Source organism: Alteromonas sp. KUL106, from assembly GCF_009811415.1.
In the GTDB taxonomy this organism is placed as follows: Bacteria; Pseudomonadota; Gammaproteobacteria; order Enterobacterales; family Alteromonadaceae; genus Alteromonas.
Genome location: NZ_BLIG01000001.1, coordinates 288,357 through 403,699, shown reverse-complemented (window position 1 = coordinate 403,699; position 115,343 = coordinate 288,357). Strand labels below are relative to the sequence as shown.

Genomic DNA, 115,343 nt, shown 5'->3' with positions numbered 1-115,343 from the left:
ACTGCGCACCCTGCTAAGTTTAGAGAAACGGTAGAAAATGTATTGGGTAATCCAATTAGCTTACCAAAGCCGTTGGCTGACGTTGCAGGTGAAGACAGCTTAGCGGTCGACTTACCAGCGTCTTATGATGCACTAAAGCAGCACATGATGGATTTGCTTAAGTAATGACGTCAGAGGTTTTTACGTGGCAAAGCGCGCTCGGCGATGAAAAGCAAAAAGACTATTTTGTTGCGTTGCTTGAGCGCGTGAAGCTCGCGCGAGAGGCGGGAAGTGTTATCTATCCGCCTCAGCCTGATGTATTTAACGCACTTAAATACACACCACTAGACCAGGTTAAGGTTGTGATATTAGGTCAAGACCCATATCACGGACCTCATCAGGCCCATGGACTTTGTTTTTCGGTGAAAGCAGGCGTTAAAACACCACCGTCACTTAAGAACATGTACAAAGAGTTGTTGACCGACATCGATGGTTTTACCGAGCCTAACCACGGCACGCTAACGTCATGGGCGGAACAGGGCGTATTGCTGCTCAATACTGTTCTTACGGTAGAGCAGGGAAAGGCGCACAGCCACGCGAAGTGGGGCTGGGAAAACTTCACCGATAAAGTGATCGATGTAGTCAATGAGCATTGCCACGACGTGGTGTTCCTTTTGTGGGGGAGCCACGCACAAAAGAAAGGCAAGCATATAGACCGTGAAAAACACAAAGTCTTACATGCGCCCCATCCGTCGCCGTTATCAGCACACAGAGGCTTTTTAGGTTGTAAACACTTCAGCCAAACCAACGAATACCTGATTGCAAAGGGCAAAACCCCCATTGATTGGCAGGTATAGTAGCCAGGCTTTTAACAAGCGTTTATACAGCGTTTGAGTTAACAGCAACGCACACGCAAAACATACCACGCTTGCAGGTGAAGCATTCACCGCATGCTAGAAAGTAAAAAGGCCGCCTGTGTAACAGGCGGCCTTTATTTTATCTTTCCAGTGTTTCTAACTCGTACTCGAAACCACAATCGAGTTCAGCGAGCTCTTTCTCCAATGCGTATCTGTCTCTTAGCGCTTCGATCTCTCTCCACTTACGTTTTTTGCTTTTCGTTTTTGCTGGGCTTGCTTCGATGTCTAACATGGCAAATAGATCTGATTTATCCACTGGGATCTCCTTTTTATACCACTACAACTAATACAGAGTTTTTGTTTTTAATTCCCTCTGTACAATTTTGTATCACAGCCGCCACTAAAATAAAATAGTTTAATTTACCTTTTATTAACAAATTGTGACAATGTGATGACATGGGTAAGGCAATACTCAGTATGTTTACAGCGTAGACAATAACTTTATGTATTTGATCCTTCTTGTATTATTAGTGACCAAATACATAGTGTTACGGATGTCAAAAAGTGTCTGTCGTATAGCTGATGAATACCGCAACAAAAAACGGCCAGCTTTCGAAAAAGCCGGCCGTCCAGTTTGTTATTTGCACCAAGTGGGTGATTTTACATCACCTCGCATTCCTTATTTTGGTGCATTCGCTGCTCTGAATTTGGCAATCAATTGTTGAGTAGAAGCGTCAAAATTGTCTTTTTCTGCTTCGCCTTGAATGCCTGCAAGTACTTGGTTTCCTAGTACTTTACCTAACTCTACGCCCCATTGGTCGAATGAGTTAAGGTTCCAGATAACACCCTGAACGAATACCTTATGCTCATACATTGCAACCAGCGCGCCAAGTGTTTTAGGTGTCAGACTATCAAACAAGAAAGTATTGCTAGGTTTGTTACCAGGCATAGTTTTGTGAGCGGCCAAACGCTTGCGTTCAGCGTCGTCTAAGCCTTTACCGTCAAGGTCTGCATAACACTCTTCAAACGTTTTACCTTGCATCAACGCTTGGGTTTGACCGAAGCAGTTGGATGCGAGCATGGCATGATGCGTGTTGTCTTGATTCGGCACATTAAGGGGCAGCATGAAGTCTGCTGGGATAACGCCAGAACCTTGGTGAATAAGTTGATGGAAACTGTGCTGACCATTTGTACCCTCGCTTCCCCAAATAATAGGGCCAGTAGGGTAGTCAACATTTTCACCTTCTTGAGTTACTTCTTTACCATTACTCTCCATGTCTAACTGCTGAACGTAGGCAGGTAAACCGCGAAGGTAGTGATAGTATGGAAGTAAAACGTGAGACTGTGCGTCGAAGAAATTTCTGTACCAAATACCCAATAGACCAAGCAGTACAGGCATGTTCTCTTCAAGCGGCGCGGTGGTGAAATGGGTATCCATTTCAAACGCACCTTCAAGCAGCCCCTTGAAGTTTTCAAAGCCCAGGGCGAGGGCAATCGGTAAACCAATGGCAGACCACAACGAGTAACGACCGCCTACCCAATCCCACATTGGGAAGATATTATCAGCGCTAATACCAAACTCGGTGGCCGCTTTAACGTTTGAAGACACTGCAACAAAGTGTTTAGCGATATCTTCTTGTGTACCGCCAGATTTTAAAAACCACTCTTTTGCGGTGATAGTGTTTTGAAGCGTTTCTTGGGTAGAGAAAGACTTTGATGACATCACTACCAAGGTCTCTTCAAAATCGATGCTCGATAGCACATCATGAATATGACAGCCATCTACGTTGGCAACAAAGTGGACCTTAACAGCATCAACCGTGTGCGGTTTAAGTGCCTCTGTCATAATCTTAGGGCCAAGGAACGAGCCACCAATACCAATTGCTACAATCTGCTTGATGGGTTTGCCCGTATAGCCTTTGTGTTCACCGCTGTGGATTGATGCAGTAAACGCTTCAATTTTAGCAAGTGTGGCATGTACTTCAGGCATCACGTCTTCGCCGTCAACCAACACTTTTCGGTCTGAGAAGTTGCGAAGTGCGGTGTGAAGCACAGCACGGCCTTCTGTTGAGTTAATTTGCTCACCAGAAAACATAGCGTCGCGAAGGGTTTCTAGTTTACATGCACGGGCTAGGTCAAAAAGCCCTTTAAGCGCCTCGTCGTTTACACGGTTTTTTGAGTAATCAAGAAAAATACCGCAGGCTTCAAGCTGCATCTTGTTCGCGCGGCTAGCATCTTGTGCAAACCAGTCGCGCATGTGGGCGCCTTTTACCGATGAAGCAATTTCAGACAGCTTTTTCCACTCAGGAAGAGAAGTTAACGTACTCATTGTCTAGTCCGTCCCTTATGCGCTTAGTTTTTCACGAAGCATGGTTTCAAGTTTTTCTTGGTCGGCAGCGAAGTTACGAATGCCTTCTGACAGCTTTTCAGTTGCCATAGCGTCTTCGTTCATGGCCCAGCGGAATTCACTTTCTGTTAAGCGGTCACCGGGTGTTTTTGTTGCGCCATTGTCTTTAAGTTTTACTTCTAGTTCACCAGGTTCATTTGCCAGCTCTTCCAAGAGTGCAGGGCTAATGGTTAAGCGGTCACAACCCGCTAACGCCTGAATTTCACCTATATTACGGAAACTAGCACCCATTACTACTGTGCTGTAGCCGTGTTCTTTGTAGTAGTTATAAATTTTCGTTACTGATACTACGCCTGGATCTTCATCTGGCGCGTATGACTCTGTCCCGGTGGCTTTTTTGTACCAGTCTAGAATACGGCCCACGAAGGGAGATATTAGGTAGACGCCAGCTTCAGCACACGCTTGTGCTTGGGCAAAGCTAAATAGGAGTGTAAGGTTACATTGAATGCCTTTTTTCTCTAGCGCTTCTGCCGCTTGAATACCTTCCCAAGTAGAGGCAATTTTAATAAGAATGCGTGACTTATCGATGCCAGCGTCTTCATATAGCTGAACTAAGCGCTCGGCTTTTTCGATAGTCGCTGCGGTGTCAAACGAAAGGCGTGCGTCTACTTCTGTTGAAATACGACCAGGAATGGTTGCAGAGATTTCTTTACCAATAGCCACGGCAAGTTTGTCTGATGCGTCTGTCAGTTGCTGATCAGCATCGTTAGACTGAAGTTTTGCCCACGCAACAGCGTCGTCAATTAAGCTTGCATACTGTGGAAGGCTAGCCGCTTTTAAAAGTAGCGACGGGTTAGTAGTGGCATCAACAGGTTGATACTTTTTAATGGCATCAATGTCGCCCGTGTCGGCAACTACAGTAGTGATATCACGTAATGAAGCTAACTGATTGCTCATAATTCTCTCTATTCTTTATCAATAATAAGTTTGAACAACTCGCTGGAAAAGCCAGTTGAATAAAACGGTTCGCTTGCGCGTGTGTAGGGTGTTGCGCCTGCGTTTTCTTTTTGCTTAATGCGCTTTCCCTTTGGGAAGGCGGCAAAAATAGATGTAGCGCTTTGGTCATCAAGACACACAACGAAAAGATGCATCTGATTTATTGTTTGAATAATTGTTTATAACCCTATTTATATCAAACCCGTGTGAAAATTTATACATAAGATAATGACAAAATGGCTAATCGGATTTCTCTGTTAAGCCAATTTACGTCTTTCTTATGCCATTTAGCTTTTTAAGGCGTATGAAGTGATACAATAGCGGCGTAAAAATTAAGGAGTCGAAATGTTAGTTGTAGTATCCCCAGCGAAAAATTTAGATTTTGAAAGCAGCATTCCAGTAAATCAGTTCACTCAGCCTTCAATGCTTGAAGATACTGAAAAACTCATGGAAGTATGCAGAACGTTAACACCCGCTGATTTATCTTCTCTAATGAAGATTAGCGACAAGTTAGCTACTTTAAACGCTAATCGCTTCGCTGAATTTTCTACACCGTTCACTTCTGACAACGCTCGCCAAGCTATGTATGCGTTTAATGGCGACGTCTACACAGGGTTAGATGCCTACTCGCTTGATGCCGACACTGTTGAATATGCGCAAAAGCATCTTCGTATTCTTTCAGGTCTTTACGGATTGCTTCGTCCGCTAGATTTAATGCAGGCTTATCGCTTAGAAATGGGGACTAAATTAGCGAACCCTGAAGGCAAAGACCTGTATGCGTTTTGGGATGACCGCATTACCTATATGCTGAATAAGGCGTTGGAAGCGCAAGGGGATAACGTGTTGGTCAACCTGGCTTCGAATGAGTATTTTAAAGCCGTGAAGAAGAAGTCCTTAGACGGCATGATCATTACGCCAACCTTTAAAGATTGCAAAAACGGCCAATATAAAATTATCAGCTTCTTTGCTAAGAAAGCACGTGGCTTGATGGCGCGCTATATTCTTGAAAACCGCGTAGAAGACGTAGAGGGCTTGAAAAACTTTGACGTAGACGGTTACCAGTTCAGCGAAGAACAGAGTTCATCAACAGAACTGGTTTTTCTTCGCAATCAAGAAGAGTAAGCTGTTTTCCGTTTTGATCACTAGGCGCTGAAAAAGCGCAGTGTACGTTCATTTCAACGTTGTTAATTTTATTATTTGCCGCCGTTTATTCAGCGGCAATTTGCCATTAGCGCTCGCTGAGACTTTGTCGTCCATTTGCGTGCGCTTTCATCTGGCTGTCTGGTTTTGCCATGTGTTTTTTCTTTCGGTTATTAATGGCAGCAGATACGACAAGAAAAAGCCTGTGATCACATGCTACACTATAAAACACCATCAACTAAGCTGAGTCCTACTTTGAGCATACTCGTTCGCAATTTACCTAAATCTTTTACCCAAGAAAATCTTGAAGATCTGTTCTTTGAATTTGGTTCCATCGTGTCATGCGACATGGTAATGGACGATGCTACAGGCTTATCTAAAGGCTTTGGCTTTGTCGAAATGAGTACGCAAGATGAAACTGATAGCGCTATTAAAGCGCTAAACGGAAAAGTTATCGACGGAAAGAAAATTCGCGTTAAATGGTCAAATCAAGAAAAGAAACAAGCCGCTGCAGAAAATTCCGCACCCTCAACTCCTAGGGTAATTCCAGAAAACGTGTGGGGGTCCGTGGCGAGTAATGATGACAAAAGTGAAAACGGGCCCGAATAATTGCGACGGTGGCGTAAGTGATAAAACGCCCCATCTTTGTTTGCGTGTTTGTACTTACACCAGTCCGAATAGATGATCGTTGGCGCTTTGCGTACATCTATTCGCTCTGATTTTATGTGAATAAATACGCGCTTATTGCTCCCTGATACCGAGCATCAGGGAGTGGTTTGCTTTAAAATACTTCTGTTTCCCTTACGAAACATCGGGATATGATCATGATGCGTAAGGCGAGTAATAACGTTTTATAGGTAGGGGGTACGTTATTTTACGAAGAAGGGAAAGTTCGCATGTGCGGCATTTCCTTTTCCATCATAAACGAATGCATACAAACGATAAGCGCCCGGTTCATTAGGAGCCAAGAGTGTTATTTTTTGGGCCTCGGGGTTCTTAATAAGCCCTGTTACTTCTTCTGGCACCACTTCACGGTCGCCGCCAACTTCTGTCGCTGTTGATTCTTTCCTAACCTCCCACCTAAATTGCAGTGGATCTCCATCGGGATCAACGGCATTGAGCGTCGCCTCGTAACTATCACCGGAAAACAGAAAAACGTTATCGAACGCTACTTTATCGTCAAGTCCAATAGGACTTACTCTAGGCGTTCGGTTTTCGGGCCATTTTCCTTTCCAAACGTAGTGCATAACATCTACTGCTTCGGTGCGTTCGCCTGAATCGAGAAACATGCCGTACCATGTACTTGTGCGTTCTTGTTTTTGCCCCCAAAGAAAAACATAATTGCCAATAAGTTGCCTAGCTTGAGGCTCGATTGCCTTTACGAAGCTTTTCGCATAGTTGCTAGCCTTTTCTGAACTGGTCGTTTCAACGGGCGCGCCCCATTTTGTTTTATACACTTCCCAGTGACCTACAGCGCCCCATTCAGTAATCATGTAAGGCCCTTTATAGCCGTACTTCTCAATGTATTTAGGTAAGTTGACTACGTCGGCATAAAGTTGAAAACTGACAAAATCGAGCGCCGTGGCGCGGGTCGTCACTGCGTCCATGGCTTTTTTATCAAACCCGGCAATGGTGGTAGTGGTTGGGTGGTGCGGGTCGATGGATTTGATCAACTCCGCTGCTTCATTAACCGCGTCGTATACTTTGGGGTTGGTAAAATCAAAGTTTAACTCATTGCCAATAAACCAGGTGAGTAGGGCAGGATGGTCTTTATGAGCAAGAACGCTGGCTTTCACCTTTTCAAGTTGTGCCGCGATAGCCTGTTTATCGTTGTAATCAAAGCCATGCCGCTCTCGAGCAAAATCAATCCCTAAAGAAACGGTCATGCCAAGCTCATGGGCTTTGTCTAACAATGCTTTAGCGGGCATTGCGCCGCCATCTATTGACCACGTTCGAATAGAGTTAGCACCGTGTGCAGCCAGTGTGGCAAGGTCGGCACCATCTACACCGGCACCTTTAACACGGTACGGTTTACCATCGCGCAACAAGGTATAACTTCCGTCAGGGAGTTTACTCACTTCTACGTGAACGGGTTTTGCGGCTGTTTGGCCGCCAGATAACATGGTGAATATAAAAAGCAGACTTCCAATGATGGGGAAACGTTGCATATTATTCTCCTTTAATCATATTAACGCCTAAAAAACAGCAAAATGAATACGTTTGAGAGTAATTAAAAAAGAGAACGCGCATACTCCTAACGGTTTGTATGCGCGCTGATTTCGCTTAGTTCAAAAAAACGTGCGTTTATTATTCGCTGTTTATCAATTTCCTAATAGGTGTATCTTACACGCACGCCAAATGTTCTTGGGCGCGTGAAAAATCGCGTGTTATCGAATTGGGTAATGATTGTCGCAGCAGTTCGCACTTCGTCAAACAGGTTGTTGGCGAAGGCTTCAACACGAAGCGCACCATCGCCATGGGTGTAACCCATACCTGCGTCCACCGTCCAATATGCATCTACAGAATCGTCTAATCTTCGGCGAGGATTATCAGGGTTCTGGTAATCAATACTGTTGAATATGGTTAAAAACTGCGAATCGCGCCAACCTGTTGAAATGACATAGTCGAGTGTTCCGCTACCTACATCAAAAATCTGGCTTAATGACGCATTTAGCTGAAAGCGTGGCGTTCGCGGCAGGCGGTTACCGTCAATAGACTGGAATACCGCTTCATCTGGCGCCACGTCAGCCTGAAAACGTGAGTCCTGTATTTCTTGGCTGTTCTCAATTTCTGCTTCTAACCATAGTGCAGTCCAGTTGAAGTTAATGTCGTATGGAAGTTCAAACTTGCCATCAAACTGCATGCCGTAAATCGCAGAGTCGGCGGCATTAAAGCTAAACGACACAACCAAAGCGCCCGGTGTTGCGTCAAGCGGGTCAACTGGCGCACCAGAGTTGAACTCTAAAGCTTGCTCAACAGACAGCAGGTTGGTGAACACTTGGTCGCGATAATCGTTATAAAATGCAGAGAAGTTAAAGGTGGTAGGTATGTCACCAAGGTCGAACTCATTCTTAGAGCCAACCTCGAACAACGTGACGCTCTCCTCTTGGTACGTTGGCGCCAGCGTTAAACCCGTTGTAGGGTCGCTGAATGTATCGTTAAATCCACCTGATTTGTGGCCCGTAGCAATTAGACCGTATAGCAATTGGTCATTGTTCAGGTCATGCTCTAGTCTGATACGCCAGTCAACAAATTCGTTGTCAATACGGCCGTCTTGCACTGTTATTGAATTGTTGGGAGATATAGGCACGGCAAAGGAGTGTGTGCCATCCTCATTACATATCAGTCCATCAGTGACGTCACTGTCAGAACATGCAGGGCGGTTTTCTGCGCCGCCTTGGGTAACGCCATTGGCAAAAATATCGTCAAGAGTATCTCTGTCCCCGAATTGGGCGATACCGTCGAAGTAGAATGCTAAGAACTCTTCGTCAGAAACATTCCCATCACCGTTTTGGTCTGGATCGTAAATAGAGCGTCCAAAACCAGCGAACTAGAAGCCTTCAGTACCTACCCTGGCGCCCATACAACATCCAAATGGGTTCCCTGTGTTAACATCGAAACCACCGAGTGCAAACGCGTAGCGTGCATTTACCCCCTGACGTGTCTTAGTATCTTTTGTATAGCGTAAACCTAGGGTTAGACGCGTATCAGCACTGAATTCATACGTGGCGTCGCCGTAAATCGAAAATGAATCCGTGTCGGTATTTGGCTGGTTGAACTCCGCGCCTTGGAAAAAGCCGCCGCGGTCGCCTGCCGATGCTAAGAACGTTTGTTGGCGTTCATCAAACAGGAAAATACCGGCAGTATAGGTAAGTCGGCTAGCATCATCATCAGACAATAAGCGCAATTCATGAATAATTGACTCAGAATCAGTTAAGAACTGAAAGCGAGAAAAGTCGTCGAGTGCTTGATCTAATGGTGCGAGTGCGTCGAACACGCCTGGGAAGTCCGGTGACAACGGTGTAGCCGCTTGATAGTCGTAGATTAGATCACGATAACTTCCGTTATATTCCAGTTTAACGTCTCCTAAATCGTAGGTTATTTCAATCTTGAAGCCGTCATGAATAGTATCTTGAATAGGAGAAAAACCCCGGCCCACCACATCACGAGGATCTTCAATAGTGTCAGGGTCTATACCAAGTCCAAGAGGTAAGGCGTAGTTTGTGCCCGTGTAACCAGTGCCTTGTTCTCTTGCAAAATCGTAAGATAAGTAAATGCTTAAATCGTCGTTTGGCTCATAAAGCGCTTGAAATCTCAAGCCTAGGTTGTCAGCCGCCTCAGCCAATTCAAGGTCAAGGGGCCCAACATCATTGTAGTAGGAATCATGGTCGGTTTTGATACCGGCGACACGAAAGGCTAATACGTCGTTAACGGGAATATTGAGCGCTCCCGTTATAGTTCGATGATTGTAGTTACCGAACTCAACTTCTGCACTGCCGTTCCATTGACCTATCGCGGGGCGCCACGGAATGATATTGACAGAACCTGCGGTCGCGTTTCTTCCGCGCAATGTTCCCTGTGGGCCCACGTTTACCTCTACGCGGGATATATCGAAAAACGCTGAGCCTATACCAGATGGGCGCGGTATGTATACACCATCTAAGTGTGTCGCCGCCGCGGGATCGCCAAGCTCAGTATTGTTAGAGCTACCTATACCGCGGATCCATACCTCTACGTTACCTTGATTATTACCGATTTCTAAACCGGGAATCGATTCAGAAATATCGGTGATATCTTGGATACCTTGCGCTTTCAAGTCCTCACCTGAAAACGCAAATGCGGTTCCCCCTAAGTCTTGAATGTCTTGGGAACGGCGTTCCACGGTTACTACTATGCGTTCTAGGTCAGCTTCTTTTTCTTCCTCGGTTTTTTCTACTTCTTGAGCAATCGCCGATGCAGCGCCAAAGATGATGGAAGAAGCCAAGATACAGTGTCCAAATAGTTTCATAAGGTGTCCTGTACAGACCGATGTTGTAATTGTTGGCATGTCATTAAAATCTCGGTTAAAACGTTTCATTTTTGACCCTCCCTATTCAACTATTGAAAAATTAACGTTGTCGTAGAAGACACCGCTAGGGTTGTAGCCAGTAGCTGAATTTGAAAAACCAAACTGAAGGATTTGACCATCTAAACTCTCGTCCAGTGTAGCCTCAACAGTGTAGCGCGCCCATTCAGTGTTACTTACCGCACTCAAATCCACTCTCACGTCCACACTCGATGCAAACCCATTATTAGGATCTAACACCCTGATGTAGGCATAGGCCGTGGTCGGTGCGGCGATGCCGCCTTCAAACGGGGCTTTAGCGTCAAACGAAAAGGTATAGCTGCCGGCATCAGATGCACTGAATATGGTCTCTTGGAAGCTCGCTGCTTCTATCACTAAACCATTGGCATGGTCACCGTTGTTGTAATCACTAAAGACATTTAAATATTGAGTGCCTTGCGCTTCACCAGCTTCGCCGGTGGCGTAGCTCGTAAAGCCACCAGTGTTGTTCGGTGCTGGAAACGGACCGTAGCTGTAGGCAAAGTTTCCGTCCGCAAAGACTGCCGCGAAGCTAAGCCACCCATCTCCAATTTCTCCTGCACCAGCATCGCCAGCTTCAAAGTCAGTCTCGTAAAACACTCCAGGTTGTGCTCTGTCAAAATCGACGTTATCAACAATAATGGCTGAAGGAGCAAAGTTAGTCGTTCTAGAGGTAAAGCCAAACTCTAATAGTTGACCAGCCATCGCATCCGTTATGTCAAAGTTAACGCTGTACGTTTGCCAGTCAGTACTGGATATGGTGGAAAGGTCAATTTCTACCCGTGCAGTCGTTGAGAACCCGTTGCTGGGATCTAACGTTTGCACATAGGCAGTAGCGATAGTTGGGTCTGCAATTGCTCCTTCATTCGGAACTCTTGCATCGAATGTAAAGGTGTAAGTGCCAGCGTCGTCCGCGACTAAATTAAACTGCTGGAACGTTGCAGCTTCAATAAACAAACCGTTGCCATGGTCGCCGTTGTTGTAGTCGTTGAACAAGATAAGCTGTTGTTCACCTTGTGCGGCACCACCTTGTCCTACTGCTATATTGGCGAAGCTGTTGCTGTTGAGCGGCGTGCCAAAGGGGGCGCCATAGTTGTAGACAAAGCTTCCATCAGCGGTGAACACAGAACCGAAACTCTTCCAGTTATTACCTAATGCAGTTGCTGCTGGATCTACACCTTCAAAGTCTGCAAAGAAACTCAGTGGAAGTACTTCTTCCTCGACGATATCCGTAAACGGTTCCCAGCGTACATTGTCGATGGTAAAGGTCGTGGTAGCATTAACATCCGTCACAGAAAGTACCAAGCCTGCGCTGACGGTTGTGGTGTTGAGTCCAGCGTTTATCAGTTGATTAAGAGGGATTTCAATTTCTTGCCACTCACCATCAGCAGGCCGGCCTAAATCTTGTGGTCCACTGGTACAAGGGAATACACAATCAATTTGCATGGTAATTGTGTTGGTGTCGCTACCAAAATCGGACACAAACAAATCAAACACCACCGCACCGTTATTATACCCAGCTAAGTTCTGAGGATCGGTTGCGATAAACCACACACCATTTTCTCCATCGCCATTGAAGGTGATATCGATTACCTGGTCGCGCACTGCATCGTCGCTGGTGGTTATTTCCCATTCTATTTTATTGACGCCGTCGGGATTACTTCCGTCTGTGTAAGTTTCAAAGCCAGAACCACTGTCAACAGCGCCTATACCAAAGGTCCAGAAAAGGTCGATCTCATCGATGAACACGTTTTGTGGCACAGTTGTGATACGCACAATACCACAGGGCTCAGTCTGTGGAGTTCCGCATACAAGCTCAATGTTGTCAAAGCGCATCTTGGCGGCACCACCAACCGGTTCAAGTACGATAAGGTTTACGACTTCCTCTACATTCATCGGGCCGCCACCAAACGCACCTATGTTGCTCTGGATGACGTCACTTAGTGCCAGTGACACTGACGTCCATTCGTCAGAGGGCAGGTTAGCAAGCTGCACTTGAGTAAATCCGATATCTGGGAAGCCGCTGTCAACGCCTACCTGAAGCGCTGTGGCTTGCGTCTGGCTGCTGTCGATATACACATCAAATTTCAATTCGCCACCATAAAACTCATTATTGTCAGCTCTACCCATGCCGAAGAGTTCGAAGGTGTTGCCTTCGGGGTCATTGATTTGAATGTTGCCGCCGCCGCTGGTGGTAATCTCAAGTACCGTTCCTCGCGTTGTGTCGGTGTCTTCTACTTCTGCGACAGTAAGAGCGCCATCGTTGTCAAAAACACCAATGCCCAGTGGACGTTCACTGTTAGTGCCGCTGAATAATACACCCGGCGCATCGTCATAAAGCGTAAACGTGTTAATGACTACATCTTGCGGAGGAGGTGTACCGTCGCCACCTTGAGTAATAACAAATGGATCAACCTCATCGATACTGTTTTCACAGCCTAAGCCGTCATTGACAGGAGGGAGGGGGCATTGATAAACGCGGATGTAGTCGACGAGCAGCTGTCCAGGAAATACGTCTGCGTCATTTGGATTAGGCATACCAGCGGGGTTACCACCAACGGCCAAGTTAACTATCAGGTGTTGATTTTCATTGAATGGCGCATCATTTTCACCAGATAAAAAACCTTCCATTTGGTTTTTAAAATAGTAATTCCAGTACGTGTCTCGGCTAACCGTGAAATAATGGTCACCGTCAACAAACCAGCGAATACGCTGTGAGTCCCATTCAACGGCATATTGGTGGAACCCGTCTGTAGGATCGATATCGTAGGTTTTTGACGCGCTAACATTGAGTGGGAATCGCTGACCGAAGTGTGCGGTGCCGGCTACAAAAGGCGTAGCTTGACCAAAACTCTCCATAACATCGATTTCACCGCGCGCGGCCCATTCGCCGAAGGGCGATGGGTCGCTCCCCAAGGTCCAGAATGCCGCCCACAGTCCCACACCTTCAGGAACTTGAATACTTGCTTCTATTCTTCCATATGTAAAATCGAATAAGCCCTGGGTTCGCATGCGACCTGAGGTGTAATTAAAATTAGGATCTGGGGAGTCACCAACACGCGCTTCAATGACCAACGTTCCGTCTGCTACCGAGATATTGTCAGCAGTGTAATACTGTAGTTCATTGTTTCCCCAGCCAGGAGGCAAACCAACTGAAGAGCCGTCCCCTGTTTGAATCTCCCATTTGGTCGTGTCTACACTGGCGCCGTCGAATTCATCAGCCCACACCAGCTCGAAATTAGCTGAGGTTGGAGGAGGAGGATTTTCAAGCTGGCCGCCGATAGCTTCGTCATCGTTTTGGCACCCACTTAAAAGAATGGAAGCGCTTACAATTGACGCTAAACTCAAGGTAAGTGTTGGTTTGCTCATGTATTTTTCTCTTATTGATAGGACTGGAAGTGAGTTCTCATGCGCGCGCTTTTCGCTTTTTATTTATTATTTTAATGGTCTGATGATCACTCAACACTAAGTTATAGCCAATAAATTTTAAATTGAAAGAAAAATTTAAGTTAATTTTATGTTAGCGTGAGGTTTTTTTCCGAAATCGCAGCGCTTCTAACGCATTTTTTTCAAAGATCGCAGTAATACCAGTCCGCATGGATAATTGCCCACCCAGAAGGTGCTGGCAAGTTTCCTAGCGAAGCGTGGGAATGCAGGAATGGCTGTTGCCTTTCAAATTCCCAGAATGAAGCTAGGAAGCTTGCCAGATCTTCCCGAAGGGCGAGTTTTAAATGTCCGTACTCTTTGTTGTGTCACCTTGATGTAGAACCACTATACCTGCGGTAACGCGCCGCGATTACGAACATTTTAACTCTCGCTGAGTGGGTAATTATCCATACGGAATAATGGTATAAGAGCGGCGACCCAAGACGTTTAGATAAAAGAGGGGAAAGGGTCAGGGAAGGCTAATTTCATTCTGGTTGACTCAGTTTGAACCAACGCAATCAGAGTCTTTTTCTGTTGAGAGTTGACGAAAGGACATTTGGCAGACAAAAACGTTTACCTTTTGTTTTCGTTCAGCCTTATAAACAGGAGCGTTTTTTCAGTCTGCCAGAGAATGGCAGCCAAATATCTTAATTATCTTGGACACGCTGTGCTGACAAAAATATCTGTCAGCACAGCGCAGTTAATTACTCAGATACTGAAGCTGTTTGCAGGCGGGTAGCTTGGGTAGATAAAACAATTGCCGTCCATACCAGCACACCACCGCCAGCTAAGGCAAGCCCTACCCAGCCCGTTGAAGTATAACCATATCCAGCAGATAATGTTATTCCAGCCAGCCACGGACCTAATGCATTAGCAGTATTAAACGCGGCATGGTTCATTGCGCCTGCTAAGGTTTGCGCCTCCCCAGCCACGTCCATTAAACGGGTTTGCAGTGGTACCACCATGCCGCCACCGATACCTATGAAAAACAGCGATGCCGCCATTAGATAAGGATTGCCCATGGAAGCTGCATACGCCGCGGCCGACAAGCCCAGCAATACTTGAAAAGCAAGGGCAGAGGTTAAAAGGCGGCCTTCTGAATAGCGACCAGCAATAATGTTACCTAAGGTCACGCCAATACCGTAAACCAGTAACGTGGCCGAGATGCCCCATTCAGGCGCCGAGGTCGTATTAAGGTACGAAGCGCTGAAGTAAGAATATACTGAGAACATACCCCCAAAGCCGATTGCGCCCATGAGTAATACCAGCAGCACATCTTTGTTTTTCAGAGCTTTAAGCTCGGTAAGCGGCTTGGCATCGGGATTAGGCCCACGGTATGGTGCGGTTTTCCATACCATTAATGCAGTAACCATTGCGAAGGCTGAAATGATAAAAAAGCCCGTTCGCCATCCGAACAGTTGCCCAATACCGCTAATTGACGGCACACCAATGATATTGGCAATAGCCAAGCCTAAAATAACGTTGCTGACGGCTTGAGCTCGTTTGTTCTTACCGGCAATGTCGGCCGCAAAAAGCATGGCGATACCGAAATAAGCACCATGTGGAAGACCAGCAATAAAGCGGGCTACATTCATTGCCCATTCTGACCATGCAATGGCTGTTAACAGATTTCCAACGGCATAAAATACCATCATAGAAATAAGCATGGTACGTTGAGCAAGTCGAGAAAATAAAATAGTAATAAGTGGCGCGCCTACTACAACGCCAATGGCATAGGCACTTATCGCGTGACCTGCCACATTTTCAGTAATGCCAAAATCCTCAGCGAAGTAGGGCAATAAGCCCATTGCTGCAAATTCACTGCAGCCTATTACAAAGGTTCCGAAAGCGAGCCAGAACGTAATGGTGGCCAGCGAATATTCACCATTTGCAGATATAGGGTGAGGAGTCGAGTGATTAGACGTCTTCTTGTCAGTTTGATTTGCCATAAAGTGCCTTTTGTTCCTTCAGTTTCTTACTATTACGCTGCCCAATCACTGTTTGTACTCGGCAGACTGACAACACGTCGATACACGAAAGCAAGCCAAACATAGGTTTTGCCATTTCCCCGCATTTGAAGTGGCAATATGACCTTACATCTTTCGTACAAAGAAGAGTTCCTCTGTTGAAGATGAAGGCTCACACGCTTGTGCTATTCGTTTTTGTTTAACAGGTAAGATCGTAGCATTGTTAAACCATCAAAGTAACGGTTGCTGGTGAGATTTCTTATTCAATTCAACGACTTGAATGTTTTGTTTTTGTTAATTAATTGGTTGGGTGATGCCGCTTACTACGATGCGTTGAGATTTTCAAAAAACCAAAGTGGTTGTTTTATGTGCGTAATTTTTTGCTGCTGCAGTTTTTTTCCTCAGTTACTTATTAACATTCTCCTAAAGCATAGTCGCCATGAACCTATCTATCACTACAGCCCTAATCTCGACATGACCACAAAACGCTTGACTTCATGGTGTTCAATATATAGAACGTTCGTTAAATGGAACAAAATCACGTTGGTAAACTGTGAATCAATCAACGCTTAATATTCTAGGTCGGCACTTACAGAAATTAAGACTAGATAAAGGCGTCTCTCTGTCGCAGTTGGCGGCCGGGGCCGGCATCGCCAAGTCGAATCTCTCTAGGTTAGAGCAGGGTAATGGCAACCCGACGTTAGATACCATTTGGCGGTTAGCCAAACAACTAGACGTACCATTCGGTCAACTTGTACAGCCACTTAGTGCAAGTGTTGGAGAGAAGGGGGTCGAAGTCCGTTTAATTGAACAAGGGCAAGGGGTGCCAAATGTGGATGCGTATTGGATGTCAGTTGCCCCAAACACACTTAGAGAAGCTGAAGCTCATGCTACAGGAACAGAAGAGACAATTACGGTGGTGAGCGGCGCGCTAGAAGCAGGAAATGTAGGTAATACGCATTTATTGCATCCGGGTCAAAGCGCAGTATTTAGCGCTGATTTGCCTCACATCTACCAAACGCGAGACGCATGGGCGACCTGTCTAATTACTATCGTTTATCACAAAGAGGCAAAGAAATGAGTCGTGCTTCAAATAACAGCGGTTTAAAACAAGGCGTCATTGATGGCTTGCCGTTGCTCGGTGGTTATATTCCCGTTGCCATTTCATTCGGCGTTATTGCGGTTCAAGCTGGCTTTTCAACACTAGAAGCAACGCTAATTTCCGTATTTATCTACGCAGGTGCTTCACAGTTTTTACTCGTTGCTATGGTGGCAGCAGGCTCACCACTGTGGCTTGCCGTGTGTATGAACTTGTTAGTCAACGTTCGTCATGTAGTATACGGCCCCAATCTAGTTCCTTATTTAACGCAAAGCAAAGCGTGGCCGTATTTAATGCATGGCCTTACAGACCAGATTTTTGCGCTTGCTCACACGCGCTTGCCTCAGCTGGATGATTCGAAAAAAGTTGAATGGTTTAAAGGCGTATCAATGGTGGCATGGCTCAGCTGGATACTGGGAACTGCAATTGGGGGAGTAGCGGGCGAGTCTCTTACACAACAATGGCCAGTACTTGATAGTGTGATGCCTTTTGCCTTGCCTGCACTTTTTCTTGTGTTATTGGCTCCCAAGTTTTCAAACAAACGCTGGTGCGCAACCTTACTGGTTACTATAACAATGGCGCTAGTTATTGCCCTTGGTCCTTTTAAAAACGCAGCTATTCCTTTTGCCGCATTGTGCGGTGCACTAACGTTTTATGTGCTCACATCCCATATTGAAAGGAAGCAATCCCATGCAAACTGAAACCTGGATTGCGATAACCGTTGCAGCTATTGGCACATACGCGTTGCGCGTAGGCCCACTGTTGTGGACACAACGTCATTTCAATAAGCACAAGGCTGACAATACCGAAGCGCGTTTACCTACGTGGTTAAGTGTACTGGGCCCCCTAATGATCGCTGCCATGTTGGGGGCGTCACTGATTCCAAAAGCGCCATCGGGTGCTAGTTGGGTAGCAACAGCCGTTGGCGCTTTCGTGACAGCCCTTGTCTGGCGCAAATATAGAAGCTTGGGGCTGCCGGTGTTCTGCGGTGTGTTATCGTTTGGTTTAGCGTTCGTATTGTTGGCTTAAGTTTTTTTCTTACCCAACGCTTTATCGCCCCAAATTTCTTTTAAACGCTGGTCACGGCCACAGTTCCATCGATAGAATTTATAGCGTACAGGGCTTTTCTTATAGAAGTCTTGATGGCCTATTTCATCGCCCTTGATAGGATAAAAGGCAGATGCGTCAAGAATAGGTGTAACCACTTCTTTATTTGGAAATTGGGCTTGAACAGCGGCTTTTGTCTCTCTCGCTAATGTGCGTTCTTGGTCATTAGCAACAAATATAGCGCTTAAATAGCTTGGACCTTTGTCGCAAAATTGGCCGCGGGCGTCAAAGGGGTCAATATTAACCCAGAAATGAGCAAGGATATCTCGGTACGAGAGTTTGGTTTCATCATAGGTTATTTTAACCGCTTCGTAGTGTCCTTCATGATTTCCGTTGTAGGTAGGGTTAGGCGCGATACCGCCTGTGAACCCTGACACCACATCAGTAACCCCCTCTAATTTTTCAAAATCAGACTCCATGCACCAGAAGCACCCTCCCGCTAAAACTGCTTCATCGGCATTTGCCACCGGTGTAAATGCCGCGGCGCTTAGCACCGCGCTCAAGAGTAATCCAGATACAGTAGATTTCATTGTTTACCTTCAATGCTGTAGTAGAGGGCTTTCGTCACTAATAAAGAGAAATTGTCACGACGCAAACCAACTCTCTCGTTTAATGAACTTGTACGATTCAGTAATAAAGAACGGTTTAAGGTGAGAATAATTTCATCTAAGCACACGGCTCTTATAGGTAAGCACACGGTTCTTATAGGTAAGCACACGGTTCTTATAGGTAAACATGTTTTAGCGACGTTTTTCTAACTGAGGCGCAAGGAAAGGTATCACGTAAATTTTTCATTTTACTGTGTACTCTTAATATGCATTTACCTGCGTGGCGACATGCAATGTTGAACATGTTGTTTCAAAAAGCCTGCTAGATAAGGGGTAGAGGAAAATCATAGGGTCGGCAGAGCACTTGCATTGATTGGTACTACCTAATAATGAATTTTTTTGCGTAGTCACAGATGGTCTAAATCAGGTTCGTGCAAAGCAATGTGCTGAAATACAAAATTGCTTTGCGCAACGTTCATGGCTTCGCTCGAAACACGTTTAGTAACAATATAAGGATAGATGATATGTCTATAGTGAAATCAGGCAGTGCAGCGTACAAACCCCTTGGTAAAAATGGTAAAGGAAGCGTTTCAACAGAAACGGGCGCACTATCTGAACAGCCCTACGGTTTTAATACGCGATTTGAAGACGGAAAAGGAACTAACCCCGAAGAGCTCATAGGCGCGGCTCACGCAAGTTGTTTTACTATGGCGCTTTCATTTGCGCTATCGGATGCGGGGTACGATGATGGTGAGCTCAACACAACTGCCAAAATTTCTTTAGAGAAAAGCGATGACGGCTTTGAAATTACTCAGTCGGCGCTAAGCCTCGATGCTAAGGTTGAAGGAATTACCGAAGAGAAGTTTAAGGAAATTGCACAGGAAGCAAAACAGAATTGCCCAGTGTCTCAACTGCTTAATGCCAACATTACGTTGGAATATCAATTGAATAAAAGCTGAAATAGTCTGTGATCGTAGTTCTTTCAGCATGTCTTAAAAAAAGAGCGGTACTATACCGCTCTTTTTTAATGTTTTTTTGTCTAGACGTTTTTACAGACTAACGTTGGTTCCCATTAACATCGAGAGAACACGAATGTATCCGTCTGCGGCACCTCCCAGCATTTTTATTATCGCTCATTAAAGGCGAGTCTTCACCTTACTTGATAAGCAGAAAGGCCTAGAATAACAACCGCTAACCGCCAACATTTGGCGGAAAATAGTTGGTTGTCTCTGCCTTAGCTGGCTTCCTTAAAACGCACCGTTAAAACTCAGTAACAATATCTCGCTAGCACTTATTACCTATTAGACTTAAAGTTACCGCTCACTGGTTTAGATAAGGATGGGATATGTATACTCTTTACGGTTATCCGAAAACGCGCTCGGTACGTATAGCGTGGGCGTTGGAGGAGATTGGGTTACCTTACGACTACAAGTTGGTCGACTTGAAACAGGGCCAGCATCTGTCTGATGAATATAAGGTGATAAGTCCAGCGGCCAAAATTCCAGCGCTTGTGACACCAGAAGGTCCCCTTACTGAATCAGCGGCAATTGTTACTTTTTTAGCTGAAAGACATGGTATGCATGAATTCATTCCAGAGCCGGGTAGTTTCCAGCGTGCTAAGTACGAAGAAATGATGCTGTTTCTTACCTGTGAGTTAGAGCAGCCCATCTGGAATTTAGCAAAGCACACGTTTGCATTGCCCAAAGAGCAAAGGCTCGCGTCAATGCACGAGGTGTCGGTTTGGGAGTTTAAGCGCGTTCTTCCGGTGTTTTCTTCAATGCTTGGCGATAAAGACTTTGTGTGCGGTAACATGTTTACCATGGCGGACGTTATCGCGGGTCATATTTTGGCGTGGGCAAAGGGGAGCAAGCTAGATATCACACTAGACGGTAAATTAGAAAACGTTTCAGCGCTTGCACAGCGTTTATTGAGCCGTGAGGCTTATGAAAGAGCTTGGCGAAAAGAAATGGCTCAGCTGCCAGGCACTGATGGCGGCACCAAATAACACGCCAATATAAGGCTGTGTTTTCACATCTTAAATGCATGAATAAAGAACGCATAAAAGTGTAAACACTGCATGATGGTAAATAGTACACGTTACGCGAAATCATAAGTAAAACTATAACGAATTAAAACGACAGCGCCTCTATTTCTAAATGGCGGCAATAAAACAAGGAATAAAGATGAAAGCATTTAAAACACTGCTCGTCAGTAGTGCAGTAACGATGGCATTAGGCCTAAGTTCTGCAGCGGCACTAGCCCATAATCATGCAGAGCAACAAGAACATAAAAAAAGCATGTCGGCAGCAAAAAATACTTCTGAACACGACAAGCTTTTCGCGTTGTTTGCTGCAGCCGACCAGCGCAATATCGAGTTAAACCCAATAATGGCCATTTTTCGTGGCGATATGCGTTACGCTGACAGAATGGGCGACTTCTTAACAGATTCCCACGCTTTAGCTGGAAAGACAGCAACATTGCTTAATTTGTCAGAGCTTAAACAAATTGACCGCAGTCAATTGAGCGAAACTGATAAGCTTGCCTACGATGTATTTAAATACAATCAAGAGCGCTCGCTAAAAATGTCCACTGACGAGATTGAAGCGCTAACGGAAGTGCGCCCTGTAAACCACTTTAGTGGTTTTCACACTTTCTACCCAACATTTGCGAGCGGAAAGGGCGCCGCGCCGTTTAAAACGGTAGAAGATTACGAAAATAACCTATCTCGCCATAAAGATTACGTCGCTATTTCTGACCGAGCGATCGCAAAATTCCGCGAAGGCATGGAAACTGGCGTACTTGAAACTAAGCTGACTATCGATCGCGTGATCAAGCAGTTTGACACTCAGCTGGCTATCCCGATTAAAGAGTCGCAATTTTGGGGGCCAATCTCCCTGTTCCCAGAAAGCTTTTCTGACGAAGAAAAAGCCCGTTTAACCGCCGACTATGAGAAAGCGACGCAAGAGATTTACGATGCAACCACGCGTATGCGTGATTTCCTTCGCGACGAGTATTTGCCCGTTGCCCGTGAAAGTATTGGCCTTAGTGATATGAAAGGCGGCGCAAAGCTTTATCAGTTGATGGTGGAAGGTTCAACGACATTACCTATGACACCAGATGAGCTTCACAATTTGGGGCTTAAAGAAGTTAAGCGTATTAAAAACGATATGCTTGAAATAAAAGACGAAGTAGGTTTTGAAGGTACGTTGAATGAATTCTTTGATTACGTGCGCACTGATCCTAAGTTCAAGCCTGAAAGCCGTGAGGCCCTAACGCAGAGCTACTATGATATCGGCAAAGAGGTTGACAAAAAAATCGACCAGTACTTCTCTTTACTGCCTAAATCAGAGCTAGAAATAAAACCTTACGACCCTGCTATAGAGCAGTTTAGTGCGGGTGGTTCTTATCAGCCTGGCACGCCGGACGGCTCTCGACCGGGAACGTTCTACTTTAACGCGTACGATTTACCAAGTCGATTAACCACGGGTAACGTTACTCTGTATCTTCACGAGGGCGCTCCAGGTCACCATTTCCAAGTGAGTCTTGCACAAGAAAACGAAGCGTTGCCTTCATTTATGCGTTTTAGCTTCTTACCCGCTTTTGGTGAGGGATGGGCATTGTATTCGGAGACCTTGGGCTACGAAATGGGCTTCTTTGACGATCCATGGAACCGTTACGGTACGCTTCAGGACGAGCAGCTTCGCGCAATGCGTCTTGTGGTTGACACAGGTATTCACGCGAAAGGTTGGACACGTGAGCAAGCCATTGACTTTATGCTTGAAAACTCAGGTATGACGCGCACCGAAGTGGTTGCTGAAGTAGAGCGTTATATTGCCATACCTTCACAGGCTCTGTCGTATAAGGTTGGGGCGCTAAAAATTCAAGAATTGCGCGCGCGTGCAGAGAAAGCATTGGGTGAAAAGTTTGATATCCGCGAGTTTCATGCGCAGGTGCTGAATACGGGCGGTATTCCTCTGGCTATTCTAGAGCAAAAAATTGACCGCTGGATTGCCAGCCAGAAAGGGTAAGGCAATTCACTGATACGCAAAAGGCCAGTCGATATGTTTATCACTGGCTTTTTTTATATTTGCGACCAGCCGCAGTGTTTTTGCTCTAGGGCTCTATTACATTGAATCTAAAGCATGTAAGTATCTTTTTTTTAAATTTCTAATAAGGAGAAAGGTTGTGGAATTGGGTATGTTTTCATTGAGCTTATCGGTAAGCAATATTGAAGAATCTAAAACATTCTATGAAGCTTTGGGATTTGCCGCTATGCCATCGTGTGGTTCGGTGGAAGAGAAATGGCTTATCATGAAAAATGGTCAAACAATGATTGGTCTTTTTGAAGGGATGTTTGAAGACAATATTTTAACGTTCAACCCCAGTGATGTGCGTGCTGTGCAAGACCACTTACTCGATAAGGGTATTTCTATTGATGTACCAGTAAAGGGGAACAGTGGTCCTGGTCATCTTGTGGTTAAAGACCCTGACGGCAACGCGATTATGTTTGACCAGTTTTAATGTTATGAGCAGCCTGTGCTTGCACAGACCTAGTGATTCTATTGATTGTTAATATGTCATTCTGTTAACGTTGAGCGAGCGTGTTTTTCAAAAACACATTCGTTAAGTGGTAGATTGCATGGGTAAGGTTGTATGTGAGCCTTGGCGGGCTATTGCCATGAAGGAAGCTGCAACATGAGGGAACGATATTGAAAATGAATCAATCGATGAAGAGGTCGGTAATAGGTGTCGCTGCAGTTGCATTGTTGTCAGCGTGCCAGACCGCGCCAATGACCAAAAAAGTTGAACAACCGGAAATAGCAGGACCTCAATGGGAAAGTGAAACGTTTAGATATACACCTGTAACACAACCCAGCTCACTATTTTCGCTAAGCCAAGCGCAGCAACAGGAGTTTTTGTCGTACTACTATGCGCCTGAAAATCAAGACACTTCCCCTAACTTCAGACTGGCAGACTACCTTAATAAACTGGTTCAGCATTTTAATTATGGCGGTGAAACATTTACTGCTTCTGAAGCATTAAGTAAGCAATCGGGCAATTGTTTGTCGTTGGCAGTGCTCACTACGGCATTAGCTAGGCTTGTGGGTCTTGACGTATTTTATCAACAAGTTCATACCCCACCGCTTTACCGCAGAATCAATGGTGTACTAACAACCTCCACCCATGTTCGCAGCATAGTGCTTGAGCCCCAACACGAAAAACAAGATAGGGTGATTTTCTTTAGAAGCCGAGCAGTAATAGACTACTTCCCGTCAGCATCAAATGACCTTGGTGAATACATAACGGAAAACGCTTTTATTTCTATGTATTACCAAAATATGGCGGCTGAAGAAGTGGGAAACAAAAATGGTAGCTTGGCCTATAGCTATCTTTCTGAGGCAATGAAGCTTGACGATACAAACCCAGAAACGATAAATACACTTGCAGTGTTATATCGAAAACATGGGCTATTTGAAAAAGCCAGAAGCCTCTATGAGTTTGTTATCGAAAACGATAATAAATCAATTCATACACTGACCAATTACGCGGTGTTGTTGGATAGCGTAGGCGACAAACAAGCACTCGATAATTTAGGTGAATTGTATTTACGCGCTGATGATAGCAATCCTTACCGATGGTACGACTTAGGTAATGATGCACTAAAAAAGGGTAATTACGAGCGCGCAGAAGTATTTTTCAAACGTGCGGTAAAAGAGGGGCCGTACTTAGCTGAGGGCTATCTGGGGCTGTCAAAGGCGCACTATTTTAACGGCAATATTGAACAAGCGCTGACAATGATGGAAAAAGCCGTGAGCTTATCTTATCCATCCGACAATCGCGGGCTCTACGCTGCGAAACTAGAAGCGTTGCAGCGTAGTAGCGAGTAATATTATATTACTGCGGCGAGTTCGGCGCCTTGTCGAATAGCGCGCTTGGCATCAAGTTCAGCAGCAACATCTGCACCACCAATGATATGTACCGTAAAACCGGCGTCTTCAAGTGGTTGTTGCAGCGGTTTGAAGGGTTCTTGCCCTGCACATACAATGACATGGTCGACGCCAAGCACTTTTGGTTGGTCGTTGATCAGAACATGCAATCCTTCATCATCCACTTTTTCATAGCTCACACCATTTATCATTTGAACATTGTGGTGCTTTAGCGACTGACGATGGATCCAGCCTGTGGTTTTTCCGAGTCCTTTACCTACTTTAGAGGTTTTACGTTGTAGTAAATACACTTCGCGCTCGGAAGGCTCTATCACTTTTTCTTTGAGTGCGCCTGGTGCAGCGTAGTCTTTATCGATACCCCAGTGGGCCAGCCATTTGTCTTTATCTTTAGCTAAATGTTCGTGTTCAACTAAGAATTCTGCTACATCAAAGCCAATGCCGCCGGCTCCAACAATGGCCACTTTCTTGCCTACAGGCTTGTGGTCGCGCAGAACCTCTAAATAACTCATTACTTTAGGATGGTCGTGTCCTTCAATCGTCAATTTTCGAGGGTTAATCCCTGTTGCAAGGATAACTTCATCAAAGCTTTCTTGTTTCAATGTTTCTACACTTACTTCAGTGTTCAAATGGATGTTTACGCCCGTACGCGCAAGCTGATTCTTGAAGTAACGTAGGGTTTCGTAGAACTCTTCTTTGCCAGGTACTTGTTTGGCGTAGTTAAACTGGCCACCAATTTCCGCCGCTTTGTCGAACAAATGAACGTCGTGCCCTCTGTCTGCGGCGTACATTGAAAAGGCAATACCAGCAGGACCTGCGCCTACAACAGCTAACTTCTTCTTGTTTGTCGTTGGTGCAAAGGTGAGTTCTGTTTCATAACACGCTTGTGGGTTCACCAAGCAACTAGCACGCTTTTGTTCAAACGCATGATCTAAACATGCTTGGTTGCACGCTATGCATGTGTTGATAAGCGCCGACTCATTGCGCATGGCTTTGGCCACAAAATGTGCATCCGCCAAGAAAGGTCGCGCCATCGATACCATATCAGCATGGCCCTGTGCTAGCACAGATTCTGCTACTTCTGGGGTATTAATGCGGTTAGTGGTAATCAGAGGGATAGACACCTCTTTTTTCATGCGTTCGGTTACCCAAGTAAACGCTGCGCGAGGCACAGATGTGGAAATAGTCGGAACGCGAGCCTCGTGCCATCCAATACCGGTATTAATGAGTGTAGCACCTGCTTTTTCAATTTCTTTTGCCAAGTACACGACTTCATCCCACTTAGCGCCGCCTTCAACCAAGTCCAACATAGACAAGCGATAAATAATAATGAAGTTAGTACCTACTTTCTCGCGTACACCTTTTACTATCTCTATCGCAAGGCGAGCACGGTTTTCTAGACTGCCGCCCCATTCATCATTTCTGTGATTAGTGCGCTCACAAAAAAACTGGTTAATTAGATAGCCTTCTGAACCCATAATTTCTACGCCGTCGTAACCCGCTTCAAATGCCAAGCTCGCACACTTAATATAATCTTTTATCGTACTTCTTACGCCACGAGACGACAGTTCGCGTGGTTTAAAAGGGGTAATGGGCGACTTCATAGGTGAGGCTGAAACGGCTAGAGGATGATAACCGTAACGGCCTGAATGTAGAATTTGCATGCAAATTTTGCCATCTTCTTTATGCACAGCATCGGTAATCACACGGTGTTTTTTTGCATGACTTGAGCGCGTCATTCTGCCTGCGAAGGGCGCCACCCAGCCTGATATATTTGGGCTGATACCGCCGGTCACAATAAGACCAACACCACCTTTTGCACGCTCAGCGTAAAATGCAGCTAGTTTATCAAAACCGCCTTTTTCTTCTTCAAGGCCAAGGTGCATAGAACCCATTAGTGTTCTGTTGCGAAGCGTAGTAAAGCCTAAATCCAGTGGTTCAAGTAGGTGAGGGTAAGGGGATGTCATTATTATTAGCACTCATTTGTCAGTTTTACTTGATGCTAACACTAATTAAAAAAGTTGCCAGACCCACGAGATAGTCTGGCAACCGAAAAAGGGAGCCAGGGAACGGTCTCCCTTAACTGGCTCCGTTAGTAAGGTGCAACCTTACCAATGATAATTCTCTTACTGCGCTTAATTAGAGAATAGAATTTGTCAAAACCACTCTTTATTTCTTCTTTGGAGTAATGTTGTGCAAGTGATTTTATGAACTTGACGTCTTCAGCCGTTCTAGAAAACTCGAATTTCTCTCCCGGATTGTTCGTAGGGTAAATCACCATGAAACTATATTCGCCAGTTGTCATAGTATAAAGCGTAGGAACCGACACGCCGGCTAGTTTAGAGCCTTCAATGAAGTACTTCGTAACTAATTCCTTAAACGTGTCTTCTTGTCCAACCTCAACGTCGAAAAAATACATCATAGAGTAGTCAGTAATTTCACTTTTCTCGGGGGCAAGGTTGTCAAGGTATGCTTGCCATTCATCATCAGATACTTTGTTGTCTTTAGTATCTTCCTGAGAATATGAGAGGGTACTAAACGTGCTTAGTAGTAGCGTGATGCAAAAAATAGAAGTCAATTTTTCCATAATTTATTTTCCATGTGTGAATCGTTGTCGTGTGGAAAAAGTTAATGTGAATTAATAACTTAAAAATGAAAAAAACATGAAAAAAAGTTGAATTTTGATATTTTTAGCCGTCATGCATTGAAGATGAGAGAGGGAGCTTGGCTCTTTTTGGGTTCTGTTCAGATGTCAGCTAGCAAGATGCCGCTTTAGATATTAAAGCGGCACGAAAGCATACGGCTTACTATTTTTACACCCCTTTTTCAGACAATAAATCGTCAAGTAAGGGAAGCGGTAAGGCGCCATTTTCTAACACTCTGTCATGGAAATGCTTTAGCGAAAACTTTTCGCCCAGTCTCGCTTTCATTTGCTCACGTAATGACAATATTTTGAGTTGCCCCATTTTGTACATTGGCCCAGAACCAGGTACAACGATAGCTCTATCCACTTCAATTTCGGCTTCGTTTTGACTTAGTGCAGCTTCGGTCATCAGATAAGCAACTGCTTTTTCACGGGACCATCGCTTTATATGTATACCTGTATCTATAACCATTCTTGCGCTTCTTAATAGGTCGTAGTGAAGATAGGAAAGCACTTCTTCAGGCGTATCGTAAAGGCCCAGCTCATAACCAAGCTGTTCGGCGTACATTGCCCATCCTTCCATATAGGAGCCGAATGGTGTTTGTGAAATGATATAGGGTAGCCCCGCAAGCTCGCTAGTTAAAGAAGTTTGGTAATGGTGCCCCGGGATCCCCTCATGAAAGGTTAATACAGGCAAACTGCTTTTAGGTAACGCCCTCATATCATTTAAGTTTACCAAAACTGAATTATTGTTATATCGGGCTAGGGAGTCATTTTTCTCAGTAAGCAGTGGGCTTCGTATAAACTGTAAATCGGGCACGTCAGGTTGAGAAAATAACTGGGGTAATATCTTTCTTATTTTTTCGTTTTGAGCGCGCATTTCATCCAGTACTGCCTGTCGTCCTTCAGGCGAGTCATCGAAATAAAGTTCTTCGTTTGATAAAAATGAATGCATAGCTTGAGCGAACGTCATTTTCTGGAAGCCAAAATCTTTAGCGAGAATATCGAGCATTTGTTTTTGGAGACGGGCGACTTCATTTTCTCCGGTGCTAAATACTTCGTTGGGCGTTGTATTTAACGTAGTGAAAAATCGTAAATAGGCCTCATACGCTTTTTCTCCATCTGGTAAGCGCCAATAGCCAATGCCATCAGGTGTTACTTCTTGCAGTTCCTCATACAACGCTATCATTCTCTGGTAACTGGGGTAAACGTAGTTAGAGACAGCGGCTTTAGCTTGCTGATAGAATGCTAATTTGTCATTGTGCCCCACTTCATCCAGGCCTAACATTTTAGTGTTTAGTGATGTTAACAATATATTATCTTCAACCTTTGGTGCTATAAACTTAGAAAGTTGCCCCAACACGTTTTCGATAACTATGCGTGGCGGTACGATGCCTAAACTTTCTCTTAGACGAACACCCTTAATAACGTTATCAAAATAACGAACGCTATCGTCAAGGCGCGCTATATAACTTTCTATATCATCCTCACTCTCAATAGGGTGGTTATTGGTCATAAATTCAGGAAAACGACTGTGTAACCCATCAAACGTATCAAGGGGGTAATTATGATACTTGTAAGGCTGAAGTACCTGCAGGCTATCAAGTAATTGAATGACAGCGTCTCGCGTTATTTCTTCTTGAGCAGATAGGTCGCGATATTGTGAAACTGTCGATTTAATAGAAGCAAGATCAGGGAGTTTTTCGATAATAGTTAATTTGTCTCCGTTATCGAGGGTATAGTTATGTTTATCAATCCCTAAATAGTGCAATCCAAGAGACGTTTTCATTTGAGGGCTTGAAAGTATCAGTTTTAATACTTCTCTATCCAAAAGCACCCTCATGGATAACGGCTTATCAGTATGCCATTGGTAAGTTGCGAAAATACTCAACCCGACAACAGTTAACGCAAGTAGGCTAGCTAACCACAATATGACTTTTTTCATTTTTTCCTCAGTTTGAAAATGTATAGAAAGCTGGCGAAAGCTTATATAATTCAACACTCTGATAGTTGAAAAAAACTTGAAATATACTTGAATATTGAGGTTGCGAGAGTCGTTCTATGAGATGTCTAAAGCGCGTAATTTCAGTAAATCGAAAGTTTACGAAGAAGAACGAAAGGAATTGGGATTTTTACACAGACATAGACTTTTTATACTTTTGTGTAGTTGTCTAACCCTATCGCCGTTGCTACTTTAGTATTAAATAAATCAAGATGCTACGCTTCAAGGATGAATGACCTAAATCGTCAATTTAGTATTGGTGGATTAACAATCGACCCCTTAGCCAATACGCTAAGATTTAATTCTCACATTGAAAAGCTCTCACCAAAGGTTATGGAAGTGTTCTGTGCCTTGTATCAAGGTAACGGTACGGTAGTGACCAGAGAGCAGCTGTTGGACTCTGTGTGGGCTGATAGGTTTGGTGGTGATGAATCGCTTTCTCGAGCCATCTCAGAACTTCGAAAGTCACTTTCTCGGCTGCTGGATACTAATAAGAAGATAATAACAACCGTTCCTAAACGAGGTTATCGGCTTGAGTTATCACTATTGACAGAAATTTGTCAGTTGCAAAGTCCTGCTGTAGAAGCATCTACCGAATTACCGACCACACAATCGGTTCAAGATGATAGCGTGAAAAGGCGTTCTCCGATTATTTATCTGCTCATCCTTGCAACTGTGTTGATAGTAATAGTTACAGTATTTTTCAGTGACCTTACTGACAATTCTCAGAAGGAATATCGAGTACTTGTCATTCCTTTTGACGTGACAGACAGTGACAACAAAGATGAACGTACCTTAGCAAACGGTCTACTTGAATTATCTCTCACGCATTTGTCACACGTTGACAATTTCAAAGTAGCGAGTCGAACGTCGAGTGCTTATTTTAAAACCAATAAACATAGCCTTAAAGAAATTCAAAGCTTGTTGCCCGTCGACCTGATTCTTGAGGGAGCTGTAAGACGTGATGGAAACAACCATACTGTAACCTATAGACTCGTTGAAGTAGATTCGGGGTTTACACTTTTTTCCGACAGCAAAACAGTAGAGTCACTGAACATACAGGGTGCAGTTAATGAGCTCGTCATGAATACCACTGCACATTTAGGAATTGAGCATAAGCTGATTGCGCCAAGTCCTCAATCTGAAGAAGCTTACCGACTTTATCTGTTAGCAATGGATATTCTCAATCAAAACTATACTCTCGAAGCCCTTCAAAAGGCACAGGATTACTTAAAAAGGGCGAGTACTCACTCGCCCGCCGATCCACTAATTGTTGAGGCAATCACAAGTAATTATCTTGAGATGATGAACTTAACATCAGGCAAAGAGCAAAAAGCGGTGATGAGTTCTGCGGAGATCTTTCTAGAGCAAAGTAGAGAGCTTGGCGTTGCAAGTAGCACATTATCTTTTTTTGAAGGTATGCTGTACATGCCGCTTATTAGTGATCCTGCAAGAGGTGATATACAAAAGGCGTTAGCTCATTTTTCCGAGGCTAAAATGTTGGGTGAGAAAAGTTTTAACTTTTACTTCAACTACACGTATTTGCTGACTATCCACCATCAATACAAAGAGGCCATTGCGATTGCGAAAGAGGGGATTGCGACTCATCCTCTCTCCTATCGGCTTTATGGCGGACTTGCGTTTGTAAATTTACTGCTCGGTGATGAAAAAACAGCACATTCAGTGTTTAGAAAAATGCGTGAAATAGCGCCACAAGACCCCACAACAGCATGGATGGAAGCGCTATCGGCCACAATGTCCGGGCAGTATCAGCAAACGCTAGATTGGACAAGTCAAACACGTACCGATAGTCCGCCAATAAAAACGCTGATGCTTGATGTGAGCGTGCTAATAACCGCTGACGGGAAAGATAATTTAGCGAATATATGGGCGTTATGCGAAGAAAACTTGATGTCGCTAACGTTGACCGAAACTGATTGCTTTCATCTGTCGTTTGCTAAAGCCATTCACGAAAATGATATTCCTGCGTTGCTGTCACATTTGAATAGCGTGGAAAATACACATGTAAGCTCGCCCTATATTCGAGCAATGATTGGCCAAGCGTTATATTTGTTGCCCGGACACTTATTGAGTGAATATAAAGCGCTCTTTGCAGGGCTCATTACTGGTGGATTAAATGGCGGAGGTTTTTCAAATTTGCCGTCGCTAAACTTACTGACCGCAATTCGTTTTGCACAATATGACAATCAAATATTCTCAATAGACGAGATAAATACGAAGATTGCCGCCATTTTTAGCGAAAAAGAGATGCCAATCTCTTTTAACGCGGAGTATTTAGCGCTGTTGGGGGATGTTGACCGTGCTTTGGCGTTGTTGCAGTCACTCGTTGATAGTGATGATGTGATACCCATTGGACGGTACTACGCCTATTTTGATAGTCCTGCTTTTCTATTGCTCAATGAAGATGAACGCTTTCTTGCGTTGAAAAAGCGATATCAACGCAAGCTTGAAGTAATGAATCGTTCGCTAGAATGGCGACTCTAGTGAACGGTAACAGAGAAAAAATGCATATTAATTTCCTATTTTTTTCCAGATAAAAACTAGGGGGTATTTCATTCTTTTCCTCGAAGTATCGATTCGGTTGGCAACATTATCGCCAGTAATCAAAAGGAAAAGTTATGAAAAATACTACGATTAAAATGACACTCATAGGTCTGTTGTCGGCAGGTGCATTTGGGGTCTCATCGGCTCCGCTTTCTACGTTGTACGTTGAAGACTATTATGAGTTATTCAAAAATAATTTTTACACCGTTAGTGTGCCGCCGACTAGCCCACTTTCTAAAGCATACACACCTGAACCTGCACCTGTTAGACCTATATTGCCAGGCCCCATATCACCTAAAAAGCCTGTGGTACCTGAAACACCGCCACCTGTACAAGATGCGCCAAAGGTAGATTTCCCTCAAGGAGGACTAACGAATGCTTGGCCTTCAGCCTATAGAGGGACATGGGCGCTTAAAGTACAGCCTTTTTCTCAAAACTCAGATGAACTCTTGATGATGAGAGTCATTGATGGTGAGCGGATTGATATCGTTGCTCAAGATGGCGTGATGCAAATTGGTTTACTGAGCAACGTAAACAAGGGGCTTTACACTATTAGTACTGTTTCATTGTGTGAATGTGCTAGCAGCAATGTAGCGTATACGGTGAATTCATATTCTGTTTCCTTTAACCAATACGATGAAATAGAGGGTGAGTTTACAGCGTACCACTATACGGCGGATGGAACCTTAGTGTCTTATGAATCAGGTGACGTGACGGGGACACTATTCGACTTCATTACTGGCAGATAGTGGATGATGCAGGTAAGGCAATTTTGCTTTATCTGCTCTTAATATCAGAAAATCGCTCTGAATATTAGCAGCACCTTTTTCACAAAAAGAAATAAGGAGAGTTTGGATATATTGATTAGAAAAAATTCAATAATATTTAAAGTTTTTATCCCTTAAAAGAGCAATTCTACTTCCAGTTTTCAACTGTTTATACAATCTAAAAATGGAGTCAGAGATGCGTAGTCTTTTTAAACTTAATCTGGGAATATCTATTGCTGTTACTTTTACCGTACATAGCCTTGGGGCAACACCCTTGCCTTTAGAGAATTATTATTTCGAAGAGTTCATGATGTCTCAACGTACTTATTGTCTTTTTTTCGAAGATAATTTTTATTATGAAACGTTGCCCTCTCGTAAAATTCAAGAAGTATCCGACCCTAAAAAAACATTGGAACCTAAACTTCCCAAAACGCTATCAGAAGCGCCAACGGCCGTGGGTGATAAAGTTTCTTCCTGGAAAGAGATAGATAGTCAGTAACGTTCGACATTTGGCATTAATAACGATATGCGGATTGATAAAAGATGCGCAAAGTCGAAATAATTAATGGTGCTAAAGAGTACCGCTATACGATAAATAAATTCACTAACAGCCCCCCTCGGTCTACCTCTGTGTAAAAAGAGAGGGGCGCTTGGTTAAGATGGGTGACATGAACAAAAAGATGCGTGTATATCGCGTGTTTAAATTTTTTGTCTATCAGTCCACGTACATCTTTTGTTGAAACTTCAGTGTTTGTTTTCTGGGCCCTTTTTGAACGTCAATTTCGAACCTGAAGGTTTCTTGGTCGCGAAATGGCAGTACGGCGAGGTAGTAAATGGCATCGCCTTCTTCTACCTTTTTAAAGGTAAGCTTACGTGTGTTACCCAGTAGATTTTTTGCTGTTCCTGTCATGTCTACACGCTGCGCTTCACCTGACGCTTTATCTAATACAGAGATATTAACCAGCGCATTAAACTTGCTTCTCACAATGCCGTAATTAGCTGCAACTTCGGGAGTGAGAAATGGTGTACTCACCACCATATAATGTACATCCCATTCACCCAGTGTTTCCTTTTGCTCGGCGAAAGCAGACAAGCTCAAGCATGACATAGCCATCGCAAAAAGTGCTATGTAACCTTTTATACATTGCTTTAGTTTACTCATCATAGACCCTACCAATGTCTTCCTCTTTTTATCAATGCTTACCAAATATCGTACGACTTGTTTTACCAGACGTAACAAGCCGGATGGCCCAAATATTCACCAATAATGTTTTATTAAAACATTAATTACATAGGGAATGTGTCTTGGATCAAAAGCTGTAAAAACTGTAATGCGATAATGGCAATAAGCACCGACAAATCTAAGCCACCTAATGGCGGAATGACCTTACGTATAGGCGCTAAAAACGGCTCGGTGAGCTGATACAGTACATAGTCTACCGGAGACTGACCTTGTGATACCCAACTTAAAATGGCGCGTAACAGCAGGACCCAGAACATTAAAGATAGGGTCTCTTTAACCACGCCAATGACCGACAAGATGGCAATACCTATAGGATTAAGGCTACCGCCAAACATGAGACTTAATGTAATCAGCTTAAGGGCACACACCGCGATAGCTAACACAAAGGTGGCAGTGTCAAATCTGCCAATTGACGGGATAACACGACGCAACGGCCCCACTATAGGGTGGGTTGCTTTCACTACAAATTGACTAAGTGGGTTATAAAAGTCTGCCTGCACCACTTGTAACCAAAGGCGCAGTATAACCACCATCAAATAAAGGCTAAATAAGGTATCAACCAAAAATACCGTTGCATTCATGTTGTGCTTTTCCTAATACGTTATAGCTGTTTTGCCATTTCTTCAGCACGTGCTACGGCCGCGCGCATAGACTTGCTGACAATATCTTTTAAACCTTCATTAATGAAAGTGTTAACGGCTTCTGCGGTAGTGCCGCCCTTAGACGTAACTTGGGCTCGAAGCTCACTTAATTCAAGGTCTGGGTTGTTACAAACCATTTCGGCCGCGCCTAACATTGCTTGTTGTACCATTAAGCGCGACTGCGCTTTGTCAAAGCCCATGTTCATGGCTTCTTCCTGCATATTTTGTAGGAACAAGAAGAAATAAGCAGGGCTGCTACCTGCAGCAGCGATAACACCGTTAATCCCTTCTTCTTTATCAACCCAAACTGTTTCGCCAACGCTGTTCATGACATCGTCAACGTATTGCCTGTCTGACTCAGAAACGGTGTCGTCGGCATACATCCCCGACATGCCTTTGCCCAACAAGCTTGGCGTATTTGGCATGATGCGTACAACAGGGTATTCACCACCTAGCATTTCTTGCAATCTGGCTACCGGAAGTCCTGCTGCAATGCTCATAAACAACTTGCCCGATAGGTCGTTGTTTTTCTGAAGCTCGCCGCACATTTCGCCCATTATTTGTGGTTTTACCGCAAGCACTATGGCATCAGCGAATTGGCAGGCTTCATCGTTAGATTGTGTGGTGTGAATACCAAACTCGGCCTTCAGGCCGTCTAACTTGGGTGTGGAAGGGTTTGCCGCAAGGATGTTTTCTTTTGCGTACCCAGATTTGATAAGACCACTGATGATGCTGCGGCTCATGTTACCCGCGCCAATAAATGCTAATTTTTTCTGTTGCATGTAAATCCTATTTGTTGGTTGCGTTTAAGTCTGTGTAGCGAGGCGAAGCGCTCTAGTTTCGTTTACCGAAAATCGCGGTACCTATGCGCACCATAGTAGACCCATGTTGAATCGCTTCTCCCATATCACTACTCATTCCTACGGATAGGGTATCAAAATTGCTCAGTGATGTATGGTAATGGTCGAATAATTCTTTAAGTTGGGTGAGTGATGCGCGCTGCTGCTCCTTACTTGGATTCGCTTTGGGAATGGCCATCAACCCTCGTAAAATAAGGCGTTCCTGCGATTCTATGAACGTTACCAGTGCATCTAACTCGCTTAATGCGACCCCTGATTTGCTGTCTTCATCATCAATGTTAACCTGAATGCAGACGTTTAACGGCGGCATCGATTCAGGCCGTTGCTCGCTCAAACGGCGGGCAATTTTTTCTCTGTCTACCGACTGTACCCAATCAAAATGCTCAGCGACCACTTTTGTTTTATTTGATTGAATTGGGCCAATCATGTGCCACTCTATGTTTTCAAGGTGAGAAAGTTCCTGAACCTTTTCAACACCTTCCTGCACATAGTTTTCACCAAACCTTCGTTGTCCCGCTTCATACGCTTCAATGATATCTGATACGGGTTTAGTTTTGCTAACCGCTAGCAATTTAACGGATTTTGGTGGACGATGTGCATTGTTAGCGGCTTGGTCTATTCCTTTTTGTGCGGAATTTAGTCTATCTGCTATTGTTTGCATTATTCACCTTGTTTTGGAGAAGTGGTTGTGGATATTACCGAACTTTTGGCTTTCAGTGTTAAGAATAACGCCTCAGATTTACACTTATCAGCGGGCCTACCACCAATTATTCGTGTAGACGGCGAGATGCGTAAACTGAATGTGCCTGCTCTCGATCACAAGCAAGTACATAGTCTCATTTATGAGATTATGAACGACATGCAGCGCAAAGAATACGAAGAAAATTTGGAAACCGATTTTTCTTTTGAGGTAAATGGCCTGTCCCGCTTCCGGGTAAATGCATTCGTTCAAAATCGCGGCGCCGCCGCAGTGCTTCGTACTATCCCAAGCAAAGTATTAACCTTGGACGATTTAGGTGCGCCTGACATTTTTAAAGAAATTATCAACCAGCCTACGGGTATCGTGTTGGTAACGGGCGCTACAGGCTCGGGTAAAAGTACTACACTTGCGGCAATGGTGGATCATATCAATACTCACAAGCGTGAACACATCTTAACCATTGAAGATCCTATCGAATTTGTTCACGAGAACAAGCTCTGCTTGGTAAACCAGCGTGAAGTGCACCGCGATACTCACTCTTTTAATAATGCACTGCGCTCAGCACTGCGTGAAGACCCTGACGTTATTTTGGTGGGGGAATTACGTGACCTTGAAACGATACGCCTTGCGATTTCAGCTGCAGAAACCGGCCACCTAGTATTCGGCACGCTTCATACGAACTCAGCGCCTAAAACCATCGACCGTATTATCGACGTATTCCCAGCGGAAGAGAAAGCCATGGTGCGCTCTATGCTCTCAGAGTCGCTACGGGCGGTAATTTCACAAACCCTACTTAAAAAAGTGGGGGGAGGGCGAGTCGCAGCCCACGAGATCATGGTAGGTATTCCGGCCATTCGTAACCTTATTCGCGAAGATAAAGTACCGCAGATGTACTCGGTCATTCAAACGGGTCAGGCTCACGGTATGCAAACGATGGATCAGTGCTTACAGCGCTTAGTTGCGATGGGCGTTATTACCAAACAAGATGCCGCCGCTAAGTCAGTGGATAAACAGTCGATGAATAGTTTCTAGAGGCCCCTATGTTAGATGCACTATTACAAAAGATGGTTGACTCCAACGCATCAGATTTATTCATTACAGCGGGATTTCCAGTAAGCGCCAAAATAAACGGGAAGCTTACTCCTGTAACTGAAACTTCCACATCGGAAAAGGCCTCACTAGCGCTTGTGCATGAAGCGATGACTGAAAAGCAGCAAAATGAATTTCATACCTCGAAAGAGTGTAATTTTGCGATTGTGCGTGAGGGTATCGGCCGTTTTCGTTGCTCGGCGTTTTGGCAGCGCGACCAAGCGGGCATGGTTATTCGTCGTATTGTCACGCAGATCCCTAAAGCTGATGATCTGGGACTGCCGCGGGTCTTAAAAGAAATTATTATGTCAAAGCGCGGTCTTGTTCTGTTTGTTGGTGGAACAGGTACGGGTAAATCAACGTCACTGGCTGCGCTTATTGGGCATAGAAATGAAAACTCCCACGGCCATATATTAACGATTGAAGATCCCATCGAATTCGTTCATGAGCACAAGAACTGCGTTATTACTCAGCGCGAAGTGGGCATAGATACCCAGTCTTTTGATGATGCACTTAAAAGTTCGCTACGTCAGGCGCCGGACGTCATTCTAATAGGTGAGATTCGCTCAATGGAAACCATGGAATATGCCATGTCGTTTGCCGATACGGGGCACTTGTGTGTGGCAACGCTTCACGCAAACAATGCGAACCAAGCCATTGAACGCATTATGCACTTAGCGCCAAAAGACCAGCACGACAAGCTGCGCTTTGATTTAAGCTTAAACATTCGCGCTATCGTGGCACAGCAATTAGTGCCAACGCCAGACGGCAAGGGGAGGGTAGCGGCCATCGAAATCTTGCTTAACTCGCCGTTAGTTCGCGACCTTATTCAGCGCAACGAAATAGGCGCACTCAAAGAAGCAATGAAAAAGGGCAAAGAACAAGGCATGCAGAGTTTTGACATGGCATTGTATGACCTTTACAAAGCCGGCAAGATTGACATGGACCAAGCGCTTCACCATGCCGACTCGCCCAACGACTTACGCTTAATGATTAAGCTTGATACGAGTGACGGTTCTAGCTTAGGTACATTATCTAACGTATCTATTGATATGGACGATTAGGAAACGTCCTAGTTGACTCAATATCACTGAGGCGTCGTTTTCTGTCGTTACTGGTAAAGCTCACAATACGGTATACCTGGAAAGCAGCCCTTTGTGGCTGCCTTGGTATTTGAATAAGGATAGCTTTTGAAAAAACTCTTCTCGTCACAAGATGCTTTTGAACTTCAAGCCATACGCAGCGAGCTAGACGCGCTGTCTATTCCTTACATGGTAAAAAATGAGTTTGCTAGCGGTGCAATAGGTGAATTACCGTGGCAAGACTCGCAACAAGAAGTGTGGCTGGTTGACGATAGCTGGTATGCAAGAGCGTCTAAAGTGGTAGACGCATTTATGCAAAATTCCCATGATGTAAAGAATGTCAAAGAGGATTGGCGTTGCAAACAGTGCGGAGAGGAAAACGGGGGCGCATTTGAGGTCTGTTGGCAGTGTGATACCAGTCCGCATAATTAATTACCCACTCAGAAGGGGGATAGGTTTTCATTCATCACCGCTACCCCTTACCCGTACTGACTCTCGCTCCAACTGGTAAAGATGACACAAGCAGATACGCTATCTATTTTATCTTTGGTTAGTTTCTTATAACCACCAAGCTCAAATAACATCGATTTTGCGTCGGTAGTAGTAAGACGCTCATCACAGGTTTCAACTGCAACACGAAAACGCCCATGCAGTCTATTTGCAAACTTGCGTGCACGCTGGGTCATTTCTTGCTCTGTCCCATCCATGTTAAGCGGCAACCCGACCACGACCACATGAGGCTGCCATTCCTCATAAAGTTTTTCAATTAAGATCCAGTCTGGAATGCCGTCTCGGGCCTTTAACGCGGCAAGAGGAGAGGCGGTGCCGGTAATTTCTTGTCCCACCGCCACGCCAATGCTTTTCGTACCAAAATCAAATGCCAGTACGGTGCGGCTACCTACATCAGGCATGTCCAGCCCCTGGTGCAAGCTGCCACACGTCAACGCCTAATTTATTCACCGTGGCTTGCCATTTTTTATGCATGGGTGTGTTGAATAATATTTCTTCATCGGCTTCGATAGTCAGCCACGCGTTCTCTTGCATTTCCTTTTCAAGCTGTCCGGCTGTCCACCCTGCATACCCCAAAGCAATCAGCACATTTTTTGGGCCTTCGTCATTAGCAATTGCAGTCAAAATGTCTTTTGATGTCGTGACCATGATACCAGGCGCAAGCTTGAGACTAGACGCCCATGCTTTTTGCGAAGAATGCAGCACAAATCCCCGCTCTTGACTGACCGGGCCGCCAGCGAGAACAATCTGCTCAGCTTTCTCATCAGAAACGTTGAGCGCTTTGTCTGTTTGTTCCAAAAGCTGCTTCACATTCATCGTGGAAGGCTGATTTACCACAATTCCCATGGCACCTTCCGCGTTGTGCTCACAAACATAGATAAGAGATCGGGAAAAGTACGGATCGTCCAAACTTGGCATCGCGACTAAAAAGTGGTTTTGTAAGCTTTTCAATTCCGTCATAGGTTTTCTTTCACTTCTTTTAGACTGCGAACCATCAAGGAAGCAGGTCTTATCTAACTCAATGTTCATAACGCATTTGGCATGAGGCCAAAAAAAAACGCTTTACCTTTCTAATTGTTACTTGGCGAGGCGCTTTTCAATGGCATCAAACAGCTTGCCAATGATGTTAATGTCATACGCTGCCTCTATTTCTCTTACGCATGTTGGGCTTGTAATGTTTATTTCGGTAATTTTATTACCAATAACATCAAGGCCAACAAAAAGAATATTATTTTCTTTTAGCATAGGTGAAATGGCCTCAGCCAACGCCCTGTCAGACTCTGAAATCGGCTGCGGACGACCTGTCCCGCCAGCGGCTAAATTTCCGCGGGTCTCGCCTTTAGTAGGTAGGCGTGCCAAGCAGTAGGGCATTACTTCGCCATCAACAATCAGTACACGCTTATCGCCATCTTTAATTTCTGGCAAGTATTCTTGAACCATCATGTACCGCGTACCCAACTTCGTTAGCGTTTCAATAACAACGCCTAAATTATTGCCGTCAGGTTTAATTCTAAAGATAGAGGCACCGCCCATTCCGTCCAGGGGCTTGCAAATGATATCTTGGTGTTTCGCGTGAAATTCGCGGATCAAGGCTTGATTATTCGACACCAATGTATGAGGAATATGTTCAGGGAAGTACGAAGTAAACAGCTTTTCGTTATAATCGCGCAGCGCCTGCGGATTATTGACCACTAGTGCACCTGCGTCTTGTGCTAAAGAAAGCACCTGAGTGGCATACAAAAATTCGCTGTCAAAAGGAGGATCTTTTCGCATTAACAATACGTCGATATCGCCTAAGTGAATGGTGAATTCATCCTCGATGCTATAAAAATCAGTAGGTTGGTCTTTAACCGACACGGTTTTGCCAAGCCCCATCGGTTTACCGTTGTCCAAATACAGGTCTTTAAGCTCAAAATAGACGACCTTTGCACCGCGGCGCTGAGCTTCAAGCATCATTGCAAAGCTTGTATCTTTATGAGGCTTAATGCTCTCAATGGGGTCCATAATTACGCCAACGGTGTATTGCATAATGTTTTTACCTTGAATGTTAGTGGAGAGCCCGCGCGCTGGGCTTGGCTCGCTGTTTCTTCTATTATTGGGGCGGAGGTAAGTTCTTCAAGATACTTTGTCACGCCAGCCTGGGTTTTGACGCTGTGTTTATCAGACTAAAAATCGCCATGCTGTGCTTGGAGAATACTTAAACTTGTGATTGCCGCCGTTTCAGTGCGTAAAATGCGTGGGCCTAAACTAACTGATTGATAGCCATTTTCATTCGCTTGGTGAACTTCGGTTTCAGATAGTCCGCCTTCAGGACCAATTAATAAACGAAACCCGTTGCTGTTGTAGGGTTGTCTTGCCAAACTCTGTTGGGCGCCTGGTGCAAGCACTAGCCGTGTTGTGCTTGTCGATGATGACAACCACTGATTTAGGCTTACCGGAGCGTTAAGTGTAGGAAGAACATTGCGGCCGCTTTGTTCACATGCGCCGATAATTACCTTTTGCCACTGTTGAATTTTCTTTTCCCAGCGCGACTCATCAAGCTTCACTGCGCAGCGCTCTGTGATGATAGGTGTGATTTCCGACACACCAAGCTCTACACCTTTTTGCAAAACGATGTCCATTCTATCGCCTTTAGACACGCCTTGACCTAAATGCAAGTGAAGAGACGACTCTTTTGCCAGAGAGAGACAAGCATCGGCTTCTACAATGACTTTTTTCCTTTGGACACTGATGATTTGCGCGCTGTATTCATTACCGTCGCCGTTAAAAAGCACCAGCGGGCGATTGGGTTTAATGCGCAGTACAGTGGCAATGTGATGCCCTGCGTCTTCGGTTAACTCGAACTCTTGCTCTAGCGGAATGGGGTTGGGGTAATAGACTCTTGGTATACGCATAGTAAATCAGGTATGTGGTTTTACCGCGTATAATACGTGGGTGTGCATACAGGTTGCAATGCTGACGACAGCTTCATGTAAATAATCGAAAAAATTTACATAAACGACAGCATGCGGCCTATTTCAGAAATCACCTGACTCGTATTTTCCCTACGCCGCTGTGGGCGAAGAGTTGTTTGGCGTTGACTTCAGCACAGTGGAAGAAGACTGCGATTGAGGTGCTGAGCGGTGTTCCGCTCTCGCGTATTTAGTATGTTTTCCTTTATCAGTGCGAAGTGAGTACAGAAATAAACACAATACAACTGAAAATAGGGTTATGAGAAGCAACATGCGTTAATCCTTTAAGTGACATAGTGTGCTAAAGCTCCTACATGTAGCCTTGCCCGAGCACCCGAAACGAGGTGCGACGCGTACAACGCTCATGAGACTTTAGTCTAAATCTTTACGGCTAAAAAATCATCAAAAAAATACTTTTAGATCTCCGCTACTTCCGAAAAAGCGGCGAGATTTCGATTTTTGAGAAAATCGCATTTCTCTTTCATCTTGCAGGTTAAATATACAGCGTTTTATTTGTTTTAACGTATGCTAGAAAATACGTTGTGATGTAAGTTACGACATTTGGGTGACAAGTTGATGACAAGATACGTGGAAGAGTGTCCTAGCACCTCGGGATAGGCTACATCAGTATTTGGTGTAATTTTTTAAGGCGGTGAGCATAATCTACGTAGACTTTAGAACGAATTTTCATCACAACCCCCCTTACTGTATTGGTATAAATATAAATAGCTGATACCGTAATGAGGGTAAACAATAAACCACCACAAGGAATATATTATGGAAGACAAGTTAACGCTTTTCTCTGCAAGTGATGTTGAACGTTATATAAATGATTATGCCATCCCATGGGGTATTAATATCGCGATGGCAATTGCGATTTATGTAATCGGTAGGATCGTAGTTGGATTCATCTTGTCTGTATTTAGACGCCTAATGGCTAAATCTAAATATGACGCGATGCTTGTAGACTTTTTAGAGGCGATATTAAGCGCCATTTTAATGCTGTTCGTCATTGTCGCGTCACTTGATCAGTTAGGTGTGGACACAACGTCTCTTGTCGCTATTTTAGGTGCCGCTGGTTTAGCGATCGGCCTATCACTTCAAGATTCACTGAAAAACTTTGCAGCCGGCGTTATGCTATTGGTATTTAAGCCATTTAAAGCGGGCGATTTTGTCGAAGCTGCGGGCACAGCGGGTTCTATTGTTAAAATTGGTATTTTCACCACTACAATGAACACGCCAGATAACAAAGAAATTATCGTTCCAAACGGCAACATTTATGGCGGCAACATTACTAACTACTCAGCAAGGGATACACGTCGTGTAGACATGGTTGTGGGCATTGGTTATGACGCGGACCTTCTGAAAGCGAAGAGAATTCTTGAAGAAATGGTTGCAGCAGACGATCGAATTCTTGCAGAACCTGCGCCGAAGATTGCGGTGTCTGAATTGGCTGACAGTAGCGTAAACTTCGTGGTTCGCCCATGGGTAAACTCTGCCGATTTCTGGGGTGTTAAATTCGACTTTACAGAAAACGTTAAATTACGTTTTGACGAAGAAGGTATCTCAATTCCGTTCCCACAAATGGATGTTCACCTTCACAAAGCAGACAGCGAATAAATTCGTTGGTATTGCATAAAAAAACGCTGCGTATTTGCAGCGTTTTTTTTTGCTTTTAAAAAGGGACGCGATGAATCAATATCGCTTTGATGTAAAGCGTTAACGGCAGTTGGGTCGATATGCAGCCGCTTGATAGTCAGCATAGGCCTTTGGCATGTTTGCCTGTAAGTTATCAATTCGTGTTTGCGGAGCAGGGTGGGTAGACAGTAACTCCATGGGGCGGTTGCCATTACTCGCAGCATCCATGTTTTGCCATAAGTTAACTGACTGTCTTGGGTCAAAGCCCGATTTGGCCATAAGCTGAAGACCGATAACATCGGCTTCAGATTCGTGTGTTCTGCTAAACGGTAGCTGTACTCCTACCTGAACACCTAAACCAATGGCTGCCATTATAGGCCCCGATTGAGGCACTTCATTCGCTGCTAAGACTTGACCGACCGCTTGACTGCCCATGTTTATCAATGTTGACTGAGACATGCGTTCGTTTCCGTGTTCTGCGATAACATGGCCTACTTCGTGACCAATTACAGCGGCGAGTTGATGCTGGTTCTCTGCCACGTTTAACAGTCCAGTGTATACACCAATTTTTCCACCTGGCAGAGCGAAAGCATTCACTTGTTCATCGTCAAACACAACGACTTCCCACTGACCGTTAAAGACGCTCGCGGGCACTTGTGCGGTAATGGCGTTTGCGACACATTCGACGTAAGAATTTTGTACAGACTTGTTCGAAATTTTTAGTTCTTCTTTCATTCCGGTAAAGGCTTGGTCACCCATTTGAGCCAACTGGCTTTCTGAAAAAAGTAGTACTTGATTTCTGCCCGTTGGTGAGGTTGCACAAGCAGTAAGCGTGAGCGCAGCAGCAATCATTGCTGAAGCTGTGAATTTCAATTTCATGGCTAATCCTTTTAAAAAAAACCTAAATGCTTCGGTAAAACCCATCTTTGCAATAAGGTAATCCAATATCATTCAGTTTATACATCATGTTGGGAATACTATACATCATGTTGGGTATTACTATCAGATAGCGCGTGTAATTAAAACTACACCTTTGCTGTATATACAAATTTTCGATGTGCATGGGGAGGGATAATCTGAATTTTTACTGAAACGCTGAGCCTATCCATGCGTGTTAAATAGCAATGCAATGTCAAAGGCAATGTGACAAAGCGTTTATCTGTGCAGGGCCCTAAATCGCGCAAAATGCGTCTTTGTTATGGAAAAGTGACTTACCTTTGCCTAATTAATATTTGTGTCATAAACTGATTTTAATTTATACATAGAAGTTGAATAAATTTTCTGGTGTACTAAGGCAAGAAGTCCCCGTTTTCCTTCAACCCTCATGGGCGAAAGTGGAAGGTCTGAGATTTCTAGGACCTCATAACGTACGACAAAAATACAAATAAAAAGGAAATAAAATGGCAGTGCGTAACAAGTTTAAATATGGATTACTCGCATTTTTAGTATCAGCTGCACTTTCAGGATGCGGCCTTGATGGTGATGACGGCGCACAGGGTGAAACCGGCGCGCAAGGCCCTCAGGGTGAACAAGGCGAGTCTGGTGCGGACGGAAGCGATGGTGCCGATGCCTCTATCGGTATTGCTATGGATATTGTTGGTCGTGCCTTCTTAGGTAATCAGACAGCCGCTGAAATTGTTCAATTTCACGCTGAGACCAGTACGATATATGCGACTAACGGCGAAACGAACACTATAGCAGTTATTAATGCCTCTGCCGTAAATACCGCCACAATGGCAGATCCTATCAATACTACTACGCTTACGCCAACTACGATTGCTTTGCCCGCCGATATCAATGGCGTAGCACTTGGTAGCCTAACCAGTATTGCCGTAAGAGGCGACCTGATGGCCGTTGCGGTTCCTGCCGATGTAAAAACAGACAATGGCTATGTGTTATTCTATAACGGCCTCAACAGCGCTTCGCCAGCTTTCTTGGATTCTGTAGAGGTAGGTGCACTGCCTGATATGGTTACTTTCACGCCTGATGGTGGCAAAGTGTTGGTCGCAAATGAAGGCGAACCTTCTAATGATTACACCATCGACCCTGAAGGTTCCATTACCGTTATTAATATTCTAGCAAGCGGTGAGCCTGAAGAAACAGGGACGACTGTAGGTTTTACAGCGTTCAATGGTACCGAAGCCGAATTAATGGCGCAGGGTATGATGTTCCCTAACCCAGCAGGGCGCACTATTAATGGTACTGCGATCACTTCATCTGTAGCCAAAGACCTTGAACCAGAATATATCACTGCCACGAACGATGTCGCGTATGTGAGTCTTCAGGAAAACAATGGCTTGGCAATTTTAGATTTAGAAGAACTAACCATTGATGTAGTCGGGTTGGGAACTAAATCTTGGGCTGGCCTTAATATCGACGTACAAGAAGATGGCTCGGTAAGCTTTGGTCAGTACACGGGTTTATATGGTGTTTATCAGCCAGACACAATCGCTAATTTCACGTGGAAAGATGCAACGTTCATTGTTACAGCGAATGAAGGTGATGCTCGTGAATACTTCTTTGAAGCGGCTGATGAGGCTGCATGTACTGCTGCTGGCGGTCTTTCATTTGATGCTGACGATGGCTGTTTGGCGTATACCGATGAAGTAAAAGTCGCAGACCTGACTGCTGCTACAAACTCTGAATTAGCAATGCTACAGGCCACCGGTGAAGCGGACGATTTACGCGTGACTTCAGCGATGGGCGATGCTGATGGCAACGGCGAGTACGATGCTGCCTACGCTTACGGAGCACGTTCTTTCACCATTTGGGACCAAAATGGTCTAGTGGTATATGACTCGGGTGACGACTTCGAGCGAATTACTGCTTCAGTTCACGGTGCGCAATTTAATAATGGTGATGACGAAAATGCGGGAGACTCTCGTTCTGAAAATAAAGGTCCAGAGCCAGAGGCGTTAACAGTGGGTCAAGTTGGCGATCGCACTTATGCATTTATCGGCACTGAGCGCATGGGCGGCATTTTTGTCTATGATGTAACGAACCCATACGATGTTAAGTTTGCCGAATACGTCATTAACCGCGACCTTACCGAAGGGTTAACAAGCGATAATGTTATTGGTGACCTTGCGCCAGAAAGCTTGGTGTTCGTAAGCGCTGAAGACAGTCCAAGCGGCGTGCCTTTACTTGTTGTCGGTAACGAAGTGAGCGGTACAGTCACGGTATGGCAAATTAACCAGCTATAACTCATTGTTCAAATAGAAAAAGAAAACCCGCTTCACTAAGCGGGTTTTTTATTGGTATTAAATCAGTTGTCAGAACGGCTAAACGAAGTACCAATCAGACAGATCTCGACTCAAGCCGCACCGTCCTCAGTTCTTTGAACTTATCATTTTTGTTCTATGACGAACCCGAAGAGCAGCGTTTGTGCGTCATTTATGCTGAGTTATCGCCCATTTATGTAGAGCAACTATTTTACATGAACTCTGCCTTGCCTAAATGACGCACAATGCGCTGCAAAAACATATAGCAAAGGTCAACAGCCCCTAGCATGTAAGAGATATGAATAATGAAATCAGGGGGATTTTGTCTCATATAAGATTTGATTGCGCAGAGAACATTGGTTGCACTCCCTATAGTTACACCGAAAGAGGATTGAGGTAAGCTATACAACATAAAACGGCGTCGCCATCAAAAGTAGGATGTCGATGAAGCTAAAATACACGCGTATTATTGCGTTCAGGACACGGTAGCGCAGTGCATAGTACGTATGTGGTGTTAATTACTAATAGAGAATGCTTATGTCTCAGCAAGTCGTGATTAGTGGTGTAGGTGTATGGCACCCTAAAGACAGTATTACAAATGAAGAACTGGTTAGCAGTTACAATGCCTATTGTGATGCTTTCAATGAAGAGAACAAAACGCAGATAGAGGCCGGTGATGTTAACGCCATGCCTTATTCAAGCGCTGACTTTATCGAAAAAGCGTCAGGAATTAAAAGTCGTTACATCTATCAAAAAGAAGGTGCGCTTGATATTACTCGGATGAAACCGAAAATTGAGCCTCGCAGTGATGACGAGCTTTCCCATCAAGCGGAGATAGCCGTTGAAGCTGCAAAGCTCGCGTTGGCATCAGCAAATCTTGATGGAAAAGATATTGATGCTGTGATTGTTTCATGTGCCTACACGCAGCGTGCCTATCCGGCAATAGCCATTGAAGTACAAGAAGCCCTTGGTATTGAAGGCTTCGGGTTTGATATGTTGGTGGCGTGTTCGGCGGCCACGTTTGGTATGCATCGCGCCTATGAAATGTTGTGCGCAAAAAATGCAACGCGAGTGTTGGTCATTAACCCTGAGTTGGTTTCTCCACAAATCAACTACGCCGATCGCGATAGCCATTTTATTTTTGGTGATGTGGCAACCGCGACGGTACTAGAGTTAGCTGAAACAGCCAAGGGCAAACATGTCTATGACGTGCTGAGCACTAAGGCGTTGACTAAGTATTCGAATAACATCCGCTCAAACTTCGGTTATATGACCCGTGCGGAAGATGTCGACCCATATGGCCCTGATAAATTGTTCCACCAAGCTGGCCGCAAAGTGTTTAAAGAAGTGTGCCCGCTGGCGGCAGCCCACATTGAAGCGCATCTAGCAAGTCACGATATTAAACCTGAAAGTGTTAAACGCTGGTGGCTGCACCAGGCAAATATCAATATGAACACGCTAATTTGTAAGAAATTACTCGGGCGTGATGCGGACCGTATCGAAGCGCCTATCGTGCTGGATGAATTTGCTAATACCGCCTCAGCGGGCTCGGTGATTGCCTTTGGCCTAAACCATGAAGACCTTGTTGCGGGAGACGTAGGTGTGCTCTGCTCGTTTGGCGCAGGTTACTCTATTGGCTCACTCGTTATCCGTAAAAGGTAGTGCGATACTAAGTATCAAGGCACTGTTTAACATAAGAATCGTGTCTTTAGGATAGGGATGTCGTACTTACACGCGTCCCTGCATTGTATATTTCTAAGAAACAACAAAAAGGGTGAGAGAAAAGGATGATTTCAGATGTAGGCTATGTGTTAAATAGTCTGGCCCATTTAGCCCTTTTGTTATTGTTGTTGACAGTACGCAAACCAGGTGTGGCTAAAAATCTGTTGGTCTTAGCTACGGCTGCTACATTTTTGTGGTCAACAAGTTTGATTACCTCGCTTTTTGGCCCTATTTCACTTAGCTGGTTAATCACCTCAGACGTCCTTAAACAGCTCGCGTGGCTATTGTTTCTGGCTGGTTGCTTGCAAACAAGTTTTAATAATATTGTTGATGTTATTAAACGGCCCGTCACCCTTATCATCCTTGCTCCTGCGCTTATAGCATTGCTAGCGCCCTATTTGTTGGCAGTCAATCCAGCATGGAGCTTCCTTGTTCTTATTGTGTTGTCTTTGGAAGTGCTTGTACTGCTCGAGGTAGTCTATCGACAAGCAGGTGCTGAGCAATGGGCCTTCAAGCCTCTAATTATTTACCTAGGCGCCACAAACCTGTTTGAATTTGTCACCTATGCGAATGCGACAATGGTTAATCAGGTAGAGATTGGATACATCGCTGCGCGCGGGTTCATTTACTTTTTGTTAATGCCTCTGCTCGTTATTTCCATCCGGCGAATCCATCATTGGGGTATCGATATATTTATTTCCCGTGATGTAGTTTTGCATAGTTCACTGCTGCTGGTAGCGGGAGGTTACCTCTTTGTCATGGCAGTCGTGGGTTATGCAATAAATTATATGGGGGGAAGCTGGGGCGCTACCGTTCAAATCATTTTGGTTGTCATGTCTTTTGCCTTACTGGCAACGGTGTTTTTATCTAACGCTTTTCGAACAAAGATAAAAGTATTTATAACGAAGCACTTTTTTGCCAACCAGTTTGACTATCGTGTTGAGTGGGTAAAGTTGACCAAATGGCTGACGAAGACAGGCGATTCAAGTTCAGATGTTTACTATGCTGGTTTAACCGGCATGCTTAACGCCATCCAATACGAATCTGGTTTGCTATTTAAAGTAACGCCTAGCGGATATGAATGTATTGCCGAAGCGTCTCCTATTTCAAACGATAAATCGCACAGGTGTACAACCCTTGATTCGCTCGTGCGCTATAGTGACAAAAATGGTTGGATTATCGATACTGATGCTTATTTAGTTAAGCCTTTTGATTACGAAGGGTTGAAGCTAGATCGCGAAGCTTTAAAGCAGTGGGGTTATCAACTTTTCGTGCCTTTTTTAAAAGATGACGGTCTATGGGGCTTTGCGGTACTTGCACCGGGTGATAAAGAAAAGGTAAGCCTTAATTGGGAAGTAAAAGACTATCTGACCGCCGTATCCGAGCAAGTAGGTACATACATGCAGCATCATGAAGCTGCCCAAGTTGTTGCCGAAAATGCCCAGTTCGCTGCGTTTAACCGCATGTCAGCATTTGTATTACATGATTTAAAAAATGTTCTGGCTCAAGTTGATCTTATTCTAGCCAATGCTCAGCAGCATAAGCATAATCCAGAATTCATCGATGACACCTTCGAGACCTTAGAGCATACTAAAGCCCGAATGGAAAAAATGCTCAAACAGCTTACTGACAAAAAAGCGGTTGAAGAGGGTGTGAATTCTGAGTTTCTTCTCTCAGACATTGCTAAAGATGTGGTTGAAAAACGCTGTTCAGCACTAAGCCCTCTGCCTTCTGTTCATCTTGTGCGAGAAACGCCAGTGATAGTGGATAGAGAAAAAGTGGCTAATGTACTTTATCACCTTATCAGTAACGCACAGCAAGCAACGGCAGATGATGGTGAAGTTGATGTGGTTATAACAAGTAATTCAGACAATAATACACAACTTGTTATGATAGAGGATACTGGGACAGGAATGGACAAGGCGTTTATTGATGAACGCCTATTTAAGCCCTTTGATACAACGAAAGGCAACGCGGGTATGGGCATTGGTGCCTATGATGCAAAAACGTATATAGAATCCATCGGCGGAAAACTCACTGTTCAAAGTGAGCCTGGTCGGGGAAGCTGTTTTACACTGTATTTTCCGATAGGATAGGGCATATCACTTAACTGAAAAAGTGATAAACATCCGCAAAAACCTAAGCGCCCTCAATGGATGAAGTATAACAATAGGATGATAAGATGACAGATACCATTTTGGTAGTAGACGATGATTTAGGTATTCAAAAGCAGCTTAAATGGAGTCTTACGGATTACAATGTTGTTTTTGCTGACGATCATACTTCAGCCATAGCCCAGTTGCGCAGGTTCGAACCCAAGGTTGTTACGCTTGATTTAGGGTTGCCTCCTGACCCCGCGAACGCGTCAGAAGGCCTGCGTATTCTTCACGATATCATCTCTCTTGCACCGCGAACTAAAGTCATTGTCGTTACGGGTAATAACGATAAGCAAAATGCGCTGAAAGCGATAGATTTCGGTGCCTACGACTTCTATCAAAAGCCAATTGATTCTGACACTATCAAGCTACTGGTCCATCGCGCCCTTAATCTGTCAAAGCTTGAGCATGAAAACAGTATATTAGCCCGCTCTCGCTCTGGTATGTCGCGTATTGTGGGGAACAGTGAAGCTATCCAGAAAGTGGTACGTCGCGCAGAAAAAATCGCTAACACCGACATTAGCACATTGCTTTTGGGTGAGAGTGGTACAGGTAAGGAAGTGTTTGCGCGCAGCATTCATGAGCACAGCCCGAGAAGAGATAAACCGTTTGTAGCGATCAACTGCGCCTCTATTCCAGAAAACTTGCTAGAGAGCGAGTTATTCGGGTACGAAAAAGGAGCGTTCACCGGCGCGAATAAAACGACCGTGGGTAAAATAGAAACCGCGCAGGGAGGCACCTTATTTTTAGATGAAATTGGGGATATGCCAATCGGGCTTCAGGCCAAAATGCTTCGCTTTTTGCAAGAGCGCGTGATTGAGCGGGTAGGCGGCCGGAACGAAATCCCTGTAGATATTCGAGTAATTTGCGCGACTCACAGAGACTTGCAAAGTATGGTCGCGCAAGAAACCTTTAGAGAAGATTTATATTACCGAGTGGGTGAAATGCCAATTATGATCCCGCCGCTGCGAGACCGGGATCAAGATATTATTTTGTTAGCCCGCACTTTCCTGAATATTTATCGAGAAGAGTTTAAAGCTAAGGCCAAAAGCTTCTCGGAGTCAGCGGTTAATGCCATGCTTGCCCATAAATGGCCTGGCAATATTCGCGAAATGCAGAACAAATTAAAGTCTGCGGTAATTATGGCTGAAGGTACCGTTATTCAGCCCGACGACCTAGGGCTAATGCCCACTGATGCGCAAGATGAGCCCGAAACCCTCAATTTGCGTGAGGTGCGAGAAATTGCAGAAAGTCGTGCGATCCGCAGAGCGTATCAGAAAGCTGAAAAAAACATGTCGAGAACCGCTGAACTTCTTGGCGTTACTAGACCAACACTTTACTCGCTTATTGATAAGTATCACATGGAAGATATAAAAAGCAGCGATTAGGCAGTGGTAAGTGCTTTAACTTACCACGCTACAAGCGGATGCGCCGCGCGTTGTCGAGCAAGAAAGCTAATTCCTAAAGTATAAACTGGCCGTGTGTCTCAGCAAGTACATCATGGCCACTGTAATTAACCTCTACCACCACATTTCTTGATGTATCCTCAATGTATACAATGCTGCCACACAGGTTACATACATGGTGTGTTTCCCCATTTGCCTCATGCAGCGCGGCCAAGGTGGAGGGGGCGCAATCAATCACTAGCGCCTTCTTGGAGATCCTTACACGAAAAGCGCTTGCATCAGCCTGTGACAACGTTTCACTATCCGCTTCGAGCTCACTAATGTGGTCAACTTCGTACTGAATAGACTGGCAACTACAACTTCCTCTAAACATACTGCTCTCCTCTACTGCTTGTGATCGAGGGTGTCTGGCCATCGAATACTTGCAACATTGTTAAATGAAGTTGCAATTCTAGAGCCAGCAAAATTGAATTTTTTATCAATTGGCGTTTGACTGTGAGTCTTTGTGTCGAGGGTTTCAACAACACCTACCCATCCGTTTCTTCCGGATAACTTGGTCGCGTAGAGTGCGTAATCGATGACTGCAAACGTGCGCTCCCATGCCAACTCGAAGTTATCTTTTCGGTCTGGCGGAAGTAACGAGAAACCGATACTACAGGTAATATTTATCGGACTGTCTGTGCCAATATCAAAGGGCGTGCTTGCGACCATCTCACGACATCGTTCAGCCAATTCTGGCAGTTCCTCTCGATTAGATTGACGACAAACCACTAAAAATTCTTCACCGCCCCATCGGATAATTAAATCCGTAAGTCTAAAAACATGCTTAAGAACTTGCGCAAACGATGACAACACTTTATCGCCTGCGATATGACCGTAATCGTCGTTGATGCGTTTAAAGTGATCGATATCAATCAGCAAGCACAGTAAATCTTGTTTTGTGTTAGCCGGGTCTGTGCTTTGGTTTGCGGAAAATTGGCTTCGCCTTATTTCTCCGGGAAGCTGTGACTCTAGATAGTGCCTGTTGTACAAACCGGTTAATGGGTCTCTTAAGCTTACTTCTTCAAGCGTCTTATAGGCGGTCCGTAATTCTTCATTCTTTTCTTGAAGCGTCAATGTCTGCTGACGAACTTCGCGACGTAATATTATGGTTTGTTGGCGCTGTTTATATCTACTCCATATTAAAAAGGTAAACAGCAATACCGCCAAAGAGATGCTCCAAACCAACGTTGTTTGCAGCTTTTCCTGCTCTGCCTGAGCAAGGGCGAGCTGCTTTGATTCCTCTAGTTTTTCTAACGTGTGAGACTGTCGAATGACTTCAATTTCAGCTTGAAGCCCCTCGATAGCAGACTTGTTTTCTGAGTCCAGTAACACTTCGCGCAACTGTTGGATCACTGATTGAATGTCTAAGGCTTTTTTAAACTCACCTAAGGATACGAAGGCGTTAAGTTGTATAGATAAGAAACTTATCTGGCCACGCAAATCGCGGTTTTTTCTCGCCTCAATCGTTCCGGCTCGCGCCTCTGACAACGCAAGCTCAAAACTCTGCTCTTTCATGTAGGCACGAGCGAGAGCAAGTCGTCCATCTTGCATCAATTTTAATTGTCCGGTTGATTGAGCAAACGCCATGGCTTCTTGCAGCAACTCCCGCCCATTTTTTGTATCACCATCTTCTACAAATGCTCTTCCCAATAACATTTTCGCTTCGGCAATTGCGCCCACGTCTTTAGTGGTTTCTAAATGTTTAAGCCCACTTTCAATGCTATTGATAGCCTGTGTTGGTGTACTTGTTTTAAGCAGCAGTGCACCCAATCGGGTTTTAATGATGCCAAGTAGACGCCCGTCATTAGACGCCTCTACACTTTCTAACGCGTCACGATAATAGGTATGTGCAAGTGAAGTCTGATTGAGCAAGCTGTATAGATCGCCAATATGCAGCAAGGAGAGGCTCATCTCACTTGGCATATTGTTTTCTCGAAAGAAATCTAACGCTTGCTTCAAGGGTTCAAGTGCGATTTCAATTTCGCCTTGTTGTTGCTTGATAGTGCCGAGTTCTAAGTTTAATTTAGCTTTTAAAAGTTCGTTTCGTTCTATTTGTGCAATTGACATAGCGCGATGCACATAGGTAAGGGCGGTGGTGTAGTTGGAAAGGTGTCTCTCTGATGAAGCAAGGTGAAGCAAGGCCTCAGCCATGTTGCCAAGTTCACCTTCCGTCGTGTAGCGCTCTAAAGCGGCACTGAATATCACCTTCGACGTTTCAAAGCGAGACGCACTTTGGAAAACCCTACCAAGGCTCAGAAATTCATCCGCTGGCACGTGGTTTTGTTGATAGGCTTGTTCTACTAAAAGCAGTGCTTTGCTATCGGCATCTGCATATTGTTTGACGCTTAAAAGCCTTTCAATCGTTGCAAAGTCGTTGCCCACAATGCTACCGGCAATTGCCGGTTTGATAGGTAAAAGCTGCACGATAATGAGGAGGGCACACCCCAGCACAAGTAAAGTGCTACATCTCCTTGGGCCCATTCGCTCTTATCTCCTATATACGTACGGTATTCGTTTTGACAAAACGTAAAGTTAGGCTGCGTAGGCAGCCGTTCCCTATATTTCCAATAAAGACGCCTCACGCTTCTCTATTGTGAAGGATTAAACGAATAAAGTCTGTATTTAGGTTTATACTTTTGTCTATTTTTAACTGTGCTCGTTTATCCATTCCCGGATCAACGCAGATTTAGCTTTACCTGTTTTTTCGGAAATGTCCGCCAGCTTATCTATACATTGCGGAGTAAGCGTGAACGTAGCATGGCGCATACCTTCCTTGAGCGGTTTTTTTATCGCATCGGTAATCGATACAACACTGTGCGTGTGCTCTCGGCACGAATTGATACCCTGTTCGTTAACTAACGGCTGGTCTACGTTATTGGTATTTCCTCGCGCATAGACTTTACCCTGAGCATAATGCAGTGCATCTTCAATAAAGTCTTCAACAGACCGAAGATTAGGTTTAGCTAAAGGCTTCGACTTTTTGAGGTTGAGCAAACTCATAAGCATCCTCCATCTTGCCAGCTAGTAGCTCTTCAAATAATGTTCTTATTTCGGTAGCAGCTTTGCCTTCTGGTTCGCTTTCAATAACAGATTGACCTGATTCCTCTGAATCATCATACATATTGCGGCTAAACGTTACAGAGTTGAGAACAGGAATACCAAAAGAGCGACACACCTCTTTCGCCTCTAAAATTCGGCTGGCAAGACTAGGCAAAGAAGGACACTGCGTGATGACAAACGCGGCGTTCATTTTGGGGTTTACCATTTTGCAGGTAGACAAAATATCTTCCATGTGCGGAACGGTTTTTAGGTCCCGTCTTTTTGGACGCAACGGAATGAGTATGTGGTCGGCGACTGCCATTGACGAGCGAAGGGCCAGGTTGTCCTGTCCACCACAGTCGATAACAACGTAGTCGTAATACTGACGTAGGCTCAACAATTCGTTACGTATTTTACCGTATAACTGAACACAATTAATTTCAGCGAGGCGAGGATTAGCTTTGCGCTCTTGGATCCAGTCAGAGGTCGTTCGTTGCGGGTCGCAGTCAACCATTAAAACCTTTGCACCTTTTTCGGTGCGAAGATACACGGCAATGTTTTGTGCTAGGCAGCTTTTTCCGCTACCGCCTTTTTCTCCACCAACTAAAATAATCATGGTGTTAACCCTCGAATGTCGCTGTACATTAAAATTTGTGAGTAAGGAAAACCGTTAGTCGCACTTCGGTCGTACTTATCGTCAGTTAGAAGGATAGGCAGTGCAGGCGCTAAATTCAGCATCAAAATCGATATTAACGAATGCAAGGCAATACCTATTGATTTGTGTGTTAACTCAATCTAGGCTTCTACATTGCGTGATGTACTTATTATTAAAATTACCGATACGAGGTTGTTATGTCAGAAAGTCGCTTTACGTCCAAAGAAGGTCAAAAGGTCCCTAGTGTTTCATTTCAATGCCGAGAAGGTGACGCTTGGGTAACCAAGACCACAGAAGCGCTATTTTCGGGCAAAAACGTTGTGGTGTTCTCGCTGCCAGGCGCATTTACACCGACTTGTTCTTCCACTCACTTACCTCGTTACAACGCGCTGGCGAAAAAATTCGCCAAGCACGGCATTGATGACATTGTATGTATATCAGTCAACGACACCTTTGTAATGAACGCATGGGCAGCGGATCAAGAAGCCGCCAACATCACAGTGATCCCGGATGGTAACGGTGAATTTACTGATGGCATGGGCATGCTTGTAGATAAAGCAGACTTGGGGTTTGGCAAAAGAAGTTGGCGTTACTCGATGCTTGTGAAAGATGGTGTTGTCGACAAAATGTTTATCGAGCCTGACGTTCCTGGCGATCCGTTTGAAGTATCAGATGCCGATACGATGCTGGCCTACATCGCGCCGGAAGAGCAGCCTAATGCGCCGGTTTCTATTATTACCAAACCAGGTTGTCCTTTCTGTGCGAAAGCTAAAAAGCTGTTAGACGATAAAGGCTACGAGTACGAAGAAATTGTGCTAGGTAAAGATGCGTCGCTAACCAGCTTAACAGCTATCAGTGGCCGCGAAACCGTTCCGCAGGTCTTCATCGGCGGTAAGCACATTGGCGGTTCAGACGACTTGGAAGCGCATTTTAGTTAAACCTATTTTTGTTTGAATCGTCATAAAAGCGGGGGCATGTTACTATGCGCCCGCTTTTTGTTAATTATCCATAGCGGAGAAAAATGGTGTCGTTGAAGTCTTTTATAAAAACGCTTGTGTGTGTTGGTGCGTTAATGGGTGCGAGTAATGCGGTTGCTGAAAGCAATGCAATAAAAGAGCACAACGCGCAGTTTAAAGGATTTTACGAGAAAGAATGGGAACAAACTCAGCCTTGCAGGGAAACCGCGCTTAACCGATTTACTGTGTGTAGCAACGTGCTGCGTAATGAGGGCAACGCGCCTTTTATACTGACAAACAATACAAGCGATAAGGTCGCTGTTTTAATTCACGGCTTAAGCGATTCACCGTTTTTCATGCGAGAAATTGCCAATATCTTATTTGAGGAGGGGTTCACAGTTGTTGTGCCTCTTCTGCCTGGTCATGGTAAGCGCGAAGCTGACGATGATATGTCAGACTGGGATTTAGCAGAGCGCTGGCAGGCACATGTCGATGAAGTCATAAATTTGGCTGACAGTATGGGTGACACTGTACTTGTGGGCGGTTTTTCGACAGGGGGGGCGCTGGCAGTTGAGCACTACTTGGATAGTGCTGATGGCAGTGAAGGAGAGATTGACGGCCTTATGTTATTTTCTGGCGCGCTAGCGCTATCTGACAACGCTGAAGGAATGTCCCGAATTTGGGGCATTAAGCTCTTAGCCAGAATTATTGATGGAAGTTATCAAACCCATGGTCCAAACCCTTATAAATACCCAAACGTAGCGGGTTTAGCTGGATTGGAGTTGATGGATCTCATTAACACCATTCGCGAAAAAATTGAGGAAGGACAGCAAGTAGAAGTGCCGTTATTTGCCGCTCATTCTCAAGCCGATGTGACAACGCCTATCTCTGGAATAGAGCAGCTGATGGAAGCAAGCAAGGGCCCTAATACCTTTTTTGTTATCGATGAATCTTACGGGTTATGTCACGCTGACTTGGTCGTAAATACAAGCCTGCTCAACAAAATGAATTTCAACGCCAATATGGTCAATCAGCAAGAAGATTGTGCAGTGCCCAAAGCAAACCCGCTGTTCTCGACCATGCGCTTGATGCTCCAGGATTACTTGTCGCAGTTTAAATAAACAGATGAGCGTAAGTGACATGCGCCGTTGGCTTTACTGCGCAGTCACATCACGCTATTATTTGAACGTTATTTCTAGATACCGCATTTGCTGGGTAAAAAACGTGAGCAATTTTCAGCTTTGTTTGCCGCTTAAATGGTGCAAAACGTCCAACATGAGTTCGTTAGCACTCACACTATTTTTAATGATGGCTCTTGTGTCGTCAGGCAGTGCTGTATCTATTACTCATCCTTACGAACACGGCCATTCACAGCGGGTGACAACAGCACAACCTGCTTCGTTTCATGCTTTCCATGCGGTAGAAGAATCTAATGTAGAGGGTAATACCAACACAAGTAACGCTGTTTCCAAAACGCCAGTCGTAATGAAAACTTCTGCGTCACCTGAGTTCACCCAACCCCATTGCCAGCATCAAGAGATGTCAATGCAGCACGCTGAGATTAGCGCTAATTTAAGTGCTGATAGTAATACAATGGAAATGACTCAGATCAGCGATGCGAACGCTCACAGTGCAAGTAAAGCCCAAATGGCTGACATGCCTTGCTGTGAGGATGAATGCAATTGCCCCGCGGATCACTGTTTTAACCTTAGCGCTAGTGCGCTTTTACAGCCATCAGCCGAAACTGAAGTTTCGGTCGCGAGAATGGCGGCACCTGCACCTATTCTGGGGCAGTGCATAACCCTTCACTTTGGGCAGTTTCGCCCGCCTAAATCACTTCTCACAGCATAGATCTATCTAGCGAATTCATTTCGCCGAAGAGACGTATAAAGCGCCTCTAACTTTTTTATCTATGTAACACGTGGCAGCCTTATTTTTTGCGCTTGCGGAGATCAACTCACTCAAATGTCAAAAAACCAAAGCTCGGGCAATTTCAACACGTGTTACACCTGAAAAGTGATGTTATACATGAGCAATTATTTGGTACCTGACAACGCGGGAAAGTACGTTGGAACATGCAGCAGAGCGAGCATTAAGTTTGCGCTAATTTTCCTGCTTAATTCTTTTCTGTTGTTTCCTTCGCTAGCTAACGGGGAATCTTTAAGTCTTGAACAAGCGCTTCAATTAGCCATTCAACATGATCCTCTATTGAAAGGAAATAGTCATCGCAAGCAAGGTTTTAATGCAGAGGCTGAGGCATCCTCCTACTGGGCTAACCCGCAAATGTCGGCGTCAGTACAAAATTTACCTACTGATGGATTTGCACTTGACCAAGAGCCTATGACGCAGTTTAAAGTGGGCTTGAAACAGCAATTGCCCAGAGGTGATGAAAACTATTTCAACCAGCAAAAGTTCAGGGTTATGGCAGACCGCATGTCGGTCGAAAGTCAAGCAAGAAGGGCTTGGCTTAAGCGCGAGGTTACCTATACCTGGTTAGACTGGGTTTATGCAATGCATCGCATTGTATTGTTGGATAAAGAAAAGTCCTTGCTTACGCAATTGCTTGATTTTACAGACGCCCGATACAGTCAAGGCGTTGGTGCAGCAGCTCAGCAGGATATACTGCAGGTGCGCTTGGCGCTGTTGTCGTTAGAGGATAAATATGTCCAGGCTTATCAGCGCAAAAACGAGGCAAGAGCAGCGCTGTCGAAATGGTTCGGTGCACCTTTAGATGCATCTTTTGGTATGCCTCACCCATTAAAACATTCAGAACTGTCTCGCATTGATATCGATGCTATTTTAAGCAGCAGTAACCTCAGTCTAAGCTCACTCTTAGCGTTTATTGACAGTACTGAGCCTTTTTCGATACTTCAACATCATCCAGAGGCTAAGTTGCTTCAGTTTCAAACTCAAATAGAGGCGCAAAATCTCAATATAGCAAGAGAGCAAACCAAGCCTCAGTGGGCATTCGAAGCAAGTTACGGTTATCGACAAGATGCGCAAAATGGGTCAAGCCGGGCAGATTTTGTATCAGTCGGTGTTCAAGTAGACCTTCCTTTTTTCAATCAATCCCGTCAAGACGCCTCAATTGCAGCGGCCGCGTCTAAAATGAGCGCGTCTGAAACAGACTTTCGTTTGAAAGTGAACGAGCTTGCTGCAAATGCAGAGGTGCTTAAATCACGCTTATCAGGCTTAAGTGAGCGAAAAGCGCTTTACGAAACAGGGTTAGTTGACGAGACGCAGCAATTTTCTGAGGCCGAACTTACGGCGTATACCTCAGACACCGGCGATATCCGTGATGTGGTCAATGCCAACCTACAGCAAATACAAATACAGGACAATTTACTTAACATCGACGTTGAGCGAGCTAAGACACTTGCAGCGCTTGCCTATTTATATCTGCCATCCCACGCCAACTTTTCGAATAAAGAGTAATGAACATGACATCTTCAAGAATTCCTGGCCATCTTAAAAACAGTCCGCTTACCAAAGGTTTACTCATTGGCGTGCTCGTCGGTGGCCTGTTCGCGTTTGGCTTGGCCACACTGCTTTTATCGGGTCAATCTGACCATGAAAACGATGAACCCGCTCAGCTCGAAGAGAAAAAACCGTTATATTGGGTGGCGCCTATGGATGATAGCTATCGCAGGGATAAACCGGGAAAATCCCCGATGGGAATGGAATTGGTGCCGGTGTATGCCTCTGATAATGCAATGTCCACATCAGACAGTGAGCGTGCACAAGGCACTGTGATGATCCCCCCTAATGTGCAGCACAATATGGGGGTCAAAGTCGCCCCCGTTACCGTTGATTCGCTTAAACAGAGTATTTCAGCGCTAGGCAACGTGGCCTACGATGAAGATAGCATTGTTCATATTCACCCTCGGGTATCTGGTTGGGTCGACACGCTTTTTATCAAATCACAGGGTGAGCAGGTTGAACAAGGACAGGCACTTTATACCTTGTATTCGCCAGAATTGGTTAGCGCGCAAGAAGAATTCATCTTAGCCCTTAAGCGAGGAGATTCACGTTTAATAGAAGGCGCCGCTGAGCGCTTAAAAACCTTGGGGCTATCAAAATCCACTGTCGACGACTTGCAAAAAAGCAGACGGATTTCTCAAACGGTAACCTTTAACGCGCCGCAAGGCGGGGTAGTAGAAGCGCTAAATATTCGTGAAGGGTTTTATGTTCAGCCCGGAACGACGTTGATGAGTATCGCGCAGCTAGATACCGTGTGGGTGATTGCTGAAGTGCCTGAAAAACATGCGCAAACTATATCCCTTCACAACAGTGCTGTTGTTACCCTTGATGAGATGTCCCATACCTCAGATGCCACGTGGGAGAGTCATGTTGAGTATATTTACCCGTCCTTGTCAGAAGTAACCCGAACCTTAAAAGTTCGTATTCCGCTTAATAACAAACGCCATACGTTAAAGCCCAACATGTTTGCACGTGTTCTACTTGAGCCTGTTCAACGAAAAGCCGCTCTACTTGTACCTCGCAGTGCAGTGATACGCACGGCTGAGGGCACGAAAGTGGTACTAAGTGACGGCAACGGCAACTTTAAGTCGGTTCGCGTAAAACTCGGTCAAAGTGATAGTGCGCATTTCGAGGTCTTAGATGGATTATTGCCAGGCGATGAAGTTGTGGTGTCAGCACAATTCTTGATTGACTCGGAGTCGTCAAAGAGCAGTGACTTTGAGCGGATGGAAGCGCCCGACAATCAGGCCACAACATCAGGAACCATTGAGGCACTCACATTACCGGCTGCAAACGAGTCAGCAGGCGATGCAAAAGTCGTGATTGCTCGCGGTCCAATAGAAAAATGGGGACGAGGGCCTGCCACCATGTCTTTTGCGGTTTCAAAGCATATTGATTTGTCGACGTTTAAAGAGGGCGACGAAGTTATGTTTACCTTTGTAACGGGCGAAGAATTTACTGTTATCGATATGCACAAACATATGGAACACGCAAAGGTCGGGGATACGATGCGAGACTCAGATCACAGTGCCCACGAACGCAATAGCCATGAACATAAAAGCCATACCAATCAGTCAATGAGCCACGAATCAATGAACCATGAGTCAATGAACCATGAGTCAATGAACCATGAGTCAATGAATCACGAGTCAATGAACCGTGAGTCGATGAACCATGAGTCAATGAACCACGAATCGATGAACCACGAATCGATGAACCATGAGTCGATGGATCACCAGGAGCATATGCATCATGATTGAATCAGTAATTCGCTGGTCGGTAAACAATCGGGTGCTGGTATTGCTGAGCGCCATAATGCTCAGTATTGCCGGCGTTTGGGCGGTGAAAAACACGCCGGTCGATGCTATTCCTGATTTATCTGATGTCCAAGTCATTGTTAAAGTAAATTATCCCGGTCAGTCCCCGCAAGTCGTAGAGGATCAGGTAACGTTTCCACTCACATCTGCGCTAATGTCGGTGCCTGGCGCACAGACGGTGCGAGGATATTCATTTTTCGGTGATGCCTATGTCTATATCATTTTTGATGATGATACGGATATGTATTGGGCTCGAAGCCGAGTTTTAGAATATCTCAGCCAAGCGTCTTCGCAGCTCCCCGAGGGCGTTACACCTCAGCTCGGTCCAGATGCAACGGGGGTGGGTTGGGTATATATTTATGCCTTGGAAAATGATGCTAATCAGCCCAACGCGCTGGATGCGGGTGAATTAAGAGCACTGCAAGATTGGTTGTTAAAGTTTGAACTGCAGTCTGTTGAAGGCGTATCCGAAGTAGCGTCTGTAGGCGGTATGGTTAAGCAGTACCAAGTGATTGTCGACCCTGAAAAATTGCGAGCCTATAACATTCAGCCTTCCATGATAGAGATTGCTCTTAAGCGCGGTAACCGCGCGTCGGGCGCATCGGTTATTGAAATGGCAGAAGCAGAATATATGGTAACTGCACAAAGCTATATTCAGGGCATTAACGATATACTAGCGTTGCCAACGGGCGTCATTAAAGATGGTGTGAGCATCTCTATCAATGATGTAGCCCAAGTCGTCGAAAGCCCGTTAATGCGCCGCGGCATTGCTGAGTTAAACGGGAACGGCGAAACCGTGGGTGGCATCATTGTCATGCGCTACGGTGAAAACGCGAAAGCCACTATTGATGCGGTTAAGGCCAAGCTGGATAGTTTAGCGACAAGCTTGCCGGAAGGTGTAAAAATTGTTCCGGTTTATGACCGCTCAACCCTTATTGATAGGTCCGTCGATACCCTCTCTAATAAACTGCTTGAGGAGTTGTTGGTAGTCGGTTTGGTATGCGCTATCTTTCTGTTTCATTTACGGTCATCGTTGGTTGCGCTTATCAGTTTACCCATTGGTATCCTCACCGCCTTTATCGTAATGAAGCTGCAGGGGCTCAATGCCAATATTATGTCTTTAGGTGGCATCGCCATTGCTATAGGCGCAATGGTTGACGGAGCGATAGTGGTGGTGGAAAACCTTCACAAGCACATTCATCAGCACTCTGTTGCAGGGAGTGAAGGGGCACTGACATCTACGCCAACCCCAGCGCGAAGCCCGGCGCAGCTATCGGCCGCTAAGCGCTGGGAGCTCGTGATTAAATCAACCACAGAAGTGGGCCCAGCGTTATTCTTTGCGCTCCTTATTATTACGGTATCTTTCATCCCTGTTTTCGCATTAGAAGCCCAAGAGGGGCGGCTTTTTGCCCCCCTTGCGTTTACCAAAACCTATGCCATGGCAGCGGCAGCCGCGCTAGCCATTACCTTAGTTCCCGTACTTGCAGGCTACTTTGTCCGGGGCAGAATACGTTCTGAGGCAGAAAATCCGGTTAATCGCGCATTGGAAGGTGTGTACCGGCCACTGCTGGCACGTTTGCTAAACTTTCCCGTGCTCACCTTGGTTGGCGCACTCTGCTTACTCGTCTCAATGGTTTGGCCGTTGAGTCATCTTGGTAGCGAATTTATGCCTGAATTGGACGAGGGCGACTTAATGTATATGCCTACGACTTACCCAAGTATTTCAGTGGGAAAAGCCAGAGAGCTTCTGCAACAGACAGATAAACTCATTGCGACGTTGCCCGAAGTTGAGACCGTGTTTGGGAAAATCGGTCGCGCCGATACAGCCACCGACCCTGCACCACTGACCATGATAGAAACCTTCATTCAGCTCAAGCCAAAGGCACAATGGAGGGACGGCATGACCACAGAAAAGCTTAAAGACGAACTAAACGCGCTAGTGCAGTTCCCTGGGTTGACCAATGCGTGGGTCATGCCAATTAAAACCCGCATCGACATGTTGGCTACCGGAATAAAAACACCCGTGGGAATAAAAATTGCGGGGCCCGATTTAGCGGGAATAGAGGCGATAGGCCGAGATATTGAAGAGCTCCTTCCAAACGTGCCCAATACCGCCTCGGTTTATGCTGAAAGAGTTGTAGGAGGACGCTATATCTACGTTGATATCGACAGGCAGTTAGCGGCACGCTACGGCATGACGATAGACGACGTACACAGTGTTGTTGGAACGGCGGTGGGTGGCAAAGCGGTGACCCAGTCAGTGGAAGGAAGAGAACGTTTTCCTATTGCTATGCGGTTCTTAGATGATTATCGCGATACGCCTGAATCTTTGGCATCTATGCCATTTGTTTCACCTAATGGCGCACATATCACTTTAGGTGATGTCGCCACAGTACGCATTGACGACGGGCCTGCTGGAATAAAAAGCGAAAACGCCCGTTTAAATGGCTGGGTATATATTGATATATCATCAGATTCAGCCACAGGTATTGACTTAGGGGGGTATGTCGATAGGGCTAAAGGTTACTTAAAAGAGCACCTTGATTTGCCCACTGGATATTCAATCACTTGGGCGGGGCAATTTGCCTATTTGGAACGGGCGAAAGCGAAACTATCGGTGGTTATTCCTCTTACGTTAGGCATTATTTGCCTTTTGCTTTATCTGGCATTTAAACGCCTTCGTGACGTGACATTGATACTAGCCACATTACCGTTGGCGCTGGTGGGAAGTGTATGGCTGCTTTACTTTCTTAATTTCAATCTATCGGTTGCTGTGGGTGTTGGGTTTATCGCCCTTGCAGGTGTCGCGGTGGAAATAGGGGTTATCATGTTGGTCTATCTAAACCAATTTGTATCGGAAGCACTTGAAAAGCCTATTGCGGAATACGACAAAACTACAAAAGATGAGCATGTGAAAAAGGCCATTATTCATGCTGCATCGGCACGACTTCGTCCTGTCATGATGACATCGCTTTCTATCATTGTTGGCTTATTGCCCGTGGTTTATGCCACGGGTACCGGAAGCGAGGTCATGCAGCGAATAGCGGCGCCCATGGTAGGCGGCATGGCGAGTGCACTGGTATTGACGCTGCTGGTATTACCATGCGCGTTTTACTTAATCGTTTCGCGTAAAACGTAACAGAATAGAAAGTGGAGTAGAGTAGAAAAAACAAGGGGAAGCGATAACACGCTTCCCTAAATTTCATTTTTTAAAGCGTTGCGCGACTAGTGCGCTGCCGCATGGTCTTTCGCATGATCTTCCGCATATTCTTCCACTTGTTGCCAAACACGCAAAAGGTTTCCGCTCAATATCTTCTCGATGTCGGTACGGTTGTAGCCTCTGTTTAGTAACCCCTGAACTAAGTTTGGAAAGCTCGCCACGTCTTTAAGCCCGATAGGCAGTGAATCACCCACGCCGTCGTAGTCTGAACCAATACCTACGTGATCAACGCCAATCAGTTTTACTACGTGATCGATGTGGTCTAGCACTTCATCAAGGGTAGAGTATGGGTAAGGCACTTCCTTGCGATAATTTTCTTCAAAATTCTCTAGCTTAGGGCTGTCTTCACCTTCCTTTTCAACCAACGCTTTGCGCGCAGCGGTCAGGCCGCTTCGCCACTTGTCGGCTTCTTTAGACACAAAGCTAGAACCAAAGTTAATCATGATGACACCGCCATTTTCGCCGAGCTTTTTAATCATCTCGTCGTCCATGTTGCGCTCAAAACCAGGTGTAAAGCGGCGCAGTGAAGAATGTGATGCAATGACTGGCACTTTTGTTAACTCAATGACCTGATAAAAGGCGTCGTCAGACACATGGGAAATATCCACCATAATGCCAATGTTGTTCATTTCGCCCACCAGGGTTTTGCCAAAGGGGCTTAGGCCTTTCCATTTTCTGCGCAGGTCATATGAAGAGTCTGAAATATGGTTTGCTTGACTGTGAGCCAGGGTAATGTAGCGGATACCACGCTCATAGAAAGCCATTAAATTTGCCAGATCACCTTGAATAGGCGATCCATTTTCCATACCCATAGGTAGAGAAATTAACCCCTTTTCAAATTGCGCTTTTACGTCAGAAGGGCTTTTGGCAATGGCAAATTTATCCGGCGCGCGAGCAACAATGGCTTCTACCGAATCGATTAACTCATGAGCAAGCTGTGTAGATTCAGGCGAACTGTCTAAGCTGGCGGGTACGTAAATACTCATAAATGGGGCGTTAAGACCCCCTGACACTGCGCGGGGGTAATCAAAGTCTCCGCCTTCGGTGGCTTTAGTAACATCAACCCATTTCTCTTTGACACGATAGGGGACGTCAATGTGCCCATCTACAATAATGGTTTCTTGCGCGATCTTGATAGCGTTTTCAGATGCTGAATAAGTGGAAGTCTCAGCAAGCACTGAGTGTGAAGCAAAAAGCGCAGAGATAAGTAATGCGCAAGATGAGAGTGGGAAGCGCCCCTTCATAGAAAGTCCTTATGTTGTTTTTTATCGCTTAGGTCAACAGCCCCTAATTAAATAGCAATAAGAGACTAAAGGATATTTCATACCACGACAATAGGCGCTCATTCGCACCGGAATGTTGTCGCAAACCGACAAATTATCGTGAATTGCTCATTTTTAAAGCGTTTGTGCTCGTTTACTTCAAGTTTACATTGCAATAAAAATTTAAAACTTGTTATGGTGAAGACTGCGTGACTTCATTGCGCGAATACGGGATACTCCCAAGCGCTCCGCCAAATATCGATGACAAGTATGCATCAGCGCGGCCGACGTAATTTTTTAGTGGCACCCGCTCTTCTCAAATAATTAAGCCGGGGCCACAGTTAACAAGTATGAGAAATAAATATGGCTATTAATTTTGTACCGCTAGATAAAGAAAAGCATAAAGACCTAAAGGTTGCGGTAAATACATCTTTCAGCTTTGCAAAAAACACACACCTTGCAGCTGCAACAATTCGTGAATTTGCACAACTTGCAGCGACAATGCCGCTAGTTTTCATTGAAGACACCAACGCTAAGCGCCACCACGTGGTGACAATGCTAGGCATGGAACAAGGGCAGAACCTTTTCCTTACAGGTGACAGCTGGAAAGGCCCACACGTGCCAATGAATATTCTTCGCTACCCGTTCGACGTTCGTCCAGACGGCGACAAGCTTGGCGTTTACATTGACGAGAACTCTGACCTTATTTCAGATGAGGGCCAAGCGCTATTCACAGAAGCTGGTGAAGTGAGTGAGTTCCTAGAAAACCGTCAAAAGTTCTTAGCGGACCTTGCTAACAGCGAAATGCTAACGCAGCGTTTTGTAGCGAAAGTGGTGGAACTAGACCTTCTTGATCAGATTCAAATTCGTCTTACTTCAAATTCGTCTTACTTACCAAGATGGTAAGCAGCGTAATGTTACAGGCATGATGAGCATCAACGAGAAGAAACTTCTTGAGCTGCCAGAAGCGCAAGTACTAGAGCTGCACAAGCAAGGTTTCCTAGGCGCTATTTACGCAGTAATGATGTCTGTTGGTCAGCTAAACCGCCTTGTAGAGCTTTCTAACGACACAGAAAACCCAATTCGCAGCATGCAGCTTTCAGCGGTTAAACCAGAGGAAGCACCGGCTGAAGCGGCGCCAAACGCGTAATCGCTCCCTCATTTTGAAGTTTAAAAGCCCGCAAAGTTGCGGGTTTTTTTGTACCTAAAATTCACGTTCAGTTTTCGTCATGTTTCGTTCAGAAACCGTTAAGTTTTAATACCTTATCTTACATGTCGTTCCCAACACATTTTTTAAGGACAAAAGACATGAACTTCAAATCCAATAAGCTTTCAACAACGCTAACTGCACTATCACTCATTACGGCTTCAGTATTTACAGTCTCAGCAGCGCATGCAGCTACGCAAAACGAAGTACAAGTAACTGCCGTTGATTTTGAGGGGCTTGATGACAACCTCTATGGCGCTAAATATATTCGCTACCTCGATGAGGTCAGCGGAAACAGCGGTGCGTACTTAATTAACCCCTATTTACAGCGTGTATCGAGTTTGTCGGGTGGGTACGCTAATTTAGACGGTATCGATGTTTTCAATTTAGGTAGTACATTTTATTTAGACGATACGTGGATGCTGGCGATTGAAGGTGCACATGGCAAGTTCGATGATGAGTTTGTTGACGAAGAGTATACCAATGTAGATTTAAAAGTCGGGTTCAACTTGTCACGAGAATGGCAAATAGGAGCAGGCCTAATGTATCAGCGCCGATCTTATGATTTTAATAACGACGAAGAGCGCTTTAGCGAAAGCGAAAATGAAACTTCGCCGCTTGTTTTTACGCGCTATACAACAGTAGGCAATACAGGTACTGGATGGGACTTTACAGCCCAATACATTGCTGACGATGTTGATGTTCTGTCAGGCAGTGCGCGTTATTTCTTCAGTCCGGGTTTAAGTGTTCAAGGTAGTTATAGCTATACAAACGCCCCAGAGGGTTTTGACAACCTCAAAACGGCAGCCGTGGCGCTTGATTATTGGTTCAATGATCAGTTTTCAGTCTCGGCAAGTTATGAAACGGATATTGATAGCGATATAGACAGCGATGTTGCGTCATTGACAGCGTCGTACCGATTTTAATTCAGGCATTTCATTTTATTTTTATAACGCTGAATAACTGTGAGCTTTCAGCTGAGGTTGAAAGCTCATTTTCTGTTTCATGTGACAATTCTTATTAAAGTAGATGCCCCACTATTGGCATTGTAAAAAGACCGTCTTTGATAGCACGTTAATCACCATGTTGTAACACATCCCAAACTTAAACAAAGGTCCCAATCTATTCGGGATAGGGAAGTGATGATGCGAATATCAGATGCACCCCGATGCTTCAAAACTGCATTTCATCGATAAAAGCGAAGTTTAATTTTGCAACGCTGAGTGTTTTTTAATCTTTTTTATACGCCTTATCATACACTTCCTCAATACACTGTATATCTAACCAGTTTAAACCCAGTATTTATGCGGCTTTCACGCCTTTTTTCTACTTGACAGTGGGGATCATTGATACCTAAACTGTATCTCAGTGGGTAAATGTGGCGAATTGTGGATCAAATCATCATCACTTTGCAGATTAGTACTCAAAAAACAAGAAAACCAAGAGCAAATAATAAAAGGCTAGGGGAATGTTCCGCGGCGCTAACGCAATCAATCTGGATACAAAAGGCAGGCTGGCTATACCGACGAAGTATCGTCAGTCGCTGCTGGATGATTGTCAGGGACAACTGGTCTGCACAGTCGATACACAACAAAGTTGTTTGCTACTTTACCCACTTCCCGAATGGGAAGAGATTGAGCTTAAACTCTCTAAACTTTCAAGCATGATCCCAGCCGAGCGTCGCTTGCAGCGATTGCTACTAGGTTATGCTTCGGAAGGTGAGATGGATAAAAGCGGGCGCATTCTTGTTCCTACTCCACTGCGAAGTTTCGCAAAACTCTCAAAAGAAGTCATGTTAGTTGGTCAGTTAAACAAATTCGAAATTTGGGATGCCGAAATTTGGGCACAACAAGTTGAAGCTGATATAGACACCGAACGCAAAGGCGAATTTGAACTTACCGAACGATTACAGGACTTCTCGCTATGACGCAGCCCAATGAATTTAAACATATTTCAGTACTTCTTGACGAGTGTATTGAGGCGCTTGCGATCAAACCAGACGGCATTTATATCGACGCTACATTTGGGCGTGGCGGCCATTCAGCGCATATTTTAAATGCATTAGGTGATAACGGTCGACTCATCGCTTTCGATCGTGACCCTCAAGCTATTAAAGCGGCAGAGCGCTTCGCCGATGACAGGCGCTTCAGCATTATTCACTCACCGTTTGGGGATATGGCAGAAGAAATCGAAGCGCTGGGGCTCACCGGTAAGATTGACGGTGTGCTTATGGACTTAGGCGTATCTTCACCTCAGCTAGATGATGCAGAACGTGGCTTTAGCTTCCTTCGCGATGGCCCGCTTGATATGCGTATGGATACGTCCCGTGGTCAAAGTGCGGCCGATTGGCTAGCGAGTGCCGAGGAGCAAGATATTACGCAGGTAATCAAAGAGTTTGGCGAAGAAAAGTTTGGCAAACGCATCGCCCATGCCATTGTCAACACGCGCAAAGAAACGCCAATTACCCGTACCGCTCAGCTGGCTCAAATCATTGATGAAGCCGTTCCCGTTAAAGATAAGTTTAAGCACCCGGCTACTCGCGCGTTTCAGGGGATCCGCATTTACATTAATGCAGAGCTTGAGCAACTTCGTGTGGGCCTTAAAGCGGCGACTCAGGTGTTGGCGAAAGAAGGGCGTCTTGCCGTCATCTCGTTCCACTCTCTTGAAGACCGTTTAGTAAAACGTTTTATCAAAGAGCAAAGTAAAGGAAAAGTGGTTCCCCACAATCTTCCCATTACGCAGGCTGAAATAGACGCCGATAAGGTACTTAAAGCCTTGGGCAAAGCGATAAAACCCTCAGAACAGGAGATTGCGAACAACGTCCGCTCTCGAAGTTCGGTATTGCGTGTGGCAGAAAAGCTATGACCAAAGCCACGCCAGACAGGGCGAGCACTAATTTTAAATTACTGCTAATCATTGTTTCAGATTTGACCCGCAACAAGTTGCGGGTTTTGTTGTATTTAATGGTTATTGCAAGTGCCATGGCGGTTACGCTGAGTAGTCACCATAATAGGCAGCAGGTCATCGCACTAGAAGACCTTATGCAAGAGAAAGATGAACTAGATGTTGAGTGGCGTAATCTCGTACTTGAGCAACGCGCGTTGACCGAGCATAACCGCATAGAAAGCCTCGTTGAAAAGCAGTTAGGTATGTATCGTCCAACTGCCGATGATGAAGTAGTAGTGAGGTTGAAATGAGCGTAACAAACACTCGACAGCGTAAGGCCAGCGGCGCAAAGCAAAATGTTACGCCCAGCCTGGTACATTGGCGCTTTGTGGTTGTTCTGATTGTTATTATGCTGGTGTTTAGCATACTGGCAGCTCGGGCTGCCTATATTCAAGTTATTGAGCCAGATGAACTTATTCAACAGGGCGACAACCGCACGCTGCGAACCCGCGACATGCCAACTTATCGCGGGCTTATCACCGATAGAAATGGTGTGGAACTGGCGGTAAGTGTCCCCGTTCGCGCCATTTATGCTGATCCGAAAATTATTCACGAAAACAACGGCTTTGATGAAGAGCGCCGCTGGGAAGCGCTGGCTGATGTACTACGCCAAGACGTCAACGAATTGAAAGAAAAAGTGGCAAATCCTAAACGCCGCTTTGTTTATTTGCAGCGTCAGGTATCGCCTGCCATGGCAGAGTACGTTGATAAATTAGATATTCCGGGTATTTATCTTCGGCGAGAAAGTCGTCGCTACTACCCAACCGGGGAAGTGTCAGCGCAGCTCATTGGCGTAACCGATGTTGACGACACGGGCGTTGAAGGCTTGGAGCGCATGTACAACGAATGGCTAACGGGTACACCAGGCTCTAGAAAAATTCGTCGTGATGCTAAGGGGCGTCAGGTTGAAATTTTGGAAACAAAGTCTGGCGAAAAAGCCGGCGACCTGCAGCTGACTATTGATCAGCGTATTCAGGCGCTTGCTTACAAAGAAATAAAAGAAGCGATGATTTACTATCAGTCAAGCTCCGCTTCGGCCATTGTTATCGATGTGAAAAGTGGCGATGTGCTAGCCATGGTTAACGCGCCGTCGTTCAACCCGAATGATAGAAGCGATATCTCTGCGCACCGAATGCGTAACCGAGTGATTACAGACGCATTTGAACCAGGTTCGGCGTTAAAGCCTCTTGCGGTACTTACTGCATTAGAGTTTGGTGAAGTAGAGCCGGAAGATTCCGTAAATACCCATCCCGGCTGGATGCGCTTAGGCGGTAGCCTAGTAAAAGACTCGCGCAATTACGGCGAGCTGACGCTAGAAGAAATCATTCAGCACTCTTCAAATATGGGGACGTCGAAGCTGGCATTGTCTGTGCCTAAACAGTTCTTGCTTGATACTTATTACAACATGGGATTGATGAGTGATACCGGACTCAACATGGCCGGCGAGAGCAGCGGCATCTTCCATGAACGCAGTCGCTGGTCTGAATTTGAATTAGCCACACTGTCGTTTGGTTACGGGATTTCTGTGACTACGGCACAGCTAGGCCGTCTTTATGCCACATTAGCAAATGGTGGAATTAAAACTCCGCTTAACATCATCAAAACGCCTGAGCAACCTTCTTGGCAAGGACAGTCTGAGCGCGTAATAAGTGAAGAGAATGCAAATGCCATCGTGCAAATGATGGAGAGCGTAACGCAGCGCGGTGGTACAGCAACGAAAGCTGCGGTACCTGGGTATCGCGTAGCAGGTAAAACGGGCACGAGTCGCAAGGCGGTGGCCGGCGGTTACGGTGAAGAGTACGTCAATATTTTCGCCGGTATTGCACCCGTGTCTGACCCAAGGTTAGTCACCATTGTATTGATAAATGAACCAGGCGGCGATTTGTATCACGCTGGGGATACCGCAGCGCCTGTTTTTTCTGCAATCATGGGGGGAGCGTTACACATGCTAAACGTTACGCCAGATGATAAACAGGTGACCTCAAGTCGCTTATTGAAAGGAGGTCAAAGTGGTAGTTAGTGCCTTTGTTCAAAGTATAAAAGCCTTGTTGGAAAAATTCGGTGTAGACGCCCCTGACATCCGCATTGAAGGCTTAACGCTGGATAGCCGAGAAGTGAATACGCGATTGGCGTTTGTTGCAGTAAAAGGACATGAACGCGATGGCCGAGATTTTATACCCCAAGCAATAAGTTTAGGGGCCCGTGTAATTCTGGCGCAAACTGACGACAGTAGTGCCCATGGTCACATGGAGATGCGAGATCACAGTGTCATCATTTCACTGTATGAACTTCCGCAAATGCTTTCCGCGCTGGCAGCTGCGTTTTATGACTACCCTGCACAAAAAATGACGACGGTAGCGGTAACGGGGACGAATGGGAAAACCTCTACAGTTCAACTGCTTACGCAAATAAAAAGCGCATTGGGTACCCGCAGCGCAAGCATCGGAACCCTGGGAAGCAGTGTATTTGAAGGTGATGAAACCCAGTGGTCAAACACACCTGCTGCAAACACAACGCCCGATGCCATACGTATGCAGTATTTGTTGGCAGACTTTGTGCAGAGTGAAGTGCGCCATACGGCCTTTGAAGCCAGTTCTCACGCGTTGGTTCAAGGGCGACTAGGTACAGTAAAAACGGATATAGCAATTTTCACGAACCTAACGCGAGACCACCTCGATTATCACGGCACGATGGAAGAGTACGGTAATGCGAAACGTTTGCTACTTCGTCAACCGGGTTTAAAAACCGTTGTGTTAAACGCAAATGATGATGAGAGCGCAAAGTGGGATGGTGCTGCAGATAAAGCAATTGTGCGGGTGTGGACCGGCATTGATAACAGTACAGATGCGGCGTTATTAAACGTCCACAACACTCCTCAATGTCGCCATTGTTTCGCCACAAATGCGTCTTATCATGCCGGTGGATGTGGCTTTAAGCTTGTCAGTTCGTGGGGAACTGCCGCTATTTCGCTGCCACTCTTTGGAAAGTTCAATATTAGCAATGTGCTTTGCGCTATGGGTGCATTATTGGCTGAAGGTGAACGTTTTGACGCAGTCGTTAAAGCGGTCAACGCTATCACTCCGGTACCTGGGCGAATGGAAGTATTTCCTGTCACCGGTGCTGCCAACATCGTGGTGGATTATGCGCATACACCAGATGCATTAGAGAAAGTGTTGCTGAGCGCCAAATTCCATACAACAGGCAAAGTTTGGTGTGTATTCGGATGTGGTGGAGACCGGGACAAGGGGAAACGGCCTTTAATGGGGCAGGCTGCGGAGTCAGGTGCTGACGCTATTGTGATCACCACAGACAATAGCCGTAGTGAGAGTCCTGAGTCTATAGCAAAGGATATTGTAGCGGGCTTAAAGAACGCCGACCTAGCGGTGTCTATTCCTGATCGCGAACAAGCAATCCGCTATTGCCTTGAGCATGCACAAGAAAGCGACATCATCATTGTGGCCGGCAAAGGCCATGAAGATTATCAAATTATCGGTGACAAAAAGACTAACTATAACGAACGTGCAGTTGTGGCGCGATTGCAACAGGAGTACAGCAAATGATAACAACAACGCTGTCATGGATAGCCGAAAAGGTTAACGGCAAATTAATTGGTAATGCCGCTGAAACAGAAGTGTCTTCGGTGAGTACCGATACACGAACGTTAGAAGAGGGCGCGGTATATTTAGCGCTTAAAGGGCCAAATTTTAACGGCCATGACTTTATCGAAACCGCTGAAAAAGCGGGAGCAAGTGCGGTTATTGCAAGTGAAGACGTAACGACCACGCTACCGGTCATCATGGTGAAAGATACCAAAGAGGCATTAGGTTCCTTAGGCGCGGCGGTTAAAGCCCATGTTGCACCTAAAACCATTGCCATAACCGGAAGTAGCGGTAAAACCACGGTCAAGGAAATGTGTGCGGCTATTTTGGCCCGCAGAGGCAGTGTTTTGGCGACAAAGGGCAACTTCAATAACGATATTGGTGTACCGCTTACTTTGCTTCGTTTAGAGCCTCAACACGAATATGCAGTGATGGAACTGGGCGCCAATCATTTAGGTGAAATTGCTTATACTACCGGGCTGGTGAAGCCAGATGTCGCGACGATTGTAAATGCTGCAGCCTCACATTTAGAAGGCTTTGGCAGCTTGTTTGGTGTAGCACGAGCAAAAAGTGAAATATTCAACGGGCTGGGTAGCGATGGCGTAGCCGTTGTCAACATAGACAGTCAGTTTGCCGAGTTTTGGCAAGGTAAACTCAAACACACTAAAACGATGACGTTTTCGCCTCAGCAAAAAAACGACGCCGACTTCAAAGCGCAAGATATAACCATTGGGTTGGATGGGTGTGCCGCATTTCTGTTGGTTTGCCCGCAGGGAGAGATGGCTATACAACTCACTATTCCCGGTGTTCACAATGTGGGTAATGCCCTGGTTGCTGCTGCGCTAACGCTACACGTTGGTGCGACACTGGAAAATGTGCGTGATGGCTTACTTGCCATGAAGCAAGTTAGCGGTCGCTTAAATGTAAAACAACTCACCGAACAAGTGCGGTTATTAGACGATACGTATAACGCTAATGTGGCGTCAGTAAACGCAGCAATTGATACGCTTAGCAGCTTTTCAGGCATTCGCATCCTCGTTCTAGGCGACATGAAAGAATTGGGTGAACAATCCCGTTTTTATCATGAGCAAGTGGGTGAATATGCAAAACAAAAAGGCATAGATTACCTGTATACCATGGGCGTTTTGAGTCAGTCTGCTAGTGCGGTGTTTAATGAAAATAGTGGCCATTTCAGCGATGTTGAAAGTTTGTTGGCCGCAATGGAGCGTGATTTGTTAGTGCATCAGCGCGATATTTCAATATTAGTTAAAGGTTCACGCAGTTCCAAAATGGAGCGCGTGGTAGAGGCGATTGAGGCCTCTACGCTGGGAAAGCACGATAGCCGTCGGGAGCGAATAGCATGTTAATTTGGCTCGCCGACTGGCTGACACAATTCGACTCTGGATTTAACGTATTTTCATATCTTACGCTTCGCGCTATTTTGAGTACGTTAACAGCCTTGCTTATTGCCATACTCATTGGCCCTAAGATGATTCGTTATTTGCAGCGTATGCAAATAGGGCAAACCGTGCGTGACGATGGCCCGCAAAGTCATTTATCAAAATCAGGCACGCCTACTATGGGCGGTTTGCTCATACTGGCAGCCATTGTTGTAAGTGGCCTGCTATGGGCAGACCTGACCAACCGTTATGTATTGGTCACCCTTACTGTGGTTGTGGCCTACGGAATAATTGGTTTTGTTGACGATTATCGAAAGGTTATACGCAAAGACTCAAAAGGGCTTATCGCCCGTTGGAAGTACTTCTGGCAATCCGTTGTCGCGCTAGGCGTTGCGTTCTATCTATACAGCAGTGCAACGATAAGCGCTGAAACCTCGCTATTGGTGCCCTTCTTCAAAGAAGTGTTTCCGCAACTCGGTGCGTTTTTCATCATTATTACTTACTTCGCTATTGTAGGTACAAGCAATGCAGTAAACCTTACGGATGGCTTGGATGGCTTGGCTATAGTGCCTACTATTTTGGTGGCAGGGGCATTCGCCATATTTGCCTATGTGACCGGTAATGCAAACTTCGCTGAGTATCTGAATATTCCTCACATTCCGCTTACCAGTGAATTGGTCATCGTGTGTACCGCCATGGTGGGTGCGGGTTTAGGTTTCTTATGGTTTAACACTTACCCCGCTCAAGTATTTATGGGTGATGTTGGCTCACTCGCGCTTGGCGGCACCTTAGGTGTACTTGCTGTATTGGTGCGCCAAGAACTGGTGCTAATCATTATGGGTGGTGTATTTGTTATGGAGACTCTGTCGGTCATTCTTCAGGTGGGCTCTTATAAATTGCGAGGCCAGCGTATTTTCCGCATGGCACCTATTCACCATCATTATGAGTTGAAGGGTTGGCCAGAGCCGCGGGTTATCGTGCGCTTTTGGATCATTTCTATCATTTTAGTCTTGGTGGGTCTTGCCACCCTCAAACTCAGATAAGCGGTTAAGAGATAAACAGTAATGTCGTATAACGTACGTGAGCATAGTTATGTAGTCGGTGGCCTGGGTATAACAGGTCAGGCTTGCGTGCGCTTCTTGTTGCAAAAACGGGCAACAGTGAAAGCGTTTGATACCCGTGCTAATTTTACCGCGCCTACAGACCTTGATACTGACATGCAAGCTTTCATGGCAAAGAAGGTCACCTGCAGTACGCTAAGCGAAGCTTACTTTGATGGCGTTGACACTTTGGTGTTAAGCCCGGGTCTTGCGTTAAACATTGAACAGGTTGCTCTGGCAAAATCCTGTGGCGTAGAAATCATTGGTGATGTAGAGCTCTTTGCCCGTTTAAATAAATCTGAAAACAGCAACACGCGTCCTAAACGTGTTGTCGGCATAACCGGGTCAAACGGTAAAACCACGGTCACCTTATTGGTGAACCACTTACTTAACGCCTGTGGCGTAAAAAGTATTGAAGCGGGTAACGTAGGTCGGCCTGTGCTTGAAGCGCTGGAGAGCGATGTAGATGTGGTGGTGATGGAGCTATCGAGCTTTCAACTAGAAACTACGTCCAGTCTAGTACTTGAGGCTGCCACTGTGCTCAATATTTCTGATGATCATCTAGACCGCCACGGTACCCTTGAGGCCTATATTGATGCCAAACATCGCATTTTTGATAACGCAAAATCTGCGATTGTATGGCGAGACGGTGAGTTTGTGGCACCTGATGAGCGCGTTGTAGATGAAGCGTCAGGGAATGCTCTACTAGGCAGAGACTTCCAAACGCCTCAAAATATTATTGAGTACGGTTTAGGCGAGTCGTCTACAGGGTTTGCGATTGCGCCATGCGATAGTAGCGGCGCTGCCTTTGATGATACACAACCCCTTTGTATGACGTTTAACGGTGAAACGCTTATCGCCCTTAGCGATATTCATTTAGCCGGCATGCATAATGTGCTAAATGTCATGGCCGCATTAGGCATCTGCCTTCAGCTAGGTGTCTCGCCAGAACTCGCCGTTAAACACATTCATAGTTTTCAATCTGCACCTCATCGCTGTGTGGAAATAGCCTGCATAAACGACGTTCGCTATATCGACGATTCTAAGGCAACCAATATTGGCGCTACCGTAGCGGCCCTTGAAGGAATAGGCCCTACCATAAAGGGTAAGCTTATTCTTATAGCTGGTGGTGACGCAAAAGGTGCTGATATGGGGAATCTTACACCTTATTTAAACCAGCACGTTTCCCATGTGTTTGCCTTGGGCAAAGACGCGCAGTTGTTTGAAAAGAGTTTTGCACATACTACGCGTGTGGCAACCATGAAAGATGCCGTCGAGGCCGCAGCAAGACTTGCTGCGCCTGGCGATGTCGTGCTGCTTTCGCCTGCGTGCGCAAGTTTAGATATGTTTAAGAACTACATGCATCGCGGTGACGTGTTTAAACAAAATGTACACGATGTTCACAATGTCGCTATGGAGGACGCATCATGATGGCTGCCTCTACCAAACTTAGCGCATTATTTGCCGCGAAGCACGATGGGCAGCCTTCTGCAACGCACCCTTACGACGTGACGCTTATTTTAATTGCGCTCGCATTAATGAGCATTGGTGTTGTTATCGTAACCTCCGCGTCAATGCCGGTGGCCGACAGACTGCACGGCAATCCCTTCTATTTTGCTATTCGCCACGGTATTTATATCGTGTGTGCTTTGACGGCTGCAATGATAACCCTTCAACTGCCGATGCAGTTTTGGCGTACCACTAACCCGTATCTGTTACTCGCGGCGATTGCGCTGCTCGTAGCAGTATTGCTTGTCGGTCGAACGGTGAACGGCAGTACCCGTTGGTTAGTCATCGGGCCTATTACCGTGCAAGCCGCAGAACCAGCTAAACTCTATTTTTTCGCTTATCTGGCAGGGTATCTAGTACGCCGATACGAGGAAGTTACCGAGAACCTAAAAGGATTCATTAAGCCACTTGTGGTGTTCTTTGCGTTAGCGATGCTGTTACTGCTACAGCCAGATTTAGGTACCGTCGTTGTGATGTTTGCAACCACAATTGGCCTGTTGTTTTTAGCAGGTGCGCGACTATGGCAGTTTTTTGCATTGGTGTTTGCGGGCATATTGGCCGTTGTAGCGCTCATAGTATTTGAAGAATACCGACTAAAGCGAGTGACTTCATTTTTAGACCCGTGGGCTGATCCATTCGGCGCGGGCTATCAGCTAACGCAGTCTTTAATGGCTTATGGACGCGGAAACTGGTTTGGCCAAGGCCTCGGCAACAGCCTGCAAAAGCTGGAGTTTTTGCCAGAAGCACATACGGACTTTGTTATGGCTATCTTGGCCGAGGAGCTCGGTTTCGTTGGTGTACTCGCAGTGCTAGGTCTAATTCTATGGATGGTGCTGCGCGCGTTAAGTATTGGCAACAAGGCCTTAGAAAAAGGGCGCGCGTTTGATGGTTATCTCGCCTACAGTATTGGCATCTGGTTTAGTTTCCAAACGGCGGTAAACATTGGCGCAAGCGCCGGTATTCTGCCTACAAAAGGTCTTACGCTGCCGTTAGTCAGTTACGGCGGGTCATCACTTATCATAATGTCTGTAGCGGTGGCCATATTGCTTCGTATCGATTTTGAACTGCGCGTTGACGGTGTACAGGCGATAGGGCGAGGCGATGGTAAAGACGGCAGGAATAAAGCGCGCAGGAAAAAACCGATATCGTCAAGCGCAGCTCAATCTAAATCATCAGCCAATCCTCAAGATAACGCCGATGAAGATGATTTTTCCACCGCAACGGTTGTAGCTAAGCCTGCGCAAAAAACAGCGAGTCCGGAAGATGAGGGCAAAGCTGGCATCAAGGCCATACTTGCGCGTGTAGCGCAGGAGGCAGACAATGGCTAAGCGTTGTTTGATTATGGCGGGTGGAACAGGCGGACACGTTTTTCCTGGTCTTGCGGTGGCCACTGCCCTACGAAGTGAAGGATGGGATATTCATTGGCTTGGCACCGCCGAGAGGATGGAAGCGCAGGTTGTGCCTAAACACGACATTCCGATTCACTTCATTCCTGTGAAAGGACTGCGCGGCAAGGGAATGTCAGCACGTTTTGAGGGCGCAATTGCCTTAGTGAAAAGCTTGTTTTCGGCAAGACGAATCATCAAACGCGTTCAGCCGGATATCGTTGTCGGATTTGGAGGCTATGCAAGCGGTCCAGGTGGCGTTGCAGCAAAAAGCTTGGGTATCCCCGTGATTGTGCATGAACAGAATGCAGCGGCAGGCATGACGAATAAGCTACTCAGTAGAATTGCAAGCCGCGTGCTGCTTGGTTTTAACGATGCAAAAGAACAATTTCCAGGTGCTGCTGACAAAGTACATACTGTCGGCAACCCTGTTCGCGACGAAATTTGGCAAGTTATGCCAAAAGCTGTGGACAGTAATGCAGACAGCAGCGCGACTAAACATGGTCTGAATATGCTTGTTGTAGGCGGTAGTTTAGGCGCGCAGATTCTCAATGAAACCGTTCCTGAAACCTGCGGTGTTCTAGAAGGGTTATCAATAAAGCATCAGTGCGGAAAAGGTAACAGTGAAAGTGTGATCAAGGCTTATACATCGGCAGGGGCTGATATGTCGAAAATTGATATAAGCGATTTTATCGATGACATGGCCGAAGCTTATGAGTGGGCAGATTTTATTGTATGTAGAGCCGGTGCGCTTACGGTGAGTGAGGTCGCAGCATCTGGACGCGCGGCTATTTTTGTCCCGCTACCATTTGCGGTTGACGACCACCAAACGAAAAATGCGCAGTCGTTAGTGAAGCAAAATGCGGCACTGATGATTGCACAGTCAGTGTTAAAAGAAAATTTAGGGCAGGCAGTGCGTCAGTGGTTACAACACCCTGAAAACTGCTTGAAAATGGGGGCTATTGCGAAAACATGCGCAAGCACTCATGCCACGGAAAATGTAGTGAGCCACGTTAAAAGCGTGGTAGGAGTAGGGGACTAATGGTTTTTAAAACCCCATTTGAAAGCCCGCAAATGCGCAGGGTGAAAAATATATTCTTTATTGGCATCGGCGGTGCCGGTATGGGCGGTATAGCTGAAGTATTGCTAAACGAAGGTTATGCAATTGCTGGCTCTGACATTCAAGAGGGGCCAATGACTCAGCGCTTAAGTGAGTTAGGTGCGGATGTCAAAATTGGCCATCGTGCGGAAAATGTGGAAGGCATGGACGTTATTGTGGTGTCTAGCGCCATTAACGAGCATAACCCAGAGATTATCGTTGCACGTGACAAGCGTATCCCGATCATACGTCGCGCAGAAATGCTGGCTGAGTTGATGCGATTCCGTCACGGTATTGCGGTGGCGGGTACCCACGGTAAAACGACCACAACCAGTTTGATTTCGACGATTTTTGCGGAAGCAGAGTACGATCCTACGTTTGTGATTGGTGGTTTGCTAAATAGCGCCGGTACGAATGCACGCTTAGGTAAAAGTCGTTATCTCATTGCCGAGGCTGATGAGAGTGATGCGTCGTTCCTTCATTTGCAGCCAATGGTATCGGTAGTAACCAATATTGAAGCCGATCACATGGATACCTATGGCGGCGATTTCTCGAAGGTAAAAGATACCTTTGTTGATTTCTTGTCTAACCTGCCGTTCTACGGTCAGGCCATTGTGTGTGGAGACGATGCAAATATTCAAGAGATTCGCCCGCGTATTGGCCGAAGTATTCTTACCTATGGCTTTGAGTCTCACAACGACTATCGCGCAGAGAATGTTTCACTGTCATTCGGTAAAGCGAATTTTACCGTGATTCGGCCAGAACATGAGCCGTTAGATATTACGTTGAACCTCACCGGCAACCACAATGTGCTAAACGCCCTTGCAGCCATCGCGGTAGCGACAGACGAAGGTATAGACGATGATGCTATCATTCGTGCGTTGGCCAGCTTTGGGGGAATAGGTCGCCGATTCGAGCAGCTAGGTACGTTTAATACCAGTAAAGGTGAGGTTTGTTTGGTTGATGATTATGGCCATCATCCAACTGAAGTGAAGGCGACGATTGCTGCGGCCCGTGCAAACTGGCCTGATAAGCGCTTGGTCATGGTGTATCAACCTCATCGCTTTACGCGTACCCGCGACCTCTATGAAGATTTTGTCGATGTGCTATCCAGCGTCGACGCACTGTTGTTGCTTGATGTTTACGCTGCTAGTGAAAAGCCTATTGAAGGCGCTGACAGTAAAGCGCTATGCCGTTCCATTCGTCAGCGCGGTCAAATAGAGCCTGTATACGTGGGTGACAAAGACGCGTTACCTGCTATTTTGGCGAACATCATGCAGGACGGCGACATTGTAATGACGCAAGGCGCAGGTAATATCGGACAAATTGCTAAGCTTCTAGCACGTCACGCGCTTGAGCCGACAACACTTGCACAGGAAGGGGAATAAGATGTCTATACCTTCAGTAAGTCTTCACTCACAAAAAACGCATTCGCCTAGCGAATATGGAAAAGTTGCGGTGCTGTTTGGCGGCGACTCAGCAGAGCGCGAGGTATCGCTGAAATCGGGAAGTGCAGTGTTAAATGCGCTGTTAAGACAAGGTGTCGATGCGTTTGCGTTTGACCCAGCAGAGCGCCCGCTTACCGACCTTCTCGAACTAAATGTTGATAGAGCGCTCATTATGCTCCACGGTCGCGGCGGTGAAGATGGCTCTATGCAAGGAGCCCTTCAGTTCCTAAAAATACCCTATACGGGAAGCCGTGTTTTAGGTTCTGCACTGGCGATGGACAAAATTCATACTAAGCAAGTATGGCAAAGTTTGGGCTTACCTACTGCAAAATATGAAATTGCTGATAAAAGGCACTTTGAAGCTGGTAAGTGCAGCGCTATAATGGATAAATTGGGGAATGAAGTCATGGTAAAACCGGCCAGAGAAGGGTCGAGTATTGGCATGGCAAGAGTGACAAGCGCTAAACAGCTCGAAACTGCCATTCAGGACGCCTTTAAATACGATAACCAAGTCCTGTTAGAGCAGTATATAGATGGCCCTGAGTTCACTGTTTCTGTACTACAGGGGCAGGCGTTGCCATCTATTCGCATGTCCACTCCACATACGTTCTATGATTATGCTGCCAAGTATCAGGATAATACAACGGAATACTATTGCCCAAGCGGCTTGTCTGAAGAGCAAGAGACACAGCTAGCAAAACTAGCATCTCGTGCTTTTGACGCTATTTCTGGCAGCGGCTGGGGTAGAATTGATGTCATGCAGGACAACCAAAGGCAATTTTATTTGCTAGAGGCAAATACGGTTCCTGGCATGACAGAAAAAAGTTTGGTGCCAAAGGCGGCCAAAGTTGCAGGATTGACCTTTGACGAACTGGTACTAAGTATTCTTTCTACCAGTTTCGATGACGTTGCAAACAAGGCGTAAACGTGGCTGATACCAATGCTAATCAGAATAAGCCAGCTTCTGTGAAGGGCGGCAAAAGCAAGGCAACAGTGTGGGGCGGCGTCGCTTTCTTACTGTGTGTTATTGCGGGATTAGTATTTGGTGGGTTGAAAGCAAACCAGTATTTGCAAGACGAACAGCAAATGCCGGTGCAGGTTATCGATTTTTCTGGGGACTACCAGCACATCGATATTACTAAGCTAGAGCGTTTAATACGTAAAGCTCAGCCTGGAAGCTTTTTTGCACTTGATGTCAACGAAGTGTTTGAACTTGTTGAGGCGCAGCCTTGGGTATATCGCGCGTCAGTAAGAAAAAAGTGGCCAAATACATTAAAAATTTATTTGGTCGAGCAACAGCCGGTTGCGCAGTGGAATGACGATTTGTTGTTGAATCCTTACGGCGATACGTTCAACGATGAGGGCGTGAAGCTTGAACTTCCTCGCCTGTATGGGCCGGGCGGCAGCGAAAAAACCGCGCTTGAAGGGTATAACGCCATGCATGCGTTAATGGCGACAACGGATATGACGTTAGATGAGTTGTCGCTGAGCGAGCGGTTTGCATGGCAAGTGCAGTTGAAAAACGGCATTAAATTGAATTTAGGGCGTCAAGAGTTTATCGATAGGCTACAACGGTTTATTGATGTTTATCCACTTTTGGCGCAACAAGAGAAGGCGGTGAAATACGTCGACCTTCGCTATGACACGGGCGTAGCAGTTGGATGGAAAGACGACAGCGCCACAGATGAAGAGAGTTAAGGAAACCATGTCAAAACCTGCTGAACGCAATTTGATTGTAGGACTAGATATCGGCACCAGCCAAGTTAAGGCTGTGGTGGGTGAATTACTAGAAGACGATCAGATCAGTATCGTTGGCGTGGGCACCCATGCATCAAAAGGCATGGATAAGGGCGGCGTTAACGATTTGAACTTGGTGGTGAAGTCGGTACAGCGTGCGGTAAACGAGATGGAGTTAATGGCGGATTGCCGTGTGTCTTCAGTTTTCATGTCTATCTCGGGGCGCCACGTTAAATGTCAAAATGAAAATGGCATGGTACCGATTAACAACCAAGAAGTAACACAAGAAGATGTAGACAATGTGATTCATGCGGCTCGCAGCGTGCCTATTGCCGCTGAACGTCGACTGCTACATGTGTTACCCCAAGAATTTACCATTGACGTACAAGAAGGAATTAAAAACCCGATAGGCATGTCTGGCGTGAGAATGGAAGCCGACGCGCATATTATTACTTGTGCCGACGATATGGCGAAAAACATGGTGAAATGCGTTGAGCGTTGTGAGCTTAATGCTGACCAACTCATATTTTCAGCGTTAGCTTCAAGCTATGCGGTGCTGACTGATGATGAGCGTGAGCTTGGCGTATGTGTGGTAGACATTGGTGGTGGTACTATGGATATCGTTATTTACACCGATGGTGCAATACGTCATACGGCAGTAATACCGGTTGCGGGTAACCAAATTACCAGTGACATTGCAAAAATATTTAGAACACCTATTAGCAATGCGGAAGAAATTAAGGTGAATTACGCCTGTGCATTGAAAGATATGGTGAGTATGGAAGATAGCATTGAAGTACCTAGTGTGGGCGGTCGCCCGGCTAGAGTCATGTCTCGCCATACGCTGGCTGAGGTCATTGAACCTCGCTATCAAGAGCTTTTTGAGCTGGTACATGATGAAATTCGTGCCAGCGGTCTGGAAGAGCAAATCGCAGCAGGTCTTGTACTTACTGGCGGTACCGCTAAGATGGAAGGTGCCGTGGAATTTGCCGAAGAACTTTTCCAGATGCCCGTGCGCGTGGGCAAACCCATCAATGTAAAAGGCTTGTCCGAATATGTTGATGATGCTGGCTTTGCAACGGTCGTAGGACTGCTGCAATATGGCAAAGTACAATCTGATAATAAGAAGTCCAGTACGCAGAAAACCGGTGAAAGCTTATTTCATCGAGTGCAAAGCTGGTTTAAAGGTGAATTTTAATTTTATTTTGGGGGCGCTATAGCTACGGCATTAAGGCTAGCAGGAAGCAATTAGCCTAAGGGAATGACCTGGCGTAGTGTTTAAAAAGACGTACAACCGGAGAGTAAGTATGTTCGAATTAATGGATAGTCACGGCGAAGAAGCCGTAATTAAAGTCATCGGCGTCGGTGGCGGCGGTGGTAATGCCGTTGAGCACATGGTGTCTCAAAGCATTGAAGGCGTAGAATTTATCGCAGTTAACACTGATGCACAGGTGCTTCGCAGCTCAAATGCAAATGTTACACTTCAAATAGGTTCAAGTGTGACCAAAGGGTTAGGTGCAGGTGCCGATCCAAACATCGGTCGTGAGGCGGCACAAGAAGACAGGGAAACCATTCGTCAGGCACTAGACGGTGCAGATATGGTATTTATCACAGCCGGTATGGGCGGTGGTACAGGTACGGGTGCTGCCCCAGAAGTAGCGAAGATTGCTCGTGAAATGGGCATTCTTACAGTCGCTGTGGTAACCAAGCCGTTTCCATTTGAAGGTAAAAAGCGTACTTCATTTGCCGAACAAGGCATTGTAGAGCTTGCTAATAATGTCGATTCATTAATTACTATTCCTAACGAAAAGTTGTTGAAAGTAATGGGGCCGGGCACACCGCTTCTTCAAGCGTTCAGTGCAGCCAACGACGTGTTACGCGGCGCTGTACAAGGCATTGCTGAGCTAATCACTCGCCCTGGTTTGATCAACGTCGACTTTGCGGACGTAAGAACGGTAATGTCTGAAATGGGTAAAGCCATGATGGGCAGTGGTGCAGCAAGCGGTCCAGACCGTGCTGAAGAGGCCGCTGAATCAGCGATTGCGAGTCCGCTTCTTGAAGACATCGACTTGTCAGGTGCGCGCGGTATCCTTGTTAATATTACGGCGGGCCCGGACTTTGCTATCGATGAGTTTGAAACTGTGGGTAACGCAGTGAAAGCATTCGCATCAGAAAACGCGACCGTAGTTGTGGGTACAGTTATTGACATGGAAATGACAGATGAGCTTCGCGTTACCGTTGTAGCGACGGGTATTGGCGCAGAGCGAAAGCCTGATATTTCTTTGGTCAGTTCTGAAGGTTCTCGTCTGACAACACCTGCTAGAGAATACGGCAGTTCACATTCAAGTGAACCGCGTTCAGCAGTGGGTGGTACAGAAGGCAACCAAGCGCTTAAAGCAGATGACAGTGCACAGCCAGACAACGACCTGGAGTATCTAGACATTCCAGCGTTTCTTCGCAAACAGGCAGATTAATTTAGCTGCCTGAAAGTGAAGGGAATTATTTTACGTTTGTGCTGTCTTATTGAATAAGGTGGACTTACATAACGTGAAAAATTCGCGTGAAAGCGTCAAAAAATGCGTAATCTGACAGAGTAAAATCCGTCAGATAGGCTGTTTTTTGACATGTGAGTGATAACTCACTATAATTCGCGCCCGCTTTTTTAAAAGGTAAAAGCTTAAGCAGATGATTAGACAACGTACAATCAAGCAATCGGTACAAGAGACCGGAATTGGGCTTCATAAAGGGGAAAAGGTCACAATGACTCTCCGACCTGCGCCAGCAAACACGGGTATCGTGTTTAGGCGTGTTGACCTTGAACCACATGTCGACATACCTTCGCGTGCAAACGCGGTGGGTAATACCATGCTGTGTACGTGTCTTAATAATGAAGACGGTGTAACTATCCAAACGGTAGAGCACCTGGCGTCTGCGTTAGCGGGTTTAGGTATTGATAACATTATTGTTGAAGTAGACAGTAACGAGCTTCCAATTATGGACGGAAGTGCTAGCCCGTTCGTATTCTTACTTCAATCTGCTGGTATCGAAGAACTAAACGCGCCCAAGCAATTTATCCGTATTAAAAAGCCAGTTCGTGTAGAAGATGGTGATAAGTGGGCCGAATTAGTGCCTTACGATGGTTTCCGCGTTGATTTCCAAATTGACTTTGACCACCCAGTGATCAGTCAAACACGTCAGCATATGGTGATGGATTTTGATTCATGCTCGTATGTTAATGAAGTCAGTCGTGCCCGTACCTTCGGTTTTATGCGCGATTTAGAATATATGAATGCGAATAATCTAGCGTTAGGTGGAAGCATGGAAAATGCGGTGGCGCTAGATGAATTCCGCGTGCTTAACCCTGAAGGGTTGCGCTACGATGACGAATTCTTAAAACATAAGATCCTTGACGCTATTGGAGATTTATACCTTGGCGGCCACAGTCTAATTGGCGAGTTGCGCGCATACAAAACAGGCCACGGTCTGAACAACAAGCTATTAAACGCTGTTCTTGCTCAAAAAGAGTGTTGGGAGTTTGTGACCTACGACTCTCAAGAAACAGCGCCAATTCGCTATGCTCAACCGGCGTTAGCGTAATAATTTAGAAAAGCCGCCAAACGGGCGGCTTTTTTCATATGGCAATTACTGAAATAAATGATACAGTAGCCAAATAATTAATATAAATTTCACCCAAGCGACAAAAAAATAATCGGTCAAAGGTGCTGCCTAGGTCTAAAAATACATTTGCATTGGCGTGAAACAGCAACATTCTTCGTGGTATGAAATTAACAATTACACTGGCAGGTAAAAATAAACGCTACAGGCACAGCATTAGTGTCCGTACGCTTGTGAGTGCAACTGTACTCTCTTCTATTTTTATGCTGGTGTCGAGTCGTTCAACCGAGTCTGTATCAGAAGACATTGCGCGGGTACGCCTAGCGCAAACTGAAGTCAGCGAAAAACAGAAAGACGTTGAAACGCTTAAACAACAAACCACAGTAAAATTAAAAGCTTTGCTTTCTCATGTAGCAGAATTATCGGCTCAGACCACGCTACTTGATGAAAAGAGCAAGCAAATAGCAACAGAATTAGGTATGTCAGCGGCTGACCTGGACGCTTTCGTACCGGTATCGATACCGGATAACCTTCAAGACGATCCCATCCTTCATGAAATAGCCAAGCTAGAGCAATCTCTCGATTTGAAGTCTCAACAGCTGTCTATGCTTGAAAGTTTGGTTCGGGGTCACCATATCAACGAACAGAGCCAATTATCTGGTCGTCCGATAGAGTCGGGGTGGTTGTCTTCTTATTATGGTATGCGGGCTGACCCGTTTACCGGCGAACCTACTATGCATAAAGGGCTAGACTTCGCGGGTAAAGCAGGGGAAAACGTGGTGGCAACTGCTGCGGGTATTGTGACCTGGGCAGGTGAGCGCTACGGCTATGGCCAACTAGTAGAAATTGATCACGGTGATGGCTTTGTTACCCGATATGGGCACAACGACACCCTTACTGTTTCAATAGGCGATGTGGTGACCAAAGGGGAACCTATCGCTAAAATGGGTAACACCGGGCGTTCAACCGGCGTTCACGTACACTACGAAGTAATAAGAAACGGAAAACAAGTCGATCCTCTACCCTTCGTTTACAAAAAGTAGACATAGGTAGCAGCCAGGTAGTTCACGTTAACAATGCCTTTATTAATTAAAGTCATTGATAACGGCGAAGCATAATTTTAGAACATCGCAAAACACCCTATATTTGGGCAGTGTTTTATACGTTTAATTTAGCTGTGCACGATGTGCGGCGCCTCGACAAGTAGTGGAATAAAAAAGCTAATGTTTTCAAGCATCCTTCGAAAAGTATTCGGTAGCAGAAACGACCGACTATTAAAAAAATTACGCAAAAACGTAGATGCCATTAATGCACTGGAAGCAGAATTTGAAAAGCTTTCCGATGAGGCGCTAAAGGCTAAAACCGACGAGTTTAAGGCGCGCATTGAAAAGGGTGAAAGCCTAGATGATATTCTTGTTGAAGCATTCGCGACGGTGCGTGAAGCGAGTAAACGGGTATACGGCATGCGTCACTTCGACGTCCAGATGCTTGGCGGACAAGTATTACATGAAGGTAAAATTTCTGAAATGCGTACCGGTGAAGGGAAAACCTTAACGGCTACCTTACCGACTTACCTGAATGCACTCTCTGGCAAAGGCGTTCATGTTGTTACTGTGAACGATTACCTTGCTCGCCGTGACGCTGAGTGGAGTAACCAGTTATTTACCTTCCTTGGTATGCGCGTTGGATGTAACGTGCCCGGCATGTCGCCACAGCAAAAGCGTGAAGCTTATCAAGCGGACATTACTTACGGTACCAACAACGAATTTGGCTTCGACTACCTTCGGGACAACATGGCATTTAGCCCGCAAGATCGCGTTCAGCGCCCGCTAAACTATGCCGTGGTGGATGAGGTTGACTCAATTCTTATCGATGAGGCTCGCACGCCACTTATCATTTCTGGTCAGGCTGAAGATAGTTCAGAGTTGTATCGCCGTATCAACGTCATTATTCCTAAGCTTGTTCAGCAGGAAAAGGAAGATGAAGAAGGCCAAGAAGGCGATGGCGATTACACAATCGATCTTAAAGCAAAGCAAATTCACCTTACCGAGCGCGGGCAAATTCATGTGGAAGAAATCCTTCATGAAGAGGGCATGCTGCCAGAAGGTGAGTCGTTGTTTGCTGCTGGCAATATTTCATTGCTTCACCATATCAATGCCGCACTTCGCGCGCACAAGTTATTTGCCAAAGACGTAGACTACATTGTTAAAGAAGACCAAATTGTTATTGTTGATGAACACACCGGTCGTACAATGGAAGGCCGTCGTTGGTCTGAAGGTTTGCATCAGGCAATAGAGGCAAAGGAAGGTGTTCGAATTCAAAACGAAAACCAAACCCTTGCATCAATCACGTTCCAGAATTATTTCCGCTTGTACAACAAGCTTGCGGGTATGACCGGTACTGCTGATACAGAAGCTTTCGAATTTAACCATATTTACGGTTTGGAGACGGTCGTTATCCCAACGAACCGCCCTATGCAGCGTAAAGACATGGCTGACCTTATCTACCTCACTGCTGAGGAAAAATATGAAGCCATCGTTGAAGACATCAAAGATTGCGTTAAGCGCGGGCAGCCTACACTTGTTGGTACGGTGTCTATCGAAAACTCAGAACTCATCTCTCGTATTCTTAAGAAATCAAAGATTCCTCACAAGGTACTAAACGCTAAGTTCCACGAACACGAAGCAGACATCGTTGCCCAAGCAGGTAAGCCTGGTGCGGTTACCATTGCGACTAACATGGCAGGTCGCGGTACTGATATCGTATTAGGTGGTAATTGGCAGGCAGAAGTTGAGAAGATTGAAAACCCAACTGAAGCACAAATTGAGAAAATCAAAGCAGAGTGGAAAGAAAGCCACGACGCTGTGCTTGCCTCGGGCGGTTTACACATTATTGGTACAGAACGTCACGAATCTCGCCGAATTGATAACCAGCTTCGTGGTCGTTCAGGCCGTCAGGGTGACCCAGGTTCGAGCCGTTTCTATTTATCATTAGACGATGCACTAATGCGTATTTTTGCCTCTGAAAAAATGGGCAACATGATGAAGCGTTTGGGTATGGAGCGCGGTGAAGCTATTGAGCATCCATGGGTTACCCGTGCTATCGAGAATGCACAGCGTAAGGTAGAAGGTCGAAACTTCGATATTCGTAAGCAATTACTTGAGTACGATGACGTAGCAAACGATCAGCGTAAAGTTATCTACGAACAGCGTAACGAGCTTCTTGATGAAGGCGATATTAGCGAGACCATCGCGGCTATTCGCGAAGACGTTATTTCAACCGTTGTTGATGAATATATCCCGCCACAATCACTTGAAGAAATGTGGGATGTGAGCGGTCTTGAAGAACGTATGCGTGCGGATTTTGCCGTAGATTTACCAATCAAAACCTGGCTTGAAAATGACGACAAGCTTTACGAAGAGAAGCTGCGCGAGCGCATTTTAGGCGAAGTGGTTGAGGCTTATAAAAAGAAAGAAGCCGTTGTGGGTGAACAAGTGCTGCGCCAGTTTGAAAAAGCGGTGATGCTTCAGAACCTAGATAGTCACTGGAAAGAGCATTTGGCGGCAATGGATCATTTGCGTCAAGGTATTCATTTACGTGGCTACGCGCAAAAAAATCCTAAGCAGGAGTATAAGCGTGAGTCGTTTGCCTTGTTCTCGCAGATGTTGGAAGCCTTGAAGGTCGAGGTTATCACTATCCTTGCCCGCGTTAAGGTACAAGCCGAAGAAGATGTGCAAAAAGTGGAAGAGCAGCGTCGTCAAGCAGACAATGTGCCTAAAAACTTTGAGCATGAAGAAGCGAATGCTGCGCCAGAACAAGCCAGTGACAGAGTACGTCCACAAGTTCGCGAAGGCGCTAAAGTAGGCCGTAACGACCCATGCCCATGTGGTTCGGGTAAAAAGTATAAGCAGTGTCACGGCAAACTTAAGTAATGAAAGTGGTACATGTTGCAGTGGGCGTTATCGCCCGCAGCGATGAAATATTTATTACCCTTCGCCCCGACAATGTCCATCAGGGCGGGAAGTGGGAATTTCCTGGTGGTAAAGTGGAAGAGGGTGAAACCGTGCTTCAAGCATTAAAGCGTGAGCTTGCTGAAGAGGTGGGGATTAGCGTAAACCACAGTGAGCCGGTGATAGTGATAACCCATGATTACGGCGATAAGCAAGTTAAGCTAGACGTTCACCGTGTGAATGATTTTATTGGTGAGCCTCATGGCAAAGAAGGTCAAGCATCTCGCTGGGTCAACGTGAAAGCGCTCGACCCCGCTGATTTTCCGGAAGCCAACGTTCCAATTATTCGTGCACTGCAGAAATAAAAAATGGCCACTTCATCAAGATGTGGCCATTTTTGTTTAAAACGTCCTTACTCTTTGTTGTGCCACCTCGATGTAGAGCCACTATTACCTGCGGTAACACGCCGCGATTAGAACATTTTAACTCTCGCTGAGTGGGTAATTATCTATGCGGACTGGCAAAGTTCACCAAATAGAAGAGAAACTGAATAACGAGTTCTTCTCCCCTACAAAAAGGCCTATAACTCAATACGTTCAGATGTAGCAAACGCCACGTCTAATTTAAAATACGCGGCCTCATTGATAAAATGAGGGTAGATTTCTTTTTCGCCTTCCCACAGGATATCTTTCCCGTCAAAGGTTCTAAACATAGGCGAACCTGGTAGTAAGGGCTTAAAGTCATTGTCTTGCAATGAATGATGGATCATAGCGGTGCGCTTACCATTTTCATCGAGTGGAAAACCCACGTTCTCACCTAGGCGAAAAGCCTCACACGCAGGCAATGCGTCTATCTCTATTTCATTATTGTTGTAGGCGACACAAAAATCTAAAATGGCTTCAGCCATAGTTTGTGTTAAAAGGTATACATCTTCTCTTAGCACGCCCTGAGGCTGACCGCCCACTTCAATCATCACGCCTTTCTTACCGGTAGTACATAAGTAACCGTGCTCGAGATAAGGTTTCTCGTCTTCCACCAAAATATTCGCTTCAGGCATTTGCTGCTTAACGAACCGTGCCAGCTGAACGTGGAATTCATCCGCTTCCAGAATAATAAGTGTGGCACCCATCTCGCTGGTAGTGTTATGAATATCAATGACGAAGTCGGTGTTTGAATTGCCTTTTGGACCGAACTTTTCATTAAGTAATTTGGCAAGCACCGCTTCTTTGGCTGGGTTATTGCCGGCTAAGCGCTCTAGGGTAAACTGTCGGTTCAAATCTTCTTCTACGAAGCGTACGTTCGCTTGAAGGGCCGCTTCGTTAGCAATCGTCAATGAAACATTTAGCTCATTAAATCGCGTGGGCAATCCAAACTGTTGCCAATTTCGAATAAGCTGAATACCACTGGTCTCATTACCATGAGTACCACCAACAAGCGCGATAGAGTTAAACATTCATGTTCCTTTTTTTACGAGTCTGAGGAGGCGACAGGCAGTGCATTGAATACACGTTTTTTAGTTTTTAGATGAGCTAAAGCAACGACCCGCCGCGCGATTGCTTGATATCGAAGGTATCATAGAATTCGATACACGACAGTTTGATACTACACCAGCAAGAGTGTCACTAAAATACGTTCGAAAATGAATTTACTCAAATACGCGTCGATTATTGTTGGGGAAAATACGACAAACTTAGCTTAGTGTTTAAAAAAGTCGTCAGATTGTTGCGCTAACATTGCCTCGATTTCTTCAACATCGATATGTTTAGGCGTTGCGTCTTCTGCAGGCTTACCGGCAATTTTTCTGTCCTCTGCAGCCCACTCACCTAAGTCGATAAGCTGACATTTCTTACTGCAAAAAGGGCGGTACTCACTTGTTGGTGCCCAAACCACTTGTTTGGCGCAAATAGGGCATTTCACTTCCATAATAGACTCCAGTGAAATACGTCTTACCGGTACCATAGGCATACCGAAGACGAAAAATATTGAATAGAGTTGAAGTTTAGCAGGCTGCTAAGCGAAACTGAATACTGCTTTCCACTGCGCCAGTGTGACCTTCTTGTGGCGAGAACAACATAAAGCGCAGTGCATACCGGTATTTATTGCCGCTTAATGTGGGGTAATAACCCTCATCCACGCTACATTTCACCCGAATGAGTTCGTTTTTGTCTTCTGCTGCGCCTTGGTAAAAACCGTTATCAGCAACGACGTCAACAAACTGACCGCGCTCTCGTATAAATGAGAGGCTGACTGCAATGGCATCGTCTAATAGGCCCAGCGTTTCAAGCCATTGCGCTATTTCTGTTTGGCGATGCTCTAACGGTTGCTGCAACCAAAAGTGCAAATTGGGTAAGTCGAAACTACACGCGCCACCGGGAATAGCAAAACGCTGACGAATAGCGCTTAGCAGTTTGTCATCCTTCAGCGCACTGCCAAACCGACGATCTGTTTTAAGCTTTTGCTTAAGGGTAAGTACTGTCTTTAGCGCTTGTTCTAACGCAGTGCTATCAATTTTGGGATGCTTTGACCAATAGACCAAGTTCTTCTCATGAGCGTCAAGGTCTTTAGTCAAGTCAGAGCGCAAGTCTAATCGTTCAATTAAATCAAGAAGCTCAAAAAGCTGTTCAAAGAAAACGAGCTGCAAATGGGTATGCTCAGATTTTGCAGTGATCTTAAGTTGTCCAAGCAGCTGCTCAACACGTAGATAGTTACGTACTTTTTCCTTTAATGGAAATTCGAAAACAGCGTTACCCATGAAACCCCTTAAAACCCATTGACGTGAAGAATTGGCACGCGACGCTCGCCAAAATTGAAACTTAACAGCGATAAGCCTAAAGCATCAACGCGTTTAAGCCAAGCACACTTGTACGACAAATTTTTTATTTGACGTTTTTTGTTCAAAAAAGTTTCAAAAACGGCCATTACCCTCTAATTCTTAGGGGGATCGCGCTATATAAAACTTAGCCAGATGATAATGCCAACAGGGTGTTATGGAGGTCTGTAATTTGTGTAGAAAGGGCAGATAATGTTGTACTGTTATCTAAAACCGTATCGGCTGCTTTAATGCGCTCTTCTCGTGTGGCTTGAGACGCCATGATGTTTCTTATGGTTTGCTCCGTGCTGCCATCACGTTTAAGCGCGCGTTCAAGCTGCATTGCTTCCGGACAGTCAACCACAATAACGTAGTTACACATTTCCGTCAGCTTGTTTTCAACAAGTAGGGGCACAGATAAAATGCAGTAAGGGCTGGTCGATTCACCAATGAGGTACTGCATGCGCAAGCGGATGAGGGGGTGAAGTAAGTTGTTCAGCCAGTGTTTCTCAACGTCGTCAGCAAACACTTTTTCGCGAAGAATTGCGCGATTAAGGTTTCCATCTTCCAGTAAAATGCCATCTCCAAAGCGGTTTGCTATCTCTTTCAAACCTTGAGAGCCTGGCGCAACCACATCCCGCGCTACTTCGTCCGCGTCTACAATGTCGATACCCAGTTTTTCAAAGCATGCTGTTGCGGCTGATTTACCACTTCCTATACCGCCGGTCAGGCCTACGACGAACGCCTGTTGTTTATCCATAACCATTAAGCCTTGTAGTTAAAGCATTACTTAATTTTAAAGCACAATATTCAGATAGGTAGTGATAATTTCATCTTTAAAAAGCAGAGTCAGCCAGCCCGCTACAGCTAAATAGGGGCCAAAAGGAATCGCTAACGATTTGCCTTTATTCTGAATAACCATAATGAGTATGCCAGCGATAGCACCAACAAATGAAGAAAGCAAAATAATGACAGGTAGACCCTGCCAACCAGTATACGCCCCAAGTGCTGCAAGCAGTTTAAAGTCGCCGTACCCCATGCCTTCCTTGCCCGTAACAAGTTTAAACAGCCAATACACCGACCATAAACTTAGATATCCTGCCGCCGCGCCGATAATAGCATCGGTAGTACCAACAAAGATGTTTTGCGTACTTAATAGCAGCCCTAGCCAAAGTAAAGGAAGCGTAAGCTGGTCGGGCAATAACATTTTGTCTAAATCGATGAAAAGGAGTGCCACCAGTACATAAGTAAATGCAACAGCCCAAAGCGCTTGGGACGTAACGCCAAACTGATAGGCCGCAAATGTACAGGCCAGCGCAGTGAAAAGTTCAACAAGTGGGTAGCGAATAGAAATGCCGGTTTTGCATTTTGCACATTTGCCTTTGAGAAACAGGTAGCTGATAACAGGTATGTTCTCCCATGCGCGAATTTTGTGGCCGCAGCTTGGGCAGGTGCTGTCAGGCTTAACAAGGTTAAAAGGCTCGTCCGGCGTGGTTGATTTATTATTAGAAGGTGTAGAAATACCATCATTTTCGCTATCGCTAAAATAGCTTTCATACTCTTGCTGCCAGCTGCGCTCCATCATGATAGGCAAACGGTGAATTACTACATTTAAAAAGCTGCCCACCATTAGGCTTACAAGAAAAACAAGGCAATAGAAAATAGCGGGGTAGAGCTGGCTAAGCGTTATTATGGCGTCCATGAAGTGCAGTTCTTTTAATTTTATTAATGGTCGAAAACGGGCGTGGCTTTGAGTTTATCATCTTTAAGTTTACATCAAAGCGCCGTTTTAAGGCGCCCTGATGACATCAAAGCGGTGCACTTAAAGCTAATATACTGAATAAGTTATACCACGTTACCCATTTCGAATATAGGTAAGTACATGGCCACAATCAAGCCGCCGATAACTACACCGAGTACAGCCATGATCATAGGTTCAAGCAAGCTGGTTAACCCGTCGACCATATCATCAACCTCAGCTTCATAAATGGTGGCTATTTTACTTAGCATCTCGTCAACCGCGCCCGACTCTTCACCGATAGCAATCATTTGGGTCACCATATCCGGGAATACTTGGGTTGCGCGCATGGCCACGTGCATAGGCATACCGCCCGCTACTTCTTTACGTATATACAAAATGGCATCGCGATAAACAGCATTACCCGATGCACCCGCGGCAGATTCTAGAGCACCGATAAGCGGTACGCCCGCGGCGAAGGTAGTGGCCAGGGTGCGGGTAAAGCGGGCGATACTGGCTTTTTTAAGTATTTCTCCGATAACCGGAATTTTTAAAATATTACGGTCGACCGTATCGCGCAGCTTTTGACTGCGTCTATGGGCTCGCACAAACATAAAGCCGGCGGCAGCAAGGCCCATGGCGATAAAGATACCGTAGTCCTGCACAAAACGGGATATTCCCAGTACAAATACAGTAAACGCAGGGAGTTCAGCGCCAAAGCTACTAAAGATTTCCTCAAACTGAGGAACAACAAAAATAAGAAGGATAGTCGTAACAATAAAAGCAACAACCAAAACCGCAATAGGGTAGAACATCGCTTTTTTGATTTTTGATTTTAGTGCTTCGGCCTTTTCCTTATAAGTAGCAATTCGGTCATAGATAGTTTCAAGGGCGCCCGACTGCTCGCCGGTATACACCAAGTCGCAATATAGGTCGTCAAAATAAAGGGGGTGTTTTCTGAGTGCTGATGAGAGTGGGTTACCTGATTTAACTTCTTCGGTAATTTCCCCAAGCAGCTTACGCATAAGGGGGTTCGTATGGCCCTGCGCGATCATGTCTAAAGACTGAATCAGCGTAACTCCAGCCGCAAGCATAGTGGCTATTTGACGAGATATAACGGAAATATCTCCAGGTTTTATCTTCTTGGCACCACCGAATAAAGGCTTAGCAAGCTTCTTTACCTTATTTGCTGAAATACCTTGGCGTCGAAGCAGGTTTTTTGCTTCTGAGAGCGATGTAGCGGAAATTTCGCCTTTACGGGCTTGACCGTGCCGATCTTTTCCTTGCCATGTGAATACCGAAGCCGCCTTAGCCATTTTGTAATATCCAAAGTGAAATTAAACAAAAAACCCAGTTACAACACTGGGTTTTTCTTTTATTGGTGTACGCGCTTTTCATTAGCAAAGCGTTGTTGGTACGCATGCTGCAGCCCAAGTAACGCGGCCGTCGGTTACTGTAGGAGTAAGTGTATAAGTAGCAGGGTTTGTGCCATCAGTAACACCAGAGTTTCCAGAAGCTTCAGCTTCGATTACACCATTCAGTGTAGTAACACCAACAACTGTTGCAGATTGTGTTACGTCTGCTGGAACACCGCTTGTACCGCCGTCACATGCTGCTAGCGTAGCGTCGACAGTTTGTGCGCAAATCTCAACTGCAGTTTTTGCTGCTGCCGTAGCGTTAGTTACTTCAGTAAACTTCGCTTTTTGCGTGTAGTTCTGGTAAGCAGGCAATGCGATTGCTGCAAGGATACCGATGATTGCAACAACAATCATTAGTTCGATTAGGGTGAAACCCTTTTGGTTTTTTGTATTCATGTTCATCATGGTTTTTCTCCGGGACGTGTATAACACGCTAAGTTAAATCAAATTCAAATTGACGTTTATACCCGAGTCGTCCATTTCAACGCCCCTGGTACTTGATACTCAGTATAGAATTTTATTTGTCACTGACAAGTATAGGCAACTATACGTATGTCTAGCTTTTGCAGTATGACATGGTTCGGTGCGCCATGGCAGGCCTGTGTGCTTGAACTTTCGTATAAATCTTAATGACTTAACTACGTATATTCATCTATACACAGAGAACATTAAAGAGAAAAAACTAAAGGTAGGCGTGAATTGTGGTATCGCGTGCGATACGACAATTCACGCTTTCATATGGTGTTGATGACCGAAGTAATGCCGCTTATATCACCAAAAAACACGTTGTCACTCACTTGATTTGCTATGACAAATTAATACGCAGAGACAAGTCAATTGCCTGAACATGTTTGGTTAATGCACCAGACGAAATATAGTCCACGCCAAGCTTGGCAAGCGATGCTAGTCGCTCATCAGTAATGTTCCCTGATACTTCTAGTTTACATTGGCCATTGTTAAGCGCTACTGCCTGTTGGATCTGTTCGTTAGAAAAATTATCTAACATAACGATATCGGCACCCGCTGAAAGGGCTTGTTCAAGTTCTTCTAAGTTCTCAACCTCTACTTCAACAGGTTTGCCTGGCATCATCGCTTTTGCTCGACTAACAGCTTTTTGAATATCACCACAAGAAAATATGTGGTTTTCTTTTATCAAAAACGCGTCAAAAAGACCAACACGATGGTTCTTACCGCCGCCACAGCGCACTGCGTATTTCTGTGCATAGCGAAGGCCTGGCAAGGTTTTACGTGTGTCTAGAATTTTGGTGTGCGAGCCTTCTAAGAACTTGGCGTAAAAAGCGGTCACGGTAGCCGTGGCTGACAGAGTCTGCAGAAAGTTAAGCGCTGTACGCTCTGCAGTGAGTATAGCGCGAGCAGAACCTTCTATACTCACCAGTACGGTGTTGGCATCAACCTGCTCGCCATCTTCAACATGCCAAGTCAGCGATACCGTCTCGTCAATAAGCGCAAAGGCTTGATTTGCCCATGCGATACCGCATATAACGCAGGGCTCGCGGGTAATGATGGTAGCTTTTGCGTTAACGTTCTCATCTATTAGGTTCGCGGTAATGTCATTTGCGGCATTCAACTCGCCGCCAAGATCTTCAATAAGCGCGTTCGATACTTGCTCTCGAATCGCGCACATGTCTGGTGATGTCATCTTCATCGCTATGATCTGTGCTATGGTCTACTTAAAGGGTACGCAATATTAACCAATCTCCGCGCTGAGTAAACTCTAATTGGCGAAGAACGCTCATTCCAAGCAAGATATGGTCATCTTGCATGCCGGGATTTAAATTTGCTTTTACATCGCGCACCACAATCTCACCAATACGCAAAGTATCAATCGTTGATTCGGCCACCCGAACTACGCCGTTAGCTGTACTCGCTAACCCCTCGCGACCGGCTTTAAGTTGAAGTCTATTGGCCAAGTGAGCGGGGACGGCCACATCGGTTGCACCAGTATCAACAAGAAATACCACTTCCTCACCGTTAATATAGCCCGTGGTGACGTAATGGCCTTGGCGATTTTGCTTAAGACGAACCTCAGTTTGCGAGCCAATACGCTCAGATGTCGGCTCACTATTTGGGTTTATTTGCTTTTCTAACAGATCGGAGAAGACAAAAACTAAAAGCCCAAAGCCGCAAATCCACGCAAGCGCAACCATCCATTTGCCCGTTGACGTCGTCGGGTCTTGTTGTTCATTCATGCTTTAACCTTTTTTCGATAGTGATGCGCAGTGCTTACGCACAGCCTGCACGCTAATGTACGCGAGTAAACTACTGGAAAGTAACATATATAGCCCTATACACTCATATCCATATACAATGTAGGCTACAACGCAGAAAATCAAATATCGAAGCAAAAACTATGATGCTCTACAATAAAGCGCGCTACATCCCAAGTCCGCATTTTGATGCGCGTCCTGACACCACAGATGTCAGCTTATTAGTTATACACAATATTTCACTTCCACCTTCACAGTTTGGTACGTCGGGTATTCGTCAATTGTTTACCGGTACGCTCAATCCGGATGAACATCCTTTTTATAAAGAAATTGCGGGGCTGCGGGTCTCCGCTCACTGCGTGATTTACCGTACCGGTGAAGTGGAGCAGTTTGTGCCGTTTGAGCAGCGCGCATGGCATGCAGGTTTGTCTTCATTTCAAGGGCGCAGTCGCTGTAACGACAATGCGATAGGTATCGAACTTGAAGGGACTGATACTCTGCCTTATACCGACGCCCAGTATAAAGCGCTTGGTGAACTTACGGATTTTATTATAAGACACTATCCTCGGATCACTTTAGGGCGTATCGTAGGTCATAATGATATCGCGCCGGGGCGTAAAACTGACCCTGGTGAGTCTTTTGATTGGGCAAGATATAGAATGCGTGTTTCAGGGTTTAAATAATTAAATAATCTGGGCCGCTAAAAAAAGGAAACGCAATACCTATGATGTTAATGAGTTTGCTGTTAGTTCTCAGCCTAGAGCGGCTGATAACAAAGACACCGAACTGGCATATAGAAAAATATGCCGGTCAATATCGCGCTTTTCTTCAAGATAAAGGCTTAATGCAGTTTCAAGAAAGTGAAGGGGGGAATGAAAAAGCCTCTACCGCCACTTTTTATTTCTTCCTATTACTTCCTGCTGCACTGTTGGGTGTCGTTGAGTATTGGGTACTTGGTGCATTTCTCACTTTTATCGAGCAGAGCATTGTATTGTTTGTCTGCATCGGCTGCCCTGTATTACGGGCAACCTATAAAAACTTTTTAAATGCAGCAGAGCGGGGAGACCTACAGGCCTGCAGTATGTACACCGACCAACTAGGACATTGCGCAAGTCAGGTAGACAGCGACGGCACTGCAGGCGCAGAAGGCAAGAGCTTTGGCCAACATTTAACTTGGCTAAACTATCAACACTACGCAGCAGTCATGCTTTGGTTTATAGCGTTTGGTGCGCCGGGCGCCTTATTTTACAGTCTGAGCAGAAGCTCTACAGAAGCACTATGTGAGGCTAATCATCCTTTGAAAGACGCGGCTGGAAGGCTGATGTTTGCCCTTGATTACATTCCTGTACGCGTAACTGCCTTCGGTATGTTGATGATGGGGCACTTTTCTCGTGCTCTGCCTGAGTGGCTGAAATATGCGCTAAAGTTTGATGTGTCTGCGTACGATGTGCTTACTCAAATCTCATCCCAAGCGGAGATGCTCACCCCGGAAGAACAGCAATTGCAGACGGAAAATGCGTCAGTAGAGCCTAAAGTGCTGGTCAAGTTAGCAAAGCGTAATGTTATTTTTCTGCTTGTTATTACATCGGCGCTTACGCTCGTCGGTAGCCTCGCATAATCATTATTTTTAACATTTACTCACCTCTCAGCTTTTGGTCTGTTTATTAATTGTAGACAGATCAATCGCTTTGCATCTTATTTTACACCCCTTCCTCCTCATCAGACCAGTTTTGATTGCTGCTCTTTTCTTAACAATTTCAATAATAAAGCTTAACACGCAGCAAAACCTAGCGTCTTTGCTATGCTTTGGAGTATTTACCTCGAAATCGATCTGCCTTAAACTAGATAGGTAAAATGGTATTACCAATTGTGTCTGTAATTAAATTATCTCTGATTATTTTTTACATTCACTGCTGTTATATCAGCGCTGGTTTAAATTGAAGGATACGTTCAACGCATGCGACAGCAGCGAAAAAAACTCTCTGATGTAATCACCGAGCAACTCGAGTCAATGATACTCGACGGTACGCTATTGGCAGGTCAAAAGTTACCGCCAGAGAGAGAACTCGCGCTTGAATTTGATGTGTCTCGTCCTTCTTTACGAGAGGCTATTGGTAATTTACAGGCGCGGGGGTTGGTTGAGCGAAAACAAGGTGGTGGCACGTTTGTTAATCGCAACCTAAATGCGGCGATGAAAGATCCGTTGATGGATTTGGTGAGCCAGCGTCCGGAAACACAGTTTGACTTGCTTGAGTTTCGTCATGCGCTTGAAGGTATGTCAGCATATTACGCGGCACTGCGTGGTCAGCCTGAAGATTACAATGCGTTGAAACAAGCATTGAATGATTTGCCAACGCCCAAAGCTGACGAGAGTAAACGTGCGCAAGCAGAAGCGCTTGGGCAGTTTTACATCATTATGGCGAGAGCGTCACACAATATGGTGCTGCTTCACGTAATGAGCACTATGCAAAGTATGTTGGTTGACAACATCGAACGAAATTTAGACATGCTGGCTGCACACCCTGAAGCGGTAGCGGACATTGCTAAGCAGCGTCGTGAAATTGTAGAAGCCATTGCTTCTCGCGACCCAGAGGCTGCGCGTCAGGCATGTAACACCCATTTGGCGTTTATTGAAAAAACGCTATTAACCATTAATCAACGTGATACCCGCGTTCAGCGCGCATTACGACGATTAGAGATTTAGTCATTTAGTCAACGTTTGCGGTTTAGACAGCAAGGGCTAGATAGCTATTCATTCGCAGAGGCCGGTCAGGTTTTTCCTGTGCCACTGCAAAAGCAGGTGAGCCAGATTGGGTCACTGTGAGTACAACGTAATTTAGTTTTCCTTCTTTTAGCGCCTTGATGATTAGAGGCAATGCTAAGGGGGGATTTTCTATATAAGCAAAAAATAGGATGGCACCATGTCTGATATGATGCACCAAGATGTAGATCCTCAAGAAACTAAAGAGTGGATTGATGCGCTTGAGTCGGTTTTAGAAGAGGAAGGCGTAGAACGCGCTCATTATTTACTCGAAAAACTTATTGATAAAGCACGTCGCAGCGGAGCGCATTTACCGTATGACGCTACCACTGCCTACATCAATACAATTCCAGCAGCACAAGAGCCAAAAATGCCTGGCGACTTGACCATTGAAGCGCGCATCCGTGCCGCTATTCGCTGGAACGCATTGATGATCGTATTGCGTGCATCGAAAAAAGACCTGGAGCTTGGTGGCCACATTGGTAGCTTTGCATCATCCGCTATGCTTTACGATGTAGGTTTTAATCATTTCTTTAAAGCGCCTAACGAAAACCAAGGCGGCGACTTTATTTTCGCTCAAGGCCATATTTCTCCCGGTATTTATGCCCGTTCTTACATAGAGGGCAACTTAACTGAAGAGCAGTTAAACAACTTCCGTCAAGAGTGTGCAGGCGATGGTCTATCGTCTTACCCGCATCCTCACTTGATGAAAGACTATTGGCAGTTCCCAACGGTATCTATGGGTCTTGGTCCACTTCAAGCTATCTATACCGCACGTTTCCTTAAGTACCTCACTAATCGCGGTATTAAAGACTGCTCAGGTCAGCGCGTATACTGCTACATGGGTGACGGTGAGTGTGATGAGCCGGAAAGCTTGGGTGCCATCGGTCTTGCGTCTCGTGAAGGCCTAGATAACCTAACGTTTGTTATCAACTGTAACCTTCAGCGTCTAGACGGCCCGGTTCGTGGTAACGGCAAAATTATCCAAGAACTTGAAGGCACGTTCCGCGGCGCAGGCTGGGAAGTAGTGAAAGTCATCTGGGGTAGTTATTGGGATGAGCTTCTTGCCCGCGACAAATCTGGCAAGCTTATTCAGCTAATGGGTGAAACCGTAGACGGTGAATACCAGAACTGTAAAGCGAAGGGCGGTAAATACACCCGTGAAAACTTCTTCAACAAGTACCCTGAAACAGCGGCACTTGTAGCTAACATGTCTGATGACGATATCTGGCGCTTAAACCGTGGTGGTCACGATCCAGTTAAAGTATTTGCAGCCTACCAAAAAGCGATTGATACGAAAGGTCGTCCAACGGTAATTCTTGCAAAAACGGTTAAAGGTTTCGGTCTAGGTGCATCAGGTGAAGCACAAAACGTCGCGCACAACGTTAAGAAAATGGACGTTGACTCTATTAAAGTGTTCCGCGATCGTTTCAATATTCCGGTAGCAGACGACAAGATTGCTGACCTGCCGTACTTCAAGTTCGACGAAGACAGTGAAGAAATGAAGTACCTTCGCGAGCGTCGTGAAGCACTAGGTGGTTACCTGCCTTCTCGCCGCGAGCAAGCTGAAGAGCGGCTTGAAATTCCTGAGCTAAGCGCATTCGACGCTATCTTAAAAGGCTCAGGCGACCGTCAAGTATCGTCAACGATGACGTTTGTACGTGTACTTAACGCGCTACTGAAAGACAAGAAAATTGGTAAGCGTATTGTGCCAATTATTCCTGATGAAGCCCGCACATTCGGTATGGAAGGCTTGTTCCGTCAGGTCGGTATTTATGCCAACGAAGGTCAGAAATACGTGCCTCAGGACGCCGACCAAGTCGCTTACTATCGCGAAGATAAGAAAGGTCAGGTACTCCAAGAAGGTATTAACGAGCTAGGTGCAATGGCATCGTGGGTTGCGTCGGGTACGTCTTACTCAACGTGCAACGCGACGACTATTCCGTTCTATATTTACTACTCAATGTTCGGTTTCCAACGTGTTGGTGACTTAGCGTGGGCAGCAGGTGATAGCCAAGCTCGTGGTTTCCTTTTAGGTGCTACAGCAGGTAGAACAACCCTTAACGGTGAAGGTCTACAGCACCAGGACGGTCACTCTCACGTTCAGGCGAACCTTATTCCTAACTGTATTACTTACGATCCAACATACGGTTACGAAGTAGCCGTTATTATTCAAGACGGCTTGCGTCGTATGTACGGTAATAACGAAAATATTTTCTATTACCTGACATTGATGAACGAAAACTATCAGCACCCTGCAATGCCTGAAGAAGAGGGCATTGAAGAGAAGATTATTAAAGGTATTTATAAGCTTGAGCGCGTTGAAAACGACAAGTGTAAGCTTAATGTGCAGCTGATGGGCTCGGGCACTATCTTGAACGAAGTACGTAAAGCGGCACAAATTCTATGTGACGACTACAACGTGTCTTCTGACGTTTACTCTGTGACCTCGTTCAACGAGCTAGCGCGTGAAGGTCAAGACGTAGCGCGTTGGAACATGCTAAACCCAGAAGCCGAGCAAAAGGTACCTTACATTGGTCAGGTAATTACGAAAGACGCAGGTCCTGCGATTTCTGCCACTGACTATGTGAAGAACTACTCAGACCAAGTACGTGCGTTTATCGACACTGAATACCGTTGTCTAGGTACAGACGGTTTCGGTCGAAGCGACAGCCGCGAAAACTTGCGTACTCACTTTGAAGTTAATGCGTCATACATTGTGGTGGCATCACTTTACGAATTAGCTCAGCGCGGTGACGTTGAGAAGAAAGTGGTAGCAGAAGCCATTAAGCGTTTTGAAATTAACGCTGAAAAACTTAATCCACTTTACGCGTAAGCCAGATAAGGTATTTTACATATGTCAGATATTCAAAAGATTATCGTACCCGATGTAGGCGGTGACGAAGTTGAAGTTATCGAGCTATGTGTTGCCGTAGGCGACAACATTGAGGCAGATGAAGGCGTTGTTACTGTTGAAAGTGACAAAGCGTCAATGGACATCCCTGCACCGTTTGAAGGTGAGATTGTAAGCCTGTCTGTATCAGTAGGCGATAAAATCAAAGAAGGTGATGTCATTGGTGAAATGAAAGTTGCTGGTGGAGATAGTGGCAGCGCCGCTGAATCATCATCTTCAGAAGAATCTTCTAAAGAAGATGCACCAAAGCAAGAAGAAGCACCAAAAGAAGAAAGCAAGTCAGAGGCAGCACCTGCTGCATCTGGCAGCAGCGAAGTCATTGAGGTTGCAGTACCAGATATTGGCTCTGACGACGAAGTTGACGTCATCGACGTATTGGTTTCAGTGGGCGACACCATTGAAAAAGAAGATGGGCTAATTACCCTTGAAACCGATAAAGCGACCATGGATGTTCCTTCAACACACGCAGGTACGGTGAAAGAAGTATTCATCAGCACTGGCGATAAAGTGAAAGAAGGTACGGTAGTGATCAAGCTTGAAGTTGCCGGCTCAGGCTCGTCTTCAAGTGAATCGGCCTCAAGCGAGTCTTCTGAGGCGTCTGCTCCAGCTGCCCAAGAAAGTGAGAAGCAAGACTCTGCACCTGCGGCTTCTTCAAGCAGTGAAACTATTGAAGTTGCTGTACCGGATATCGGTGAAGACGGTGAAGTTGACGTTATCGATGTGCTTGTATCGGTAGGCGACACCGTTGAAAAAGAAGACGGTCTCATTACGCTAGAAACTGATAAAGCCACCATGGATGTGCCTTCAACCCATGCAGGTACCATTAAAGAAGTCTTTATCAAAACGGGCGACAAAGTTAAGCAAGGCACCTTGGTTGTTAAGCTAGAGACCAGCGGTGGCTCGTCTTCAAGTGCAGCTGAAAAGCCTGCTGAAGCGCCTAAGCAAGAAGAGACTCAACAAGAGTCACAGCAGGATGCCTCGCAAGGCCGTTCTCCTGTGCCTCCGGCGCCAGAAACCAAGAATTCAGGGAAAGCACATGCTTCACCTTCGGTTCGCCGTATCGCTCGCGAGTTTGGTGTAGACCTCACTCAAGTTAGCGGCTCTGGCCCTAAAAATCGTATCTTGAAAGAAGACGTTCAAGCCTATGTGAAAGCCGAGCTTGCTAAACCTCGCACAGCAGCAGCTTCTGGCAGCGCGCCAGTGGGCGACAACGTACTGCAAATCGTGCCAGTTAAACCTGTTGATCACAGCAAGTTTGGCGAAATTGAAGAGCAGCCGCTATCGCGTATTCAGAAGATCTCTGGTCCGTTCTTACACCGTAACTGGGCGACTATCCCGCACGTTACCCAGTTCGACGAAGCAGATATCACAGACGTTGAAGAATTCCGTAAAGAGCAAAACGCTTACCACGCAAAAATTAAGTCTGGTCTTAAGATCACGCCACTGGTATTCGTTATGAAAGCGGTGGCGAAAGCCCTTGAGAAATACGAGGTGTTTAACTCATCGCTGTCTGAGGATGGTGAAAGCTTAATCATCAAGAAATTTATCAACATTGGTATTGCGGTTGAAACACCGGGAGGCCTTGTTGTACCTGTTATTCGCGACGTGAATAAGAAAGGTATTGAGCAGCTGTCTCAAGAACTTATCGACACATCTAAGAAGGCTCGTGAAGGCAAGCTTAAAGCGGCTGACATGCAGGGTGGCACATTCACCATCTCTAGCCTAGGCGGTATTGGCGGAACGGCGTTTACGCCTATTGTAAATGCCCCAGAAGTCGCCATATTGGGTGTGTCTAAGTCTGAGATGAAGCCTAAGTGGAATGGCAAAGAGTTTGAGCCGCGCCTAATGGTGCCGCTAAGCTTGTCTTACGACCACCGAGTGATCGATGGTGCGGTAGGTGCAAGATTCTCTACTGAGGTTGCTGCAAACCTAACTGATTTGCGCAGAATCATACTTTAAATAAAAGGTCGAAAAAGTTTACAATATCAGTAACATTTTCGACGATTTTATAAGCCCATTTGGTGGCATTTAGGTTATGCTATTACACAAAGGTAATAGCATGACCCTACAAGAACAGGATTGAGGTTCACAATGAGCGAAATTAAAACGCAATTGGTGGTACTGGGCGGCGGCCCTGGCGGTTATTCAGCAGCATTCCGTGCGGCTGACTTAGGTATTGAAACAGTTATCGTAGACTCACGCGACACGCTTGGTGGTGTTTGTCTTAACGTTGGCTGTATCCCTTCAAAAGCCCTTCTTCACGTTGCTAAAGTGATGAAAGAAGCGAAACACCTTGCTAGCCACGGTGTATCGTTTGGCGAGCCTACCATCGATCTAGATAAAATCCGTGAATACAAAGACGGCGTTGTTAAGCAGTTAACAAACGGCCTTAGCGGTATGTCTAAAATGCGTAAAACCAAGCATGTACAAGGCTTCGGTAAATTCACAGGCGCGAACACCCTAGAAGTAAAAAATGGTGACGACGTTACTACGATTACTTTCGAAAAAGCAATCATTGCTGCGGGTTCTGAGCCAGTAAGCCTACCGTTCATCCCAGAAGATGACCGTGTAATCGACTCAACTGGCGCTTTGGAAATGAAAGACATTCCAGAGAAAATGCTTGTACTTGGCGGTGGTATCATCGGCCTTGAAATGGGTACAGTATACGAAGCACTTGGCTCGAAAATCGATGTAGTTGAATTCTTAGACCAGCTAATTCCTGCAGCTGATAAAGACATCATGAAAGTGTTCATGAAAGACTACAAAGAAAAATTCAACATCATGCTTGAAACCAAAGTGACAGCGGTTGACGCAAAAGATGACGGTTTGTACGTAACATTTGAAGGTAAGAACGCACCTGCTGAGCCAGTGCGTTACGACAAAGTACTTGTTGCTGTTGGTCGTAAGCCAAACGGCAAGCTTGTAGGCGCCGAAGCAGCTGGCGTTAACGTTGACGAGCGAGGCTTCATTAATGTTGATAAGCAAATGCGTACTAACGTTGACCACATCTTCGCAATCGGTGACCTTGTAGGTCAGCCAATGCTTGCGCACAAAGCAGTTCACGAAGGTCACGTTGCAGCAGAAGTTATTGCTGGACAGAAGCACTACTTCGACCCACGTGCTATTCCTTCAGTAGCGTACACTGAGCCAGAAGTTGCTTGGGTTGGTCTAACTGAAAAAGAAGCGAAAGAGCAGGGCGTAAGCTACGAAACAGCGACCTTCCCTTGGGCTGCTTCAGGCCGTGCAATTGCATCTGATGCAACTAACGGTATGACCAAAATGATCTTCGACAAAGAAACAGGTCGAGTAATTGGTGGTGCAATGGTTGGTACAAACGCCGGCGAAATGCTTGGCGAAATCGGCCTAGCTATTGAGATGGGTGCTGACGCTGAAGACGTAGCATTAACTATCCATGCTCACCCAACGCTTAATGAATCAATTGGTCTTGCGTCTGAAATCTTCGAAGGAAGCATTACTGACCTACCAAACCCGAAAGCGAAGAAAAAGAAGTAAGCTAACGTCTTTTTTTAAATTAAAGAAAAACCCGCTTTTTAAGCGGGTTTTTTGTTACTTAAACGCACTCTGCGAACTGGTATTATTTTCAGTCGTTCGAATAAAGAATAGAGCTGGAAGATAACGGAGCCAACTGTTGGCTTTTATCTAGGGCCATAAGATGATTCGTTTTCACCTCTTTGGCATTATGCAGTACTAGCTGAATGTCGTTATCAGCATGCAGCGTCACATGAGATAGGTTTACCCCGTTTACATCATCAAACACCATTGCAGGTCTAAAATCATACGCTCTGGTTTTTAGTGAAATATCCTTGAGCGTTATCCCTTTTACGTGTCTTACAAAGAGCCCCCAGCTAGGAAGCTCGCCAAACATGGTATATTCGGGGTAAGCATCGCGTTCTTGTGGTACTAGGAATAATTGGTCATGCGGACGATATGCCAAACCTTTGTTGGCTCTTCCAGGATAGCTGATGGTAATGTTTTCAAGAACAACATTTTCTACTAACGCGTCCGGTAAACCCGTAATTGAAGCAGGGATAGGATTAAAGAATGCGTTCAACCCAGGCCCTCGCAAATCGTAGTCAATATCGGCTCTATCAAAGCTAATTTCAGCATTCACGTTGCTGATCATCACATTTTTGATTTTACCTAGGGGTGTATTTTCAGGCACGTCTCTGTTGCGTTGCCCCAAACGTATAAAAATAGCGCAGCCCACATTTTTTGCATCTACGTTTTTAACACTAACATTTTCTAGAATGGCGCCGTCTACAGTTTCAAGTGCTATTGCACTTCTGTAGGTGTCAAATACAACAATGTCTTCAATTTCTACATTGTGAAAACCATTTTGACTTTCCGTTCCAAACTTAATGCCGTTAGAGCTAGAACGCAGTGTGCAATTGCCAATGTAAACATCATTGTTGCGCATATTTTTCTTGGTTGTGGATTTAAGGCAAATAGCGTCGTCGGCAGCATTGACAAAACAGCCCGTAATGCGGACATGCTCACAGTCATTGATATCAATGCCATCGTTGTTCCAAAATGCATCGCTTTGAACCACGATGTTGTCAATGTGTAAATCGCGGCATGCTGCGTAGTGTTGAACCCATGATGCGCCGTTTTGAACAGTAATGTCGTAAATTTTTATCTGGTTACACGAATGCATTGCAATGACATTGGGGCGATGGCGAGAGCGATTTCGACTTGCATTAAAATCGTCTTCGATACGTTCTTTGGCGTGATGGAGCCGATTTATATTTAATGCTAACTTACGGCCTTGAGCATTGATGGTTCCTTGACCAAATATACAGATATTGTCGCAATCATGTGCTTCGATTAGCGCCTGAACCTTACCATCGTCAGTTTCATAGTGTCGTATGTCAGTACTACCGAGCAAGACAGCGTCTTTATCTAGCTCTAGGCTTATGTTGCTCGACAAGTGAAGTGTTCCTGAGTAATAGACACCTGCTGGTAGCCAAACCACGCCCGGTTCGCCACTGTCAATCACCGCCTGAATGGTTGCTTGAATGGCGCCTGTATCTAAAGACTGTCCGTTTCCTGTTGCACCAAAGTCCTTTACGCTGAAACGTTTACCTTTTTGAGGAGGTTCACGCCTACTCGGTTTTCGTGTTGCGTTAAATTGCTCGTAATATTGATTGAGCATTTTTGCATTCAAAGCGTGCGAGAAGCACGAAGTTGCGGCTATCGTCGATAGTGCTGTTTTGATGAATTTTCGTCTGGATAGCGGAGCAAACATAGCTAACAATCCTTTTTTCTTTGTTGGGGTTGTCGAGCGCCGCTAAAAATAAACGGAATGATTCGACAACGCCTAATTCAGGTCTTTCTAAAGCGTAAACATCTGTTGCGTTTGAAATTTTTATAATAATTTCATGGTGTTGATTCTAAAATTAAGGATAAATACTTAAGGTCGTTTAGACGTTACCTGAAATTTGACACCGGTGTCAACTGCGTGTTAAAAAAACGTTGATAAGAAATTAATTAACAGGTGGTTGTTTTGTCTAATAAGTACTTAAAAGCTGCTTCGATGAAGCCCTTGCTGAAAACGACGCTATTATTATTGTTTTGCTTACCTTTATCGAAAGGGTATACGAAGGATAGTAGTTATCATCAATACATTGACCCGTTTATTGGTTCTGAAGGATTGGGAAATGTATTTGTCGGCCCAAGTACACCTTTTGGAATGGTTAAGCCTGGGCCTGACATTGGTACCCATAGTAATAGTGGTTACGATCCGGATTTGACAAAATCGTTGGTCGGCTTTAGCCAAGTGCATGTTAGCGGAACCGGTGGTGGTCCTAAATATGGAAACATTTCCGTCATGCCATTTTCGGGTAATGTTGAGTCAATCGACCAGCGCAGTTTACGCACGAATGAGCAGGCTCAAGCAGGGTATTATGCAACAGTACTGACCAAGTGGGGTATAAAAGCGGAACTGACCACGGCTGAGCGCGCCGCGTTTCATCAGTACACCTTTAGAGATACCGCTCACAATGCCATAAAAATTGATGGCGGTTTTTTTCTAGGGGAAAACCCTGTACCAGATGCCAGAGAAGCGCAGCAGTTCGTCGGGTCTGAGGTTGACGTTTTATCTTCCACTCAGATTCGAGGATACAGTCGTATCCGGGGTGGCTGGAACAACGGTAATGCCTATACCGTTTATTATCACGCAGAATTAGACCAACCTTGTGATCGTTTTAGTACATTTAAGGGCGAGACTTTATTTCCCTCTGTAAACAAGCAATTTGATTCCGGCGAAAAAACAGGGGTGCTTTGTTTCTTCACTGATCACCAGCGAAAAACAATAAAGATGAAGATAGGCATTTCATTTATTAGTGAAGCTAAAGCAGCGGAAAATTTAAAAAATGACATACCTCACTGGGACTTTAACTTAGTGCGTCAGCAAACTGAGCAAAAGTGGGAGAAATTGCTGTCTAGGATCGAATTAGATTCGACAGCGAGTCTTGAGCAGCGGAAGATGTTCTACACGGGTCTTTATCACACAATGCTAATGCCTGTAGACCGCTCAGGGGAAAACCCTTTGTGGACAGCCACGCCATACTATGACGATTTTTATGCTATTTGGGATACGTTTCGGACGTCCTCCCCCCTTCTTACAATCATCGATCCCGTGCGCCAAGCCGATATCATCAACGGCATGTTAAATATCTACAAGTATGATGGGTATTTACCAGAGGGGCGAAGTGGAAACACTAACGGCCGCACCCAGGGAGGCTCTAATGCGGATATTGTCATTGCTGACGCCTACGTAAAAAATCTTCGAGGGGTAAATTATCACCTAGCCCTCAAAGCTATGATTAAAAATGCAACCGTTGCACCGGGTGGAAACAGTGAAAAAGAAGGGCGAGGTGGTTTGCCAGACTACAATCGTCTCGGCTACGTTTCTACCGATTATGTGCGCGCGGGAAACAGAACATTAGAGTACGCCTACAACGATTTCGCGCTGGCTACTGTGGCTAAAGGGCTGCATCGAATGGGGGAGTATTATCGTTTTATAGAACAGGCCGATAATTGGCAAAACCTGTGGCGCAATGTAGAACATGACGGTGCACGTGGTTTTATTATGCCAAAAGATGTTAACGGAAATTGGGTAGACGAAATCCCGTGTAACATTACAGACGGTGTTTCCACACGCGTTAGCTACACGCCCATTGCACAAGACTGGCCTAACTGTGTGTGCTGGTGGTGTGGATTTTTCTACGAAGCGAGTTCATGGGAATACTCGTTTTATGTACCCCATGATATTGCTGCAATCATAGAGAAGAGCGGCGGCAGCGACGCTTTTGAATCTCGCTTGAATACATTCTTTGAGCACAATTACTACAACGTCGCCAATGAACCCTCATTTTTAACGCCAACGCTATATCACTGGCTGGGTAAACCTCATTTGAGTTCAGACAGGGTTCGCAAAATAGTCCAAGAGCATTATTCTAGCAAGCGCGATGGCTTGCCTGGTAATGATGACTCTGGGGCAATGTCGTCGTGGCTTGCTTTTCATATGATTGGACTTTTTCCAAATGCAGGGCAGCCTTATTATTTAATAAATTCTCCGCAAGTGAAGTCGGCAACGTTGCATGTTGAAGGAGGTAATACCTTTAAAGTGGTAGCAGAAAATTACAGCGAAAAAAACCGGTATATTGTTTCTGCCACCTTAAATGGCAAGCCATTTCACAACACGTGGATAAACCACTCTGAAGTAATAAAAGGGGGGGAATTAAGATTGAAGATGGCAGCAAAGCCTTCGAATTGGGGAGAGGGCAAGTTCCCGCCCTCACTATCCACCACTCAGAAATAATTAAAACCAACGCCGGCACGTACCTCTAATAATTATGTGCCGGCAGCTAAATCATTCCTTTACGCTGATAAACACAGGGTTGCTGTAAAACCATAAATCAGCCCAAGGATCTTCTCCTGCTGTGTCTATCTGTGGCTCCAACTCATTCTTATTATTCGTGCCTCTGATGCGAACATACTGTGCGTGTTTTACTGCTTCAATGTCCATTTTTATCGTGCGAAACTGTCCGTCCACATGCCAGTCTTTTGATGTAAAGCGATGAACGACAGGCAAAGGCGCTGCAGCAGCGTCGGTGTTGATCATACCAATAATCACGTCTACCCGTTCCACACTGGGGTTTTGACGGCCAAAATTAAGGGTGTCAGGGTCGCGAAATTTGACTTCTATAGAGATTGATTCGCCTGATTTTACTGTTATGGTTTCGCCTATATCTGCGGCTTGGCCCTTTTCAACTCTCGCTTTAACAGAAAGTGAATCAATTAAATCTCCGGTAGTCGCAAACATTTTCCCTTGTCGCATCGCCTGCATAATATCGTCGTACTGTTTTCTTGCAAACACATAGGTTTTTGAATACTCACCAGGCCAAAAGTCGGTTCGTCCCTCTGTATAGTGCATGTGGCTATCGGAAGTGGCTGTGATCCACCAGCGTCTGCCTTCACTCAACAGACTGTCCCAGACGCCGCCGACTACGGCTGTCATTTGATCAAATCCGCCCATTGTTGGAAAGTCGTTATATCCACCCCGTAATCCACTCTCTCGAATGGAGCCGTCGGGATTGAGTGCATTTGCTTGGTGACCGGGCGCGCCTTCCATGCCAATAACGACGTCAGGTGCAGTGTCTTGCCATTTTCTTAGTTTTTGAGGCGTGACTTTTTTAAAACCAGAGAGCTTTTCAGCTAAGCGAGCAGGGTGGTTTACGATTAAAATAGGTGGTTTTTGTTCTTCCTGCATGGCTTTGAGTGCTTGAAGCATAAATTCATCGGTATCTCTCGAGGCGGTGTCAGGCTCAATTTCCCTTCTATTAAACTGCGATTCTAACCGGAAAAGCTGTTCTGCTTCTGTCTCGCTATAAGGGATAATTAAGCTGCAGTGACGGGCGCCAGGTGTGTCGAACTCCATGCCATAAAACTGCAACACCTCAGGTGTCGCTTTACGCGAAGCGACAAGCTCTGGATAGGCGTGTTCTAAGTTAACGGAGCTGTGCCCTGGACCACCATGATCTGTGGTCACCATCCAGCTCAAATTATGATGCCTCGCCATTTGTGCGTATAGCGCAGTGGCGTACTGCGCATCGCCCCGCAATATAGGTGTGGGGGGCGTCGTGCTCCAGTCCCATCTTGCACTATATTTACCATGGATATGATGGTCGCCCGCTAGCCATGCTGGCGCAGACTCTGCGTCTGTAAGGGAACGGCTTGATGCAGACGTATCGTACGTATTACTGTGGGTACTTTTACACGACGCGGTGAACAAAGAAGTGAGTAGTATAATGAAGTAAAACAAAGGGTAGCGCATTGGAAGTGCCCTTAGTGTTCGTTGAGAAAGTTGTAGGGCCGTCTACCGATGTAAAATGGTAAGGGATAGGTCAACGGCTCCACATTAACTAAAAATAGAAAAGGCGCCTTAAGTGTAGGCGCCTGGTTTCGTTCACGTTTTTATAGCAAATTAAAACCGATAGGTAGCACCTGCCATAAAGGTTCTTCCACTGGTCGTCGTGTTGTAAGGACGGTCACTTGAGTCACTATATTGTATTTCTTGTTCATTCGTTAAGTTAATTCCCTCAATGTTTAACTTAAGCGACTCGTTAACTTGATAGAATGCCGAGAAATCCACATAGGTTGTTTCGTGGAATCCGCGCTCATCTTCATCCCCTAGACCCGCTTCTACGCTACTGATATATCTATCTCGGTAGGCTGCTGAAACGCGCGCTCCCCATTCGTCAGTCTCATAATAAAGAGTGAGGTTATAGCTGCTTTTCGACAAGCCTTGAAAGGCTTTAACTTGATCCTCGCCACTTCCTTGTACGTTTCGATACGTACTGTTGCCATCTGCCCATGTATAGTTGGCAATTAAACCAAAATTCTGAAACGGCTCAGGTAAGAAATCGAAGTCACGTTGGAAAGCGAGTTCGAAGCCTTTGATGGTTGATGAATCTGAATTTTGAGGGGTCGTCACGTTAAACTGCGTAGTTGGCGTTCCGCCATTTGGCAACAAGCTATTTGGCAACGATAGTTCTTCAAGGGTTCTTGTTTGTGCTGCAGTTTCAGTAACAATAAAGTCTTTGATGTCTTTATAAAATACCGCGACAGAAAAGTAACCAACACCGTCAAAATAAGACTCCAAAGAGGTGTCGATATTAACAGAAGAGTAAGGCTTTAAGCTGGGGTTACCAATTGTAACAGAGCCGATATCTCCTTCTGATAGCGTGGCTTGCGATACGCTAGCTGATACGGATAGGGCACTTAAAGAAGGACG

General features: G+C 45.5%; 96 protein-coding genes and 1 pseudogene (2 of these 97 cut by a window edge). 58 read left to right on the top strand and 39 right to left on the bottom strand.

Annotated features, from left to right (window positions below):
* Positions 1–165, top strand: partial view of a threonine synthase gene (thrC, locus tag GVO63_RS01645; RefSeq protein WP_159493597.1) — the 3' end only. It extends 1,119 nt beyond the left edge of the window; 165 of the gene's 1,284 nt are visible here — the last part of the coding sequence; its start codon lies beyond the left edge, outside the window; it ends in the stop codon at positions 163–165.
* On the top strand, positions 165–836 hold the full coding sequence (ung, locus tag GVO63_RS01640; RefSeq protein ID WP_159577868.1) for a uracil-DNA glycosylase: 672 nt from the start codon (positions 165–167) through the stop codon (positions 834–836). The genes thrC and ung overlap by 1 nt, the downstream gene beginning before the upstream one ends.
* A 139-nt stretch (positions 837–975) precedes the next feature.
* Here ung and GVO63_RS01635 read toward each other — a convergent pair whose 3' ends face one another.
* From GVO63_RS01635 to GVO63_RS19480, 4 genes are all read right to left on the bottom strand, one after another.
* On the bottom strand, positions 976–1,152 hold the full coding sequence (locus GVO63_RS01635; RefSeq protein WP_081765847.1) for a DUF3545 family protein: 177 nt from the start codon (positions 1,150–1,152) through the stop codon (positions 976–978).
* Positions 1,153–1,515: 363 nt separating this feature from the next.
* Positions 1,516–3,165 carry a glucose-6-phosphate isomerase gene (pgi, locus tag GVO63_RS01630; RefSeq protein WP_159577867.1) on the bottom strand — a complete coding sequence of 550 codons (1,650 nt, stop codon included), beginning with the start codon at positions 3,163–3,165 and terminating at the stop codon, positions 1,516–1,518.
* A gap of 15 nt (positions 3,166–3,180) precedes the next feature.
* On the bottom strand, positions 3,181–4,140 hold the full coding sequence (gene tal, locus GVO63_RS01625; protein ID WP_159577866.1) for a transaldolase: 960 nt from the start codon (positions 4,138–4,140) through the stop codon (positions 3,181–3,183).
* An 8-nt stretch (positions 4,141–4,148) separates the two neighbouring features.
* Entirely contained in the window at positions 4,149–4,334 is a 186-nt protein-coding gene (locus tag GVO63_RS19480; protein ID WP_201281863.1) for a hypothetical protein, read from the bottom strand.
* A 190-nt stretch (positions 4,335–4,524) separates the two neighbouring features.
* Here GVO63_RS19480 and yaaA point away from each other — a divergent pair, with 190 nt between their 5' ends.
* Positions 4,525–5,301, top strand: coding sequence for a peroxide stress protein YaaA (yaaA, locus tag GVO63_RS01620; RefSeq protein ID WP_159493601.1), 777 nt, complete (start codon positions 4,525–4,527; stop codon positions 5,299–5,301).
* Between the two features lie 273 nt (positions 5,302–5,574).
* The gene (locus tag GVO63_RS01615) at positions 5,575–5,928 is read left to right on the top strand and encodes an RNA-binding protein (RefSeq protein ID WP_159577865.1); all 354 of its coding nucleotides are present in this window, start codon (positions 5,575–5,577) and stop codon (positions 5,926–5,928) included.
* Positions 5,929–6,188: 260 nt separating this feature from the next.
* Here the strand turns inward: GVO63_RS01615 and GVO63_RS01610 are convergent, their stop codons facing one another.
* The gene (locus GVO63_RS01610; RefSeq protein WP_159577864.1) at positions 6,189–7,487 is read right to left on the bottom strand and encodes a glycoside hydrolase family 2 TIM barrel-domain containing protein; all 1,299 of its coding nucleotides are present in this window, start codon (positions 7,485–7,487) and stop codon (positions 6,189–6,191) included.
* A 161-nt stretch (positions 7,488–7,648) separates the two neighbouring features.
* On the bottom strand, positions 7,649–8,629 hold the full coding sequence (locus GVO63_RS01605; protein WP_159577863.1) for a hypothetical protein: 981 nt from the start codon (positions 8,627–8,629) through the stop codon (positions 7,649–7,651).
* Positions 8,630–8,642: 13 nt separating this feature from the next.
* Here GVO63_RS01605 and GVO63_RS01600 point away from each other — a divergent pair, with 13 nt between their 5' ends.
* Positions 8,643–8,789 (top strand): hypothetical protein, encoded by a 147-nt coding sequence (locus GVO63_RS01600; protein WP_159577862.1) that lies wholly within the window; start codon positions 8,643–8,645, stop codon positions 8,787–8,789.
* 80 nt (positions 8,790–8,869) lie between these two features.
* On the opposite strand, the gene GVO63_RS01595 is transcribed toward GVO63_RS01600, so the two are convergent.
* The 3 genes from GVO63_RS01595 to GVO63_RS01585 form a co-directional block, all read right to left on the bottom strand.
* On the bottom strand, positions 8,870–10,396 hold the full coding sequence (locus GVO63_RS01595) for a TonB-dependent receptor (RefSeq protein ID WP_159577861.1): 1,527 nt from the start codon (positions 10,394–10,396) through the stop codon (positions 8,870–8,872).
* Positions 10,397–10,408: 12 nt separating this feature from the next.
* A complete protein-coding gene (locus tag GVO63_RS01590; RefSeq protein WP_159577860.1) occupies positions 10,409–13,771 on the bottom strand; it encodes a glycoside hydrolase family 16 protein in 3,363 nt (1,120 codons plus the stop codon).
* A 761-nt stretch (positions 13,772–14,532) separates the two neighbouring features.
* On the bottom strand, positions 14,533–15,777 hold the full coding sequence (locus GVO63_RS01585) for an MFS transporter (RefSeq protein WP_159577859.1): 1,245 nt from the start codon (positions 15,775–15,777) through the stop codon (positions 14,533–14,535).
* A gap of 571 nt (positions 15,778–16,348) precedes the next feature.
* Between GVO63_RS01585 and GVO63_RS01580 the strand changes: the two genes are divergently transcribed.
* From GVO63_RS01580 to GVO63_RS01570, 3 genes are read left to right on the top strand one after another with little or no spacing between them, the layout of a single operon-like run.
* Positions 16,349–16,876 (top strand): helix-turn-helix domain-containing protein, encoded by a 528-nt coding sequence (locus GVO63_RS01580; RefSeq protein ID WP_159577858.1) that lies wholly within the window; start codon positions 16,349–16,351, stop codon positions 16,874–16,876.
* Positions 16,873–17,595, top strand: a complete 723-nt coding sequence (locus GVO63_RS01575; protein WP_159577857.1) for an AzlC family ABC transporter permease — start codon at positions 16,873–16,875, stop codon at positions 17,593–17,595. The genes GVO63_RS01580 and GVO63_RS01575 overlap by 4 nt, the downstream gene beginning before the upstream one ends.
* Entirely contained in the window at positions 17,585–17,923 is a 339-nt protein-coding gene (locus GVO63_RS01570; RefSeq protein ID WP_159577856.1) for an AzlD domain-containing protein, read from the top strand. Before GVO63_RS01575 ends, GVO63_RS01570 begins: the two co-directional genes overlap by 11 nt.
* Here GVO63_RS01570 and msrA read toward each other — a convergent pair.
* Entirely contained in the window at positions 17,920–18,531 is a 612-nt protein-coding gene (gene msrA / locus GVO63_RS01565; protein ID WP_159577855.1) for a peptide-methionine (S)-S-oxide reductase MsrA, read from the bottom strand. The two genes, GVO63_RS01570 and msrA, sit on opposite strands and share 4 nt — an antisense overlap.
* Before the next feature lie 542 nt (positions 18,532–19,073).
* Here msrA and GVO63_RS01560 point away from each other — a divergent pair.
* From GVO63_RS01560 to GVO63_RS01540, 5 genes are all read left to right on the top strand, one after another.
* Entirely contained in the window at positions 19,074–19,508 is a 435-nt protein-coding gene (locus GVO63_RS01560; protein ID WP_159577854.1) for an OsmC family protein, read from the top strand.
* A 386-nt stretch (positions 19,509–19,894) separates the two neighbouring features.
* Positions 19,895–20,554 carry a glutathione S-transferase family protein gene (locus GVO63_RS01555; protein WP_159577853.1) on the top strand — a complete coding sequence of 220 codons (660 nt, stop codon included), beginning with the start codon at positions 19,895–19,897 and terminating at the stop codon, positions 20,552–20,554.
* A gap of 178 nt (positions 20,555–20,732) precedes the next feature.
* Positions 20,733–22,577, top strand: a complete 1,845-nt coding sequence (locus GVO63_RS01550) for a DUF885 family protein (RefSeq protein WP_159577852.1) — start codon at positions 20,733–20,735, stop codon at positions 22,575–22,577.
* A gap of 157 nt (positions 22,578–22,734) precedes the next feature.
* The gene (locus tag GVO63_RS01545) at positions 22,735–23,070 is read left to right on the top strand and encodes a VOC family protein (RefSeq protein WP_159577851.1); all 336 of its coding nucleotides are present in this window, start codon (positions 22,735–22,737) and stop codon (positions 23,068–23,070) included.
* Positions 23,071–23,276: 206 nt separating this feature from the next.
* On the top strand, positions 23,277–24,437 hold the full coding sequence (locus GVO63_RS01540) for a hypothetical protein (RefSeq protein WP_159577850.1): 1,161 nt from the start codon (positions 23,277–23,279) through the stop codon (positions 24,435–24,437).
* 2 nt (positions 24,438–24,439) lie between these two features.
* Here the strand turns inward: GVO63_RS01540 and GVO63_RS01535 are convergent, their stop codons facing one another.
* The 3 genes from GVO63_RS01535 to GVO63_RS01525 all read right to left on the bottom strand — a co-directional run bounded on the left by GVO63_RS01535 (position 24,440) and on the right by GVO63_RS01525 (position 29,083).
* A complete protein-coding gene (locus GVO63_RS01535; protein ID WP_159577849.1) occupies positions 24,440–26,461 on the bottom strand; it encodes an NADPH-dependent 2,4-dienoyl-CoA reductase in 2,022 nt (673 codons plus the stop codon).
* A 125-nt stretch (positions 26,462–26,586) separates the two neighbouring features.
* Positions 26,587–27,081, bottom strand: coding sequence for a hypothetical protein (locus GVO63_RS01530; protein WP_159577848.1), 495 nt, complete (start codon positions 27,079–27,081; stop codon positions 26,587–26,589).
* Positions 27,082–27,307: 226 nt separating this feature from the next.
* Positions 27,308–29,083, bottom strand: coding sequence for a DUF885 family protein (locus GVO63_RS01525; RefSeq protein WP_159577847.1), 1,776 nt, complete (start codon positions 29,081–29,083; stop codon positions 27,308–27,310).
* A 285-nt stretch (positions 29,084–29,368) separates the two neighbouring features.
* On the opposite strand from GVO63_RS01525, the gene GVO63_RS01520 reads away from it, so the two are divergent.
* From GVO63_RS01520 to GVO63_RS01510, 3 genes are all read left to right on the top strand, one after another.
* Entirely contained in the window at positions 29,369–31,645 is a 2,277-nt protein-coding gene (locus GVO63_RS01520) for a winged helix-turn-helix domain-containing protein (RefSeq protein WP_159577846.1), read from the top strand.
* 134 nt (positions 31,646–31,779) lie between these two features.
* Positions 31,780–32,454: a hypothetical protein gene (locus GVO63_RS01515; protein ID WP_159577845.1), complete on the top strand. Its 675-nt coding sequence runs from the start codon at positions 31,780–31,782 to the stop codon at positions 32,452–32,454.
* A gap of 214 nt (positions 32,455–32,668) precedes the next feature.
* Positions 32,669–32,971, top strand: a complete 303-nt coding sequence (locus GVO63_RS01510; protein WP_159577844.1) for a hypothetical protein — start codon at positions 32,669–32,671, stop codon at positions 32,969–32,971.
* 216 nt (positions 32,972–33,187) lie between these two features.
* Here GVO63_RS01510 and GVO63_RS01505 read toward each other — a convergent pair whose 3' ends face one another.
* The 4 genes from GVO63_RS01505 to GVO63_RS01490 all read right to left on the bottom strand — a co-directional run bounded on the left by GVO63_RS01505 (position 33,188) and on the right by GVO63_RS01490 (position 35,877).
* On the bottom strand, positions 33,188–33,634 hold the full coding sequence (locus GVO63_RS01505) for a DUF4426 domain-containing protein (protein ID WP_159577909.1): 447 nt from the start codon (positions 33,632–33,634) through the stop codon (positions 33,188–33,190).
* Between the two features lie 125 nt (positions 33,635–33,759).
* Complete coding sequence (locus GVO63_RS01500; RefSeq protein WP_159493621.1) at positions 33,760–34,296, bottom strand: YggT family protein; 537 nt, start codon at positions 34,294–34,296, stop codon at positions 33,760–33,762.
* A 20-nt stretch (positions 34,297–34,316) separates the two neighbouring features.
* A complete protein-coding gene (proC, locus tag GVO63_RS01495; protein ID WP_110288223.1) occupies positions 34,317–35,138 on the bottom strand; it encodes a pyrroline-5-carboxylate reductase in 822 nt (273 codons plus the stop codon).
* A gap of 52 nt (positions 35,139–35,190) precedes the next feature.
* Positions 35,191–35,877 carry a YggS family pyridoxal phosphate-dependent enzyme gene (locus tag GVO63_RS01490; RefSeq protein WP_159577843.1) on the bottom strand — a complete coding sequence of 229 codons (687 nt, stop codon included), beginning with the start codon at positions 35,875–35,877 and terminating at the stop codon, positions 35,191–35,193.
* A 27-nt stretch (positions 35,878–35,904) separates the two neighbouring features.
* On the opposite strand from GVO63_RS01490, the gene GVO63_RS01485 reads away from it, so the two are divergent.
* The 3 genes from GVO63_RS01485 to GVO63_RS01475 all read left to right on the top strand — a co-directional run bounded on the left by GVO63_RS01485 (position 35,905) and on the right by GVO63_RS01475 (position 38,519).
* Entirely contained in the window at positions 35,905–36,948 is a 1,044-nt protein-coding gene (locus GVO63_RS01485) for a type IV pilus twitching motility protein PilT (RefSeq protein WP_159493624.1), read from the top strand.
* 8 nt (positions 36,949–36,956) lie between these two features.
* Positions 36,957–38,069, top strand: coding sequence for a PilT/PilU family type 4a pilus ATPase (locus GVO63_RS01480; protein ID WP_159493625.1), 1,113 nt, complete (start codon positions 36,957–36,959; stop codon positions 38,067–38,069).
* Positions 38,070–38,195: 126 nt separating this feature from the next.
* Positions 38,196–38,519, top strand: a complete 324-nt coding sequence (locus tag GVO63_RS01475) for a DUF2007 domain-containing protein (RefSeq protein WP_159577842.1) — start codon at positions 38,196–38,198, stop codon at positions 38,517–38,519.
* A gap of 47 nt (positions 38,520–38,566) precedes the next feature.
* On the opposite strand, the gene ruvX is transcribed toward GVO63_RS01475, so the two are convergent.
* From ruvX to GVO63_RS01455, 4 genes are all read right to left on the bottom strand, one after another.
* Positions 38,567–38,998 (bottom strand): Holliday junction resolvase RuvX, encoded by a 432-nt coding sequence (gene ruvX, locus GVO63_RS01470; RefSeq protein WP_159577841.1) that lies wholly within the window; start codon positions 38,996–38,998, stop codon positions 38,567–38,569.
* The gene (locus GVO63_RS01465) at positions 38,991–39,557 is read right to left on the bottom strand and encodes a YqgE/AlgH family protein (protein ID WP_159493700.1); all 567 of its coding nucleotides are present in this window, start codon (positions 39,555–39,557) and stop codon (positions 38,991–38,993) included. Before GVO63_RS01465 ends, ruvX begins: the two co-directional genes overlap by 8 nt.
* A 117-nt stretch (positions 39,558–39,674) precedes the next feature.
* Positions 39,675–40,625 carry a glutathione synthase gene (gshB, locus tag GVO63_RS01460; protein WP_159577840.1) on the bottom strand — a complete coding sequence of 317 codons (951 nt, stop codon included), beginning with the start codon at positions 40,623–40,625 and terminating at the stop codon, positions 39,675–39,677.
* Positions 40,626–40,762: 137 nt separating this feature from the next.
* Positions 40,763–41,491, bottom strand: coding sequence for a 16S rRNA (uracil(1498)-N(3))-methyltransferase (locus tag GVO63_RS01455; protein ID WP_159493629.1), 729 nt, complete (start codon positions 41,489–41,491; stop codon positions 40,763–40,765).
* 834 nt (positions 41,492–42,325) lie between these two features.
* Between GVO63_RS01455 and GVO63_RS01450 the strand changes: the two genes are divergently transcribed.
* The gene (locus GVO63_RS01450; RefSeq protein WP_159493630.1) at positions 42,326–43,168 is read left to right on the top strand and encodes a mechanosensitive ion channel family protein; all 843 of its coding nucleotides are present in this window, start codon (positions 42,326–42,328) and stop codon (positions 43,166–43,168) included.
* 99 nt (positions 43,169–43,267) lie between these two features.
* Here the strand turns inward: GVO63_RS01450 and GVO63_RS01445 are convergent, their stop codons facing one another.
* Positions 43,268–44,065, bottom strand: a complete 798-nt coding sequence (locus tag GVO63_RS01445; protein WP_159493631.1) for a M48 family metallopeptidase — start codon at positions 44,063–44,065, stop codon at positions 43,268–43,270.
* 521 nt (positions 44,066–44,586) lie between these two features.
* On the opposite strand from GVO63_RS01445, the gene GVO63_RS01440 reads away from it, so the two are divergent.
* The 4 genes from GVO63_RS01440 to prsR all read left to right on the top strand — a co-directional run bounded on the left by GVO63_RS01440 (position 44,587) and on the right by prsR (position 51,673).
* Positions 44,587–46,389, top strand: coding sequence for a choice-of-anchor I family protein (locus GVO63_RS01440; protein WP_159577839.1), 1,803 nt, complete (start codon positions 44,587–44,589; stop codon positions 46,387–46,389).
* Positions 46,390–46,944: 555 nt separating this feature from the next.
* Complete coding sequence (locus GVO63_RS01435; protein WP_159577838.1) at positions 46,945–48,069, top strand: beta-ketoacyl-ACP synthase III; 1,125 nt, start codon at positions 46,945–46,947, stop codon at positions 48,067–48,069.
* A gap of 125 nt (positions 48,070–48,194) precedes the next feature.
* Positions 48,195–50,225: an XrtA/PEP-CTERM system histidine kinase PrsK gene (prsK, locus tag GVO63_RS01430; RefSeq protein WP_159577837.1), complete on the top strand. Its 2,031-nt coding sequence runs from the start codon at positions 48,195–48,197 to the stop codon at positions 50,223–50,225.
* A gap of 86 nt (positions 50,226–50,311) precedes the next feature.
* A complete protein-coding gene (prsR, locus tag GVO63_RS01425) occupies positions 50,312–51,673 on the top strand; it encodes a PEP-CTERM-box response regulator transcription factor (RefSeq protein WP_159493635.1) in 1,362 nt (453 codons plus the stop codon).
* 73 nt (positions 51,674–51,746) lie between these two features.
* Here the strand turns inward: prsR and GVO63_RS01420 are convergent, their stop codons facing one another.
* From GVO63_RS01420 to GVO63_RS01405, 4 genes are all read right to left on the bottom strand, one after another.
* Positions 51,747–52,064, bottom strand: a complete 318-nt coding sequence (locus GVO63_RS01420) for an ADP-ribosylglycohydrolase (protein ID WP_159577836.1) — start codon at positions 52,062–52,064, stop codon at positions 51,747–51,749.
* Between the two features lie 11 nt (positions 52,065–52,075).
* Positions 52,076–54,214, bottom strand: a complete 2,139-nt coding sequence (locus GVO63_RS01415; protein ID WP_159577835.1) for a diguanylate cyclase — start codon at positions 54,212–54,214, stop codon at positions 52,076–52,078.
* Positions 54,215–54,379: 165 nt separating this feature from the next.
* Complete coding sequence (locus GVO63_RS01410; protein WP_159577834.1) at positions 54,380–54,733, bottom strand: replication protein RepA; 354 nt, start codon at positions 54,731–54,733, stop codon at positions 54,380–54,382.
* On the bottom strand, positions 54,693–55,388 hold the full coding sequence (locus tag GVO63_RS01405) for an AAA family ATPase (protein ID WP_159493639.1): 696 nt from the start codon (positions 55,386–55,388) through the stop codon (positions 54,693–54,695). The genes GVO63_RS01410 and GVO63_RS01405 overlap by 41 nt, the downstream gene beginning before the upstream one ends.
* A 236-nt stretch (positions 55,389–55,624) precedes the next feature.
* Here GVO63_RS01405 and GVO63_RS01400 point away from each other — a divergent pair, with 236 nt between their 5' ends.
* From GVO63_RS01400 to GVO63_RS01375, 6 genes are all read left to right on the top strand, one after another.
* The gene (locus tag GVO63_RS01400; RefSeq protein WP_159493640.1) at positions 55,625–56,365 is read left to right on the top strand and encodes a glutathione peroxidase; all 741 of its coding nucleotides are present in this window, start codon (positions 55,625–55,627) and stop codon (positions 56,363–56,365) included.
* Positions 56,366–56,448: 83 nt separating this feature from the next.
* The gene (locus tag GVO63_RS01395; RefSeq protein WP_201281859.1) at positions 56,449–57,504 is read left to right on the top strand and encodes a carboxylesterase; all 1,056 of its coding nucleotides are present in this window, start codon (positions 56,449–56,451) and stop codon (positions 57,502–57,504) included.
* A gap of 154 nt (positions 57,505–57,658) precedes the next feature.
* On the top strand, positions 57,659–58,234 hold the full coding sequence (locus tag GVO63_RS01390) for a hypothetical protein (RefSeq protein WP_236552024.1): 576 nt from the start codon (positions 57,659–57,661) through the stop codon (positions 58,232–58,234).
* 177 nt (positions 58,235–58,411) lie between these two features.
* Positions 58,412–59,818 (top strand): TolC family protein, encoded by a 1,407-nt coding sequence (locus tag GVO63_RS01385; protein WP_159577833.1) that lies wholly within the window; start codon positions 58,412–58,414, stop codon positions 59,816–59,818.
* Positions 59,819–59,823: 5 nt separating this feature from the next.
* Entirely contained in the window at positions 59,824–61,623 is a 1,800-nt protein-coding gene (locus tag GVO63_RS01380; protein WP_159577832.1) for an efflux RND transporter periplasmic adaptor subunit, read from the top strand.
* Positions 61,616–64,819, top strand: coding sequence for an efflux RND transporter permease subunit (locus GVO63_RS01375; protein ID WP_159577831.1), 3,204 nt, complete (start codon positions 61,616–61,618; stop codon positions 64,817–64,819). Before GVO63_RS01380 ends, GVO63_RS01375 begins: the two co-directional genes overlap by 8 nt.
* 86 nt (positions 64,820–64,905) lie before the next feature.
* Here the strand turns inward: GVO63_RS01375 and GVO63_RS01370 are convergent, their stop codons facing one another.
* Entirely contained in the window at positions 64,906–66,144 is a 1,239-nt protein-coding gene (locus tag GVO63_RS01370) for a dipeptidase (protein ID WP_201281858.1), read from the bottom strand.
* A 381-nt stretch (positions 66,145–66,525) separates the two neighbouring features.
* Here GVO63_RS01370 and GVO63_RS01365 point away from each other — a divergent pair.
* From GVO63_RS01365 to mutT, 21 genes and pseudogenes are all read left to right on the top strand, one after another.
* Positions 66,526–67,312 (top strand): annotated as a pseudogene (locus tag GVO63_RS01365) (SapC family protein).
* Positions 67,313–67,470: 158 nt separating this feature from the next.
* The gene (locus GVO63_RS01360; protein WP_159577830.1) at positions 67,471–68,295 is read left to right on the top strand and encodes a putative porin; all 825 of its coding nucleotides are present in this window, start codon (positions 67,471–67,473) and stop codon (positions 68,293–68,295) included.
* A gap of 542 nt (positions 68,296–68,837) precedes the next feature.
* Entirely contained in the window at positions 68,838–69,296 is a 459-nt protein-coding gene (gene mraZ / locus GVO63_RS01355) for a division/cell wall cluster transcriptional repressor MraZ (RefSeq protein WP_159493646.1), read from the top strand.
* Positions 69,293–70,234, top strand: a complete 942-nt coding sequence (gene rsmH, locus GVO63_RS01350) for a 16S rRNA (cytosine(1402)-N(4))-methyltransferase RsmH (protein ID WP_159493647.1) — start codon at positions 69,293–69,295, stop codon at positions 70,232–70,234. Before mraZ ends, rsmH begins: the two co-directional genes overlap by 4 nt.
* Entirely contained in the window at positions 70,231–70,566 is a 336-nt protein-coding gene (gene ftsL / locus GVO63_RS01345; RefSeq protein WP_159493648.1) for a cell division protein FtsL, read from the top strand. The genes rsmH and ftsL overlap by 4 nt, the downstream gene beginning before the upstream one ends.
* On the top strand, positions 70,563–72,335 hold the full coding sequence (locus GVO63_RS01340) for a penicillin-binding transpeptidase domain-containing protein (protein WP_159577829.1): 1,773 nt from the start codon (positions 70,563–70,565) through the stop codon (positions 72,333–72,335). The genes ftsL and GVO63_RS01340 overlap by 4 nt, the downstream gene beginning before the upstream one ends.
* Complete coding sequence (locus GVO63_RS01335; protein ID WP_159577828.1) at positions 72,325–73,875, top strand: UDP-N-acetylmuramoyl-L-alanyl-D-glutamate--2,6-diaminopimelate ligase; 1,551 nt, start codon at positions 72,325–72,327, stop codon at positions 73,873–73,875. The genes GVO63_RS01340 and GVO63_RS01335 overlap by 11 nt, the downstream gene beginning before the upstream one ends.
* Entirely contained in the window at positions 73,872–75,281 is a 1,410-nt protein-coding gene (gene murF / locus GVO63_RS01330) for a UDP-N-acetylmuramoyl-tripeptide--D-alanyl-D-alanine ligase (protein ID WP_159577827.1), read from the top strand. Before GVO63_RS01335 ends, murF begins: the two co-directional genes overlap by 4 nt.
* Positions 75,275–76,357 carry a phospho-N-acetylmuramoyl-pentapeptide-transferase gene (gene mraY, locus GVO63_RS01325; protein ID WP_014950432.1) on the top strand — a complete coding sequence of 361 codons (1,083 nt, stop codon included), beginning with the start codon at positions 75,275–75,277 and terminating at the stop codon, positions 76,355–76,357. The genes murF and mraY overlap by 7 nt, the downstream gene beginning before the upstream one ends.
* A 21-nt stretch (positions 76,358–76,378) precedes the next feature.
* Positions 76,379–77,845, top strand: a complete 1,467-nt coding sequence (gene murD / locus GVO63_RS01320; RefSeq protein WP_159577826.1) for a UDP-N-acetylmuramoyl-L-alanine--D-glutamate ligase — start codon at positions 76,379–76,381, stop codon at positions 77,843–77,845.
* Entirely contained in the window at positions 77,842–79,251 is a 1,410-nt protein-coding gene (gene ftsW / locus GVO63_RS01315; RefSeq protein ID WP_159577825.1) for a cell division protein FtsW, read from the top strand. The genes murD and ftsW overlap by 4 nt, the downstream gene beginning before the upstream one ends.
* Positions 79,244–80,350 (top strand): undecaprenyldiphospho-muramoylpentapeptide beta-N-acetylglucosaminyltransferase, encoded by a 1,107-nt coding sequence (murG, locus tag GVO63_RS01310; protein WP_159577824.1) that lies wholly within the window; start codon positions 79,244–79,246, stop codon positions 80,348–80,350. The genes ftsW and murG overlap by 8 nt, the downstream gene beginning before the upstream one ends.
* Positions 80,350–81,795, top strand: a complete 1,446-nt coding sequence (gene murC, locus GVO63_RS01305) for a UDP-N-acetylmuramate--L-alanine ligase (protein WP_159493655.1) — start codon at positions 80,350–80,352, stop codon at positions 81,793–81,795. Before murG ends, murC begins: the two co-directional genes overlap by 1 nt.
* A 1-nt stretch (position 81,796) precedes the next feature.
* A complete protein-coding gene (locus GVO63_RS01300) occupies positions 81,797–82,780 on the top strand; it encodes a D-alanine--D-alanine ligase (RefSeq protein ID WP_159577823.1) in 984 nt (327 codons plus the stop codon).
* A 2-nt stretch (positions 82,781–82,782) separates the two neighbouring features.
* Entirely contained in the window at positions 82,783–83,553 is a 771-nt protein-coding gene (locus tag GVO63_RS01295) for a cell division protein FtsQ/DivIB (RefSeq protein ID WP_159577822.1), read from the top strand.
* A 7-nt stretch (positions 83,554–83,560) separates the two neighbouring features.
* A complete protein-coding gene (gene ftsA / locus GVO63_RS01290; RefSeq protein WP_159493704.1) occupies positions 83,561–84,790 on the top strand; it encodes a cell division protein FtsA in 1,230 nt (409 codons plus the stop codon).
* Positions 84,791–84,899: 109 nt separating this feature from the next.
* A complete protein-coding gene (gene ftsZ, locus GVO63_RS01285; RefSeq protein ID WP_159493658.1) occupies positions 84,900–86,066 on the top strand; it encodes a cell division protein FtsZ in 1,167 nt (388 codons plus the stop codon).
* Positions 86,067–86,277: 211 nt separating this feature from the next.
* Positions 86,278–87,189, top strand: coding sequence for a UDP-3-O-acyl-N-acetylglucosamine deacetylase (lpxC, locus tag GVO63_RS01280; RefSeq protein WP_014950423.1), 912 nt, complete (start codon positions 86,278–86,280; stop codon positions 87,187–87,189).
* A gap of 182 nt (positions 87,190–87,371) precedes the next feature.
* Positions 87,372–88,250 carry a M23 family metallopeptidase gene (locus GVO63_RS01275; RefSeq protein WP_159493659.1) on the top strand — a complete coding sequence of 293 codons (879 nt, stop codon included), beginning with the start codon at positions 87,372–87,374 and terminating at the stop codon, positions 88,248–88,250.
* A 180-nt stretch (positions 88,251–88,430) separates the two neighbouring features.
* Positions 88,431–91,139, top strand: coding sequence for a preprotein translocase subunit SecA (secA, locus tag GVO63_RS01270; protein ID WP_159577821.1), 2,709 nt, complete (start codon positions 88,431–88,433; stop codon positions 91,137–91,139).
* The gene (mutT, locus tag GVO63_RS01265) at positions 91,139–91,522 is read left to right on the top strand and encodes an 8-oxo-dGTP diphosphatase MutT (protein WP_159577820.1); all 384 of its coding nucleotides are present in this window, start codon (positions 91,139–91,141) and stop codon (positions 91,520–91,522) included. Before secA ends, mutT begins: the two co-directional genes overlap by 1 nt.
* Before the next feature lie 215 nt (positions 91,523–91,737).
* Here mutT and GVO63_RS01260 read toward each other — a convergent pair whose 3' ends face one another.
* The 9 genes from GVO63_RS01260 to GVO63_RS01220 all read right to left on the bottom strand — a co-directional run bounded on the left by GVO63_RS01260 (position 91,738) and on the right by GVO63_RS01220 (position 99,332).
* The gene (locus GVO63_RS01260) at positions 91,738–92,610 is read right to left on the bottom strand and encodes an aspartoacylase (RefSeq protein ID WP_159577819.1); all 873 of its coding nucleotides are present in this window, start codon (positions 92,608–92,610) and stop codon (positions 91,738–91,740) included.
* A gap of 242 nt (positions 92,611–92,852) precedes the next feature.
* Entirely contained in the window at positions 92,853–93,080 is a 228-nt protein-coding gene (gene yacG, locus GVO63_RS01255) for a DNA gyrase inhibitor YacG (protein ID WP_014950407.1), read from the bottom strand.
* A 76-nt stretch (positions 93,081–93,156) separates the two neighbouring features.
* Positions 93,157–93,909, bottom strand: coding sequence for a cell division protein ZapD (gene zapD / locus GVO63_RS01250; protein ID WP_159493673.1), 753 nt, complete (start codon positions 93,907–93,909; stop codon positions 93,157–93,159).
* A 205-nt stretch (positions 93,910–94,114) separates the two neighbouring features.
* Positions 94,115–94,726 carry a dephospho-CoA kinase gene (gene coaE, locus GVO63_RS01245; RefSeq protein ID WP_159577818.1) on the bottom strand — a complete coding sequence of 204 codons (612 nt, stop codon included), beginning with the start codon at positions 94,724–94,726 and terminating at the stop codon, positions 94,115–94,117.
* A 36-nt stretch (positions 94,727–94,762) separates the two neighbouring features.
* Positions 94,763–95,668: an A24 family peptidase gene (locus GVO63_RS01240; protein WP_159577817.1), complete on the bottom strand. Its 906-nt coding sequence runs from the start codon at positions 95,666–95,668 to the stop codon at positions 94,763–94,765.
* A gap of 143 nt (positions 95,669–95,811) precedes the next feature.
* A complete protein-coding gene (locus GVO63_RS01235) occupies positions 95,812–97,020 on the bottom strand; it encodes a type II secretion system F family protein (RefSeq protein ID WP_159577816.1) in 1,209 nt (402 codons plus the stop codon).
* 81 nt (positions 97,021–97,101) lie between these two features.
* A complete protein-coding gene (locus GVO63_RS01230) occupies positions 97,102–97,527 on the bottom strand; it encodes a prepilin-type N-terminal cleavage/methylation domain-containing protein (protein ID WP_159577815.1) in 426 nt (141 codons plus the stop codon).
* Positions 97,528–97,927: 400 nt separating this feature from the next.
* Entirely contained in the window at positions 97,928–98,782 is an 855-nt protein-coding gene (gene nadC / locus GVO63_RS01225; RefSeq protein WP_159577814.1) for a carboxylating nicotinate-nucleotide diphosphorylase, read from the bottom strand.
* A 31-nt stretch (positions 98,783–98,813) separates the two neighbouring features.
* On the bottom strand, positions 98,814–99,332 hold the full coding sequence (locus GVO63_RS01220) for a TIGR02281 family clan AA aspartic protease (protein ID WP_159577813.1): 519 nt from the start codon (positions 99,330–99,332) through the stop codon (positions 98,814–98,816).
* Positions 99,333–99,493: 161 nt separating this feature from the next.
* Here GVO63_RS01220 and ampD point away from each other — a divergent pair, with 161 nt between their 5' ends.
* The 6 genes from ampD to lpdA all read left to right on the top strand — a co-directional run bounded on the left by ampD (position 99,494) and on the right by lpdA (position 108,538).
* Positions 99,494–100,033, top strand: coding sequence for a 1,6-anhydro-N-acetylmuramyl-L-alanine amidase AmpD (ampD, locus tag GVO63_RS01215; protein ID WP_159577812.1), 540 nt, complete (start codon positions 99,494–99,496; stop codon positions 100,031–100,033).
* 41 nt (positions 100,034–100,074) lie between these two features.
* Positions 100,075–100,968, top strand: coding sequence for a beta-lactamase regulator AmpE (gene ampE, locus GVO63_RS01210; RefSeq protein ID WP_159577811.1), 894 nt, complete (start codon positions 100,075–100,077; stop codon positions 100,966–100,968).
* Between the two features lie 339 nt (positions 100,969–101,307).
* Entirely contained in the window at positions 101,308–102,054 is a 747-nt protein-coding gene (locus tag GVO63_RS01205; RefSeq protein ID WP_159493682.1) for a GntR family transcriptional regulator, read from the top strand.
* A 217-nt stretch (positions 102,055–102,271) separates the two neighbouring features.
* Entirely contained in the window at positions 102,272–104,947 is a 2,676-nt protein-coding gene (gene aceE, locus GVO63_RS01200; protein WP_159577810.1) for a pyruvate dehydrogenase (acetyl-transferring), homodimeric type, read from the top strand.
* 21 nt (positions 104,948–104,968) lie between these two features.
* Positions 104,969–106,984, top strand: coding sequence for a pyruvate dehydrogenase complex dihydrolipoyllysine-residue acetyltransferase (gene aceF, locus GVO63_RS01195; RefSeq protein WP_159577809.1), 2,016 nt, complete (start codon positions 104,969–104,971; stop codon positions 106,982–106,984).
* A gap of 132 nt (positions 106,985–107,116) precedes the next feature.
* Positions 107,117–108,538 carry a dihydrolipoyl dehydrogenase gene (gene lpdA, locus GVO63_RS01190; protein WP_159577808.1) on the top strand — a complete coding sequence of 474 codons (1,422 nt, stop codon included), beginning with the start codon at positions 107,117–107,119 and terminating at the stop codon, positions 108,536–108,538.
* Between the two features lie 88 nt (positions 108,539–108,626).
* Here lpdA and GVO63_RS01185 read toward each other — a convergent pair whose 3' ends face one another.
* Positions 108,627–110,291, bottom strand: a complete 1,665-nt coding sequence (locus tag GVO63_RS01185) for a glycoside hydrolase family 28 protein (protein WP_159577807.1) — start codon at positions 110,289–110,291, stop codon at positions 108,627–108,629.
* A gap of 258 nt (positions 110,292–110,549) precedes the next feature.
* Between GVO63_RS01185 and GVO63_RS01180 the strand changes: the two genes are divergently transcribed.
* A complete protein-coding gene (locus GVO63_RS01180) occupies positions 110,550–112,868 on the top strand; it encodes a GH92 family glycosyl hydrolase (protein ID WP_201281857.1) in 2,319 nt (772 codons plus the stop codon).
* A 51-nt stretch (positions 112,869–112,919) separates the two neighbouring features.
* Here the strand turns inward: GVO63_RS01180 and GVO63_RS01175 are convergent, their stop codons facing one another.
* Both GVO63_RS01175 and GVO63_RS01170 read right to left on the bottom strand, forming a co-directional pair.
* Positions 112,920–114,383: a phosphoesterase gene (locus GVO63_RS01175; RefSeq protein ID WP_201281856.1), complete on the bottom strand. Its 1,464-nt coding sequence runs from the start codon at positions 114,381–114,383 to the stop codon at positions 112,920–112,922.
* A 150-nt stretch (positions 114,384–114,533) separates the two neighbouring features.
* Positions 114,534–115,343, bottom strand: partial view of a TonB-dependent receptor gene (locus GVO63_RS01170; RefSeq protein WP_159577806.1) — the 3' end only. The gene runs 1,896 nt beyond the window's last position; the window shows 810 of its 2,706 coding nt (coding positions 1,897–2,706); its start codon lies off the right edge, out of view; its stop codon occupies positions 114,534–114,536.

Excerpts from the sequence above, each read along its gene's own strand:
- ftsZ (WP_159493658.1), top strand. The coding sequence starts at position 84,900 with ATGTTCGAATTAATGGATAGTCACGGCGAAGAAGCCGTAATTAAAGTC.
- GVO63_RS01520 (WP_159577846.1), top strand. The coding sequence starts at position 29,369 with ATGAATGACCTAAATCGTCAATTTAGTATTGGTGGATTAACAATCGAC.
- murF (WP_159577827.1), top strand. The coding sequence starts at position 73,872 with ATGATAACAACAACGCTGTCATGGATAGCCGAAAAGGTTAACGGCAAA.
- GVO63_RS01575 (WP_159577857.1), top strand. The coding sequence starts at position 16,873 with ATGAGTCGTGCTTCAAATAACAGCGGTTTAAAACAAGGCGTCATTGAT.
- GVO63_RS01395 (WP_201281859.1), top strand. The coding sequence starts at position 56,449 with ATGGTGTCGTTGAAGTCTTTTATAAAAACGCTTGTGTGTGTTGGTGCG.
- secA (WP_159577821.1), top strand. The coding sequence starts at position 88,431 with ATGTTTTCAAGCATCCTTCGAAAAGTATTCGGTAGCAGAAACGACCGA.
- lpxC (WP_014950423.1), top strand. The coding sequence starts at position 86,278 with ATGATTAGACAACGTACAATCAAGCAATCGGTACAAGAGACCGGAATT.
- aceF (WP_159577809.1), top strand. The coding sequence starts at position 104,969 with ATGTCAGATATTCAAAAGATTATCGTACCCGATGTAGGCGGTGACGAA.
- GVO63_RS01220 (WP_159577813.1), bottom strand. The coding sequence starts at position 99,332 with ATGAATGAACAACAAGACCCGACGACGTCAACGGGCAAATGGATGGTT.
- prsR (WP_159493635.1), top strand. The coding sequence starts at position 50,312 with ATGACAGATACCATTTTGGTAGTAGACGATGATTTAGGTATTCAAAAG.
- GVO63_RS01490 (WP_159577843.1), bottom strand. The coding sequence starts at position 35,877 with ATGCAAACAATAGCAGATAGACTAAATTCCGCACAAAAAGGAATAGAC.
- nadC (WP_159577814.1), bottom strand. The coding sequence starts at position 98,782 with ATGACATCACCAGACATGTGCGCGATTCGAGAGCAAGTATCGAACGCG.
- GVO63_RS01510 (WP_159577844.1), top strand. The coding sequence starts at position 32,669 with ATGCGTAGTCTTTTTAAACTTAATCTGGGAATATCTATTGCTGTTACT.
- GVO63_RS01435 (WP_159577838.1), top strand. The coding sequence starts at position 46,945 with ATGTCTCAGCAAGTCGTGATTAGTGGTGTAGGTGTATGGCACCCTAAA.
- proC (WP_110288223.1), bottom strand. The coding sequence starts at position 35,138 with ATGCAACAGAAAAAATTAGCATTTATTGGCGCGGGTAACATGAGCCGC.
- tal (WP_159577866.1), bottom strand. The coding sequence starts at position 4,140 with ATGAGCAATCAGTTAGCTTCATTACGTGATATCACTACTGTAGTTGCC.
- GVO63_RS01185 (WP_159577807.1), bottom strand. The coding sequence starts at position 110,291 with ATGTTTGCTCCGCTATCCAGACGAAAATTCATCAAAACAGCACTATCG.
- GVO63_RS01610 (WP_159577864.1), bottom strand. The coding sequence starts at position 7,487 with ATGCAACGTTTCCCCATCATTGGAAGTCTGCTTTTTATATTCACCATG.
- ampE (WP_159577811.1), top strand. The coding sequence starts at position 100,075 with ATGATGTTAATGAGTTTGCTGTTAGTTCTCAGCCTAGAGCGGCTGATA.
- GVO63_RS01445 (WP_159493631.1), bottom strand. The coding sequence starts at position 44,065 with ATGAAATTGAAATTCACAGCTTCAGCAATGATTGCTGCTGCGCTCACG.
- coaE (WP_159577818.1), bottom strand. The coding sequence starts at position 94,726 with ATGGATAAACAACAGGCGTTCGTCGTAGGCCTGACCGGCGGTATAGGA.
- murD (WP_159577826.1), top strand. The coding sequence starts at position 76,379 with ATGTCGTATAACGTACGTGAGCATAGTTATGTAGTCGGTGGCCTGGGT.
- GVO63_RS01235 (WP_159577816.1), bottom strand. The coding sequence starts at position 97,020 with ATGGCTAAGGCGGCTTCGGTATTCACATGGCAAGGAAAAGATCGGCAC.
- GVO63_RS01465 (WP_159493700.1), bottom strand. The coding sequence starts at position 39,557 with ATGACGGAATTGAAAAGCTTACAAAACCACTTTTTAGTCGCGATGCCA.
- GVO63_RS01385 (WP_159577833.1), top strand. The coding sequence starts at position 58,412 with ATGAGCAATTATTTGGTACCTGACAACGCGGGAAAGTACGTTGGAACA.
- GVO63_RS01340 (WP_159577829.1), top strand. The coding sequence starts at position 70,563 with ATGAGCGTAACAAACACTCGACAGCGTAAGGCCAGCGGCGCAAAGCAA.
- GVO63_RS01370 (WP_201281858.1), bottom strand. The coding sequence starts at position 66,144 with ATGAAGGGGCGCTTCCCACTCTCATCTTGCGCATTACTTATCTCTGCG.
- rsmH (WP_159493647.1), top strand. The coding sequence starts at position 69,293 with ATGACGCAGCCCAATGAATTTAAACATATTTCAGTACTTCTTGACGAG.
- GVO63_RS01555 (WP_159577853.1), top strand. The coding sequence starts at position 19,895 with ATGTATACTCTTTACGGTTATCCGAAAACGCGCTCGGTACGTATAGCG.
- GVO63_RS01375 (WP_159577831.1), top strand. The coding sequence starts at position 61,616 with ATGATTGAATCAGTAATTCGCTGGTCGGTAAACAATCGGGTGCTGGTA.
- GVO63_RS01500 (WP_159493621.1), bottom strand. The coding sequence starts at position 34,296 with ATGAATGCAACGGTATTTTTGGTTGATACCTTATTTAGCCTTTATTTG.
- ftsW (WP_159577825.1), top strand. The coding sequence starts at position 77,842 with ATGATGGCTGCCTCTACCAAACTTAGCGCATTATTTGCCGCGAAGCAC.
- mutT (WP_159577820.1), top strand. The coding sequence starts at position 91,139 with ATGAAAGTGGTACATGTTGCAGTGGGCGTTATCGCCCGCAGCGATGAA.
- GVO63_RS01570 (WP_159577856.1), top strand. The coding sequence starts at position 17,585 with ATGCAAACTGAAACCTGGATTGCGATAACCGTTGCAGCTATTGGCACA.
- GVO63_RS01360 (WP_159577830.1), top strand. The coding sequence starts at position 67,471 with ATGAACTTCAAATCCAATAAGCTTTCAACAACGCTAACTGCACTATCA.
- GVO63_RS01230 (WP_159577815.1), bottom strand. The coding sequence starts at position 97,527 with ATGATGAACATGAATACAAAAAACCAAAAGGGTTTCACCCTAATCGAA.
- GVO63_RS01300 (WP_159577823.1), top strand. The coding sequence starts at position 81,797 with ATGTCTATACCTTCAGTAAGTCTTCACTCACAAAAAACGCATTCGCCT.
- prsK (WP_159577837.1), top strand. The coding sequence starts at position 48,195 with ATGATTTCAGATGTAGGCTATGTGTTAAATAGTCTGGCCCATTTAGCC.
- gshB (WP_159577840.1), bottom strand. The coding sequence starts at position 40,625 with ATGCAATACACCGTTGGCGTAATTATGGACCCCATTGAGAGCATTAAG.
- GVO63_RS01275 (WP_159493659.1), top strand. The coding sequence starts at position 87,372 with ATGAAATTAACAATTACACTGGCAGGTAAAAATAAACGCTACAGGCAC.
- yaaA (WP_159493601.1), top strand. The coding sequence starts at position 4,525 with ATGTTAGTTGTAGTATCCCCAGCGAAAAATTTAGATTTTGAAAGCAGC.
- GVO63_RS01505 (WP_159577909.1), bottom strand. The coding sequence starts at position 33,634 with ATGAGTAAACTAAAGCAATGTATAAAAGGTTACATAGCACTTTTTGCG.
- lpdA (WP_159577808.1), top strand. The coding sequence starts at position 107,117 with ATGAGCGAAATTAAAACGCAATTGGTGGTACTGGGCGGCGGCCCTGGC.
- GVO63_RS01480 (WP_159493625.1), top strand. The coding sequence starts at position 36,957 with ATGTTAGATGCACTATTACAAAAGATGGTTGACTCCAACGCATCAGAT.
- GVO63_RS01400 (WP_159493640.1), top strand. The coding sequence starts at position 55,625 with ATGTCAGAAAGTCGCTTTACGTCCAAAGAAGGTCAAAAGGTCCCTAGT.
- aceE (WP_159577810.1), top strand. The coding sequence starts at position 102,272 with ATGTCTGATATGATGCACCAAGATGTAGATCCTCAAGAAACTAAAGAG.
- GVO63_RS01240 (WP_159577817.1), bottom strand. The coding sequence starts at position 95,668 with ATGGACGCCATAATAACGCTTAGCCAGCTCTACCCCGCTATTTTCTAT.
- GVO63_RS01455 (WP_159493629.1), bottom strand. The coding sequence starts at position 41,491 with ATGCGTATACCAAGAGTCTATTACCCCAACCCCATTCCGCTAGAGCAA.
- ung (WP_159577868.1), top strand. The coding sequence starts at position 165 with ATGACGTCAGAGGTTTTTACGTGGCAAAGCGCGCTCGGCGATGAAAAG.
- GVO63_RS01595 (WP_159577861.1), bottom strand. The coding sequence starts at position 10,396 with ATGAAACGTTTTAACCGAGATTTTAATGACATGCCAACAATTACAACA.
- GVO63_RS01530 (WP_159577848.1), bottom strand. The coding sequence starts at position 27,081 with ATGGAAAAATTGACTTCTATTTTTTGCATCACGCTACTACTAAGCACG.
- GVO63_RS01410 (WP_159577834.1), bottom strand. The coding sequence starts at position 54,733 with ATGAGTTTGCTCAACCTCAAAAAGTCGAAGCCTTTAGCTAAACCTAAT.
- GVO63_RS01515 (WP_159577845.1), top strand. The coding sequence starts at position 31,780 with ATGAAAAATACTACGATTAAAATGACACTCATAGGTCTGTTGTCGGCA.
- GVO63_RS01535 (WP_159577849.1), bottom strand. The coding sequence starts at position 26,461 with ATGACATCCCCTTACCCTCACCTACTTGAACCACTGGATTTAGGCTTT.
- msrA (WP_159577855.1), bottom strand. The coding sequence starts at position 18,531 with ATGAAATCTACTGTATCTGGATTACTCTTGAGCGCGGTGCTAAGCGCC.
- GVO63_RS01420 (WP_159577836.1), bottom strand. The coding sequence starts at position 52,064 with ATGTTTAGAGGAAGTTGTAGTTGCCAGTCTATTCAGTACGAAGTTGAC.
- GVO63_RS01405 (WP_159493639.1), bottom strand. The coding sequence starts at position 55,388 with ATGATTATTTTAGTTGGTGGAGAAAAAGGCGGTAGCGGAAAAAGCTGC.
- zapD (WP_159493673.1), bottom strand. The coding sequence starts at position 93,909 with ATGGGTAACGCTGTTTTCGAATTTCCATTAAAGGAAAAAGTACGTAAC.
- GVO63_RS01540 (WP_159577850.1), top strand. The coding sequence starts at position 23,277 with ATGAAGAGGTCGGTAATAGGTGTCGCTGCAGTTGCATTGTTGTCAGCG.
- ftsL (WP_159493648.1), top strand. The coding sequence starts at position 70,231 with ATGACCAAAGCCACGCCAGACAGGGCGAGCACTAATTTTAAATTACTG.
- GVO63_RS01205 (WP_159493682.1), top strand. The coding sequence starts at position 101,308 with ATGCGACAGCAGCGAAAAAAACTCTCTGATGTAATCACCGAGCAACTC.
- GVO63_RS01550 (WP_159577852.1), top strand. The coding sequence starts at position 20,733 with ATGAAAGCATTTAAAACACTGCTCGTCAGTAGTGCAGTAACGATGGCA.
- GVO63_RS01450 (WP_159493630.1), top strand. The coding sequence starts at position 42,326 with ATGGAAGACAAGTTAACGCTTTTCTCTGCAAGTGATGTTGAACGTTAT.
- ftsA (WP_159493704.1), top strand. The coding sequence starts at position 83,561 with ATGTCAAAACCTGCTGAACGCAATTTGATTGTAGGACTAGATATCGGC.
- GVO63_RS01590 (WP_159577860.1), bottom strand. The coding sequence starts at position 13,771 with ATGAGCAAACCAACACTTACCTTGAGTTTAGCGTCAATTGTAAGCGCT.
- GVO63_RS01560 (WP_159577854.1), top strand. The coding sequence starts at position 19,074 with ATGTCTATAGTGAAATCAGGCAGTGCAGCGTACAAACCCCTTGGTAAA.
- GVO63_RS01440 (WP_159577839.1), top strand. The coding sequence starts at position 44,587 with ATGGCAGTGCGTAACAAGTTTAAATATGGATTACTCGCATTTTTAGTA.
- GVO63_RS01380 (WP_159577832.1), top strand. The coding sequence starts at position 59,824 with ATGACATCTTCAAGAATTCCTGGCCATCTTAAAAACAGTCCGCTTACC.
- mraY (WP_014950432.1), top strand. The coding sequence starts at position 75,275 with ATGTTAATTTGGCTCGCCGACTGGCTGACACAATTCGACTCTGGATTT.
- ruvX (WP_159577841.1), bottom strand. The coding sequence starts at position 38,998 with ATGCCTGATGTAGGTAGCCGCACCGTACTGGCATTTGATTTTGGTACG.
- GVO63_RS01415 (WP_159577835.1), bottom strand. The coding sequence starts at position 54,214 with ATGGGCCCAAGGAGATGTAGCACTTTACTTGTGCTGGGGTGTGCCCTC.
- mraZ (WP_159493646.1), top strand. The coding sequence starts at position 68,838 with ATGTTCCGCGGCGCTAACGCAATCAATCTGGATACAAAAGGCAGGCTG.
- murG (WP_159577824.1), top strand. The coding sequence starts at position 79,244 with ATGGCTAAGCGTTGTTTGATTATGGCGGGTGGAACAGGCGGACACGTT.
- GVO63_RS01585 (WP_159577859.1), bottom strand. The coding sequence starts at position 15,777 with ATGGCAAATCAAACTGACAAGAAGACGTCTAATCACTCGACTCCTCAC.
- murC (WP_159493655.1), top strand. The coding sequence starts at position 80,350 with ATGGTTTTTAAAACCCCATTTGAAAGCCCGCAAATGCGCAGGGTGAAA.
- GVO63_RS19480 (WP_201281863.1), bottom strand. The coding sequence starts at position 4,334 with ATGCATCTTTTCGTTGTGTGTCTTGATGACCAAAGCGCTACATCTATT.
- ampD (WP_159577812.1), top strand. The coding sequence starts at position 99,494 with ATGATGCTCTACAATAAAGCGCGCTACATCCCAAGTCCGCATTTTGAT.
- yacG (WP_014950407.1), bottom strand. The coding sequence starts at position 93,080 with ATGGAAGTGAAATGCCCTATTTGCGCCAAACAAGTGGTTTGGGCACCA.
- GVO63_RS01390 (WP_236552024.1), top strand. The coding sequence starts at position 57,659 with ATGAGTTCGTTAGCACTCACACTATTTTTAATGATGGCTCTTGTGTCG.
- GVO63_RS01525 (WP_159577847.1), bottom strand. The coding sequence starts at position 29,083 with ATGAAAAAAGTCATATTGTGGTTAGCTAGCCTACTTGCGTTAACTGTT.
- pgi (WP_159577867.1), bottom strand. The coding sequence starts at position 3,165 with ATGAGTACGTTAACTTCTCTTCCTGAGTGGAAAAAGCTGTCTGAAATT.
- GVO63_RS01260 (WP_159577819.1), bottom strand. The coding sequence starts at position 92,610 with ATGTTTAACTCTATCGCGCTTGTTGGTGGTACTCATGGTAATGAGACC.
- GVO63_RS01175 (WP_201281856.1), bottom strand. The coding sequence starts at position 114,383 with ATGCGCTACCCTTTGTTTTACTTCATTATACTACTCACTTCTTTGTTC.